The organism is Massilibacteroides vaginae, assembly GCF_900178525.1.
GTDB lineage: Bacteria > Bacteroidota > Bacteroidia > Bacteroidales > Tannerellaceae > Massilibacteroides > Massilibacteroides vaginae.
On record NZ_FXDJ01000008.1, the window covers coordinates 466372 to 581714 of the forward strand.

The 115343-nt window shown below is 40.0% G+C and carries 91 protein-coding genes, 1 tRNA gene and 1 pseudogene (1 of these 93 running past the window's edge); 43 read left to right on the forward strand and 50 right to left on the reverse strand.

Annotation, left to right across the window (positions count from 1 at the left end; genetic code table 11):
• Window positions 1–80, forward strand: partial view of a pyridoxal phosphate-dependent aminotransferase gene (locus B9Y81_RS07290; RefSeq protein ID WP_085536324.1) — the 3' portion only. It extends 1120 nt beyond the left edge of the window; the window shows 80 of its 1200 coding nt (coding positions 1121–1200); the start codon falls outside the window, past its left edge; it ends in the stop codon at window positions 78–80.
• Window positions 81–90: 10 nt separating this feature from the next.
• Window positions 91–1335, forward strand: coding sequence for an ABC transporter permease (locus B9Y81_RS07295; RefSeq protein ID WP_085536325.1), 1245 nt, complete (start codon window positions 91–93; stop codon window positions 1333–1335).
• 12 nt (window positions 1336–1347) lie between these two features.
• Here B9Y81_RS07295 and B9Y81_RS07300 read toward each other — a convergent pair whose 3' ends face one another.
• From B9Y81_RS07300 to hisH, 8 genes are all read right to left on the reverse strand, one after another.
• Window positions 1348–2523, reverse strand: a complete 1176-nt coding sequence (locus tag B9Y81_RS07300; protein WP_085536326.1) for a glycosyltransferase — start codon at window positions 2521–2523, stop codon at window positions 1348–1350.
• Window positions 2524–2560: 37 nt separating this feature from the next.
• Window positions 2561–3718 carry a diaminopimelate decarboxylase gene (lysA, locus tag B9Y81_RS07305; RefSeq protein WP_085536327.1) on the reverse strand — a complete coding sequence of 386 codons (1158 nt, stop codon included), beginning with the start codon at window positions 3716–3718 and terminating at the stop codon, window positions 2561–2563.
• A 56-nt stretch (window positions 3719–3774) separates the two neighbouring features.
• Window positions 3775–5091 carry an aspartate kinase gene (locus B9Y81_RS07310; RefSeq protein WP_085536328.1) on the reverse strand — a complete coding sequence of 439 codons (1317 nt, stop codon included), beginning with the start codon at window positions 5089–5091 and terminating at the stop codon, window positions 3775–3777.
• A gap of 65 nt (window positions 5092–5156) precedes the next feature.
• Complete coding sequence (locus B9Y81_RS07315; protein WP_085536329.1) at window positions 5157–5831, reverse strand: cell division ATP-binding protein FtsE; 675 nt, start codon at window positions 5829–5831, stop codon at window positions 5157–5159.
• A gap of 28 nt (window positions 5832–5859) precedes the next feature.
• The gene (gene hisIE, locus B9Y81_RS07320; RefSeq protein WP_317043270.1) at window positions 5860–6459 is read right to left on the reverse strand and encodes a bifunctional phosphoribosyl-AMP cyclohydrolase/phosphoribosyl-ATP diphosphatase HisIE; all 600 of its coding nucleotides are present in this window, start codon (window positions 6457–6459) and stop codon (window positions 5860–5862) included.
• A gap of 12 nt (window positions 6460–6471) precedes the next feature.
• Window positions 6472–7227: an imidazole glycerol phosphate synthase subunit HisF gene (gene hisF, locus B9Y81_RS07325; protein ID WP_085536331.1), complete on the reverse strand. Its 756-nt coding sequence runs from the start codon at window positions 7225–7227 to the stop codon at window positions 6472–6474.
• 15 nt (window positions 7228–7242) lie between these two features.
• On the reverse strand, window positions 7243–7962 hold the full coding sequence (hisA, locus tag B9Y81_RS07330; protein ID WP_085536332.1) for a 1-(5-phosphoribosyl)-5-[(5-phosphoribosylamino)methylideneamino]imidazole-4-carboxamide isomerase: 720 nt from the start codon (window positions 7960–7962) through the stop codon (window positions 7243–7245).
• Window positions 7963–7975: 13 nt separating this feature from the next.
• Complete coding sequence (hisH, locus tag B9Y81_RS07335; protein ID WP_085536333.1) at window positions 7976–8566, reverse strand: imidazole glycerol phosphate synthase subunit HisH; 591 nt, start codon at window positions 8564–8566, stop codon at window positions 7976–7978.
• A 294-nt stretch (window positions 8567–8860) separates the two neighbouring features.
• Between hisH and B9Y81_RS07345 the strand changes: the two genes are divergently transcribed.
• The gene (locus B9Y81_RS07345) at window positions 8861–10372 is read left to right on the forward strand and encodes an NAD(P)H-hydrate dehydratase (RefSeq protein ID WP_085536335.1); all 1512 of its coding nucleotides are present in this window, start codon (window positions 8861–8863) and stop codon (window positions 10370–10372) included.
• A gap of 5 nt (window positions 10373–10377) precedes the next feature.
• On the opposite strand, the gene B9Y81_RS07350 is transcribed toward B9Y81_RS07345, so the two are convergent.
• The 7 genes and pseudogenes from B9Y81_RS07350 to B9Y81_RS15395 all read right to left on the reverse strand — a co-directional run.
• On the reverse strand, window positions 10378–11160 hold the full coding sequence (locus B9Y81_RS07350; RefSeq protein WP_085536336.1) for a gluconate 5-dehydrogenase: 783 nt from the start codon (window positions 11158–11160) through the stop codon (window positions 10378–10380).
• 112 nt (window positions 11161–11272) lie between these two features.
• Window positions 11273–12166, reverse strand: a complete 894-nt coding sequence (locus B9Y81_RS07355) for a 1,4-dihydroxy-2-naphthoate polyprenyltransferase (protein WP_085536569.1) — start codon at window positions 12164–12166, stop codon at window positions 11273–11275.
• Window positions 12167–12204: 38 nt separating this feature from the next.
• Complete coding sequence (locus B9Y81_RS07360) at window positions 12205–13674, reverse strand: TolB family protein (RefSeq protein ID WP_085536337.1); 1470 nt, start codon at window positions 13672–13674, stop codon at window positions 12205–12207.
• Window positions 13667–15478, reverse strand: coding sequence for a DUF6057 family protein (locus B9Y81_RS07365; RefSeq protein ID WP_085536338.1), 1812 nt, complete (start codon window positions 15476–15478; stop codon window positions 13667–13669). Before B9Y81_RS07365 ends, B9Y81_RS07360 begins: the two co-directional genes overlap by 8 nt.
• Window positions 15479–15623: 145 nt before the next feature.
• Entirely contained in the window at window positions 15624–17435 is a 1812-nt protein-coding gene (locus B9Y81_RS07370) for a glycoside hydrolase family 2 protein (protein WP_085536339.1), read from the reverse strand.
• Between the two features lie 46 nt (window positions 17436–17481).
• Window positions 17482–18570, reverse strand: a complete 1089-nt coding sequence (locus B9Y81_RS15390) for a glycoside hydrolase family 43 protein (protein ID WP_245832424.1) — start codon at window positions 18568–18570, stop codon at window positions 17482–17484.
• A gap of 12 nt (window positions 18571–18582) precedes the next feature.
• Window positions 18583–19500 (reverse strand): annotated as a pseudogene (locus B9Y81_RS15395) (glycoside hydrolase family 43 protein); the annotation flags it as partial.
• Between the two features lie 468 nt (window positions 19501–19968).
• Between B9Y81_RS15395 and B9Y81_RS07380 the strand changes: the two are divergent.
• From B9Y81_RS07380 to B9Y81_RS07410, 7 genes are all read left to right on the forward strand, one after another.
• Window positions 19969–23517, forward strand: coding sequence for an alpha-L-rhamnosidase (locus B9Y81_RS07380; protein WP_085536340.1), 3549 nt, complete (start codon window positions 19969–19971; stop codon window positions 23515–23517).
• A 133-nt stretch (window positions 23518–23650) separates the two neighbouring features.
• Window positions 23651–25291, forward strand: a complete 1641-nt coding sequence (gene hcp / locus B9Y81_RS07385) for a hydroxylamine reductase (protein WP_085536341.1) — start codon at window positions 23651–23653, stop codon at window positions 25289–25291.
• Window positions 25292–25444: 153 nt separating this feature from the next.
• Entirely contained in the window at window positions 25445–25969 is a 525-nt protein-coding gene (locus B9Y81_RS07390; protein WP_085536342.1) for an RNA polymerase sigma-70 factor, read from the forward strand.
• A gap of 85 nt (window positions 25970–26054) precedes the next feature.
• Entirely contained in the window at window positions 26055–27077 is a 1023-nt protein-coding gene (locus B9Y81_RS07395; protein WP_085536343.1) for a FecR family protein, read from the forward strand.
• Window positions 27078–27328: 251 nt separating this feature from the next.
• Entirely contained in the window at window positions 27329–30595 is a 3267-nt protein-coding gene (locus tag B9Y81_RS07400; protein WP_095996257.1) for a SusC/RagA family TonB-linked outer membrane protein, read from the forward strand.
• A gap of 15 nt (window positions 30596–30610) precedes the next feature.
• A complete protein-coding gene (locus tag B9Y81_RS07405) occupies window positions 30611–32167 on the forward strand; it encodes a SusD/RagB family nutrient-binding outer membrane lipoprotein (protein ID WP_085536345.1) in 1557 nt (518 codons plus the stop codon).
• Between the two features lie 189 nt (window positions 32168–32356).
• Window positions 32357–32935: a nitroreductase family protein gene (locus B9Y81_RS07410; protein ID WP_245832419.1), complete on the forward strand. Its 579-nt coding sequence runs from the start codon at window positions 32357–32359 to the stop codon at window positions 32933–32935.
• Window positions 32936–32941: 6 nt separating this feature from the next.
• Here the strand turns inward: B9Y81_RS07410 and B9Y81_RS07415 are convergent, their stop codons facing one another.
• Both B9Y81_RS07415 and B9Y81_RS07420 read right to left on the reverse strand, forming a co-directional pair.
• On the reverse strand, window positions 32942–33823 hold the full coding sequence (locus tag B9Y81_RS07415) for a hypothetical protein (RefSeq protein WP_139822901.1): 882 nt from the start codon (window positions 33821–33823) through the stop codon (window positions 32942–32944).
• 25 nt (window positions 33824–33848) lie between these two features.
• Window positions 33849–34844, reverse strand: a complete 996-nt coding sequence (locus B9Y81_RS07420; RefSeq protein ID WP_085536348.1) for a GSCFA domain-containing protein — start codon at window positions 34842–34844, stop codon at window positions 33849–33851.
• A 108-nt stretch (window positions 34845–34952) separates the two neighbouring features.
• Between B9Y81_RS07420 and B9Y81_RS07425 the strand changes: the two genes are divergently transcribed.
• The 6 genes from B9Y81_RS07425 to B9Y81_RS07455 all read left to right on the forward strand — a co-directional run bounded on the left by B9Y81_RS07425 (window position 34953) and on the right by B9Y81_RS07455 (window position 41239).
• Window positions 34953–36308, forward strand: coding sequence for a S41 family peptidase (locus tag B9Y81_RS07425; RefSeq protein WP_176221460.1), 1356 nt, complete (start codon window positions 34953–34955; stop codon window positions 36306–36308).
• 375 nt (window positions 36309–36683) lie between these two features.
• Window positions 36684–37130 carry an arginine repressor gene (gene argR, locus B9Y81_RS07435; protein WP_085536351.1) on the forward strand — a complete coding sequence of 149 codons (447 nt, stop codon included), beginning with the start codon at window positions 36684–36686 and terminating at the stop codon, window positions 37128–37130.
• 28 nt (window positions 37131–37158) lie between these two features.
• Window positions 37159–37824: a GNAT family N-acetyltransferase gene (locus tag B9Y81_RS07440; RefSeq protein WP_085536352.1), complete on the forward strand. Its 666-nt coding sequence runs from the start codon at window positions 37159–37161 to the stop codon at window positions 37822–37824.
• Window positions 37825–37846: 22 nt separating this feature from the next.
• Complete coding sequence (locus B9Y81_RS07445; RefSeq protein WP_085536353.1) at window positions 37847–39055, forward strand: argininosuccinate synthase; 1209 nt, start codon at window positions 37847–37849, stop codon at window positions 39053–39055.
• Complete coding sequence (gene argC / locus B9Y81_RS07450; protein WP_085536354.1) at window positions 39052–40020, forward strand: N-acetyl-gamma-glutamyl-phosphate reductase; 969 nt, start codon at window positions 39052–39054, stop codon at window positions 40018–40020. The genes B9Y81_RS07445 and argC overlap by 4 nt, the downstream gene beginning before the upstream one ends.
• A gap of 91 nt (window positions 40021–40111) precedes the next feature.
• Window positions 40112–41239 carry an aspartate aminotransferase family protein gene (locus tag B9Y81_RS07455; protein ID WP_085536355.1) on the forward strand — a complete coding sequence of 376 codons (1128 nt, stop codon included), beginning with the start codon at window positions 40112–40114 and terminating at the stop codon, window positions 41237–41239.
• Window positions 41240–41322: 83 nt separating this feature from the next.
• Here B9Y81_RS07455 and B9Y81_RS07460 read toward each other — a convergent pair whose 3' ends face one another.
• The 6 genes from B9Y81_RS07460 to B9Y81_RS07490 all read right to left on the reverse strand — a co-directional run bounded on the left by B9Y81_RS07460 (window position 41323) and on the right by B9Y81_RS07490 (window position 51259).
• Window positions 41323–42723, reverse strand: a complete 1401-nt coding sequence (locus B9Y81_RS07460) for a Gfo/Idh/MocA family protein (RefSeq protein WP_085536356.1) — start codon at window positions 42721–42723, stop codon at window positions 41323–41325.
• A gap of 35 nt (window positions 42724–42758) precedes the next feature.
• Window positions 42759–44024 carry a DUF3472 domain-containing protein gene (locus B9Y81_RS07465; protein WP_085536357.1) on the reverse strand — a complete coding sequence of 422 codons (1266 nt, stop codon included), beginning with the start codon at window positions 44022–44024 and terminating at the stop codon, window positions 42759–42761.
• Window positions 44025–44106: 82 nt separating this feature from the next.
• Entirely contained in the window at window positions 44107–45828 is a 1722-nt protein-coding gene (locus B9Y81_RS07470) for a RagB/SusD family nutrient uptake outer membrane protein (RefSeq protein ID WP_085536358.1), read from the reverse strand.
• Between the two features lie 9 nt (window positions 45829–45837).
• A complete protein-coding gene (locus B9Y81_RS07475) occupies window positions 45838–49164 on the reverse strand; it encodes a TonB-dependent receptor (protein WP_085536359.1) in 3327 nt (1108 codons plus the stop codon).
• A 112-nt stretch (window positions 49165–49276) separates the two neighbouring features.
• Entirely contained in the window at window positions 49277–50287 is a 1011-nt protein-coding gene (locus B9Y81_RS07480) for a FecR family protein (RefSeq protein WP_085536360.1), read from the reverse strand.
• Between the two features lie 378 nt (window positions 50288–50665).
• Window positions 50666–51259: an RNA polymerase sigma-70 factor gene (locus tag B9Y81_RS07490; RefSeq protein ID WP_085536362.1), complete on the reverse strand. Its 594-nt coding sequence runs from the start codon at window positions 51257–51259 to the stop codon at window positions 50666–50668.
• A 116-nt stretch (window positions 51260–51375) separates the two neighbouring features.
• Here B9Y81_RS07490 and B9Y81_RS07495 point away from each other — a divergent pair, with 116 nt between their 5' ends.
• Complete coding sequence (locus B9Y81_RS07495; protein WP_085536363.1) at window positions 51376–52662, forward strand: uracil-xanthine permease family protein; 1287 nt, start codon at window positions 51376–51378, stop codon at window positions 52660–52662.
• Window positions 52663–52679: 17 nt separating this feature from the next.
• On the opposite strand, the gene B9Y81_RS07500 is transcribed toward B9Y81_RS07495, so the two are convergent.
• The gene (locus B9Y81_RS07500) at window positions 52680–53168 is read right to left on the reverse strand and encodes a UpxY family transcription antiterminator (RefSeq protein WP_085536364.1); all 489 of its coding nucleotides are present in this window, start codon (window positions 53166–53168) and stop codon (window positions 52680–52682) included.
• 108 nt (window positions 53169–53276) lie between these two features.
• Between B9Y81_RS07500 and B9Y81_RS07505 the strand changes: the two genes are divergently transcribed.
• Entirely contained in the window at window positions 53277–54599 is a 1323-nt protein-coding gene (locus tag B9Y81_RS07505) for a Gfo/Idh/MocA family protein (RefSeq protein WP_085536365.1), read from the forward strand.
• 55 nt (window positions 54600–54654) lie between these two features.
• On the opposite strand, the gene B9Y81_RS07510 is transcribed toward B9Y81_RS07505, so the two are convergent.
• From B9Y81_RS07510 to B9Y81_RS07535, 6 genes are all read right to left on the reverse strand, one after another.
• Complete coding sequence (locus B9Y81_RS07510) at window positions 54655–56523, reverse strand: mechanosensitive ion channel family protein (protein ID WP_085536366.1); 1869 nt, start codon at window positions 56521–56523, stop codon at window positions 54655–54657.
• Window positions 56524–56553: 30 nt separating this feature from the next.
• The gene (locus B9Y81_RS07515; RefSeq protein ID WP_085536367.1) at window positions 56554–58794 is read right to left on the reverse strand and encodes a S9 family peptidase; all 2241 of its coding nucleotides are present in this window, start codon (window positions 58792–58794) and stop codon (window positions 56554–56556) included.
• Between the two features lie 192 nt (window positions 58795–58986).
• The gene (locus B9Y81_RS07520) at window positions 58987–60489 is read right to left on the reverse strand and encodes a SusD/RagB family nutrient-binding outer membrane lipoprotein (RefSeq protein WP_085536368.1); all 1503 of its coding nucleotides are present in this window, start codon (window positions 60487–60489) and stop codon (window positions 58987–58989) included.
• A gap of 18 nt (window positions 60490–60507) precedes the next feature.
• A complete protein-coding gene (locus tag B9Y81_RS07525) occupies window positions 60508–63735 on the reverse strand; it encodes a SusC/RagA family TonB-linked outer membrane protein (RefSeq protein WP_085536369.1) in 3228 nt (1075 codons plus the stop codon).
• Window positions 63736–64389: 654 nt separating this feature from the next.
• On the reverse strand, window positions 64390–64974 hold the full coding sequence (locus B9Y81_RS07530) for an acyl carrier protein phosphodiesterase (protein WP_085536370.1): 585 nt from the start codon (window positions 64972–64974) through the stop codon (window positions 64390–64392).
• Window positions 64971–65885, reverse strand: a complete 915-nt coding sequence (locus B9Y81_RS07535; RefSeq protein WP_085536371.1) for a glucosaminidase domain-containing protein — start codon at window positions 65883–65885, stop codon at window positions 64971–64973. Before B9Y81_RS07535 ends, B9Y81_RS07530 begins: the two co-directional genes overlap by 4 nt.
• Before the next feature lie 223 nt (window positions 65886–66108).
• On the opposite strand from B9Y81_RS07535, the gene mutA reads away from it, so the two are divergent.
• The 4 genes from mutA (at window position 66109) to B9Y81_RS15215 (ending at window position 70836) form a co-directional block, all read left to right on the forward strand.
• Window positions 66109–67968 carry a methylmalonyl-CoA mutase small subunit gene (gene mutA / locus B9Y81_RS07540; RefSeq protein WP_085536372.1) on the forward strand — a complete coding sequence of 620 codons (1860 nt, stop codon included), beginning with the start codon at window positions 66109–66111 and terminating at the stop codon, window positions 67966–67968.
• 11 nt (window positions 67969–67979) lie between these two features.
• Window positions 67980–70127 carry a methylmalonyl-CoA mutase gene (gene scpA, locus B9Y81_RS07545; RefSeq protein WP_085536373.1) on the forward strand — a complete coding sequence of 716 codons (2148 nt, stop codon included), beginning with the start codon at window positions 67980–67982 and terminating at the stop codon, window positions 70125–70127.
• A 147-nt stretch (window positions 70128–70274) separates the two neighbouring features.
• Window positions 70275–70550 carry a zinc ribbon domain-containing protein gene (locus B9Y81_RS07550; RefSeq protein ID WP_085536571.1) on the forward strand — a complete coding sequence of 92 codons (276 nt, stop codon included), beginning with the start codon at window positions 70275–70277 and terminating at the stop codon, window positions 70548–70550.
• 7 nt (window positions 70551–70557) lie between these two features.
• Window positions 70558–70836, forward strand: coding sequence for a zinc ribbon domain-containing protein (locus B9Y81_RS15215; protein WP_139822902.1), 279 nt, complete (start codon window positions 70558–70560; stop codon window positions 70834–70836).
• Between the two features lie 126 nt (window positions 70837–70962).
• On the opposite strand, the gene rplS is transcribed toward B9Y81_RS15215, so the two are convergent.
• Window positions 70963–71310 (reverse strand): 50S ribosomal protein L19, encoded by a 348-nt coding sequence (rplS, locus tag B9Y81_RS07555; RefSeq protein WP_085536374.1) that lies wholly within the window; start codon window positions 71308–71310, stop codon window positions 70963–70965.
• Between the two features lie 463 nt (window positions 71311–71773).
• Between rplS and B9Y81_RS07565 the strand changes: the two genes are divergently transcribed.
• Window positions 71774–72445, forward strand: coding sequence for a Crp/Fnr family transcriptional regulator (locus tag B9Y81_RS07565; RefSeq protein ID WP_085536376.1), 672 nt, complete (start codon window positions 71774–71776; stop codon window positions 72443–72445).
• 6 nt (window positions 72446–72451) lie between these two features.
• Here B9Y81_RS07565 and B9Y81_RS07570 read toward each other — a convergent pair whose 3' ends face one another.
• The 7 genes from B9Y81_RS07570 to B9Y81_RS07600 all read right to left on the reverse strand — a co-directional run bounded on the left by B9Y81_RS07570 (window position 72452) and on the right by B9Y81_RS07600 (window position 79448).
• Entirely contained in the window at window positions 72452–73183 is a 732-nt protein-coding gene (locus tag B9Y81_RS07570; protein ID WP_085536377.1) for a porin family protein, read from the reverse strand.
• 7 nt (window positions 73184–73190) lie between these two features.
• Window positions 73191–73757 carry a flavin reductase family protein gene (locus B9Y81_RS07575; RefSeq protein WP_085536378.1) on the reverse strand — a complete coding sequence of 189 codons (567 nt, stop codon included), beginning with the start codon at window positions 73755–73757 and terminating at the stop codon, window positions 73191–73193.
• Window positions 73754–74218 carry an aspartate carbamoyltransferase regulatory subunit gene (gene pyrI / locus B9Y81_RS07580; RefSeq protein ID WP_085536379.1) on the reverse strand — a complete coding sequence of 155 codons (465 nt, stop codon included), beginning with the start codon at window positions 74216–74218 and terminating at the stop codon, window positions 73754–73756. The genes B9Y81_RS07575 and pyrI overlap by 4 nt, the downstream gene beginning before the upstream one ends.
• A 9-nt stretch (window positions 74219–74227) precedes the next feature.
• Entirely contained in the window at window positions 74228–75145 is a 918-nt protein-coding gene (pyrB, locus tag B9Y81_RS07585; RefSeq protein WP_085536380.1) for an aspartate carbamoyltransferase, read from the reverse strand.
• 69 nt (window positions 75146–75214) lie between these two features.
• Complete coding sequence (locus B9Y81_RS07590; protein ID WP_085536381.1) at window positions 75215–76906, reverse strand: alkaline phosphatase; 1692 nt, start codon at window positions 76904–76906, stop codon at window positions 75215–75217.
• Window positions 76907–76920: 14 nt separating this feature from the next.
• Window positions 76921–78093, reverse strand: coding sequence for a M24 family metallopeptidase (locus tag B9Y81_RS07595; protein ID WP_085536572.1), 1173 nt, complete (start codon window positions 78091–78093; stop codon window positions 76921–76923).
• A 35-nt stretch (window positions 78094–78128) separates the two neighbouring features.
• On the reverse strand, window positions 78129–79448 hold the full coding sequence (locus B9Y81_RS07600; RefSeq protein WP_085536382.1) for an L-cysteine desulfidase family protein: 1320 nt from the start codon (window positions 79446–79448) through the stop codon (window positions 78129–78131).
• Between the two features lie 240 nt (window positions 79449–79688).
• On the opposite strand from B9Y81_RS07600, the gene B9Y81_RS07605 reads away from it, so the two are divergent.
• The 6 genes from B9Y81_RS07605 to B9Y81_RS07635 all read left to right on the forward strand — a co-directional run bounded on the left by B9Y81_RS07605 (window position 79689) and on the right by B9Y81_RS07635 (window position 86698).
• Window positions 79689–80846, forward strand: coding sequence for an NAD(P) transhydrogenase subunit alpha (locus B9Y81_RS07605; protein ID WP_085536383.1), 1158 nt, complete (start codon window positions 79689–79691; stop codon window positions 80844–80846).
• 80 nt (window positions 80847–80926) lie between these two features.
• Entirely contained in the window at window positions 80927–81238 is a 312-nt protein-coding gene (locus tag B9Y81_RS07610; protein ID WP_085536384.1) for an NAD(P) transhydrogenase subunit alpha part 2, read from the forward strand.
• Window positions 81235–83193: an NAD(P)(+) transhydrogenase (Re/Si-specific) subunit beta gene (locus B9Y81_RS07615; RefSeq protein ID WP_085536385.1), complete on the forward strand. Its 1959-nt coding sequence runs from the start codon at window positions 81235–81237 to the stop codon at window positions 83191–83193. Before B9Y81_RS07610 ends, B9Y81_RS07615 begins: the two co-directional genes overlap by 4 nt.
• Window positions 83194–83572: 379 nt before the next feature.
• The gene (gene guaD / locus B9Y81_RS07625; protein ID WP_085536573.1) at window positions 83573–84877 is read left to right on the forward strand and encodes a guanine deaminase; all 1305 of its coding nucleotides are present in this window, start codon (window positions 83573–83575) and stop codon (window positions 84875–84877) included.
• Between the two features lie 214 nt (window positions 84878–85091).
• Window positions 85092–85709 carry a DUF6088 family protein gene (locus B9Y81_RS07630; RefSeq protein WP_085536387.1) on the forward strand — a complete coding sequence of 206 codons (618 nt, stop codon included), beginning with the start codon at window positions 85092–85094 and terminating at the stop codon, window positions 85707–85709.
• Window positions 85706–86698: a nucleotidyl transferase AbiEii/AbiGii toxin family protein gene (locus tag B9Y81_RS07635; RefSeq protein ID WP_085536388.1), complete on the forward strand. Its 993-nt coding sequence runs from the start codon at window positions 85706–85708 to the stop codon at window positions 86696–86698. Before B9Y81_RS07630 ends, B9Y81_RS07635 begins: the two co-directional genes overlap by 4 nt.
• Before the next feature lie 53 nt (window positions 86699–86751).
• Here the strand turns inward: B9Y81_RS07635 and B9Y81_RS07640 are convergent, their stop codons facing one another.
• Window positions 86752–88020, reverse strand: coding sequence for a type IX secretion system plug protein (locus B9Y81_RS07640; protein WP_085536389.1), 1269 nt, complete (start codon window positions 88018–88020; stop codon window positions 86752–86754).
• A gap of 135 nt (window positions 88021–88155) precedes the next feature.
• Here B9Y81_RS07640 and B9Y81_RS07645 point away from each other — a divergent pair, with 135 nt between their 5' ends.
• The 6 genes from B9Y81_RS07645 to nqrF are packed head-to-tail and all read left to right on the forward strand — an operon-like array spanning window position 88156 to window position 93998.
• Window positions 88156–89508 (forward strand): Na(+)-translocating NADH-quinone reductase subunit A, encoded by a 1353-nt coding sequence (locus B9Y81_RS07645; RefSeq protein WP_085536390.1) that lies wholly within the window; start codon window positions 88156–88158, stop codon window positions 89506–89508.
• Between the two features lie 23 nt (window positions 89509–89531).
• Window positions 89532–90725, forward strand: a complete 1194-nt coding sequence (locus tag B9Y81_RS07650; RefSeq protein WP_085536391.1) for an NADH:ubiquinone reductase (Na(+)-transporting) subunit B — start codon at window positions 89532–89534, stop codon at window positions 90723–90725.
• A gap of 19 nt (window positions 90726–90744) precedes the next feature.
• Window positions 90745–91425 (forward strand): NADH:ubiquinone reductase (Na(+)-transporting) subunit C, encoded by a 681-nt coding sequence (gene nqrC, locus B9Y81_RS07655; RefSeq protein ID WP_085536392.1) that lies wholly within the window; start codon window positions 90745–90747, stop codon window positions 91423–91425.
• 11 nt (window positions 91426–91436) lie between these two features.
• Window positions 91437–92069 (forward strand): NADH:ubiquinone reductase (Na(+)-transporting) subunit D, encoded by a 633-nt coding sequence (locus tag B9Y81_RS07660; RefSeq protein WP_085536393.1) that lies wholly within the window; start codon window positions 91437–91439, stop codon window positions 92067–92069.
• Between the two features lie 21 nt (window positions 92070–92090).
• The gene (gene nqrE / locus B9Y81_RS07665) at window positions 92091–92708 is read left to right on the forward strand and encodes an NADH:ubiquinone reductase (Na(+)-transporting) subunit E (RefSeq protein WP_085536394.1); all 618 of its coding nucleotides are present in this window, start codon (window positions 92091–92093) and stop codon (window positions 92706–92708) included.
• Window positions 92709–92735: 27 nt separating this feature from the next.
• Window positions 92736–93998 carry an NADH:ubiquinone reductase (Na(+)-transporting) subunit F gene (nqrF, locus tag B9Y81_RS07670; RefSeq protein ID WP_085536395.1) on the forward strand — a complete coding sequence of 421 codons (1263 nt, stop codon included), beginning with the start codon at window positions 92736–92738 and terminating at the stop codon, window positions 93996–93998.
• Window positions 93999–94075: 77 nt separating this feature from the next.
• On the opposite strand, the gene B9Y81_RS07675 is transcribed toward nqrF, so the two are convergent.
• The 9 genes from B9Y81_RS07675 to aspS form a co-directional block, all read right to left on the reverse strand.
• Entirely contained in the window at window positions 94076–95419 is a 1344-nt protein-coding gene (locus B9Y81_RS07675; RefSeq protein ID WP_085536574.1) for a citrate/2-methylcitrate synthase, read from the reverse strand.
• Window positions 95420–95440: 21 nt separating this feature from the next.
• Window positions 95441–96703, reverse strand: a complete 1263-nt coding sequence (gene icd / locus B9Y81_RS07680) for an NADP-dependent isocitrate dehydrogenase (RefSeq protein WP_085536396.1) — start codon at window positions 96701–96703, stop codon at window positions 95441–95443.
• A 4-nt stretch (window positions 96704–96707) separates the two neighbouring features.
• Complete coding sequence (locus B9Y81_RS07685; RefSeq protein ID WP_085536397.1) at window positions 96708–98960, reverse strand: aconitate hydratase; 2253 nt, start codon at window positions 98958–98960, stop codon at window positions 96708–96710.
• A 172-nt stretch (window positions 98961–99132) separates the two neighbouring features.
• Window positions 99133–100014 (reverse strand): DUF3078 domain-containing protein, encoded by an 882-nt coding sequence (locus B9Y81_RS07690; RefSeq protein ID WP_085536575.1) that lies wholly within the window; start codon window positions 100012–100014, stop codon window positions 99133–99135.
• A gap of 182 nt (window positions 100015–100196) precedes the next feature.
• A complete protein-coding gene (gene rho / locus B9Y81_RS07695; protein WP_085536398.1) occupies window positions 100197–102191 on the reverse strand; it encodes a transcription termination factor Rho in 1995 nt (664 codons plus the stop codon).
• Window positions 102192–102409: 218 nt separating this feature from the next.
• Window positions 102410–103732 (reverse strand): tRNA lysidine(34) synthetase TilS, encoded by a 1323-nt coding sequence (tilS, locus tag B9Y81_RS07700; protein ID WP_085536399.1) that lies wholly within the window; start codon window positions 103730–103732, stop codon window positions 102410–102412.
• Between the two features lie 58 nt (window positions 103733–103790).
• Complete coding sequence (locus tag B9Y81_RS07705; protein ID WP_085536576.1) at window positions 103791–104558, reverse strand: zinc ribbon domain-containing protein; 768 nt, start codon at window positions 104556–104558, stop codon at window positions 103791–103793.
• A gap of 1 nt (window position 104559) precedes the next feature.
• The gene (locus tag B9Y81_RS07710; RefSeq protein ID WP_085536400.1) at window positions 104560–105657 is read right to left on the reverse strand and encodes a Nif3-like dinuclear metal center hexameric protein; all 1098 of its coding nucleotides are present in this window, start codon (window positions 105655–105657) and stop codon (window positions 104560–104562) included.
• A 113-nt stretch (window positions 105658–105770) separates the two neighbouring features.
• Window positions 105771–107528, reverse strand: coding sequence for an aspartate--tRNA ligase (gene aspS / locus B9Y81_RS07715; protein ID WP_085536401.1), 1758 nt, complete (start codon window positions 107526–107528; stop codon window positions 105771–105773).
• A gap of 321 nt (window positions 107529–107849) precedes the next feature.
• Here aspS and B9Y81_RS07720 point away from each other — a divergent pair, with 321 nt between their 5' ends.
• Window positions 107850–108449, forward strand: a complete 600-nt coding sequence (locus B9Y81_RS07720; protein ID WP_085536402.1) for an HU family DNA-binding protein — start codon at window positions 107850–107852, stop codon at window positions 108447–108449.
• Window positions 108450–108656: 207 nt separating this feature from the next.
• A complete protein-coding gene (locus B9Y81_RS07725; RefSeq protein ID WP_085536403.1) occupies window positions 108657–109064 on the forward strand; it encodes a YkvA family protein in 408 nt (135 codons plus the stop codon).
• A 77-nt stretch (window positions 109065–109141) separates the two neighbouring features.
• Here B9Y81_RS07725 and B9Y81_RS07730 read toward each other — a convergent pair.
• Window positions 109142–109214, reverse strand: a tRNA-Trp gene (locus B9Y81_RS07730).
• A 163-nt stretch (window positions 109215–109377) separates the two neighbouring features.
• Here B9Y81_RS07730 and B9Y81_RS07735 point away from each other — a divergent pair.
• From B9Y81_RS07735 to B9Y81_RS07750, 4 genes are all read left to right on the forward strand, one after another.
• Window positions 109378–110967 (forward strand): sulfatase family protein, encoded by a 1590-nt coding sequence (locus tag B9Y81_RS07735; RefSeq protein WP_085536404.1) that lies wholly within the window; start codon window positions 109378–109380, stop codon window positions 110965–110967.
• 212 nt (window positions 110968–111179) lie between these two features.
• Window positions 111180–111686 (forward strand): LVIVD repeat-containing protein, encoded by a 507-nt coding sequence (locus B9Y81_RS07740; protein WP_085536405.1) that lies wholly within the window; start codon window positions 111180–111182, stop codon window positions 111684–111686.
• Entirely contained in the window at window positions 111683–112471 is a 789-nt protein-coding gene (locus tag B9Y81_RS07745; RefSeq protein ID WP_085536406.1) for an LVIVD repeat-containing protein, read from the forward strand. Before B9Y81_RS07740 ends, B9Y81_RS07745 begins: the two co-directional genes overlap by 4 nt.
• A 2-nt stretch (window positions 112472–112473) precedes the next feature.
• The gene (locus tag B9Y81_RS07750) at window positions 112474–113124 is read left to right on the forward strand and encodes a hypothetical protein (protein ID WP_139822904.1); all 651 of its coding nucleotides are present in this window, start codon (window positions 112474–112476) and stop codon (window positions 113122–113124) included.
• Window positions 113125–113126: 2 nt separating this feature from the next.
• Here B9Y81_RS07750 and B9Y81_RS07755 read toward each other — a convergent pair whose 3' ends face one another.
• Entirely contained in the window at window positions 113127–113711 is a 585-nt protein-coding gene (locus tag B9Y81_RS07755) for a uracil-DNA glycosylase family protein (RefSeq protein WP_085536408.1), read from the reverse strand.
• Between the two features lie 117 nt (window positions 113712–113828).
• Here B9Y81_RS07755 and B9Y81_RS07760 point away from each other — a divergent pair, with 117 nt between their 5' ends.
• On the forward strand, window positions 113829–114461 hold the full coding sequence (locus B9Y81_RS07760) for a hypothetical protein (protein ID WP_085536409.1): 633 nt from the start codon (window positions 113829–113831) through the stop codon (window positions 114459–114461).
• A gap of 40 nt (window positions 114462–114501) precedes the next feature.
• Window positions 114502–115287 (forward strand): tyrosine-protein phosphatase, encoded by a 786-nt coding sequence (locus tag B9Y81_RS07765; protein ID WP_085536410.1) that lies wholly within the window; start codon window positions 114502–114504, stop codon window positions 115285–115287.
• The last annotated feature ends 56 nt before the right edge of the window (window positions 115288–115343 follow it).

The window sequence follows — 115343 nt, forward strand, 5'->3', positions numbered from 1 at the left end:
TATTAAAAAAAGAAGAATTGGCTAAAGCGCTTGAAGTATTAGCAAAGGCACTTGAGGCTTATCCGGGACGTGTAATTTGATAGATAGTTCATGAATCTGGAACTATTCATAGCGAAAAAGATACATTTTAATAAGGAGGAAGGGAAACAAGCCACTCCTCCTGCTGTTCGTATCGCCATGATCGGAATAGCACTCGGTCTGGCAGTTATGATGTTATCCATCGCTATTATCGTAGGCTTCAAACAGGAAGTGAGAGGAAAAGTGGCCGGATTCGGGTCTCATATTCAAATTACGAACTTCGACTCCAACAATTCGTATGAAACTAAACCAATAGCAGTAAGTGATTCTCTGCTTACTGCTTTGTGCAACTTTCACGGCATAAAACACGTTGAAACATACGCAACGAAATGGGGTATACTCAAAACAGATTCAGACTTTCAGGGTATTGTGCTGAAAGGAATAGATCATGACTTTGACTGGTCTTTCTTCAATAAAAACATGAAAGAAGGCACGGCGTTCACCTTAGATTCGGCCAAAACCGGAACAGACGTTATCATTTCTCAATATCTGTGCGATCTGCTGAACCTCAAGCTTGGCGATTCATTCTTAACCTACTTTATGCAAGATGATATCCGGGCGCGAAGATTTACCATCACAGGTATTTACGACACAGGCTTTCTGGATTATGACAAACTGTTTGTTATCGCGGATATCCGACAGATACGCCGCCTTAATGGCTGGGAAAAAGATGAAGTAAGCGGAATAGAATTACAAGTGACCAACTACGACAAGATTGACCGGATAACAGAAGAGCTCTACTTCTCTATGGCAGAACTGCAGGATCGCAACGGAAACAGCTTTTACACGCGCTCTATTAAAGAATTAAACCCAATGATATTCAGTTGGCTGGAAGTTCTGGACATGAACGTAGTTGTTATTCTGATACTTATGATGGCAGTGGCCGGCTTTGCAATGATCTCGGGACTGATAATTATCATTCTTGAGCGAACAAATATGATCGGCATATTAAAAGCACTCGGACAAAACAACACCAGCATTCGAAAGATATTTCTTTACATTTCTTTCTTCCTGATCGGAAAAGGTATGCTTTGGGGTAATGCGATTGGTTTGGTTCTCTGTTTCATCCAGTATCATTTCGGAATTCTTAAGTTAGACCCGTCTACCTACTACATGGATACTGTTCCCATTAGCTTAAGTGTTTCTTCTTTCATTTTATTAAATATCGGAGCACTTGCGGCAGCTATGTTAATGATGCTGGGACCGTCTTATGTTATTACTAAAATAGCACCTGCCCGCAGTATCAGGTTTGAGTAGAAAACCTTTCTCTCAGCGCAGATTAAATGTATAATCCTTCTTCCCTCTGAACGAACGGTAAATACGGACATATAAATTAAACAAAGGGGAAACGATTTCTAATATCGGCAACAGGAAAATAACAGGTTTTTGCTGTAGCATCTTTGCTGATTTAAAGAAAACTATGCTCTTCGAAAGCATTAAAAGAAGGTAAAGCAATCCTCCGCACACAGCAACTAATGGGTTACCAACAATCCCGAAAAGGATAGATACAACTACACTTATAAGAAAGAGAAAAAACAGAACCGTATCAAAACGATAGCGACTTAATGCCCATCCTTTGTAATAACGCCGGGTGGCAGCTCGTGAAACTTTCATTTCTTTCCAAACAGAAAATCGTTCGATCTTCCCCATTACAGTAAGGCTGTCCGCACAATATTCTACAGAGGTATTCTTCTTTGTTGCTGCTTCATTCACAAACAAATCATCATCTCCGGCATGAAGGTTCAACGAATTATAGTATCCTTTTCGCTTGAAAAACTCCTCTTTACGATAAGCCAGATTACGCCCGTTGGCCGTATAAGGAGATTTGGCTAAAGCGGAAGAAAGATATTGCAGCCCGGTTATCAAGTTGTCGTAAGCGATCAGTTTATGCAAAAATCCTTTATGAGGACCATACGAACAATACCCAAGCACAAAGCTCTTATCCTCTACGAAATTCGTAGCCATTGCCTTAATCCAGCCGTCTGTTAAAGGATGGCAGTTTGCTTCGGTAAAGAGAAGAACATCATTTTTCGCTGCCTTAATTCCGACAGTCAGTGCCAGCTTTTTACGACTCAGGTATTTTGCTTCTTCCGGAATATAGGTATGGTAAAGATGCTTGTATTCAGCTTCAAACCGCTTCAATACTTCCTCGCTTTCATCGGTTGAGCCGTCGTTAACGACAATTACTTCATAATTTGGATAGTTCTGTGTAAGTATAGATGGAAGATTTGCCTGTAAGTTTTCAGATTCGTTTTTAGCGTAAATAATTATCGAAACAGGTGATAATGTACTTATTTCCGACTTTGCTTTTTTTGCTTCTTTTTTCGCAACACGATAAGGACGCAGATAAACAATTAATAAAAACATCAACTGAATTAGAAATAATCCGCCTACCACGCTGGCTACCACAAGTTCAACTTCTGAAAAAATGAATAGTTTTTCCATCTATACACATATTTAATGCACAAATGTACAAAAACTATTACAGAGAATCAGAGAAAAAAGCCTTCGGTAACTGACGACAATTATATTGAGAAGCCATTACTTCACCATAAGCACCGGCTGAACGGAAAGCAAGCAGGTCTCCTCTATGGGCTTTGTTTAACTCAACGTCTTTGCCGAACACATCAGATGATTCACAAATCGGACCTACTACATCATATACTTCCAGTTCTCCATCACTCGAAATATTTTCTATACGATGGTAAGCATCATACATTGCCGGACGAATCAGTTCCGTAAAGCCGGCATCCATAACGGCAAATTTTTTAGTTTCACCTTCTTTTACGTAAAGCACTTTAGATATAAGCGAACCACATTGTCCTACAATAGAACGTCCCGGTTCAAAATGCACTTGCTGTCCCGGACGGAGTTTTAATAATCTATGAAATACTGAAAAATAATTTTCAAAAGCCGGGATAGCCAAATGGTTCGGATGATAATAATCGATACCTAATCCACCTCCGAAGTTCAGGTTTTCAACAATAATGCCACGAGCTTCCAATTTGTCCTGCAAATCATTCAGGCGAATTGCCAGATCCTGAAACGAAGACATATCTGTAATCTGTGAACCAATATGGAAATGAACACCAATCAATTTCACATTTTTCAATACGGAGAACTTATCTAATACACCATGAAGTAAACTGAGGTTGATCCCAAACTTATTCTCTTTCATCCCTGTAGTGATCTTAGCATGTGTATGCGCGTCGACTTCCGGATTTATACGTAAAGCTACTGACGCTACTTTTCCTTTGGCAGCTGCTAACTCATTAATAATATCCAATTCTACAGCAGATTCTACGTTGAAGCAGAATATATCATTATCCAGTCCTAAGTTAATTTCCCAATCGGCTTTACCAACTCCTGCAAATACTACTTTATTAGAAGGAAAACCAGCATCTAACGCAGCTTGCACTTCGCCCCCGCTCACACAGTCAGCACCAAATCCATAAGCAGCAATAATAGAAAGCAAACGAGAGTTCGCATTCGCTTTAACCGCGTAATGAATATGATAATTATATTTTTCGGATTCAGCCTTTACAATATCCAGGGTTTTCTTCAATAAATCTATATCGTAATAATAAAAGGGGGTTTGAAGCGTCTTAAACTTCTCAAGAGGGAATATACCTTTAATCATAGTAAACTGTTTTAAAGAAAAAAAGAGGACAGTTTAAATAAGCTGTCCTCTTTCAATTAGTTATTAAATAAATGAGTGCTTAATGCCTGGAGTGCCCTCTGCTTATCAGAAGCTTTCACCAGCAATGACACATTATAATTACTTCCTCCGTAAGAAATCATTCGTACGGGTATATCTTTTAAGGCGTATATAATTCGCGCTTCAAAGCCTACGTTATCCCATTCCAAGTCACCGACAACACAAATAATGACCAGATTTTCATCTACCATTACTGTACCGTATTTTTTCAGATCATCAACGATCTCTTCCAGGTGCTTGCGGTTATCGATTGTTACCGAAACACCAACTTCGGATGTAGTAACCATATCAATCGGCGTCTTGTGATCTTCAAATATCTCAAACACTTTACGAAGGAAGCCTGTAGCAAGCAACATACGACCACTCTTCACCTTAATCGATACAATATTATCTTTTGCGGCAACAGCTTTGATCTTTCCTTTTTCTAATTTATTTGAGATCAGTGTGCCTGGGGCATCCGGCTGCATCGTATTCAATAAACGAACCGGTATGCTATGGATCTTGGCAGGAAGGATACAAGTAGGATGCAGAATTTTTGCACCAAAATAGGCTAATTCGGCAGCTTCTTCAAAATGAAGATTACGAACCGGAGATGTTTTATCCACAATACGCGGATCGTTATTGTGCATACCATCTATATCTGTCCATATCTGAATTTCATCCGCGTTAAGCGCTGCTCCTATTAAAGAAGCGGTATAATCGCTACCTCCACGTTGTAAATTGTCGATCTCACCATATGCGTTACGACAAATATATCCCTGAGTAATATAAATATCAGCGTCTTTATTCTCATCAACCAGCTTCGTTAACTTTTCCTTGATATAAATAGGATCAGGTTCAGCATTTTTATCTGTTCGCATATACTCTAAAGCAGGAAGTAGTACAGACTTAATTCCCTGCTCGTTTAAATAAAGGTTTACCATTCCGGTAGAAATAAGTTCTCCCTGAGCTAAAACAACCTTTTCCTCAAACAGCGTAAATAAATCTTTTGTAAAAGAACGGATATAGTTAAAATGCGTAGTAATTAATTCATGCGCCTCTTGTTTATATTCGGCAGTTTCAAACAATTCTTCAATATGAGCATAATATTTTTGAGCAAGTCTGTTGATCACCTCATTCGCTCCATCCGGATTCTTTTTATATAAGTAATCGGATATTTCTACCAATGAATTGGTGGTTCCTGACATAGCAGACAAAACAATAATATTACGATGTTCTGCAGTGATTAGTTTTGCTACATCTTTCATTCTTTGGGCTGTTCCCACAGAAGTACCGCCAAACTTTAAAACTTTCATTTTTCTATATCGGTTATTAAATTGTTCATATTTTTAACAAACACGCTACAAAGTTACATAAAAAATCATTCTCCAACATCAGTAAGACAAGCATTCTCGCATTTTACAACACGACCGGGATAATTTTGCACTAACGTATAATTATGAGTAGTCATGATCACCGCTGTTCCGTCTTTACAAATATCATGTAGCAGTTGTACAATTTGCGCTCCTGTTTCCGGGTCCAGGTTACCCGTTGGTTCATCCGCGAGGATAATGGCCGGATTATTCAGTAAGGCACGAGCTATAACAATACGTTGCTGCTCACCTCCCGACAATTCATGCGGTAACTTATATCCCTTGTTCTGCATTCCTACCTGATGGAGCACCTTGGCTATTCGTTCAGACATTTCGTTCTTTTTCCAACCGGTTGCTTTCAGCACAAACTCGAGATTCTTAATTACCGAACGATCGGTTAGCAGCTGAAAGTCCTGAAACACAATACCCAGTTTCCTGCGCAGATAAGGAATGTCTTTATTTTTGATCCGGTTAAGATCATAATCCAGTATGTAAGCATCTCCACATTCAATAGGAAGTTCGCGATATAGCGCCTTCAACAAACTACTCTTGCCTGATCCCACCTTTCCGATTATATAGACAAACTCCCCATTTCTTAATTCAAAAGAAGCGTTTCGTAATATCACGTTCTCTTCACGGTTGATGCTGACATCATGTAACTTTAGCAGAATAGTATCTTCCATAATTGCAGATGCTTTTTTAGATTATTTCTTATTTATGTCTTTTTTTCAATTCGCGTATCAGATCTTCCATACGAAGACCTTTACTGGTAAGCAGTACGATCAGATGATAGATCAGATCAGAAGCTTCATATATAAAACCATCTTCTGTTCCGTTTGTTGCCTCAATAACTGTTTCAACAGCTTCTTCGCCTACTTTTTGTGCCATCCGGTTTACACCTTTCTGGAACAAGGAAGTAGTGTATGAACCTTCGGGCATCTCCTGGCGACGCTGTTCGATAAAGTTTTGTAAATATTTCAAGAAAAGTATGTCTTCAATATTCTTTTCGCCAAAACAAGTATCCGCTCCCGTATGACAAACAGGGCCTGAGGGTATAGCTTTGATTAAAATAGTATCATGGTCACAATCTGCCATCATATTTACTACGGTCAGATAGTTGCCACTTGTTTCACCTTTTGTCCACAAGGTTTGGCGGCTTCTGCTATAAAACGTTACTTTTCCGGTTTGCTTTGTCAAGTTATATGACTCTTCATTCATATAGCCCAACATCAACACTTTTGAGGTATTCTCATCCTGAACAATTGCAGGAATCAATCCACCCATTTTTTCGAAATCTAATTTCATTTTTATTTTTTGTTCTGTTTATAATCGTACGTTCACTCCTTCTTCCGAAAGATACTTTTTTAAATCAGTAATACCTATTTCACCAAAGTGAAATACACTCGCCGCCAAAGCCGCATCCGCTTTTCCTAATGTAAATGCATCACGAAAATGGCTCATTTCTCCGGCACCTCCGGAAGCAATGATCGGTATTTGAAGAGAATCTGCCAACTGCGCTAATGCTTCGTTAGGATAACCTTCTTTCACCCCATCGTGCGTCATGCTGGTAAATAAAATTTCCCCTGCTCCGCGACTTTCAGCTTCTTTAGCCCAGTCAAAAAGATATTTATCTGTTGGAATGCGCCCTCCATTTAAATAACAAACCCAATTGTCATTTTCAAAATTAGCATCAATCGCCACAACACAAACCTGACTTCCGAAATTTTTCGCAATTTCTTCAATCAGTTCCGGTGTACGAAGCGCAGATGAGTTGATCGAAACTTTATCAGCTCCGGCCGCCAACAATCGATCCACATCCGACAGGGCGTTAATTCCCCCGCCCACGGTAAAAGGTATACTGATATTAGCAGCCACCTTCTTCACTAATTCCGTAAATGTTTTACGCCCTTCATGAGTCGCGGTAATATCTAAATAAACCAACTCATCAGCTCCCTGACGACTATATTGAGCCCCCAACTCCACCGGATCTCCGGCATCACGAAAGTTCACAAAGTTTATTCCTTTTACCGTTTTTCCGTCCTTTACATCGAGACAGGGTATTATTCTTTTAGCCAACATATATAATTTTTTAGATCAGGTAAAACGCAGTAAATCCTTCAGCTGGATACGACCTTCGTAGATCGCCTTTCCAAAAATAACCGATGGAATACCTGCTTCCCTTAATTTTTCAATATCATCAATCGAAGAAACACCTCCACTCGCAATCACATGTATGTATCCCACAGCTTCACGTATCTCTTTATATAGCTCAACAGACGGCCCTTCCAACATACCATCTTTACTTATATCCGTACAGATCACTTTCGTAACCCCTTTCTTATAATAATCCTGAATAAACGGGATCAATTCCAAATCCGTTGTTTCTTCCCAACCGCTCACCGCAATTTTATTATCTTTCGCGTCGGCACCGAGAATAATTTTTTCACTTCCAAATTTATTGACCCATGATTCAAACACTTCCGGATTTTTCACGGCTATACTCCCCCCCGTTACCATCTGAGCACCACTTTCGAAAGCTATTTCCAGATCTTCATCCGCTTTCAATCCACCGCCAAAATCAATAATTAAAGCAGTACGGGTAGCTATCCGTTCCAAAATGCGGTAGTTTATAATCCGTCCGGCACGAGCACCGTCCAGATCAACCAAGTGCAAACGAGTGATTCCGTGACCCTCAAACATCTTAGCAACCTCCAGCGGATCTTCATTATATACCTTCTTTGAATTGTAGTCACCCTGAGTAAGACGAACACATTTTCCGTCAATCAGATCAATCGCAGGTATCAATTCAATCATATTCTTCATAACATCACAAGTTCAGAAAATTAGTTAAAATAGCTTCGCCCACATCACCACTCTTTTCCGGATGAAACTGAGTAGCATAAAAATTATCCTTATTCAAAGATGCAGAAAAAGGCAGAATATAGTCTGTCGTAGCCATTGTATAGTCATTTACAGGAACATAAAAGCTATGAACAAAATAAGCAAACTGTCCATCCTGAGCCGTTGTAAACAGTTTCCCTTTTACATCCTTAAGTTTGTTCCACCCCATGTGAGGCACCTTATCTTCATGTTTTTCCGGTAAAAAACGTTTCACGTCGGTATCAAAAATTCCAAGACAGGGAGTATTCCCTTCTTCCGAGAATCGACACATCAACTGCATGCCAAGACAAATACCCAAAAGAGGCTGTTGTAATTCAGTTATCAGGACATCCAATTTATGCTCCTTTAAATAAGTCATTGTAGAAAGCGCCTCTCCCACACCCGGAAAAATTACTTTATCCGCTTTAAGAATACGTTCCGGATCATCCGTAATAACAGGTTCAACTCCAATGCGTTTCAACGCGTAATCAACCGAATAAATATTACCTGCATTATACTTTATAATGGCAACCTCCATCGTCCTTCCATTCTTTTATTTGAATTACAAAAGTAGTAAATAATCATTATTAAATAATGACATATCAAGGAATAAACATAGATTATATTGATTGCATAAAAAATTCAAGGCTCTTCAAAAAACAAAAGCACGGCCGTCAAAAGACAAAAGCAGGAGCCTCAAAAGACAAAAGCACGGCCGTGCTTTTTCACAAACAAAGGAATCCGGCTGGTTTAATTACTAAAGAGTTTTTTTAATATTGTATATTTGTAAAATCTATTTTTCTCAGTAAAATTGCATTAAACTTCATAAATCATGATCAAAATATTCCCTGTCAGTACCGTTAAGGAAATAGACAACTACACTATACAGAACGAACCGATTGATTCTATTGACCTTGTAGAAAGGGCTTCTACTCTATTCGTTCATGAGTTTACCCGGCGTTATTCTAAACACCACCGCATTATTATTTTTGCAGGACAGGGGAATAATGGAGCGGATGCTTTAGCTATAGCACGCCTCTTAAGTGAGGAGTCTTACCGGGTTGAAACTTTTTTGTTTAACCCGACATCGAGTCTATCGGGAGCGTGTGATATGAACAAAACACGTCTGCTTGAGATTGAGCATGTTGAATTTACTGAGATCATTGATAATTTTGAGCCGCCTGTTCTAACCGAAAACGATATTGTGATCGATGGTTTGTTTGGTTCCGGATTAAATCGTCCGCTAACCGGAGGTTTTGCCGCTTTGGTGAATTATATCAATCAAGCTGATTCGGAGATCGTGGCAATCGACATTCCTTCCGGATTATTTGGTGAAGACAACCGCGAAAATGATATGCGCAACGTAATAATGGCTGATTTGACGTTGACTTTCGGTTTCCCGAAGCTTGCTTTTTTATTGGCAGACAATTATCCTTATGTTGGTGAGTGGAAAACGTTGGATATCGGCTTGCATCCGGACATCATCGCTAAAACCCAAACGCCTTTTTGCTTAGTTACTGAAGAGGACATTACAGACGTGATTCGTCCTCGTAAAAAGTTCGCTCATAAGGGAGATTTTGGTCATGCATTGTTGATTTCCGGGAGTAAGGGTAAAATGGGGGCAGCCGTTTTAAGCTCTCGCGCTTGTCTTCGCAGTGGAGCCGGATTAGTGACGGTTCATATACCAAAATGCGGACTACAGACTCTTCAGACGGCTATTCCTGAAGCAATGGCAAGTGTAGACCAACATGCTGAACATTTCAGCACAACTCCGGATAGTTCGATGTACGCCGCAATTGCTGCAGGTCCCGGATTAGGACAACATCTGGATACCGCCATAGCCTTAGAGCATTTGATACAGACTGCAGGTAAGCCTATACTGCTCGATGCGGACGCGATCAATACACTTGCGACAAACAAGGATATGTTGAAAAAACTTCCGCCACGAAGCATACTAACACCTCATCCGAAGGAGTTCGATCGCTTAACGGGAAGTTCGTCTTCTGCGTATGACCGCCTGTTGAAGGCAAGAGAATTTGCCATGAACTATCAGATTATACTTGTATTAAAGGGAGCCTTTACTGCAATCTGCCTACCAAACGGATATATCTATTTTAACAGTACCGGCAATCCGGGTATGGCTACCGCAGGTAGTGGAGACACATTGACGGGTATAATCTTAGGACTTCTTGCTCAGGGTTATGAGCCTGAAATAGCGGCTACGGCAGGTGTTTATTTACATGGCACGGCAGGAGATCTTGCCGCGGCTGTCCATACGGAAGAAAGCCTTATCGCAAGCGATATCATTGATATGCTTGGTAAGGCCTTCAAACAAATTAAGTAATTTCGTTATTTGGGTTGCTTTCCGATATAAGCTAAAATACCACCATCTACATAAAGGATATGTCCGTTTACGAAATCAGAAGCCTTGGAAGCCAGGAACACTACCGGTCCTTCCAGATCTTCCGGATTTCCCCAACGGGCAGCCGGTGTTTTGGATATAATAAAATTGTTGAATGGATGTCCTTCAGTTCTTAAAGGTGCTGTTTGAGGAGTTGCGATATAACCCGGGCCTATCCCATTTACTTGAATATTATGTTCTGCCCATTCGCAAGCTAAGTTTTTAGTAAGCATCTTCAGTCCTCCTTTTGCCGCAGCATAGGCAGAAACTGTTTCACGACCTAACTCACTCATCATTGAACAGATATTTATAATCTTTCCCGCTCCTTTCTTAATCATACCCGGAGCAACTGCTTTTGACACGATAAAAGGACCTACAAGATCTATATCGATCACTTGTTCAAACTCTTCCACACTCATTTCCAACACCGGAATACGCTTGATAATTCCCGCGTTATTCACCAAAATATCAATATCTCCGTGTTTGGATGCCACATCAGCCACAAGCGCTTGTACTTCGGATTCTTTGGTTACGTCACATTGATATCCGTAAGCATTAAAACCTTCGGCACGATATTCTTTTTCCGCTTCTTCAACTTTGTCTTTAGAACGGGCATTAAATATAATCGTAGCCCCGGCTTTTCCTAAAGCTTTTGCCATTGCCATACCTATGCCGTAAGTACCTCCCGTTACAAGGGCGATTTTTCCTTCTAATGAGAATTGTTGTAACATATTCTTGTTTTTTTATTGATTAGTAATCAAAGGTTATACATTGAAGAGATAGAACACACTTTATCTCTAAGTGCCGAAGATAGGACTTTCCTACGAAATCAGAAAAACGAAATCAGGAAAAGCACAGAATCACAGATACTGACACCGAGAAAAGAAAAACCAGCATTCCGGTTTTACCCAAAATTTTATTTAAGGCTCTTCCTTCCGTTTTCACCATTTCTTTCCATAGCAAGTAGAACAAGATAAAGAATGCACCTAAAAGCCCTACTTGCCACGATAACGCGGGCAGCATTGAAACCAAGGGTAATACAAGCAATAAAGCGATCAAGCCATTCAACAGATAAAGAATCAATCCAAAACGACGACCAAACAAAACGATTGTTGTTCGTTTTTTCGCTTTCTTATCCTGCTCATAATCCCGGTAATTATTAACAATCAAAATATTCACGGATAATACGCCTATGGCAATAGAAAGAATCAAAGAAAGCAAACTAAACGTATTTGCCTGTACATAATAAGTAAAACAAACAGGGACTATTCCGTAAAAAAGAACAACACAAATATCTCCCAATCCATTATAAGCTAAAGGAAAAGGACCTGCCGAATAAGCCAGCACGCAAAGAGCAATAGCTACACCTACCGGTAAAAGTATCCAACCACCATAAAACAAAAGAAAAAGTCCGCAAAGGCAAGCCAAACCTAAAGCAACAAAAGTACCAATTAACATACTTTTCGGCTCAATCCAGCCGGATGCAACGGCACGTTCAGGACCAAGCCGTTCTTCGGTATCAGCCCCCTTTTTAAAATCAAAATAATCATTAGCAAAATTACTGGCTATCTGCGCAAACAATGCCACAAACAAACACAAAGCAGCAGGCACAGCATTAAAAACACCATCCTGCCAAGCCAAAGCAGACGCCAACAACACAGGACTGATGGAGGCAGGTAATGTTTTCGGCCTTGCCGCCTCCACCCACGCCGCAAAAGAGTTCTTTTTCATTTTTATCCTTATCGATTGAAGATGCAAAAATAGGAAACTTTATTCTATTCTATAACAACTGCTTGTTTCCGCTTTGGGGAAAGAATTTTTTGTTCTATTTCTCTTATATTCAGTTTTACTGGAGACGAGATGAATTCTGGGACATTATACGAAAAGAAAGATCCGTCATTTACCGCTGGATTTTTTTGTGGCAACAAGAAGGGTTTGGTCGCATTCCCGTTATCATCAATGGATGATAAATAAAGACGTGTGTAAAGACCATCGTCTCGTCGGCTGGCAAATACAAACCAGTGACTGTTACTACTCCAGCTATGATAGCTTTCTGCATAAGAACTGTTTGCTTCCGCTAATGCGCGTTGTTCTCCCGACTCAAGGTCAAGCAACCAAAGATCGGCCTCATTATGCCAGATAAAGAAACTGCCGTAATCTGCCAGACCGTACATTATATATTTGCCATCATAAGAGGGACGAGGAATAGAAGCACTTTTATTCACTGCGCTGGCATGAACTAAAGTGTCTATCCGTTCTCCGAAAGTGCCGGTTTCGGCATCAAATGTGATACGACAGAGGTTGTAGCGAACCTCTTTACACTCTTCCGGTAGTTTTCGTTGTTGAGCACTACAGAAGTATAATGAACTTCCATCCGGAGAAAAGGCCGGAAATGTTTCAAAGTCTGCCGTGCTTAATAATGGTGAAGTCAGTATACGATTAGACGTAATATCATACACGATGACATCTGATTCGTGATCGAATACTTCCACACGTTCATCCGGGTGGGTGTGAAATGCTTGTTGTGTCCGATTTACGGAATAGGCTATAAATTTTCCTGAAGGATGCCAGTATGGATACACTCCGGCACTAATCAACTCATCGGTTTTAAGCGACAAGAGTTCGTTATTGTTTCCTTGTTTAAGTAAAGTTCCGCCATGATTTCCACGAATATGTAAATTCATATACTGTGCATCCGTTTGTTTAAAAGAATGACAGTTAACACAACTACCGGGCACCAAGCTATTTTCGATTAGTGCCGTTTGCGTGAAATCCGATAAAGATCGCTGGTAGATACCCATTTTACTATATGCCTCGTATCCTGGAGCGATTAGTCGGTAACATAATCCGAAATCAATAGGGTAAGGACTAACATGAATAGAGAAAGATTGGTAAGTTACCCACTTAGCTGCAGATTTACGCGAAACGGTGACACGTAAACTTTTGCCTTTATTGGCTGTCAAAAGTTTAGACCAGTCCTTTTCCGGAAATTGAATTCCTTGTTTCCCTCCTATCTCAATGCGGTTTCCGCTTTCATCCGCTATAATTGCGTAAAGACGGTCTGCTTCACCCATCCAAGTAAAATTAAGCGGAGCTATTTCAGCGGGGATAGTCACTTCTTTATAATCAGGAAAGATAGTTGGCAATTCATCTGTCACATTAAAATCTTTCGGTTTTTCACTACAACCAATCAGTATGATTAGCCCACAGATTATGATGTATATCGTTTTGTTTACCTTATTCATTCCCTACTTGATTTTTCATTTTTAGTTGTCCTCCCAAATAATGCAAATAGTACCAATACGTATTCCCGAAATTTTCACGAATAACTGTTCCGGGTTGAGCCTTTCCTGAACGAGCTTGTTTGTAAGCTTCGTATCGCTGCCGTATCTCATCACTAATGTAGGCATATATACCTTCACTCTGTCCGGTTAAGTCTTGCACAAACAGCAAAGCCTCTTGATAGCTGAGCGGTAATGTCTCACCACCGATCGTATCAATTCTTTTTTGCAGATTGTCCTGAAATCGAATAAGCTCTTTATCCAATAAATTCTGAGCCAACAAATAATCCGCTGCTACATGATTATGAGGATTTTGCTCTAATAAAGCAGTAAACAACAATTCTTTATCTTCATTCATAAACAGACAATCTTCTTTTAGCATAAAACGCCGGAGTTCTCCCCATTCAGGGTGAGCATTGATCCGATCCTCGTTATATAAGAAAGACAATACATCAGAAGCCCAATCTTTATAGAACAAGGTGTGTTGCAATATCGTCAGATACTTTTCAGCTACTTTATATTGTTTGTTTATCAGGTTGGTTTCGGCAAGTCGCTGAAGACATCGTACACTTTTACGGTAATCGGGTATTGACTCCATTGCTTCAAAAGTAAAACGTTGCGCGCTATTGATCAATCCCATATTGTAATATATTTCACCAATCATAACGGGGAGGATATAATCTGCGGTGTGATTAGGGATTAAACCATCAGACCCGTTTTGAAAATAATAAAACAGGTAATCGCCCATATAGCCCCGTTTGCTTAACGCGAGATTCAATGCTGCTACGGTTTTGGGGCTATCGGGAGGAAGCTTATTTGCCTTATCAATAATATTCGTCCATTTTTTAGTCCGGACATAATAGTCGTATCCCATCAATTCCTCTTTTTTCCAATCGGCACCAAATCCGATTATCCAATCAATCACTATAAACAGTAATAAAAACTGAACTATACGAACACCTACTCTCCATCCTTTCTTTTGTATATCAGGAAGCCATTTTGTCAAAACAGGGATAATAATAATGGAAAGAAGCGTGTAGAAGATAGCCGGATTTATATGTGTTACAAACCTATAATAATCACCGGCCATCCAAAACCGGCTTAACGGATACTGCGGTTGTAATAATTGCGCTAATAAAGGAACAAACAACAGCAAACCAACAGCTATCAGGCTAATAATGGCCAGAATTCTTTTATTGATACGTTTGGCAATAATCCATTCGTAATACAGACAAAAAACGGGGAAAATAAAAACAGCAAAACCTACTAACCAATATAGAAGCGGAATCATGATCAACAAATAAGCTATACGCAAGCTATTTTTCTTGAATAATGCATAAAACAAGACTGCCGAAAGCACAAGCAATGCAGCGATTAATGCTGAAAGCAACATATCTTCATGACAAAGAAGCAAAACGAAAAAAAGCGAAGGCAAACAAGCCAACGGACGATACAATGCTTTGCCGCCAATTATTGAGGAAATAACAGAAACCTGTATATGTAAACTACTTAGCATTACGGCTAAAATAATCGCTCCGGTGGAAGAATGATAGAAAAATTGCGTCACAAAACTATTCAAATAGCCGGCAAAACCTCCCGGTTGAACTATGCTCTCAATAAAATAATCGGAAGTAAAAAGAAATAGTTGCAGCTGCTCCTGATAATGTAAGTGATGTCTATAAAAAACAGCAAAAAACACCCAGATCAGGAGTCCTAAAAAAGCAGTCAGAATCAGATCCGGATAAAATTTGTTTTTCTGTTTTTTCATGGAACATTGGATTAACGATATGCAAATATAAGGAATATGTATCTACTTTAAAGAATCTCTTCTTTCACAAAGAAACAATAAACCAAAAACAACCCGGACAAGAGAAGCTCCAGCCGGGTTGTAAAAAAAGTAATAAGATTATTTTTTATTCTGAAAGATGACGGATTACTTCCTGATTGATTTTGTGAAGAGCGGCTTCATCCATCTTAATTACTTTACGGTCATAGGTCATAACACCGTTTACTTCTCCTTCCACATCGGTTGTCTGTGTGTAAACAGCTGCAGAGAAACCACGGTCTATCATTGGTTTCAGTTCGTTGGCGTATTTTACGTATTCTGCCGTTACTTCACTGCTGTTTTTGAATTGTATGTAACCCCAGTTACGTTTGTTCCACCATAAGTGATTTTCCAAAGGCAGACCGATACCTCCGTATTCGCCCAATACGTTCACACGTTCGGCATCGAAAAGGAACATACGTGGTCCCGGATAGTTATGTAAGTCAAGTATGTCGCCTGTTGGACGATGGTTACCACCACTTGCCGAATTCACAAGGCGGGAAGGGTCATAAGCCGCTGTCCATTCTGTTACACGCTCCGTATCAAACTGTCCCCAAGCTTCGTTAAATGGCACCCAGATAACAACTGAAGGATTTGAGATACACAGATCCATGATCTCTTTCCATTCCTGATCGTAGTTGGCGATAGATTCGGCAGTACGTTGCTTGTCTGTTCCGCCATTATAAGTATGAGGTGCCCAATGATTACCCATGTCGCCACTTGGCATATCCTGCCAAACCAACATACCTAATTTATCACAATGATAATACCAGCGAGCAGGTTCAACCTTTACGTGTTTGCGGATCATATTATATCCCCATTCCTTTGTTTTAACGATGTCAAAAAGTAAAGCCTCGTCGGTCGGAGCAGTATATAATCCATCAGGCCACCATCCCTGATCCAGCGGACCGTAATGGAAGAGGTTCTTGTTGTTTAATTGCATACGCATAATTCCGTTCGCATCACGTTTCTTTGATATCTTACGGAATGCGGTATACGACTTTACCTCATCCTGCACTTTTCCTGCTGCAGAAAGAGACACCTTCATGTCATACAAATAAGGATTGTTCGTATCCCAAAGTGTTGGGTTCTGAACACCTAACCGCATTTCCTTTCCAACAATTCCTTTTGCCGTAGCAACAACCTGTCCTTTATCCAATAGTTTTACTTCAACGATATTTGAAGGACTTGTACAAGAAGCCCCGACAGTAACCGCAAGTGTACCATTATCGATGTTCGGGATTGCTTTTACTGAAGTAATGTGCGCGGGTGCTACCGGCTCGATCCAAACGGTTTGCCAGATACCTGTAACAGGAGTATACCAGATACCTTCAGGATTGGACGTCTGTTTTCCACGAGGTTGGAAACCTTTATCACTTGGATCCCAAACACGGACAACCAATTTATGTGTGCTTTTGCCGGCCAGATACGGGGTGATATTGAATGAGAACGGTGTAAATCCACCTTTATGAGAACCGATCAGTATGTCATTTACATACACATCCGCTTTCCAGTCTACAGCACCGAAATTCAGCAGAACATCTTTGCTCTTCCATGCGGAAGGAACAGTAAACGTACGTTTGTACCAAAGTTCGTTTTTCTCACCTACTTCTTTCTGGATACCGGAAAGAGACGACTCGATCGCAAAAGGTACAAGAATTTTCCCATCAAAGTTTGCCGGTTCTACTTCACCGCAAGGTTTAACAGAATAGTCCCAAAGACCATTCAGATTTACCCACGCTGTACGCTCCATTTGCGGACGCGGATATTCCGGCAGCACATTGTTCGGATCTACTTTTTCTGCCCACGGAGTTTTTAGTTTGTCGCCCACAGGCTTCCATTGCGCGCTTACAGCCATTGTCATAGCAAGGAAAGCACATACAATAAGTTGCTTTTTCATGATTTTAATTTTAAAAGATATATAATTTTAAATACAATGCGATTGATTATGGCTTTATCACCTGCGAAGTGGTAGTAGGACCATCCACATATAAGCGGCCATGCTCATCCACACCCATTCTGTCAATAAACACCACACGTTCATCTCCTGTTGCTTTTGTACGGCCGTGATATACGCAGTAAGTTTGTTTTCCGTCGCGAGACTTGACAATGCTGTTATGTCCCGTTCCGGTCACAATACCCCCTTTGGCTGTGTTTTTTTGAAGCACCGGGTTATCCGCGCTTTTTACGTAAGGGCCAAGCGGATTTTTCGCCGTGGCATAACCTACCGCGTAATTCTCACCTCCAAAGAAGTTGGCCGAATACATCATATAATAAGTATCTCCTTTTTTGAACGTATAAGAACCTTCCGTCCATCGGCGGTTTACCTCGCCCGATGTAACCGAACGACTCTCCCACTCTGCTTGCGCATCGTCATTTGTTACCGGCGGACGGAGGATAAGTACCGGCTCTCCGATTATGGCCGAGAAGTCCGGTTTAATTTCCACACCGTAAATCCAGCTTTCTTCTATTTCATCAAACATACCCTGCTTCTTAGCCCATGTAGCTACTTCGCTTTCTATGGCATGCTTATAGCAGCAACGTGAAAAGTAGAGGTAGTTGCGCCCGTCTTCGTCTTCAAATATATTACCATCAATGGCCGGATAACCGGGGTCAAACAAAGGACGATCGCTCATTTCCTTAAACGGTCCCGTCGGTTTGTCGGCCACGGCTACACCGATACGGAAGTTTTCCAATTCGTTTGTCGGATTTTCTTTCCAGTCGGCACTAAAAAACATGTAGAACTTACCCTTACGCTCGTAAACCTCAGGCGCCCAAAAATTAGCCAAAGCCCATGAACCTTCAATATTGCCCCGGTAAACCTGTCCTTCCGCTTTCCAGTTCACCAGATCATCAGACGAATAAGCGCAAAAACCGTCAATTGCTCCGGCTCCTGTTCCATACATATAATATTTACCATCTGAGGCCAACAGCACATAAGGATCACCAAACTCAACGGATAGCGGATTAGCAAACACTGATTTATCCGCAACATTTAATTGAGCCGGCGCATACGAAGACGCGTTCGCTTTCACTTGTCCGTCTTTACCGAATTCGAGAGAGATAACAGCCGTTTTACGTGGAATTACCGTCGAATCAGACGCGTGCACATGAAACACATATTTCCAATTGCCTGATCTATCTTTAAACAAATCGCCATGTCCCGCACCGTTCTCTCCAATAAGGTGGCGGTCAATTATCGGATTATTATCCGCTTTCTTCCATGGACCATAAGGAGATTCCGATACAGCATAACCAACCGCATAATCAATATTTCTGAAATCGTTGGCAGAATAAAACAGGTAATACAATTCGTTCTGTTTAATTACGGTTGGTCCTTCCGCTACTTTCCATGCTACATTTTCGGTGTCTTCCCAACCACTCTCCGCCGAAATACATTCTTTAAGCGTTTCCGGTTTAATGGCAGAAAGGTCGCTTTCCATTTCAGCTACGTATATTCTGTTTCCATTATCCAATCTCACATGATATAGATAAATACGTCCATCTTCATCAAAAAACAAATATGGATCTATCTGGCGAACATCCGAAGTTAAACAGGCAAGCGTAGTTTGGCGGAATGGTCCGTCCGGTTGATCGCTCACAGCAATCGCAATCTGTTCATTAGCCGTGTAAGCCATATAAAACTTACCCTTATGTTCAAACACCTGAGGAGCCCAAAAGCCCTGCTCTCCGAAAGCGTCTCCCTTTTTCAAGGCGTAGCCATTTACCGGAAACTCGGAATTGGTCCAGGTTTTCAAATCGTCAGACACATAAACAGGAAACCCAAAGTCTGATGTTCCTCCGGTTCCATACAAATAATAATTATCCTGATAGGAAAAGATAGTAGGGTCAGCTACTAATACCGGATTTGCCGGCATTTCGTTTGTCATCGACTTACCGTCCTTTTTTTGTCCACATGATAGTAAAAGGCAGCCAATAACTGCAACACTCAAAAGTATTCTCATAACATGCTATTAAATTACGACAACAAATAACGCTTATTTCCACCAAAATGCCTTTCAATAATCATTCAAATGATTTAAACTTTCCTGCATCGGCTTTAGAAATTCAACATTTCACAGCCGGATTTAACCCGGCAAACCTCATCTCTTTTTCTACGCTTTTTAAGTTAAAATTCAACTTTTTCTTTCCACTCAAAGCGCAACTCATAAAGTCCTGAATATCAACACATACAGAATACCGAAAATCATAAAGGATATTTCCGAAAAAATAAAGGATATTTTCAGAAAAATAAAGGATATATTTTCAATCATAAAGGATACGAAAAATCCCTCCTCTTTTTTGGGGTGATTTTGAAATGTTAATTTCGGTCTGAATAAAACCTTCGGGTAATAAAAAATCGGGACACGTTTTTATGTCGAACTTGCGTTATTAAGTTTATCTTTGAGTTCATTCAAATTACATCTGATACTATGCATCCATTTATTCGTAAAACCCCGTTATTGTTCTTATTCTCCTTTTTTGTTGTTGCCTGCACCGTAGACAATAGTAAGTTATCCTCTTTAGTAGTAGAGTATACAGAAACACCTTTGGGTATCGACACCGACAAACCCCGCTTTAGCTGGCAAATGGAATCAGACGTGCGTGGACAAGCACAAACGGCTTATCAGATAATAGTGACCGACGAAGATCAGCAAGTAGTCTGGGACACGGAAAAAGTGCTAAGTGACCTATCGCTCAATATAGCATACAACGGTAGGCCGCTGCAACCAACCACGCGTTATAAATGGAAGGTTAAGGTATGGAGCAAGAATGATAAAACGCTGACAAGCGAATCCCGGTTCGAAACCGGATTGATGAATCCTTCGGTCAGTGCCTGGGATGGTGCGAAATGGATTGGCGGAGGAGATGAAGACTTAGTAGTATATCCGTCTTATCTTCCTGTGTTCAACATCCATTATACGGTACAGTTAGATCAGCAAAGCGGCACCACCAAAGCCGGTTTTATTTATGGGGCCAATGATCCCCGCCTGATGAACAGGAATCTGAATATTTATAATCTGCAAAACAATAAAAACGATTCATACGTTGAAGTAGAATTAGATATTTCCGGAATGAACGCCGGAGGTGCCGCACAACTCCATATCTACCGGGTGGGTTATGCTCCTACTGATAAAAAGGAAATTCCATTGCAAAGCCTGCCTGTTCCTTCCTCGTTGATCAACAACCAGAACAAATACGACCAACACCGGATTTATCTTAAAACAATGTATAGTTCAACCACATGCTATATCGGTGGAGAAGCCGAATCGAATAAAGTGGGCACGGTCGTTATTAATCCATTGGGAAACAGTTGGGATTATATCTGTTTTCCGTTGTTGTGCGAGATCGGTTTTTCGGCAAAAGCCAATCAGTTATCGGCCTTTTCCGATGTTGAAATACGCAACTACCGCGTGCCAAACAATATCCTGTTCGCTGAGGAGTTAAACGCAACTTACAACGGCGTTTTCTCCGATTATATAAAATCAGGAAGCGGATTGACCGTTCAGAATAGTTCCTATTTCATGAACGGAGGAAACACAGGAACTTTTGCTGTGGCAGATACAAAGAGAAATTCCATGCCAATGCTAAGAACAACCTTTAATTCAAAAAAGGCTAAGGTGGCTAAAGCGCGTCTTTATTTAACATCAAGAGGTATATATGAAGCCTACCTGAACGGAAAAAGAATCGGTAACGATTATTTCAATCCCGGTCTGACACAATACAATAAACATCACATGTACCAAACCTACGATGTAACCGATCAGATAAAGGCCGGAGGCAATGCTTTGGGCGTAACCTTGGGTGAAGGTTGGTGGAGTGGCGCGATCACCTATATGGGCGATCTGTGGAATCTGTTTGGCGACAGGCAGTCTGTCCTCGCCAAGTTAGTGATCAACTACACAGACGGATCGGAGGAAAAAATAGTCAGCTCACCGGATACCTGGTCTTACTTCAATAATGGACCGGTTGTTTACAGCAGTTTTTTCCAGGGTGAAGTATATGACGCGCGAAAAGAAGTGCTGACAGAAGGATGGACTACCGCTTCTTTTGATGATTCCGGTTGGAAGAAAGCCGTAGAAGTTGATCAGGAAAAAGCGATTAGTGAGGATAAGGTTATAGCTGCCTACGGCATGCCGGCGGTTAATAACTACTCCGATATGAAACTGATAGGTCAGTATGGCGAAACAATAAAAAAGATCAAGGAGCTTACGGCTATCTCCGTGGAAGAAGTAAGACCCGGCGTATTTGTTTACGACATGGGTCAAAATATGGCCGGAATACCAAGAATAAGTCTATCGGGAGAGCAACCCGGCAATCAGGTCAAAATGCGGTTCGCAGAAGTAAAATATCCGGATCTACCTGAATTTTCGGCCAATACCGGTATGATTATGCTTGAAAATATCCGGGGAGCATTGGCACAAGACATCTACATTACAAAGGGAGGTAACGAAGTGATCAGTCCACGTTTCACATTTCATGGCTACCGGTTTGTAGAAATAACCGGAATCAGTAAAGCCTTGCCGCTGGATGCGGTAAAAGGAGATGTGATAAGCTCTATCCATGAATTAGCGTCGAGTTATGAGACATCGAATACCCGGATAAACAAACTTTGGGAAAATATCACCTGGTCTACACAAGGCAACTTCATCTCTATACCTACAGATTGCCCTCAGCGAAACGAACGTATGGGTTGGAGTGGCGATATCTCCGTGTTCTCACGTACGGCTACTTACATGGGCAATGTATCTCAATTCCTTCGCCGCCATATATTGGCCATGCGTGACACGCAACGGGAAGACGGACGATTTGCTGATGTAGCTCCTGTTGGTGGTGGTTTTGGTGGGATACTTTGGGGAAGCGCAGGCATTACAGTTGCCTGGGAAAGTTATTTGCAATACAATGATAAGACCATGCTTGCGGAACATTATGATGCGATGAAAAACTACATTCATTATCTCCTACCTTATATTGATCAGGAAACAGGTATTCTTACGGAAGGCAATCTCGGAGACTGGCTCGGCCCGGAACAGGATAAAAACGATAATAGTTTATTATGGGAAAGCTACTTCATCTATGATCTGAATCTGATGCAGCGTATAGCAGCCGTATTGGATAAAACGGAGGATGTCATTGTATTCAATCAATTATATGAAGCACGAAAGTCATTCTTCAACAAAACTTATTTCGATGTTGAAACAGGGCAAACTATTCATTCAGGCTTCAGGCAACCGGAGAAAAAAGGCGAGGTCATTGGTACGCAGACTTCTTATGTTCTTCCTTTAGCCTTTGATATTTGCTATGAAGAAATAAAAGAGCTTGTTATTAAAAACCTGATGGATTGCATAGAAAACGATACGAAGGTCAGCGAAAGCGAAGTATATCCTCCTTATTCATTAATGACCGGATTTATCGGTACAGCATGGATCAACCGGGTATTATCCGACTTGGACAATTCTGAAGCAGCCTATCGTATATTTCAACAAACGAGTTATCCATCCTGGCTCTATTCCGTTGATCAGGGTGCTACAACGATCTGGGAACGGCTTAATTCTTACACAAAAGAAAAGGGATTCAGTGGTAATAATTCTATGAATTCATTCAACCATTATTCTTTCGGGGCAATCGGTTCGTGGATGTATAATCATTCATTAGGTATAGAGCGGGATGAAAACCATCCGGGATTCAAACACTTCATTTTAAAGCCTGAACCGGATCCCACAGGACAAATGATATACGCCAAAGGACACTATGATTCTATGTATGGACGCATCGAAAGCAGCTGGTCTGTCAACGGAGGGTTTTGCAACTATCAATTCAAGATACCGGCAAACACCTCTGCAACGCTTTATCTGCCAACAACCGATAATATAACCGAAAACGATAAGCCTGTTACAAACGGTGTCAAGACCGGGGATGGAAAGGTTATGCTTAAACTGGAATCAGGATCATATCATTTTAGGGTTAAGAGCCAGCTTTAATTTTGCTCTAAACATCCTAAAACTAAAAATAAAATTCAGGAAGTGTACCAAATGTGACATTTTTCCGGGTAGTGTACCGTATATCTTTGCTTGAAAAAGAAATAGATTATCAACCAATAAGCAAAGATATATCATGAACATGTTTTGTTATCAATGTCAGGAAACAGCCAAAGGTACAGGTTGTTCGATTATGGGAGTTTGCGGTAAGACTCCGGAAGTGTCAAACATTCAAGACCTTCTTTTATTCGTAGCACGCGGTGTAGCGGTTTATAACAACGAACTTAGAAAAGCCGGAAAAGCATCTGCCACAGCCGACAAATTTATTGTGGACGCGATGTTTATCAGTATCACAAATGCCAACTTCGATTTTGATGCCATCAAAGCTAAAGTTAAAGAAGGTTTGGCATTGAAAGCAAATATGGCTGCTCAGGTAGGAAACACAGGCAAACACATGCCCGATGAGTGTACATGGAATGGTGATGAATCAGAATTCATGACTAAAGCACTTGAAGTAGGCGTACTAAGAACGCAAAACGAAGACATCCGTTCACTAAAAGAACTGATCCATTATGGGTTGAAAGGTATGGCTGCCTATGCAGAACACGCTTACAACTTGGATCAAACAGATGATGAAATTTTCTCATTCATGCAAAGAGCACTGGCGGAAATCACACGTGAAGATATTTCGGCCGACGAATTAGTTGCCTTAGCATTGGAAACAGGAAAATACGGCGTACAAGCTATGGCCCTATTAGACGGAGCCAACACAGGACGTTATGGTAATCCGGAAATAACACAGGTTAATATCGGAGCAGGCAAGAATCCGGGCATCTTAATCAGTGGTCACGATTTACGCGACATCGAAGAACTTCTTCAACAAACTGAAGGAACCGGAGTTGATGTCTATACGCATAGTGAAATGCTTCCTGCACATTATTATCCTCACCTGAAGAAATACAAACATCTGGTAGGAAACTACGGTGGCGCATGGTGGCAACAGAAAGAAGATTTCGAAGCATTCAACGGACCAATCCTCTTTACCACCAACTGTATTGTACCTCCTTCAAAAAACGCCGGTTATAAAGGTCGTATCTTCACAACCGGAGCTGCCGGATTAGACGGAGCAACTCACATTGCTGAACGCCGGAATGGTCAACAAAAAGACTTTTCCTCTATTATTGAAATGGCAAAACAATGTCAGGCGCCACGCGAAATAGAAAGCGGCAGCATTACAGGAGGATTCGCCCATGCTCAAGTACTTGCATTGGCAGACAAAGTAGTTGATGCGGTTAAAACGGGAGCTATTAAAAAGTTCTTCGTAATGGCAGGATGTGATGGACGAATGAGCAAACGGGATTATTATGCGGACTTCGCGCAGTCATTACCAAATGACACCGTAATTCTTACAGCAGGCTGTGCAAAATACAGATACAACAAGCTTCCATTAGGAGACATAGGAGGCATACCACGTGTTTTAGATGCAGGCCAATGTAACGACAGTTACTCATTAGCCATCATCGCCCTTAAACTGAAAGAAGTATTCGGTTTAGAAGACATCAACGATCTGCCTATTGCTTACAACATTGCCTGGTACGAACAAAAAGCCGTAATTGTATTGCTCGCTCTTCTTCACTTAGGAGTGAAAAACATCCACCTCGGCCCAACACTTCCGGGATTCCTTTCTCCAAATGTAGCTAAAGTATTGGTTGAAAACTTCGGTATCGCCGGTATTACAACAGTAGAAGAAGATATTGAAATGTTTATGGCTATGTAATGTAGATCTCAAAATAAATCACTCTACAAATAAAACTTCCCATAGTCTTAAATGATTATGGGAAGTTTTTTTTAATATTAAACTCAAATTCGAAAACATTAATCATTTTTACGATATTTGTATTAATCTGATAGGAGTTTAAATAGTGAATTCATGAAGACAAATATAGATAATAAAAACTCACCTGAGCTATACAGTCATCTATATGAAAAGTATGCTCCCGGTTTACTTTTTTACGCACGTAAATTTGTCTCCCATCAAATTGCTGAAGATATTGTACATGATGTCTTTTTATCTATGTGGAAAAAAGGCAATATCTTGTTTGTTGAAAAATCGGTTGTGTCTTATATGTTTCAATCAGTGCAAAACCGATGCATTAATTATCTAAAAAAACAAAATGTTCGTGATGAATATAAAGATAAAGCTATTCATGATCTAAAAATGGAAGAATTAACAATTTCATCTGTTGAGATAAAAATTATTGAGCGGGAACAAATAGAATCCATATTTAAAGCTATTGAACTATTACCTAAAAAGAACAAAGAAATTTTTCAGTTATCGTATTTGAAAGGGAAGAAAAATTCCGAAATATCAGATCTGCTTAACATCTCAATCAGAACTGTAGAAAACCACCTTTATAAAGCATTACAAGAGTTGCGAAAAAGGCTTTTACCTTAATGTTATTCAATACCCAGTGTGTTAATATTTGCTAATTAACCAAGCGTTAAATGAGTAAATTTATTTAATAAAATGTACTGTTTATATGGAATATACCAATAATATAGCCTCGATAATACTACGTTATCTTCAAAAAACAATATCTATTGAAGAAATGAAGATACTCATGGAATGGTTAAATGAAAAAGAAGAGAATAAAGTTCTTTTTTTTCAAACCAAAGAAGTGTATGAGCTTATGTACAAAGATCGATATCCTTGCATCGAGGAGGTTCAAGAAAGTAAAGAGCGTTTACTTAACAAAATCAGAAAAGAAGAGAACGAAAGTGCTGAGAAGAATACACTGAAGAAAAAACAAATACAAAGTTCGTTTGCTAAATACATCGCTATTGCCATAACTTCAATCGGATTAACATTAGGTATAGAATATTTTTTGACCCCAAAAGAAAAAATAATTTATTCAGAATTGAACATTGAATCCGGACCTAGAAAAGGGTTCCTAACCTTAGCTGATGGAACAAAAGTTTTTTTAAACGCATCAACAAAGTTTCGTTTTCCTGATAAATTTGGTGAAACTTCAAGAGAAGTTTTTCTCGATGGAGAAGCTTATTTTGATGTAATCAGTAATGAAAAAGCTCCATTTATTGTCCATTCAAGTAAGCAAACAATCAGAGTATTAGGAACAAGATTTAATGTAATGGATTATTCTGAAGATGATTATGCAATTACTTCACTTGTTAATGGGAAAATAGATTTGTCTACAATAAGTGAATCTGGTGTATCCTCCGAGCCTATCATTTTACAGCCGAATCAGCAGGTTTTTTATAATAAGTCCAATGAGCTTACAACATTATCAAACATTAAAATAGATTTAAGCAGAACCTGGGTAAACAAAATATATCATTTTAAGGATGAACCTCTTGGACAAATAGCATCACGTTTAGAAAAAATGTATGGAATCAAAATCAGTATTCTTAATGAAACTTTGAAAAACACAGAGTTTACAGGAACCTTTAAATTAGATCAAGAATTAGACGAAGTTTTGCAAATTATAAATTTCGAAAGATTATTTTCTTACGAAATAGTAAATGAAGAAGTCTTTATTAAATAATACTATAAAAAAAAACTTCAAAACAATTTGCCTATGGGAATAAACTAAAATTCAAAAACCGGACAATAATAGAAGCATTATCCGGTTTATGACAATTTTCAAATCACTCAACTTCCTCTCTAAAGTAGTATGACACTATAGGGAGGATATGTTTAATTCATTAAATGTACAAATTTATGCGATTATCCTTAGATCAAAAACACAAGTGGTGTAAAAACTCTTTTAATTTTATTAGATACACCATTGTCTGTATGCTATTTAGCATATTCAGCGCCTCAGCTGCTGTTAGTGCTCAAACCGAAAATACCATATCTCTTAATATTCAAAACGGAACTATTTACGATATTGTTGCTGCAATAGAAAAACAATCAGACTTTATGTTTTTCTATAAGAGCAGTGATATTGACAACACCAATCTCGTGAGCATTAATGTATTGAACAAGACTGTTCTAGACGTTTTAAATGTTGTTAAAAACCAAACAGATCTCGACTATAAGATAGAAAATCAGCATATTCTTTTAGCCAAAAAAACAAGTTCTGCTCTTCAACAAATACCAATAACTGGTGTCGTAAAAGATGAAACAGGAGAACCTCTATATGGTGTAAATGTTTTAATTAAAGGAACTTCATCTGGAGTTGTTACTGATCTGAATGGTGAATACCATCTCTCAATCCCTAATGAAAATGCTATTCTTATCTTTTCATATATAGGATATGAGAATCAAGAGATAACAGTTGGAAACAAACGTACAATCAATGTTATAATGCGTGAATCCTCTTTAATGATTGATGAATTGGTAGTTACAGCATTAGGTATGAAACGTGCAGAAAAAGCACTCGGTTACGCAACACAAAAAATTGGCGGAGAACAGTTTGAAAAAGTAAAAGGAGTAAATGTTGCAACAAGTTTAACTGGTCGTATTTCCGGTATGACGGTATTAAATTCTACTGAATTTTTAGAAAGTCCTACTATTAAACTACGTGGAGAGTCTCCAATTTTAATCTTAGATGGCGTACCTACAGAACTCAACTTAGGTGATCTAAACTCAGATGACATCCTTAGTATTGATGTATTGAAAGGTGCTACGGCATCAGCTTTATATGGTTCAAGAGGAGGAAGTGGAGCTATTATGGTTACCACAAAAAAAGGAGGCAAAGAGGGTTTCTCTGTTTCTGTAAACACTAGCAATATGTTTCATGCAGGTTATTTAGCACTCCCGAAAGTACAAACATCGTATAGTGCTGGATACAACGGAAAATACAATACTGACGATGAAGTATGGGGAGACAAGCTGGATATTGGACGAGTTTATCCGCAATGGGATCCGATTTCAAAAGAAATGCGTGATATGGAATTAACATCCAAAGGGAAAAATAATTTCAAAAACTTCCTTGAGTTCAGCATGATTAGTAACACTACAGTCAGTGTTGCACAACAGGGCGAAAATGGTAGTTTCCGTTCCTCCATTTCCTACGTATATAATAAAGGACAATACCCCAATGCCAAAGCTCAACAATTCCGCTACACTTTGGGGGGAGAGATGAAACTGGGAGACAAAGCAACTATTGAAGGAACAATGGGTTTTACTAAACGTACAGCCCCAAATACTTCCGGCACAGGCTATGGAGATCAAGGCTATATTTACAATATGCTTATCTGGACAGGACCGGAATATGATATCAGAGAATATAAGGATTATTGGATTACACCGGATATCCAACAAAACTGGCATTATGCCGGCTGGTATGACAATCCATATTTAATGGCGTATGAAAAGTTAAATACGATTGATGACACGAAAACGAACGGAACATTCAGCTTAAATTATAATGTATTTCCTTGGCTAAAGGCTATGGCTCGTGCAGGATTTGACGCTGCATTTGATCAAACAGAGCGTAGAGCTCCGCTGAGTATAAACTCTGACCGTAACTGGGGAGGTACAAATAAAGGATATTTCCAACAAAAAAAAGATTACAAATACTCCATAAACACAGACTTTATCTTAATGGCCGATAAGCGCTTTAACAAATTTTCAGTTGAAGGACTGTTAGGAGGCTCTATTTATTATTTAAAAAACAATTATCTGAAATCAACCACCCGTAACGGGCTATCGGTACCCGGATTTTATTCTTTAAAAGCATCCGTTGAAACACCTACAACAGATGTAGAACTAAAGCGCAAGCAGGTAAACAGTTTATTTGGAAAAGTTACCCTTGGTTATATGGATGCGTTTTATTTGGATGTGAGCGGGCGTAACGACTGGTCATCTTCATTACCGGAAGACGAAAAATCATACTTCTATCCCTCTATTGGTGGTAGTGCAATTGTTTCTGAATTTGTTACTATGCCTGATTGGATTAAATTTCTAAAACTTAGAGGATCGTGGACTGTTTCTAAAAAAGATTTAGATATTTACGCCGTAAACCAAGCATATACGGTATCAAACAGTGTGTGGAGTGGACTAAATTCTGCGCGCTTTCCTTTAATAAAAAGAGGTAATGTAAAACCAATCACAGATCGCACCTATGAGATCGGAGCAGCTATTCACTTCCTCGACAATCACCGCCTAAAACTCGACGTTAGTTATTTCAATAAACTAACATACAATAACACAACTGAAGTTCCCATATCCTATTTATCCGGCTACGAAAAGCTACTGATGAATACAAAAGAAGAATTTGAAACAAGAGGATGGGAATTTGTTATAGAGGCTAATCCTGTTAAAACACGTGACTTCGCTTGGAATACAATATTGAACTGGTCAACGGCACGCAGGTATTATGCCAAATTAGATGATGTCTATAGTCCGGATAAACTATGGGTATATAAAGGAGCTAGAACGGATTATCGAGAGGAAAAGGATTTTAATTATGATTCTAATGGTAATGTTGTGTTACAAAATGGTTTCCCCCGATTAAGTGATTACTATTCAAAAATAGGTTTTAATGACCCGGATTGGATTTGGGGTTGGACTAACACATTTAAGTATAAAAGCTTTACATTATCAATGAGTATTGACGGACGTATTGGAGGACTCTCAAACTCTACAACAAACAGGGCTATGTGGCAAACCGGAGCACATCCTGACACGGATAACAAATGGCGATACGAAGAAGTTGTAAACGGGAATAAAACGTATATCGCTGATGGAGTAAAAGTTGTTTCAGGCTCTGCTGCATACGATTCTTATGGACGTATTGTAAGCGATGACCGCACATTCGCACCTAACGATATTATAGTCTCTTACGAAACATATATTAAAGACTATTGGAGAAGGGGACCGCAGTTAGTTTTCGATGAAACATTTATAAAACTACGTGAATTATCTTTAAGCTATGATTTACCTAAAGATTTCGCAAACAAAATGAAAATGTCGAATGCATCTGTTTCGCTGGTTGGACAAAACCTTCTATTATGGACTAAGGAATATAAGTTTGCTGATCCGGACAAGGCTTCTGATGACTTAGCCTCCCCTTCTCTTAGGTATATTGGTGTTAATGTGAAAGTTGAATTTTAATAGAAAATACACAATATGAAACGAAATAGTATATACATAATAATCACCGGCATCTTGTTAACTGTATCAATTTCCGGTTGTGATAATTTTGAGGAATATAATACCAATCCGGATGAGTCAACAAAAGTAACTTCCGGAATGTTAGCCTCTAATTTGATTTTGGGAGTCATGAAAGAACAAAGCACTACTAAAACATTTGTTCGTGATGATATGCTCAGTAAATATATTGCCTGGACAGAAGGGAATGACATTGACTATGCTTTTAACAAACTGGGACGCTTAAATGACTATAGAGAATTTAGCGACCGAAACATGGTCATGCTAAACAACGTCCAAAGAATGATCGACTTCGCTACGAATGAAAAGTTGAAAAACTCCTACACAGCATTAGGACATTTTATTCGTGCCAGTAAGTTCTTCTATTTAACAATGCGTGTCGGAGATGTTCCTTACAGTGAAGCCTTTCAGGGAGATAATGATAACTACAACCCTAAATACGACACACAAAAAGAGGTTTTCTTAGGTTTGTTAAAGGAATTGGACAAAGCTGACGAGTTGTTTCAGAATGGGGATAACTTTGATGGTGATCCTGTTTATAATGGAGATATAACCCAATGGAGAAAAGCGGTTAATGTTCTACAATTAAAATTGCTAATCAATTTATATAAAAAAGCAAATGATTCTGATTTGCAAATTAAAGAGCGCTTTCAAGCTATTGTAAATTCTCGTCCAATATTCAAGTCTAATGCGGACAACTGCCAACTTATACACTCTGACAGAGCAAATGAAAAATACCCATTCTATAAAGAAGGTAATAATTTCATTGTATTCAATCAGGTTTCTTCAATTGTTATTGACACGTTGAAACTATTTGAAGACAGACGTCTTTTTTATTACGCAAAGCCAACGCCTAAAGCAAATGAGTCTGGAATGAATCAAGCTGACTGGGATGCATACAATGGGGTTGATCCTACTTTAACATTTGCGGAAATTCAAAAAAAGGTGGAAGAAAAAAACGTATCACAGCTTAACAATCGCTATACTCAAATTCCGGAAGGAGAACCTACATTTTTGTTGAGTTATGCCGAAATGAATTTAATTTTGGCGGAAGCAGCTGCACGTGGATTTATCAATGGCAATGCCCAAGCTTATTATGAAGAGGGAATCCGGGCGTCCATGAAGTTTGTTGCAGATAATACACCCGACGAACCGGATTTTCATCACAACATGAAGATTTCGGATGATTACATTACTTCATACTTACAAGGTAAGGAGGTAGCTTTCGCTTCAACATTTGCCCGACAACTTCGACAGATTATAATGCAAAAATATCTTACAACATTTTTGCAAACGGCATTTAATGGTTATTATGAGTATCGTAGAACAGGTATTCCTGCATTCCCGATTAACCCCTCATCTAATCGCAATGATCCTGCGGATAAAATGCCTTTACGTTGGATGTATTCCAGTCAAGAGTACACCTACAATACAGATAATGTAAATGAAGCAGTTGCAAGACAGTTTGGGGGAACAGATACAGAGAACGGTGTTATGTGGATATTGCAGGACTAATTAACTCCGACAAAAAAATTAATACATTCGGGAAACCTCTTTATAGGGGTATCCCGAATGTTTTTATCTCACTAAGCCCCTTATGTATTATTTTTGTATTTTAGCATCGTTTTAAATACAAATACAACAACGATAATGAGGACTTACTTTTATAAGGAAACTTTTTTAATTCTTTTTATTTCAATTATTATGGTCAATCTATCTTCTTGTAATCAGAACCAAAATACCGAAAAGCCGGAGTTTGAAAACAAAGCCATCGAGGCTATTATGAATCGAACAAGCATAAGAGTTTATCAGGACAGAGATGTGAATGATGATAAAATAAATATTCTGATGAAAGCGGCTATGGCGGCTCCTTCTGGAAAAAATACACAGCCATGGGAATTTGTCGTGGTAAAAGACCGGGAAACGCTTGATTTCATGGCAGAAGGTCTGCCGTATGCAAAAATGCTTAAAAACACCCGTCAGGCTATTGTTGTATGTGGCGACAGCATAAAATCCTTTTATTGGTACCTGGATTGTTCAACTGCTGCTCAAAATATATTGATTGCCGCTCAATCACTGGGTCTCGGAGCCGTTTGGACAGCCGCTTATCCATACGAAGAGCGAATGGCCGTAGTTAAAGAAGCTATAAAACTGCCTGACAACATCCTTCCTTTATGTGTTATCCCATTTGGCTATCCCGAAGCACCACAAGGTCCGAAAAAGAAATATAAGCCAAGTAAAGTACATCGGGACAGGTTTAAAGGGGATAGTACGGAGAAATAAGAAACGTTATTCTTTAAAAGCCGCTTCTCCCTGTACGGAGCCAACTAAATCCAGCACTTTTTGCACTTCTTCTTTGGGGCCGTATATAGCTAATGAGATTCCACCTTCACGACCGGCAAGTCCTCCGGCGGCAAATGGGACGATGTTTACCGATGCAAATGTTTTGATTGCTTCTATTTCGGTGAATATTTCCGCGTTTTTATGTACCCAGACCCGAGGGATATAAGCTAACTGTTCGTTTTTAACAGCGGCTATTTTCTCGTATTCGTTCAAATCTCCGTAAACTTGTTTTTCCAGTCCTATGGGTACAATTAGTTTTGCTTTACCTTCACCGGTTGTAACGGTGCGTAGTCGTTTTGTTGTTCCTCCGTCGGGGGCTCCTATGCATACTGCCACTTGTTTCTTTTCGTAATTAAGCATATTGCCACCTTTGAAAACCAAGTCTCCTTCTGTGGCTTGCTTTAGTGCTTCTTCAAAGTCTATATCCGTTTTCTTTCCGTTGATCAACACAATATTGGGGATGCGTTCAAGCCCTTCGTTTACTCCGGGAGTTCCTTGTGGAGTGATGTTTCCGGTCATAAAACTGCCGTGAGGTGCATTCAGACCGGCCAGCTCTTCAGCAATATATGTATTGGTAGAGCCACTTGTGATAATGACCATTCCATTCGCTAATTTTGTTTTTACCGCAGGGTGATTGGCAATACCTTTGGCAATAAGTCTTTTTCCTTCTGCCACTGTCAGGTTTATTCCTGCAATGACATCTCCTGCTGCAACCGGAGTTACTGTCTGATCTGATTTTACCTGCTCCATTGTTTTACTTTCTTTGTTTTCTTGTACACACGAAGCCATAAGAATGACCGCGCTTACTAATACGAATACGTTTTTCATCTTCTTGCCTTTTGCTCATTCTAAATTAATAATTATGATAAAGTCTGTCGTCAATCATTTTTAGCACGGGAGATAGCCGGTCTTCGCCCATTATTTTATTTAGTCGCTCTGCCTTTTCCATCGTTTGTTTTAGAAAAGTGCGATAGGCGTCATTCTCCGGATTGAACGGTTTGTGATTCAAAGCCCTTCGTATCTCCGCGAGATCTTTCAGCAAGTTCTTGCTTTGATCTGTGAGATAAGAAGCTGCGAAAGACTCCCAGATATAATCAACAGCCAATGAGGAAGGATGCAACATATCGTCTGTGTAGAAACGATAATCACGCAAATCGTCCATCATAATTTCATAAGCCGGGAAATAGCCTACCTGGTCGGGATACCGGTTACGCAGTTCATCGATGGCAAGCAGCAGGGTTGCTTTGCTTAGCTGATTGCCATTTGCGCCGTCTTTCCAGTGTCTTACCGGACTGACGGTAAAAAGCAGCTTTAAACTTAAATTTTCCGTACGAAGCGTATCTATCAAACTATGCCAGTCTGCCACAATTTCGTCAACACTCAGTCGCACACGCTCAAACATTTTATCCGGCAGCTTATGACAGTTTCCAACCACCTGCCCATCGCTTTTTAATTTATACACCCATGCTGTACCGAAGGTTACAACAAGTCTTTCCGCTTTCCGCAAGGCGATACCGGAAGATTGCATACGTTCGTTTATCTTTCGCAAACAAACCTCCGCTGTAGATGCCGAAAAACGACTGTGATGCGTAAAGCTATGAAAAACACCTTCGTGAAAAAACAAGTCGGCTGATTGAAACTGTTTACCTTTCATCAGCAACCGCATACCTTCGGCAACCGAAGCCGGATTGTAAAGCGTGCCGAAAGGGTTGACATCAACCGGAAAGAAATGGTTGTCTAACCTCTCGCCTATATTTTCGGCAAAGCAAGACCCCATTAACAAAATAGGCGTGTGATGTGAGAAAGTAAAAGATACCTTTTCAGGTTTTACCTGTGTTCTGAAATCCATGTTGTTCTTTTTTTACCTTACTACAATATTACTGGTTTTAACGGAATATCGCAAATATGAAAAATCATTACCTTTGCGAAATACATTAATTTAATGAAACACAGAAACATGAAAAAATTAATATACCCTTCCCTCCTATTCTTTATCATAGCAGGATTACCTTTCTTGACTTCGTGCGAAAAAGACACCAGCTTAGATAAAACCCCGGATAAGGTTAACGAATGGATATACAAAACCATGAAGAATAATTATTTGTGGGCAGATGAACTTCCTTCTTTTAAGGAGACTAATGCAAAGGCGGAAGACTTCTTCAGCTCGTTGCTTTCAGATCAAGATGGGAAACATACAAAAGATAAAAATTACTATTATTCTACCATTGAAGAAGACGTATCAACCAAAAGTGGAAGTTCTAACTTAACTTATGGCTTTAAACCGGCCTACCGCTATTTAGAAAGCAATCCTAATAATGTATACGCAGCCATAAAGTATGTACTTCCTAACTCACCAGCGGAAAAAGCAGGACTTAAGCGTGGTGATTGGATTTCACATTACGATAACATCCGACTAACCCAAGACAATTTCACCCAATTTCATTATCATACAGCAAAGACCAAACTCACTGTTGGTCAATTAACTGATAGAGAATTTAAAAATATTCGAAATGTAGAATTAGATGCTGCTATAACGATGCCAGAGAACCCAATTTTAGTTGACACGATTCTCTTAGTCAATAACAAAAAAATTGCATATTTAATGTATAACAGTTTTGTTGCCGGGCAAGATAGTAATGATGATCAGACTTACAACGATGATCTACGAGCAGTATTCGCCAAGTTTTCCGCGCAAAACCCCGAAGAATTCATCCTTGATCTCAGATACAATAATGGCGGACTGTTGTCGTGTGCACAATTATTAGCTACAATGATGGCACCTAGAAGTGCTTTAGGAAGTATTTATTGCAAGCTTGTATACAATGAAACATTAAAAAAAGAGGATACCACATACCTTTTAGACGAAAATGTTATTGAAAACGGGGCAAATCTGAATCTTGATCATCTTTATGTTATAACTAGTTCTGAAACAGCATCAGCCTCTGAATTAATCATAAATGGCTTGAGACCTTATATTGATGTAATACTGATTGGAGGACAAACGGAAGGTAAAAATGTTGGTTCTCAGGAATTTCCAGGAAAGTCTAAAAATTTCCCTTGGATATTACACCCAATCACCTGTTGGGTTCAAAACTCACAAGATTACAAAGACTACGAAAATGGATTTCTTCCGAATATCAACGTAAATGACGAGTTTGACTCTGTATTAGGGAGTATCAGCGAAACTATGCTAAGCAAGGTGTTAAGTGTAATAGAATCAGGCAATCGACTCTCGTCATTCAAAAGTACCGAAAGTATGCTTCGCCCACTTCGGCTACCTCAAAAAGGAATACAAGGTATAATTATTGACTAAACAAGCATAACGAGGTTATTCTTTATGGAATATTCACCTCAAATTAACGCTTCAAATTTCACGGTGAATTTGAAGCGTTTTTTTATAATACTATACAAAAAAAATTATATCCTTTATTTTTCAAAAGATAACCTTTATTTTTCGAAAAATAACCTTTATGTTTTTACACCCTCCCAATATGCTAATAATCAACCACATACAAAAACGCCAAAAAAGCGTATTTTACCCCCGATTTTAACTTAAAAAGTGGAACACTTTATACCGCTAACTGATATACGGCTTAATTATGCATTATTATGTAATATAATTAGCAATAATGTATATTTATTCAATTTAATGCGCTATATTTGTCGTGTAAATGTATAAATATACAACATGAAGACTAAACAAGATCGTCTGAAAGATATTCGACATATTATTACTACACAAAACATTGAGAGCCAGGAAGAGCTGCTCCAATTGTTGAATGAGAAGGGATATTCGACTACACAGGCTACCTTGTCACGGGATATAAGGCAACTTAAAATAGCGAAAATTCATGTGAACGGAAACTATGTTTATCGTTTTCCGGATCATGAATTAACGCCACAAATACAAAACGAACAAACACAATTGTATCCTGAGATCGAATTTTCGGGAAGTTTGGCTGTCATTAAAACACCTCCGGGCCATGCGATGAAAATCGCTTGGGACATAGACAATCAAACCATCAGAGAAATTGTTGGTACGATTGCCGGAGACGATACCATTCTGATTATTCCACGCGAAGGATACAATAGAGAACAAGTGGCGAAAGCCCTGGCGCGATTTATAAATAGATAATAGGTGTTAGTTAATTCCAATTCAGGAAATGGAAAAAGAAGTAGAAATTGATGTGATGGTGGCTGACGAGAGCCACGAAAAGTACGTTGATACAATTTTAGACACAATAGAGGCAGCAGCCAAAGTACGTGGAACGGGTATCGCTAAACGAACACATGAATATGTTACCCAGAAAATGCGTGAAGGAAAGGTGATTATCGCCCTTGCGGGTGAGGAGTTTGCCGGCTTTACCTATATCGAATCATGGGGAAACAAGCAATATGTCGCTACATCGGGATTGATCGTAGCTGATAAATTTCGTAACAGAGGGTTGGCTAAGCGCATAAAAAACGCTTCCTTTACACTGGCAAGATTGCGATGGCCTAAAGCAAAGTTATTCAGTCTTACTTCGGGTAGCGCGGTAATGAAAATGAATACGGAACTGGGCTATGTGCCGGTTACTTTTGCTGATCTTACCGACGATGATTCTTTCTGGAAAGGATGCGAAGGTTGTGTGAATCACGACGTACTGACTCGTACTAATCGTAAATATTGCATTTGCACAGCTATGATTTTCGACCCGAAAGATCCGCGTTGTCTGATACACGAAGAAATGTATGATGTGCTGAGAAAAAAGACTCAATTGAAGCACGAAGAGATGAAGGCAAAAGAAGCGGAAGCAAATGAGGCCGACAACGAAAAAGAACAGAAATAAAAAACATTAAATATATAACGTAATGGGAAAGAAAAAAGTTGTATTGGCTTTTAGTGGGGGATTGGATACATCCTTCTGTGCCAAATACCTGTCTGAGGAAAAAGGATATGAGGTATATACCGCTATCGCCAATACGGGTGGTTTTGACGAAGTAGAATGTAAGTTGATCGAAGAAAGAGCTTACAAACTGGGCGCGGTAAAACACGTGACACTTAACGTAGAGCAGGAGTACTACGAAAAGAGTATAAAATATATGGTATTCGGGAATGTGCTGCGAAATGGCACCTACCCTATTTCGGTTAGCTCGGAACGTATTTTTCAGGCCATAGCCATTATTAACTATGCGAAAGAAATCGGTGCTGATGCAGTAGCTCACGGAAGTACAGGCGCGGGAAATGACCAGGTTCGTTTTGACCTCACCTTCGAAGTGTTGGCTCCGGATATCGAAATCATTACTCCTACCCGTGATATGGTGTTGAGTCGTGAATATGAAATCAATTACCTGAAGGAACATGGCTACGAGGCCGATTTCACAAAAATGGAATACTCCATCAACAAAGGGCTTTGGGGCACAAGTGTAGGGGGTAAAGAAACGCTACAATCTAACCTTACCCTGCCGGACACGGCTTACCCATCTCAACTTGAGGCGGAAGAAGAGGAAGAGGATATGTTCATTGACTTTGTGAATGGTGAAATAAGTGGCGTGAACGGCGTAACTTATAAAAATAAGGTAGATGCTATCCGTGCCGTAGAGGAATTAGGTTCTCGCTGGGCAATCGGTCGGGATATGCACGTAGGAGATACGATTATCGGTATCAAAGGCCGTGTTGGTTTCGAAGCAGCCGGTCCATTATTGATCATCAACGCGCACAAACTATTGGAAAAGCATACGCTGACCAAGTGGCAACAATACTGGAAAGATCAGCTGGGCAACTGGTACGGAATGTTTCTGCACGAAGCGCAGTACCTTGAGCCTGTAATGCGTGATATGGAAGCTTTCCTTGCAAGTACGCAACAAAACGTAACAGGTCGTGTGATTATCACATTGCGCCCTTACACCTACACCTTAGTAGGTATTGAAAGTGATTTTGATTTGATGAAGAGTGACTTTGGAGTGTATGGTGAAGAACAAAAAGCCTGGTCGGCAGATGATGTTAAAGGATTTACCCGTATCTTAGGCAACCAAATGAAATTATATTACTCAGTACAAAACAAGAATAAAAAGGCATGATTAAAATTGGTATAATCGGCGGGGCAGGTTATACAGCAGGCGAACTAATACGCCTGCTACTAAATCACCCCGATGCAGAGATTGTATTTGTGAACAGCTCCAGCAACGCGGGAAATAAAATAACAGATGTACATAGCGGACTTTATGGTGAAACCAATCTGGTTTTTACTAACGAACTTCCTCTTAAGGACATTAATCTTTTATTCTTCTGTACGGCTCATGGCGACACGAAGAAATTCTTAGACAGCCATTCGGTTCCGGAAACAGTGAAGATTATTGACCTCTCCACGGATTATCGCATCGAGTCTGACGAACACAACTTCGTTTATGGACTACCGGAATTAAACCGTCGCCGGATTTGTTCGGCTCAGCGGATTGCTAATCCTGGCTGCTTTGCCACTTGTATTCAATTAGGCGTATTGCCACTTGCCAAACATCTGATGTTAAACAAGGAGCTTCACGTTAATGCGATAACCGGATCCACCGGAGCCGGCGTAAAGCCTTCGGCTACTTCGCACTTTAGCTGGCGCAATGACAATATTTCTATTTATAAGCCATTTACACATCAGCATTTAGGAGAGATAACGCAGAGTCTGAAACAATTGCAAAACAGTTTCGACGCAAGTATCAATTTCATCCCGGTACGTGGCAATTTCTCCCGTGGCATCTTTACTTCCATCTATATGGATTGCAAAGTTGAACTAAATGAAATCAAACGCATGTATGCAGAGTACTACGATGATCATTCATTTACCCACATAACCGATACCAATCCGGATTTAAAACAGGTAGTAAACACCAATAAATGTTTGCTTCATCTGGAAAAACACGGAGACAAACTTTTGATTATATCCGTAATCGATAATCTATTGAAAGGTGCCAGTGGTCAAGCTGTTCACAATATGAATTTACTATTCGGACTGGAAGAAACAGTAGGCTTACACCTGAAACCATCGGCATTCTAAAGGATGGAAGTTAGGAGTTGGAAGTTAGAAAAAAACAAACTCCCAACTTCTAACTCCCAACTTCTAACTACTAACTACTAACTACAAAAAAATGAAACTCTTCGACGTATATCCCTTATTCAATATAGAAATTGTAAAAGGAAAAGGAGCACATGTCTGGGATTCGGAAGGAACGGAATACCTTGACCTCTACGGAGGTCACGCGGTTATTTCCGTAGGACACAGCCATCCGGACTATGTTGCCGCTATCACAGATCAGGTAAATAAACTGGGGTTCTATTCAAACTCAGTAATCAACAGTCTGCAACAAACATTCGCGGATAAGCTTGGTAAGGCTTGCGGATATGATGACTATGCGCTTTTCATCGTAAACACCGGAGCCGAAGCCAATGAAAATGCGATGAAGCTGGCTTCGTTTCATAACAATAAACGTCGCGTGATTGCTTTCCAGCATTCATTTCACGGACGTACTTCCGCGGCTGTACGAGTAACCGATAATCCAAAAATCGTAGCTCCAATCAATGATACTATGCCCGTAACTTTCCTTCCACTTAATGATATCAATCTTGTTAAAGCGGAGCTGGAAAAAGGAGATGTTTCTTCTGTTATTATTGAAGGTATCTTAGGCGTAGGCGGTATTCAACTTCCGGACGATCAGTTTTTACGTGATCTTCGCGAAGCTTGTACGCAATACAATGCGGCCTTGATTCTGGATGAAATACAATCCGGCTATGGTAGAAGCGGAAAATTCTTCGCTCACCAACACGCCGGAATACGTCCTGATATGATTACCGTAGCTAAAGGTATCGCAAACGGCTTCCCCATGAGTGCGGTATTAATCAGTCCGGAGTTCAAGCCTGTGTACGGTATGCTGGGTACAACTTTCGGAGGAAATCACTTAGCTTGCGCGGGAGCAATAGCAGTTCTCGATATTATGGAAAAAGAACAGATGATTGCCAACACAGCTAAGGTCGGAGACTTTCTGATTGACGAACTTAAACATCTTCCCGGATTGAAAGAAATACGCGGAAGAGGATTAATGATAGGTGTTGAATTCAGTGATTCGATCAAAGAAGTACGTAACAAATTACTCTTCGAAGAAAAGGTGTTTACCGGAGTAGCCGGAACGAATACGATTCGTTTGCTTCCCCCACTCTGCCTTACTATAGAAGAGGCCAAAGAGTTTATCCGGCGCTTCAAAAAAGTATTAGGCTGCTAATGTGTAGCTAACAAATAAAGAGGGTGTCCCAAAAGTAAGCTGAAAACTACTTTGGGACACCCTCTTTTTATTTGTTATTTATTTCAAATCGCAAATTTCGGCTTTCTATGAATCCACTGACCACGAGTAAAGTCAGGAAAATCAACCAAAGCTCCGCCCCGTGCAATAGACATTTCAGACAAACCGGAGATTGCACTCCAGGCTGCCGCGTCATAACAATCCATCGGTGCCGGTTTCTTGTTGCGAATCGCATCGATCAGGTCGTACATCATGATAAAGTCCATGCCTCCGTGGCCTGCTTCTTTTGCCTGAGCTTCCAAACCACTCCACAATTTATGATCGTATTTCTTGAACCAATCTTCCGAAGCATCCCACTGATGCGGCTTGGATTTACCTTCGATGTGAACTCCGTTGCCGTCGTTCATCCACAGACCGTCGGTTCCCTGAATACGAAAAGCCAACGAATACGGACGAGGAGAGTTCGTGTCGTGCGTTACAATAACAGTCTGACCGTTAGCACATTTTATCATTGAAGTAACGATATCTCCCAGATTAAAACGAACGTTGGCCAATTTATGGTCACGACCGCCTTTGTCTACGATAAACTTATTCAAACCACGTGCCTGACTGGCCATAGCGCTTAGGGAAAGGAAGCGATTGCCGTGGTTAATATCCATGCAGTTTGCCACAGGACCAATGCCGTGTGTTGGATAGATATCACCGTTACGGGTAACCGAGTGTTGCGTGCGCCATTGTGCTTCAGCAAAAGCTGTCGGACCCATGCGCAGTTCGCCACCTTCTTTATATGAATAGCTCTTGCCATCGTTGAATTTAACCGCGCGAAGATCGTGCTGGTATCCGCAAGTACCGTGAAGAAGCTCACCGAACAGATCCTGACGAACCATGTTCAATGCCGCCAGACAGTCACGACGGTAACAAACATTTTCCATTATATTCAATTGGCTACCTGTGGCTTCAGACACATTCACCAAATCCCAACATTCATCAATCGTATTGGCAGCCGAAACCTCAACACCAACATAAGGAACGCCGGCTTTCATGGCCGCTACCGACATGGGTACGTGCCATTCCCAAGGACTGGCAATAATAACACAGTCAAACTCTTCGTTGTTGAGCATCTTTTCGAACTCACGTTCGCTACCGGTATATACCTTAGGTGCAGGAACATTGAATTTAGAAATGTGCTTAAGGGTACTGTCAAGCGGTCCTTGCTGTGTATCACAGATGGCCACGATCTTGTTTCCCGGAATTGCCAATACATTATTAATATGCTCCTGACAACGCGAACCGGTTCCGATAAAACCAAAGCGAAGTTTGCCGTCATCTTTTCCGGCTGTTTTTTTCTTCTGCTGCACTTCCGGCGCCGAAGTAGATGCAGCAGCTGTGCTTGTTGCTGCCAAACCTGCCGCTCCAATACCGGCGGCGGTTACTTTCTTCAGGAAAGAACGTCTTGTGTTTTCCATTTTTCTATTTAGCTTTTACGTTTTTAAATAAAAGATTATTCTAATTCTGTCCAATTAATTTCCGGCTGTTTGCCTGTCGGAGTTCTTTCAAAAAGACTTCCCGGTGTAGTATAATCATTCAGGAAACCTCCGTTTTCAAGAAAGAAACCTGCGTTATCTACTCCACCTTTGTAGTCCATACGAGCTGCTTTACGACCGGTTTCATCAACGGTAAATCTTCCGGAGGCTAATGCTATCCACTTCCCCTCTGTAGTATATATCCATTGATTATTATAAAAAGCCATACGACCTTTATAGCCTTGTTCCGTGAGGAAGTTTTCCAAAAAAGAATGTGGACGAGTATAATAAGTTGTTGTTCCCGGACGCAAGAATTGAGCGATCAATTGCCACTGATCAAGTTCCGGAGCAAAGAAATAAGCGGTATATTCGGAATATCCGTTTTGATGAGGTCTGATATGCGTAAGGAATTTATAGGTGTTTCCGGCTTTCCAGTTATACCTCATAAAACTTTGTCCTCCGGAACCTTCATTACCAAACTCACCGGTCTGAACTCCTTTTCCTTTCTTCACCAGCTTTATTTTATGTTCTTCCGGAATAGCATTCGGATCATCTGTTTCGAAAGGGCTCCATACAGAGAAAAGCACTCTACGCTCGGATTCCGAATTCACCTGAATACCAAAATACCCTTCGCCAAAACCGTTAGACATAAAGTAACTCCCCACAATATCCTTTCCTTCGGGAACAGTAATTTCATTATAAAACCATTCCGCGGTATGATTTTCAGGTATGAAATAAGTCATGTGAACAGAAGGACCTCTGCGCCCCCAATAGAAAGAAAAATCATCCACGAAATTCATATTCTCCGCCGCATCCCCCTCTACAACAAGCGAATGAAGAGTAGCATATATATCACCGGACTTTTTCACCCCAAGGAAATCAACTTTGAGATAGCCTTCTTTCTCACAAAAAACCTCCCCAATAAAAACAGCAGTATCCTGTTTAGACAAGACAACATTAAACAATTTGTCCAAACAACTTACCTTTATCTCACTATCACCGCCTTTTGTAGCATACGTCAACGACAGTCGTAGATTTCCGGTTTTATTCACTCTAAAGAAAGTGCTATAAACAGTCCCCGCGCCAATCATATCAATGCCGTCATTTGTAATTTCCCCGGATCCGGAAGAAGTGATATAAGAATTCCCTCCGAGAGGAATTATCCTTTGGTTTTCTGCTGCAATACCATGATGAGTAAAAAACAAAAAAATCGTTAGAAAAGATAGAATAGATATTTCCCGCATAATTGTAGGTTTAAGCTACTAAATATATGATAATATTCACCGGCCTTTATAAAAAAAACCGGTGAATATATTAATTAAGAACTTAGTTTGATGTCGGATTTTGTGTCAAAGTTCCCGGATATGAATTTATCGCATTTTGAGGAATAAAATAAACCGTTCTGAAATCAGTCGGTTTAACTTCTTCCATCGCATTATGCGGTCCCGGATATTGACGTGTAAGTGAACGTCCGTTACGGTAAACATCATAACTACGTTCTGCCTGAAATGCCAATTCCAACGTTCTCTCCTTTTCTATTCTTTCTTCCGCATTAGTAGCATCAAGAGAAGTATATCCTTTACCAGGCAGTGAACGTTCACGAATAATATTCAATGCAGTTAACGCTGAACCATAATCACCTATTTTAGCAGCTGCTTCCGCTTTATTAAGATACATTTCAGCCAGACGGGTGATTACAGGTGAGTGCAACTGAGACTCTTCACCTTCACGCGCACATTTTACAACATAGAACATAGGATAAACACGATTTAGTCTGATAAATTGATCTATATATCCCGTGTATGTCTTTCCATCTTTATATTTAATAGAATAAATTCCTTGTTCCGCATCAATCGGTGTTAATATATATGTGTCAGATTTATCACCGTCTTTTTCGATACAACTAACTTTGTCTCCTTCTATTTTTAAAGTTGCTTGAACATAATTAAAGTTAGTATGAACGCCTTCTTTATTCTTCACATCTTTAATAAAACGAAAAACAAGTGAATCTTTTTTCTCATACTGTGGTTCAATAAATGCTGCACGTGCATCTACAATTTTGTTCTTACGCCAGTCGTTACGGCTGGTTTCATCTAATAGAGCTATATATTTTGCACTTGCATACATCTCTCCCCAACCCATACCTCCAATATTGGAATACATACCCGGGAAATCATAATAGTGATCATTACCGGAATATTCAGAAGCAACACGTTTTACAACAAAAATTGACTCTTTGTTGTTTTCCGGTTTGTATGTGTTATACTTCATGAAATCCTCGCGATTTAACAAAGAATATTTTCCTGAATTTATCACTTTATCAGCATATTCAACTGATAGACGAGCATATTCTGCATTAGGATTATCCCAAGTACCACTCATATAAAGATATATACGTGACAACAAAGCCCAAGAAGCCTCTTTACTGGCATAAGCCGGACCGGAATTTATCGTCAACATTTCGGCTGCTTTATTTAAGTCATTAATGGCTTGTTCATAAGATGCTTTTACTGTTGCCCTATCAGAGAATGACATATTTAAAACATCATCCGGAGTCCCATTTACGATAGGTACTCCTAAATTCTTTTCAGATTCCTGATAGTAAGGACGTCCATAGGCTCTTGTCAGATAAAAATACAACATACCACGAATGAAATAACATTCACCTAATTGATTGTCAATTTTCTCATTCTGCCCTTCTTCAATCATTTTAACAACGTTAGAAGTTTGGGCTATAGCCTTGTAACTATAATCCCAAAAATTTTGCAAACGATAATTGTTAGGAGTGCGAGAGTAAGAGATGAACTCATAAAAAGCATCTGTAGATGACCCTCTAATCATGATATTGTCTCCGGCATATTCTCCACAACGATGCATTACATCAGCCCATCTCTTCATCTGTGCATAACTTCCGCTCAACATTCCGTCAAGAAATACATCCGGATCTGCAACTACCTCTTCTGCTAGTAGATGGTTTTGTGGTAGTTTTTCTATATCGCAAGCGGTAAACAAACAACCTACCGCAGCTATTATTGCTAATTTTTTCATGTGTCGTTTTTATAATGTAAAGTTAATACCAAACATAAACTTACGCGTAATAGGATAATTATCAGCCTTAGATACTCCGGCTACAGATGCTGTTCCTTCTTTTGATGAATCACCATCCAATACTCTAACCGGAATTTCAGGATCTACACCTGAATAATTAGTGATAGTAAACAAGTTTTCTGCTGTAAACGATAGACGTACATTTTCAATTTTGAATTTTGGTAGCTTCAGATTATATCCAATAGAAAGACTACGAAGTTTCAAATAGTCACCATCTTCCAGAAAACGCGAAGAAACCTTATTCGCATTTGAAGAGTTGTTATATGATGCTTTTGGGTGGGTTGCAATATCTCCTGGTTTTTCCCATCTACTCCATCCACTCATTAATTTCATTTGATTACGATCTGTATAAGTTCCATCCGAATCGTATTCCTGACGAGCATAATTATATATCCTTCCGCCTACTGAATAAGAAAACACAGCATTAAGATCAATCTGTTTCCATGCTAATGAAGTAGAGAATCCTCCATAATAGTCAGGGCTATATTTACCCAACATCACTTCGTCAGCTTTTGCGTAATCGCTTGTCAAAACACGGTTCCCATTGTTATCTGTAGTATACCATTGAGGTGCACCGTCTTCAGGATTAACTCCAGCCCATTCTCTTCCATAGAATGTATCGCTACTATAGCCTTCTTTAAGAATACGACTGATACTTCCAGCTGGTCCTCCGAAATTGGTACTGATGATTTCGGCTTTATCTCCTGCACCATTTTTGTAAAGTTTCTTAATCTTATTAGTATTAAAACCTATATTAAAATCAGCACTCCAATACCAGTCATCCGTTTTGATAATATCAGCACCAACAGCTAATTCAAATCCTCTATTTTGAACTTCTCCAATATTTTGCCAAACTTCCGTTACACCAGAAATACCTGATACCGGTACAGCAAATAACACATTGCTTGTGTTTTTGTTATATAAATCAGCATTAACTCGAAAACGATTCAGAAAACTAAAATCCACTCCAACACCTAATGTACTAGTCTCTTCCCATGTGAAATTATCATTACCAATTTGATTAATCAAAGCACCGGATGTTCCATTATAGCTCTGATCTACTGAATAAAGATTATATTGTGGGTACAACTTCGGAGGGGTGTTACCTACGGTTCCGTAAGCAACCCTCAACTTTAACATATCAATCCAGTCTTTTTGCAGGAATTCTTCTCTGTGCAAATTCCATCCCCCGCTAATTGAAAAGAAATTTCCGTATTTTTTGCTGTTCCCGAAATTTGAAGCACCGTCTCTACGAAGAGAAAATTGTGCCAGGTATTTATTATCGTATGAATAATTTCCATCAAAGAAATATGACTGTATAGCCGATTCGTTAATATATCCAGCTGTTTTTTCCGGCTTAGCCGTCGCGTCTAAGACTTCAAAGCCCGGGATAAATCCTGTAGCAATCGCCTCAACTCTTTTAAATTTATAATCTCTATATTCATAGGCAACCAAAGCAGTTACAGAGTGCTTGTCAAATGCTTTGTTAAATCTCAAAAGCTGATTGGTATAATTGCGTTCAGTTTTATTGTTTACCTCTCTTAAACGACCGTTCACACCTGAGCCATCGTTTGAGCGAGAATCAGTGTAAGCTTGATACGCATAGTTGTTCCAAGCAAAGTTGTTTACAGAAGAGAATGTTAAAAAACTTGTCAGACGAATATCAAAGTCAATATTTCCCGTAAATGCATAAGTTTCGCTTTTAGCTTTATTCCACTGCAAATCATACAAGTAGTTAGTCTTGTTACTATTTACCCAAGTAGAAGACTTGTGTGGAGTAGGTTTTCCATCTTCTAAGTAAGGACTATCCCAAGGAAGATTTACATACATTGCTGTTACCGAATACTGTCTATCATCAACATTGGCTCTTGAGCCCGCGATCTGAGGCTTAATTGTCAACCAATCTGAAGCCTTATATTCTGTACGATAACGGAAACTATATTTCTTGTAATCGTATCCTTTTATAGCTCCTTCCTCATCATATAAACCTAAAGAAAAGTAAGATTTAACCTTTTCGGAACCACCAGATATAGAGATATTATAATCCTGAGCCATACCTGTTTGAGTTGCCAAATCCCACCAGCTATAATTATTATTTCTTAAATTGTCGTTCCAACGAGGGAAAGAAATCATTTCCTGATTAGAAAAAGATTTAAAGTAATCATACAACTCTGAACCATTCATAACTTGCATGTTCCCGTTATCCAAACTGTTCACTCCTAATTTAGCAGATACACTGATGCGTACTTTATCTCCACTTGCACGTTTGGTTGTAACAACAACAACCCCGTTTGCTCCTTGAGAACCATAGATTGAAGTTGAAGCAGCATCTTTAAGGATACTCATTGTCTCAATATCGTTTGGATTCAGAAAATCAGCCGAGGAATTACCTACAATTACTCCATCAATAACCCAAAGTGGATCTGTGTTTCCGTTAATTGAGGCTTTACCACGGATGATAATATTTCCTTTCTCTCCAGGACGCCCTCCACCAGGAGCGACAAATACTCCAGGAGCTTTACCCGACAACATATTATCTACGTTAGCTGAAGTTACTGTTGTAATCTTCTCACTCTTCAGCGTTTGTAATGCGCCGGTGAGGCTTTCGCGTTTCTGAACGGTGTAGCCAACCACCACTACTTCTTCCAAGGCTTGTGTGTCTTCTTTCAGACGTATGGTTAGGTTGGTTCCGCTTGCGGGAACTTCCAGGTTCAGGTAGCCAATGTAAGAAACGACAAGGGTTGCGCCTGAGGGCACTTCCAGCGAGAAATTACCGTCAAAGTCGGTACTTGTTCCGTTTGAGGTTCCTTTAACAATAATATTTGCACCGATTACCGGTTCGCCGCTTACCGCGTCAACAACAACTCCTGTAATTTTTTGAGTTTGTTGTGAAATTGACGTAGAGAAATTGGCTGCATTAGTTGTGTTTTCTTTTCCAGCTTTTGCTTTGTAAATAATAATTCTGTTTTCACTTACTGTGAAATCTGCGTTTTGATTTTTTAGGGCGTTTTTCAGAATATCTTCAACAGATCCGGTTTTTAAGTCAAACGAAACGCGTTCGCTCAGATCTATATCGTTATTCCGTATAAGGAAGGTGTAATCAAATTGTTCTTCTATTAATTCGAACAATGTTTTTAAAGTAGCGCTTTCCATCTGAATCGTCATTGTATATGATCGAAGTGGAGATGCCAGTGATAAATTGGGAGGCAATAATAAACCGACAGCTAAAAGAGCCGAAGCCAACTTGCCTGAAAAAATAAATTTATTTTTTTTCATAAATATTCTGATTTAAATTTAGTGAATAGTATTGACTAAAATTTTTCTATTTATACAAAACATACATATTAACCGTCTTTATTCATAAGCTTCATTTTTTAGATTTATATTCTTATTTGTCTGTTATAATCAATGTTCTATTTTCAAAAGTGTATTTATACTTATTGTCCATATCAATTTCTTTTAGGACTCTATCCAGCGTATAGTCTGAAGAAAAGCTGCCTGTAAACACTTCGCGGTTCAGTGATTTACTTCGTATTTCAATGTCCGTATCGTATTTACGTTCTAATTCCCGGGCAATTTCGGGGAATGTTTTTTCATAGAAATACAATATTCCTTTTGTCCAAAGAATGGAATTAGCGCTATTCACAACCGAAACGGTCGTCTTTTCTTCTTTCTTGTTGTAACTAATCTTCTGGTTGGGAGATAGTGCTATATCTTCTTGCTGGTTGTCGGCAAGTTGAATATTCACTTTTCCCGAAATCAGTACCACATCAATTGTTTCCTCCTCTTCGTAGGCTTTCACGTTGAATGTTGTTCCTTTTACCTTTACATTCAGTTTATCGGAATACACGATAAAGGGTTTTTCCGGGTTTGATTGTATCTCGAAATAGGCTTCTCCGCGAAGTTCCACTTTCCTTTCCGAATCATTATAGTCACTCCGGTATTTTAAGAACGAACCCGAGTTGAGCAGTACCGTAGAACTGTCTGGCAATAAGATTTGTGTTTGAGACCCATTGGGTGCAAATGTTTCAGTATAGGCAAGCTTCTCGCCGTCGTTTGAGTTTCTGCCTAAAAAGAATGCGGACACCCCCACCCCGATCAGCAACAAAAGGATTGCCGCAGCCTGTATCCATACATTTAGCTGCCTATGTATTTGTTTTGTTTGTTTTTCGGGCACCGATCCGATCAGGAAATGAAAATACGCTTTGAAATCAGCTTCCAAATCAGACTTGAATAACGGCACATGCGCAACTGCCCACCAATCGCTCATTTTATCCATTAAATATCTATGCTCTTCTTTTTCTTTGAGCCAGATCAAAAGTTCTTCCTTTTCCGCATGAGATAGACTTCCTGAAAAGTATTTAAATAATAATTCCCAATATAGTTCTTCTGTTTCCATGCTGCATCTTAATTACATTTCATTTATGTTCTTATTACTACTTACACCATAACGATACAATGTGTTTAAATGTTTATTAAAATTTTTCAACTTTAACATTTCAAGCATCGTCACGGTTGTTTTTCTTTTCTCACTGTTTATGAAATTCTTCACATAGATTAAAAAAGAAATTCTTTCTTTTATTTTAAAAAACATATCCTTTATTTTTCTTTTTCCACAGATATAGAAAAAGCTTTCCACAGATATAGAAAAGTTTTTCTACAGTTGTCGAACTGTTTTTCCACAGTTGTCGAAAAAGAAAAAGAAAGGTTATAAATAAATTAATATCCTATTGTTCTGTTTTTTCTTAGTAAAAGATTTTCCGGTTGCAACAAAGCGTTAGTAATCGGATGTAAGTGAGTAAAGAACAAGGAATAAGAGATAGTAGTCCTTAAGGGTGTCTTTTAATTTTGAGAGTGCGATTTTAACTTGTACGCGTACGGTACTTGATGATATATCATACAATTTGGCAATTTCTTCGTATGATTTATGATTATACAGGTATTCGGTAAATATTCTACGGCATTTATCGGGAAGAGATTGCACAGCTTCTTCAACCAACTTTTCAAATTCGCTGTTTTCGAGGTATGTTAACGGCTGTTGCCCCAAATTAACCTGTTCTTCGTGAAAAGCCAGTACATATTCATCTAATTCCGACAGCGATATTTCTTCGGTTTGTTTATTACGCAGATGGTTAAGACTTCGGTTCTGTACGGATCGGGTAAGGTATGTTTTAATGGGATATTCAAGTGATCCCCTCTTATTCCAAATATTCAGAAAAACATCATTAACAATTTCTTTGGCTATTTCATAGTTGTATACATACTTGGTTGAAACGGCACAAAGATAGACATAGTAAGTCGTATATAGCGATTTGAAGGCATCTGTATCTCCCTTATTGAGTTTTCGTATAATGCTTTTATCGATAAACATAAATTCTTTTCTCTTTTCTTTTCCTTACTAATAGTACAAAAATAGGGAAAACATATCTATTTTTGTATTATCTCTGTATCATAATCATTGTAGAACCAATTATATCTGTATTTTCAATGAAATATAATGTTGACGACAAATTAGGAGTAAGAGATTCGATACTGTATGGGCTACAGTGGTTTTCGGTTATTTTACCTACACTCATCATTATTTCGGGTGTAGCGTCTGTTCTGCATACCGAATCAATTTCTGCTCAGCTTTTCTATTCGCAAAAGATATTTATTATTGCGGGTATTGCCCTGATTATCCAAATAATATACGGACACAAACTGCCTGTTTTATCGGGGCCTGCTTCTGTATTACTTATCGGGATATTGGGCAGTCACGACGCAACGCCCAATGCCATTTACACCGCAATGGCAATTGGCGGTTTATTTGTTGCTTTGCTTTCTTACGGCAAGTTTTTTATTTTTCTTCAAAAGGTATTTACCACCAGAGTAGTTATTGTGATTCTTTTATTGGTTGCACTTACCATGCAGCCATTGATTATTAAACTTTCAGGAGGAACAAACGGACAAACATTTATCAATTTCGTGTTTTCGGCAGCGTTGGCATTGCTGATGGTTTATGCGAATTATCTGTTGAAGGGGGTTTATAAATCGCTGGTTGTTCTAACCGGACTGTTCGTAGGCAGTTTGCTCTATTTATTGCTAACAGGTATGCCTTCCTTGCCTGAAGTAAACTTTATCGACCTTGGGGTATGGAAGGAGCATTTACTAATCCGTCCGGAAGTAGACATCCCGACTATTCTGGCTTTTCTCTTCTGCTTTCTGGCACTGACGGTAAACGAATTCGGGGCTATTCAGGCTACCGGTCGACTTATAAACGCGGATAATCTGAACGAACGGAGTAAAAAGGGGTTAAGGATCACCGGATTTTCCAATATTTTTTCCGGTTTATTCGGCGTTATCGGAATTGTCGATTATTCCATGAGTCCGGGTATAATCTCTGCCACGCACTGTGCCTCACGTTATCCCCTTATCATTACCGGGGTAATTTTAATTATTTGCGCCTGTATACCTCAATCCTTGTTGATTTTTTCCTGTATACCTGAGGTTGTAATGGGAAGCATATTGCTCTATGTTATGTCGGCACAGCTGTCGTCCGGCTTTCAGTTGATGCTTGTGGAGAAAGCGATCTTTGATTTTGGAAGTGCCATTACCATTAGCATTCCTATTATGATAGGAACCATTATTTCTTTTGCTCCTGAAGCTTTTATAGAAAGTATTCCGTCATTACTACGTCCGTTGTTTGGCAACGGGTTCGTAATGGGAACCATTATTGTTCTTGTTTTAGAGCATACGTTAAACAGGAAAGATAATAAGCAAAAGATGGAGAACTGATGTTTATTTCTACTTAATTATAACCGTTTTACCTTAGCCACATCCGTCAGGTCAACACAAACAGTAGCACCTAATTGTTCGATGTATAAGAGAAGATGTTTCTTATTGATTTTCTTTATACGACCGGAAACTTGCTTCATCGCTCCACGCAGAATTTCCACTTCTTCTCCTTCGCATAATTCATGGCAGGCGGCTTCTTCCAGAAATTGTTTTATCGCATCGATTTCTACCTGACGCACTGCTGCCGGCTTTCCATCATAATAAACTATCCGAGACACACCATATATATTCAGTAGTCCGAGTAGCTTAGATTCATGGCAGTTTACGAAAACATACGAATTAAAAAGCGGGATTTCAACAATCTTTACCCGGTCAGACCAGACACGGGGCGAACGGTGCAGCGGCAACCAATTGTCTACACCTGCTAAGGATAATCTTTCGGCTACTTGTTTTTCCGCACGGGGGGCCGTATATAAAACGTACCATTGAGGTTTTGAAGTTATCATCTTTTAATTGTTTGCGTACACAAATATAACGGTTTTTTCGTATAATTGTGGTTGAATAGATTTTATCATCACACGTTAACTCATAATACCAGATAAACACAATAAAAAATGAACAGAAGAAATTTTCTCCAAAAATCAGCATTTACTGCTGCCGGAATCGGGTTAACTCCTCTTTTCGGAGGTTCTTACCAGTCTGTGTTTGGACAGACTGCTCCCAGTAATAAAGTAAAAGTAGCACTCATTGGCTGCCGAAGCATGGGTTGGAGCAACCTGAATACTTTTCTGGATTATCCGGAAGTAGAGTGCGTTGCGCTTTGCGATATAGACGATGAGTGGTTAAACAAGCGTGCCGGTGATGTAGAGAAGAAATCAGGCAAGAAAGCACCTAAACTTTACAAAGACTGGAGAAAGGTTATTGACAACAAAGATGTGGATGCCGTTATCATCGGAACCCCCGACCATTGGCATTGCCTCCCGTTAATTTATGCCTGTCAGGCAGGAAAAGATGTATACGTTGAAAAACCATTAGCCAATACCATCGAAGAATGCGACCTGATGGTGAAAGCGGCACGTAAATACAACCGTATAGCTCAGGTAGGTCAATGGCAACGCAGTGATCCGCATTGGGACGAATCCGCTTCTTATCTTCGTGCCGGCAATATCGGGCGTATTCGTACGGTTAAGGTTTGGGCTTATCAGGATGGTAAACCCACATTGCCAGTCATAGCAGACGAACCTGTTCCGGCGGGTGTAGACTATGATATGTGGTTAGGCCCGGCTCCTAAACGTCCTTTCAACATGTATCGTTTCCATTATAATTTCCGCTTTTTCTGGGATTACGCAGGCGGATTAATGTCTGACTGGGGTGTACACTTGCTGGATTACGCACTTGAAGGCATGGGCGCTCCACTACCAACACACACCTTTTCAGGCGGTGGTAAATTCGCTTATCCGAATGACGCGATGGAAACTCCGGATACATTAATGGCGACTTATGCTTATGATGATTTCAATATTATCTGGGATCATGCCTGCGGTATAAACCACGGACCATTTGACAAAAAAGAAGGTCTTGCATTTTACGGAGAAAACGGTACACTTGTACTCACACGCGCAGGATGGGAAGTAATCCCTGTCGTTGCCGGCAAAGAAGCCCGTATGGAAGCTGTTCCGTTCAAGAAAGGAGAAGGTAAAGGTTTATACAATCACGTGGGTAACTTCCTGAGCTGTATAAAGAGTCGCAATCTACCGGCAGGGGATATTGAAATAGGTGCCCGGGTAGCAAAAATGTCTCACTTCGCAAACATATCTTCCCGTCTGAAACGAGAAGTTCGTTGGAACGAAGCCACTCGCAGCTTCATAAACGACAATGAGGCCAATCAATTGGCAAAAGCACATTACAGAGCTCCCTGGACTCTTCCTGTTTTGTAATAGGTATCAAAAAAAGAACAGCGACACAAAATTGTATGTCGCTGTTCTTTTTTTATTACTCTTCAGAAGTAGTTTCTTCCGTCTTTGGTTGCTTAAATTCTGCCGGAATAAGCAAATCATTACCATCACGATTCGCAACAAAACGAGGCGAAAGCAATTCAATTCCGGCTTCATTGCAAACATCCTTTATGTTCTGGTTTAAATCAGAATAGATAACAGCAATCCGATCTACATCCCTTATATACGCATTAATCTGATAACAAGGATAATCATCCTGCAACTCCGTATCAAGAACAAATGGCTTAGGACGCGCATGCACGCCGTTGGTACGTAATGCCGCTTTGATTAATAAATCATGCACATGACGCCAATTAACATCATAGCCAAAAGAAACGGTTGTATGAATAATCAAGCCGTAATTTCGGGCAGACGAGCTATAATTGGTGGTATGCGAAGACATGATAAACGAATTCGGAATGGTTACCACCTCGTTTTTAGGTGTTCGGATACGTGTTACTAAAGGTGTCTTTTCAATCACGTTTCCGGTTGTTTCATTCAGTTTTATCCTATCCCCTATTTTAAACGGACGCATATACGTTATTACTAATCCGGCAATAATATTACCGATAATCGCAGTCGATCCCAAAGAAAGTATTAATCCTACAAAAACAGATATACCCTGAAAAACGCCATCGTCAGCACCGGGTAAATAAGGATAGATCATTGCGATCATAAACGCGTAAAGCAAGAAACGGATGATATTATAGGTAGGCATAGCCCAATCAGGATAAAAACCGCCTATTTTAAGCTTTTTGGTTTCAATTTCTTTCGACACATAAAAAATGCCTTTCACAATATACCTGATGCACAAATAAATAACTATAATAATAAAAAGATTAGGTATATATTCCACGACTGACCTGAATACCATTTTTATCGGAGAAAGAAGGTAGCCGAATAATCTTAACGCTAAGCTCTCTGTTTGAGGAAATATCGAAAAGATAATCGGAATACTTATCATCAATTGCAGTAAAATAACAAAATAGCGAACCAGGTTTGTACAAAAGAGAAGTATCAAACTTTGGCGATGCGTATTTAAAAACTCATAATCCCGGAGCGTTATCGGCTTAAGTTTGTTTTGTTTTAACCAGATCACCTTACGCTTTAATTTCCGAAACAAGAAATTAGTTAGCCTGAATAGAAAATACTGTGCGATTAACACCAACAGAAAGAGTGCTACCCGTTTAAGAACCTGCAAAACATTATGTTCTTTACGTAAATCGACAATAACATCCGTTAAGATCGGAATATAATCCTGCGCTAATTCCGCATGTGTTTTATTCTGCCAAAGGGCGTCTTGCTCGGTTACACTAAAAACAACCTTCTCTCCCGACATTATGTCTGAGAAATGCTCGGATTCCAAAACATACAGCGAGTCCATCTTCAAACTGTAGTTTTTGCCGATTTCAGTAATTACCCTCTCCACATTATTCGCACGTTCAAGCGGGGTTAGTCCTCCACGCTTAACATAAATGGAGAATAACGTATCCTTCCCAACAACAACAGAAACACCGGATGTTGATGCACGTAATGAATCGATACGATTACGTTTTATCGCCATTTTCAAGGAATCCTCAAGTTGACTTTGGTTTCGTGCTTCTTCAAGAGAGGAAAGTAATAGTATCTCGTTCAACTTCATTTCTTGAAGCTGCAACTCTATCTCTACCAGTCGCAGAGAATCTTGCTTGTGAATTGAATCGGACGATGATGTTAGCTGTACTGAATCAACCTGATCGAGTGTGGATCCGCTACCTAAAGTGGACTGGATTATTTCTCCGGCTTTCTCTATCAGTTGCGCATCTACATTTATTGGTACTGCAATCAAGAACGTTAAAAGCAGTACTAATTGCATAAAACGGCTCATATTTCGCTGTCAATTAAGATTAAACTTATTTTATTTCCCGCCCGAAGATAGGTATTTCCGCCAATAATCCGCCATACTTTTACGTAAATGATAGGTAGTCCCTTCTCCTTCACTGATACCGTGGCTGCGCATGGGATAAGCTATCTGACTAAATATTTTTTCATGCTTTATTAATTCATTAACGAGAAGTTCGCAATTCTGATAGTGCACATTGTCATCCCCCGTACCATGAATAAGAAGCAGGTTTCCTTTTAATCCTGCCGCATGACTTATAGGCGAACCTTTGTGATATCCTTCCGGATTATTTTGCGGTGTATTCATGTAACGTTCCTGATAGATGGTGTCATATAATCTCTGATCGGCAACAAAAGCGATGGCTATACCTGTTTGGAACACTTCGGGATAACGAAACATACAGTTCAGCGTTTGGCTGCCTCCACCACTCCATCCTGTTATTCCAATACGGGCAGTATCTATGAATGGGAACTGACTGGCCAGATCTTGCACACCTCTTGCCTGATCTTCAGAAGCGAAAGTTCCTACTTCACCATATATGCACTTGCGCCACACTCGTCCACGGGGAGTATTTGCTCCTCTATTTTCGATACTCACTACAATGTAACCAAGGTTAGCCATGTATTGATTCCAAAGATCTCCTCCACCCCATACATCTTGTACTGTGGCTGAAGCCGGCTCACCATAAACTTCTACAATTACGGGATATTTCTTTGTGGCGTCAAAGTTTTTTGGTTTTATCATCCAGGCATCCAAAAGGAGTTCACCGGAGCGAACTTTCAGGAATTCTTTAGGCGAAAGACCTAAACTCTTGTATTGCTCTGCGGCAAGCTTATTGTCTTCAATCAAACGTATTGTTTTATGCAGGGGGAAAGAAACCATACTGATCACGGAAGGTGTTACCGCATTACTATACGTATGTACAGCCCACTTTCCGGTTGGCGACATATTGTATCTATGTTGTCCGGACTGTTCCAGCGGACTTAATCGCTTCACCTCTCCTTTTCCGAATAGTTTCGCGCTATACAAATAACGTTGGGTATAATTATCCGGCGACGCGATGAAGTAAACCAATCCCTTATCAATATCAAGCCCTGTTTGTTGGATAAAGTCGAATTCGCCTGTTGTTATCGGAGTAATTTCTTTTCCATCACGACTTACGCGATATAGATGGCGCCAACCGCTTCGTTCGCTTTGCCAGGTGAAATAACGATTATCCTTCAGCCAGGTGATATTATCATTCGTTTCCAGCCAAGCGGCATCTGTATCTGTGAAAATATTGGCAGGTATTTCATTTCCTACTTCAGCGATCCATACTTTATTGGTATTCTGTTCGCGGTTCATCTGTTGGATAAACAGCTCACGACTTTCCGGGATAAACTCCATCCGGGGGATATAGTTATTGCGGGAATCACCAGGGATAGCAATCCAGGTAGTTTGTCCTCCTGCTACAGGAACGGTTCCAACCCGTACTGCTGAATTTGCTGTTCCTGCCTTTGGATATGGAAAATGTATTACAGAAGCGTAGATCGAGTCTACATTATTAATAATATCGAACACACCCGTTCCTTCGGTATCGCTTTGCCAGTAAGCGATGGATGCTCCGTCGGGACTCCAGCGAAAACCATCACGGCAGCCGAATTCTTCCTCGTACACCCAATCAAACGTACCGTTAACGATTGTTTCACTTCCATCCGAAGTCAATGAGGTTATCTTTCCACTTGCCACATCTTCAACATAGATGTTGTTTTTCGAAACATAAGCAACTTTAGAGGCATCGGGCGAGAACTTCGCAAACATAAGTGATGATTCAGGCATTCCTTTACCTACTTGCCTTAACATACCGTCGGTCAACGAAAGCACCCAGTAATCTCCCCTTGTATCATAGCGCCACACACGCTTTGTGTTGTTATAGATCAGTACCTTTGTATTGTCTTCACTCCATATAACACTACGTATGCCTAATTGCTTACCTGTTGTTTTATCCATCAGCATGGAAGAAGGAATCAGCACTTTACGGGCATTGTTTTTGGCTGTATACGCAACCAATTCCATCCCTCCGGTTTGCGGATTACGCTCCACACAACTGTAAGACTCGCCGTCTTTCATCCATGTTATACCTCCGAAACCTTTCGTTTCAATCATTTTTCCGGATAGCACTTGTTTAAGGTCAAGTTCGGAATTAGTCTGCGCAGTTGAATTTGTTCCGATCAGTAGCGCAAGTATCAAACCTACTCCCATTTTTTTCATTAACATATATTCTTGTATCTGTATTTTTCAGTTACCTCATCTATCATTCAAAGATAACAAGCCTAAAACATTAACGTGTATAAACACAATAAAAAAATATCCGCCAAAAGAAAAAGGGATACCGTACATTAAAGACAGTATCCCCCTTTCGTTAAGGTCGGTCGTGTGTTTAGATAATATTAGATGATAAAAAAAAAATTAATTAACCCCTGTACGTTTATCCCACCAAAGCTGCTCGCCCCAAACATAATCTACCACATTGGCAGACGCAGCTTTTAAATAGTCTAAATTGTACAAGTACTGATTATTCGGGTACGGAAAGCGGAACGGCACATCATTGTGTATGCCATTAAATCCGGAACGCGCACCCGGATACTTCGGAGAAACTCCGTCGGCAGCCTTAGCTGTGTGTATGTAAGTAGGATAGCCGGTTCTGCGGTAAAGAGACCAGGCTTCAATGTTTTGTTTGAATAATGCCACCCACTGTTCAAAATAAAGACGGGCATACGTTCCATCCCATTTGCCTTTACCGGCCAGATAGGCCTCTGTGTCAGCGTCTTCAATCTCATTATCAGCCATAGACAAACGAACAGCCTTTTCGTAAGCCTCCGCTGCCGTCATAGGTACATTCCAACCATTCAGAGCCGCTTCGGCCATGATAAAATAACTTTCACACGCACGATAGAAAGGTGAAAAGCCCGCAGGATCTTCACGATATTTCACGCCTATACGAGATATAGCCTTACGATTTTCCGGATCGGTTTTCGAACCGTTTTCAAAACCACGGTATTCACCGTCTGATTCTGCCGGTTTTGCTATTACGGCAATACGCGGATCTTCCATCATCTTCAGATGATCAATAAAAATATCGGCCATACCGTCATCATCACGGGTTCTGAAATTGTTATAATAGCGTTCAAAATAATCACCTGAACCTTGCCACCAGAAATAAGCGTTTTCCTTAGTTTCTGCGATATAGGGATATTTATCCGGATTATTGAATATTTCTTCTATGATAGCCTTGGATTCCGGATATACACCCGATATACGCATGGCAATACGCAAACGAATGGAATTACAGAATCTTTGCCATTGCTTCACATCTTCATTGAATAAGAAATCGCCTTCTCCAAGATTATCGTTTCCTAACCCTTCAGCCCAACTATCAGCCACTGATTTCAAATTAGCTAATAAAATCGGATAGATGTCGGCCTGTTTATCATACGAGCTTTTAAAAACAGAACCTTTGTCTTCAGCGCCTTTGAATGCTTCCGAATAAGGGACGTCTCCAAAACAATTCACCGCCATAAACATCAGGTAATTTTGCATCAGAACAGACACATTGCGGATATTTTTGTTCAGTTCGGCGGCATTCTCTGTTTTGTCCAATATATCTTGCAGTTGAGTGTGCCCCCAATAGCAATGACTCCAACGGTTTCCATACGTGTTGTTTGTTGGAATATAACCGCTGTAATCATTTAAATACTGAATAGAAGATACATAACCTGCCCATTGTGCTATATCCAGATCACCACCGAATTGCTCTCCTGTTCTGCGAAGCACATCTGCAAGTACGTTCGTGTAGGGAACAGATGTAAACGCATCCGGGTCTGTATTGATTTCATCAAAAGAACTGGTACATCCCACAGACGAAGCAAACAAAAGGGACGAAACAGCTAATATTTTATATATTTTTTTCATAACTCAAACAGCTTTTAATTAAAATGTTAAACCTAACTTAAGACCGATACTGCGTGAGCCCGGGGTTGAAGCCTGTTCAAAACCTACACCACGGCTATCGCTGGACACACCACCGGTTTCCGGATCTAAACGCATCGTATTGGATGAGTGCACCCAAAGTAAGGCGAGGTTTGTACCGATCAACGACACGGTTGCCTTATTGAAATACTTTGTTTTATTCAATACAGATTTCGGAATATCGTATGACAGATATACCTCACGCAGTTTCAGGAACGAACCGTCAAACACATACGTTTCAGACGTTCCATAAGAGTTAAACCAGGTATAAGCATCCGTCTTGATCGTGTTTTCAACCCAACTTCCACTTGCGTCTTGCATCACAAAACGTTCATTTGTCTGCACATCTTTTCCGCCGATGATATCCCGTTCACGAATACCATTCTTGGCTGTTTCGTAAGCAACACCCGCGGAGTATGAGTGAGACATGGATTGAGACCAAATATCACCGCCTACACGTAAGTCAAGTAAAAATCCGAAAGCGAGGTTTTTATAATTGAAATCCTGGCGCCATCCCATCAAGAAATCAGGCGTAACATTTCCAATAACCGAAGCAGAAGCCGTAGTCGGTCTGCCGTTTGCATTTACTTTTATTGCGCCAAGCTGGTCTGATGTGGCTACATTTTTCTTAACATCCTCTTCCGAAATACGAGCATAACCGGTACCCACCAGGTCGCCCCATGCCGAACCAACTCTCGCTTGAGTAGCAATCCCCCAGGTCCATCCGATTTGATATGTTTCCAATCCCGGATACAAGCTTATTACCTTACTTTTATCCTTCGAAAAGTTCAATGTAGACGTCCAGTTCAAACCCTCGTTGTTGCGTAAAACATCTCCTTTAAGTTGAATTTCGATTCCTTTGTTATCAATCCGTCCGGCGTTAACCAGCATAGACGAAAAACCAATCACGTTTGATGTTGTTACCGAAAGAATCTGATCTTTAGTTTGTTTTTGATAGTAAGCCAAGTCCAAACGGATTCTGTCGTCAAACAAACCTACTTCTGTACCCACTTCCCAAGTAGTAATACTTTCAGGCTTCAAATCAAAATTAGGATAAGTATAGCTTTTATACATCTGAGCTACTCCGTTAAACGCGGAAGTTTCGGCATAATAATAATAGCTGTTGCGATACGCACTTGTGGCAGAACCAATCTGAGCAATACCCGCGCGAAGTTTCAGGAATGAAAGCACATTTCCCTTAATGCTTTCAAAAGAAGCCGTTGGAATCCAGCTTAAGCTTACAGACGGATAAAAGAAATCTTCATGAATCGTTGAACTCCAGTCGTTACGCGCGCTGGCATCTAAATAAAGCTGACTTTTCCAACCAAGGGAAGCATTGGCATACACCGAATTTGAACGTATATGGCTGTGGTCCATTGTTGTTGTAGCATCCCCTCGTTTGTTGGCCAATGTGTAACCACCCGGAACCGTTAATGCCGTTGCTCCCAAATCATGTGTTTCCCATGATACATCACGGTAGTTCGCGCCAATAATACCCGAAAGGTTAAAATCACCGAACACTTTATTTACAGCAGCGATAAAGTCCATGTTCAGTTCGGTATTTTTGGTTGTTTGTTGCAAAAATCCGCCATCAGGCCAATCACCACGATCAAAATAGTGCTTCTCGAATGTTTGCGCGTTATAATAATCAAAACCAAGGCGACCTTCGAATTTCAGCCATTCAAAAGGTTGATAGAATAACGACGACTTACCGAAAATACGGTCACGCTGATAGCTGTTCGTATTCTCATTTAACGAGAAATAAGGATTCATGTGGTAATAATCGATCCAGTTATAATACGTATAATTACCGTTGGCATCCTTTTGATCCCAATTGTCTTTTAACGTTTTCATGTTGATCTGACGACCGGACCAGGTAATCAATGAATTGATCGGGTTATTCCCGTAACCCTGCGTAATCAGGTTGTCACTTTGGGTACGGGTGTAGCTGGCGTTCATGTTATAGGTAATATACTTATTCAGCTTCATTTCCGTGCTGAGCTGACCGGAATATTTCTTTTGATCGGTATTAGGCACAGTACCTGCCTGATCACGAAAAGAAAGCGACGCACGTGTAGTGATGTTTTCACTTTTAGCCTGTACGGAAACCATGTGGTTCATAGACACACCCGTTTGGAAGAAATCTTTCACGTTATTCGGACGAGCCACCCAGTCCACATATTCGCCATTACTGTCGTATTGACTAATCTTTAATCCGGCATTCAATCGTGGTCCCCAAGATTCATCATAGCCTGTATTAACATCGGTAGCATAATCAAACCCATACCGTACTGCATAATCCTGATAACTCAAATCCGAATATTTCCCGTTTTTCCAATGCCACTCATCACCGTCGTGTCCCTGACCGTAAGCGTTCTGAAGTTTTGGAAGATTTGCCACCCTGTCCATGGTTATGTTCATATCATAGGATATAGAAACTCCACTTGAGCCTTTGCCCGATTTCGTTGTGATCAAGATTACACCGTTACCGGCACGCATACCATACAAAGCGGCTGATCCTCCCTTCAACACGGAGATAGATTCAATATCTTCAGGGTTAATGTCATTCAATCCGGAACCATAGTCAACCCCATTATATGTATTGTCTCCGGAACGTTGTGTGTCATTGGCAATCGGAACGCCATCTACAACAATTAAAGGTTGCTGATCGGCACTAAGCGAAGAGTTACCCCGAATCGCAATACGCGAAGAAGCACCAACAGAACCCCCGAATTGGTTGATTTGAACCCCGGCTACCTTTCCGGACAAAGAACTTGTTAAGCTTGTTGCACCGGCTTTGGTTAATTCGCCTGCTTTCACTTCCTGCACAGCATAACCAAGCGATTTCTTTTCGCGGTTAAGCCCCATGGCAGTTACCACAACCTCGTCTAAAGCCTGTGAATCAGTAGATAGAAGTACCTCAATTTTGGATTTTACAGCCACTTCCTGACTTTTCATACCTAAATAAGAAACCACTAAAGTAGTAGCCGAACCCGGAACATTGAGCGTAAACGCCCCATCAAAATTGGTAACCGTACCGATGGTTGTACCTTTCACAACAATTGATGCCCCAATAATCGGTTCTCGATCTTCTGCGGAAAGAACCACCCCCTCCACCGGTAGCGTTTGAGCCTTTGTGGCTCCTATGCTTACCAAGAAGCATAACAAAAGATAAGTCAATCTTTTCATAAACACTTTTTTTACATTTTTATTAACATTAAGTAAAGTTCTTCACAAACACACATTAACACAGATAACCCATTTTTACAATCAAAAAGATAATTCTAAACACAAATATAAAACAGAATATAAAATCAAATATTAATTATTCTTTGCCATTTTTTACAACAGCAAATATAGTAACATCCTAAAACTACAAACTATATTATTTCTTTTTTTTATTGTTAATATGACATTTTTTCAATCATATCATAACCGGAGCAACACAAACCATAGATAAAACGAATTAAAATACACTATTTAATCAAAGTATAAAGCTTAAAATAAAACTAATTACAAGCATGTAAAGAGGCACAAAATGCATTATCATTTTAACACACAAAAACTCAATCAAGTTACTTATACATAAACAAAACAGAAAAGGCAAGTATTGCAGATAATTAACAATTAATGATCACATCTTTTATTTTTCTTTTTTAAACCTATATTTTTTATCCGATAACCTTTGTTTTCCTTTTTCCACAGATATAGAAAAAGCTTTCTACAGATATAGAAAAGTTTTTCCACAATTGTCGAACTGTTTTTCCACAGATATAGAAAAAGAAAAATATACTTTAAACAGATAAGTTTATCCTTATTAAAAGAAGATTTTAAAGGATAGTATCAGGCTTTGGTTATATAATCCCGACAAAAGAGCCTGAGGTCGGTAAAGAACAACATGAATTGGTTAAACAATTCGTCTTCATGTTCGGACAGATACACCATAGCATTATCAACAGAAATATCCAGGTTGCGGTATTTAACCATTATTTCAAGGGATTGACGAATTCCTTCCGGTTTGGCGTATTTACCAAGCCGGTCGGTTAAAATAAAATGCCACATAAAGCTTTTCATTCTGGCAGGTAGGTAACGGTAGTTTAAAACGAGCGTAATATAAAAGTTCTTTGTGTAAAAAGTCAACGATTTGTCTGAATACAGATGAAACCGGGAAGCGAGAAAATAATCAAAATAAATATCCAGTAAGATAGCGGAATAACGCCCAAAATCCGGGCGTAATTTAACAACCATCTCCCGTACAACCGGATGGTTATCTGTGTAATAATCAATAGCTCTATGAAATAAAATACCATCGGCAATATCTTTGGGGTAGTTTTCATACCCCTTTCCTTTTACAGCATCTCCAATATAATTTCCCAGCTGCCGTTTACGGACCGAACCCGAAAGAAAAATATGAGCTAAATAATTCATCGTAGTTTCAACACGTCACCCTCTTCGGGAACATAATCGTCGTTTTTCTTATTCATTTTGTACAGATTCTTTATTCTGATTCCATACTTCTGAGCTATACTGTGCATAGATTCACCGATTTGCACAACATGGTCATAATAAGGTTTGTCGGCTTTCTTCTTTTTCTTTTGAAGATAGATAACATCGCCTTTTTGAAGCGGAAAATCGACCGGCACTTCATTGTATTTTTGCAGATCTTTCGGTTTAAACCCTAAATCTCTCGCCACATCCTCGAAGCTGTCATTCGCGTTGGCATATACATATATTAAACCGTGCGTTTTATAAACCGCGCGCTTACTTATCGCTTTAGAAGAAGGCACGGAAACCGAGGTGTTTTTCCGTCCTTTATTGGAATCGAATTTATACAACTCATAATCTTCGATCATTTTTATAAGCTTGTTGGCGTAGGCTTTATCGGTAGCGTATCCGCTTTTCTGAAGCCCTCTTGCCCAGCCTTTGTAATCTTTAACATTAAGCTTAAACAGATTAGCGTATCGAGGTCTGCCGGTAAGAAACAAAGCATGGTCGTCATACGAATCTTCTACTTTCCGATATTTACGAAAGCACTCTCCGCGGAAGTCGTCGTCATGATACGCACGCGCGCCGGTCCAATCGTTGTGACATTTTATACCAAAATGATTATTTGACTTTCTGGCCAACTGGCTCTGGCCCGCGCCAGATTCCAAAATTCCCTGAGCCAATGTAATACTGGCCGGAATTCCATACTTAGCCTGATGTTTCACAGCTATAGAATTATACTTATCTATATAGTTAATATAAGATGTGTTTTTGCGTTGGGCCTGCATCTGAGTAACACCAAACAGGCAGAATACAAATAATAAGAGTTTGTATGATTGCAGCATCAACTTCATAAATGTGTTCTTTTTTTCTTGGATAATGCACAAAGATATACTATTTCCTGTCATTATACTATGTTAAATTAATAAGCAACAGGAATAAGTACACATAAGCATCGTTCGATTTTGCACGCTTTTATTGTTCATTCCTTATTATTATTTTACCTTTGATGTCTGTTATTGAACTGTAAGATTATTGAACATTACTAATACCAAAAGAATTAAAGTAACTAACATTATGTCAGAGTTAAAAGAAAAACTTTTCTCCGAATTTCCGCCGGTTACTACAGATGAATGGATGGCGAAAATTACGGCAGACCTAAAAGGTGTGCCATTTGAGAAAAAACTAATCTGGAAAACGAATGAAGGGTTTGAAGTAAAACCTTTTTACAGAGAAGAAGACATTCAAGACCTGAAGTCCATCAAGTCTTTGCCGGGTGAGTTCCCTTTCGTTAGGGGCACTAAAAAAGACAATAACTGGGATGTACGGCAGGACATTGAAGTGGAAGACTTTGCCGCTGCTAACAAAAAAGCGCTTGATCTCTTGAATAAAGGGATTACTTCTCTCGGGTTTTCTTTCAAGAAAGACAAAATTACGGCAGAAAACATTGCACTATTACTTAGTGGCATTGTAGCCGAATCGGTTGAACTAAACTTCAGAACCTGTCTTAGCGGAGCTACGAAACTTTTAGGAATACTAACAAGTTACCTGAAAGCAGCCGGTGCCGACCTTAGCAAATGTTACGGTTCGGTTAATTATGATGTGTTTAAAAATCCTTTATTAAAAGGATACAAGGCAGAAGACTGGAGCGATGAGGCTATTGAAGTGCTTAACGCCGCCGCCGAATTACCTAAATTCAGAGTGCTTGCTGTAAATGCAATGCTCTTAAACAACTCGGGAGCCTACATTTCGCAGGAGTTAGGTTATGCTTTAGCATGGGGTAACGATTTGCTTGCCAAATTAACAGAAAAAGGACTTTCGGTTGATGAAGTTGCTAAAAGAATTAAGTTTAATTTCGGAGTAAGTTCCAATTACTTCATGGAAATCGCGAAATTCCGTACCGCTCGTTGGTTATGGGCACAAATCGTAGCTCAATACAATCCGGCTTGTGATTGTTCGGCCAAGATGGACGCACACGCAATTACCTCAAAATGGAACATGACTATATATGACGCGCACGTGAACCTATTGCGTACGCAAACCGAAGCAATGTCGGCAGCTATTGCCGGAGTTAACTCAATAACTGTTCTTCCGTTTGATGATGTATATCAGAATTCAGACGATTTCTCTGAACGCATTGCTCGCAATCAACAATTGTTATTGAAAGAGGAATGCCATTTTGATAAGGTAGCTGACCCTGCGGCAGGTTCATATTATGTAGAAGTACTGACAAGTTCGTTGGCCGATGTGGCTTGGAAATTGTTCCTTGAAGTGGAAGAGGCCGGAGGTTTTACCACTTTAGCGGATAAAGGCCAAATACAGAATGCGGTTAATGCATCAGCTATTGCAAGACAAAAAGCTGTAGCTACCCGTCGTGAGGTATTATTAGGAACAAATCAGTTCCCTAACTTCACTGAAGTGGCAGGAGATAAAATAAAGAAAAATTCCGAATGCGGTTGCGGTTGTGGCTGTGGTGACGAAAAAGCGGTTCCTACATTAAACAATTCTCGCGGATCATCAGAATTTGAAGCACTTCGCTTGGCTACAGAAAAAAGCGGCAATACACCAAAAGTATTTATGCTTACTATCGGTAATCTGGCTATGCGTTTGGCTCGCTCGCAATTCTCATCAAACTTCTTTGGCTGTGCAGGTTATAAAGTAATCGATAATTTAGGTTTTGAAACCGTTGAAGCTGGTGTTGAAGCAGCAGTAAAAGCCGGTGCTAACATAGTGGTACTGTGTTCAAGTGACGACGAATACGTTGACTTTGCTCCTGCAGCTTTTAAAGCGATCAACGGAAGAGCTGAATTTGTTGTTGCTGGTGCTCCTGAATGCATGGAGGACCTGAAAACACAAGGCATAACTCAATTTATCAATGTAAGAAGCAACGTGCTGGAAACATTGAAAACCTTTAACGCTAAATTAGGAATTGCTTAAGTAGAAGAATCATGAGACCGAATTTTAAAAATATAGATATAAAAAACGCCGGATTCACAGCTACTAATACGCAAGAGTGGATCAAAGAGAACGGCATTAATGCAGACTGGAAAACTCCTGAACATATAGAAGTTAAGTCTGTTTATACCAAAGAAGATCTTGAAGGAATGGAGCATTTGAATTATGCTTCAGGTCTTCCTCCTTATTTAAGAGGCCCGTATAGCGGTATGTATGCTATGCGTCCTTGGACAATCCGTCAGTACGCCGGATTCTCAACCGCAGAAGAATCGAATGCTTTCTATAGAAGAAACCTTGCTTCAGGGCAAAAGGGTCTTTCTGTAGCTTTCGACTTAGCTACGCACCGCGGATATGACGCTGATCACGACCGTGTAGTTGGTGATGTAGGTAAAGCAGGCGTGTCAATCTGTTCTTTGGAAGATATGAAAGTATTGTTTGATGGTATTCCATTGAATAAGATGTCTGTTTCCATGACTATGAACGGTGCTGTGCTTCCTATATTGGCATTCTATATCAATGCAGGATTAGAGCAAGGTGCTAAATTGGAAGAAATGGCAGGAACAATTCAGAATGACATTCTGAAAGAGTTCATGGTGCGTAACACCTACATTTATCCACCGGAGTTTTCCATGAAGATTATTGCTGATATCTTCGAATACACTTCGCAAAAGATGCCTAAATTTAACTCAATCTCTATCTCCGGTTACCACATGCAGGAAGCAGGAGCTACAGCCGATATTGAGATGGCTTATACACTTTGTGATGGTATGGAGTATTTGCGTGCAGGTATTGATGCAGGTATCGATGTAGATGCCTTCGCTCCTCGCCTGTCTTTCTTCTGGGCAATCGGCATGAATCACTTTATGGAAATCGCGAAAATGCGTGCCGCTCGTATGCTTTGGGCGAAGATTGTGAAAAGCTTCGGAGCAAAGAATCCGAAATCATTAGCACTTCGTACGCATAGTCAGACTTCAGGATGGTCGTTAACGGAACAAGATCCGTTTAACAATGTAGGTCGTACTTGTATTGAAGCTATGGCTGCTGCATTAGGACATACACAATCATTACACACGAACGCATTGGACGAAGCAATCGCTTTACCGACCGACTTCTCTGCCCGTATTGCTCGTAACACACAGATTTATATTCAGGAAGAAACGCAGATATGTAAAGAAATCGACCCTTGGGCAGGTTCTTATTATGTAGAAACGTTGACAAACGAACTTGTTCATAAAGGCTGGGCACTGATTCAGGAAGTACAAAGCATGGGTGGAATGGCAAAAGCAATCGAAACCGGTCTGCCGAAGATGCGTATCGAAGAAGCTGCTGCCCGCACACAAGCACGTATCGACTCTAACTTGCAGACAATTGTTGGTGTAAACAAATATCGTTTGGCTAAAGAAGCACCGATCGACATTCTGGAAATCGACAATACCGCAGTGCGCGTTCAGCAAATCGAACGTCTTAACACAGTACGTGGCAAACGCGACGAAGCTGCTGTAAAAGAAGCGTTGAATGCTATTACCGAATGTGCTCGTACGAAGAAAGGAAACTTGTTGGAATTAGCGGTAAAAGCTGCCGGACTTCGTGCTACTCTTGGTGAAATATCCGATGCTTGCGAAGAAATCGCAGGACGTTATAAAGCAATTATCAGAACTATTTCAGGCGTGTATTCATCAGAAACAAAACAAGATGCAGACTTTATCAGAGCCTGCGAACTGACAGAGAAATTCGCGAAGAAAGAAGGTCGTCAACCTCGTATTATGATCGCGAAAATGGGACAAGACGGTCACGACCGTGGTGCTAAAGTAGTAGCAACAGGGTATGCAGACTGTGGATTCGACGTAGATATGGGACCTTTGTTCCAGACTCCGGCCGAAGCCGCTCGTCAGGCTGTAGAAAATGATGTACACGTAATGGGTGTTTCTTCACTTGCAGCAGGACATAAAACACTTGTTCCTCAGGTAATAGAAGAACTCAAAAAATTAGGACGTGAAGATATAATCGTAATTGCCGGAGGAGTAATTCCTGCTCAGGATTATGATTATCTTTATAAAGCCGGTGTAGCAGCAATCTTTGGTCCGGGTTCACCCGTTGCCAAGGCAGCATGCCAGATTTTAGAAATCCTGTTGGATGAATAATTGAAACAGAATAAATAATTAGAAGCGTGGTTTTCATTGTTAAGCCACGCTTTTTTTGTCAAAAAAAATATCATTCGCAAGAATGGACAACCAGTTAATCAAAAAAAGAAGATAGCTTTGTTTCATTATCAATTAAAACAAACGGTTATGGAAACAAAATTTTGTCAAAGTTGCGGAATGCCTCTTCAAAAGGCTGACGATCACGGAACAAACAAAGATTTAACAAGCAATGACGACTATTGCTGCTATTGTTACAACGAAGGTACTTTTACACAAAACGTGACTATGGATGAAATGATTATCCATTGCGCTCAATTTGTGGATGAATTCAACAAAGGCTCAGACAAAAAAATGTCGAAAGAGGAAGCAATCGCTCAAATGAAACTTTACTTTCCAACATTGAAACGTTGGGCAGCCAACTAAGTATTGTATGAAGGAACTCTTTTGTCAAAGCTGTGGCATGCCTCTATCTGTTCCCGAACATTTCGGCATTTCACCATCAGCCTACAGAAAATCCCCCACTCCATGGAAAGACATACCCCAAATTAACAACACACAATGTAAGTTATCTCCTGAAATCAGAGAAATTTCATCCACAAACAGCATCTACATCCGTATTATTGATGCCTATAGCTCTCCTAAATCATACAATATTGCCTGGGGTAAACTATATCACTTTGCCGTAGATAACCAATTAGAATGCCTGTAAGAAATTTTCCTTTCATAAACAGAAAATACTAACCGCAAAGAAAACTTTCTAAACCATTACAAAGCATTTAAAACAAAAAAGGATGTACCGTGTTGGTACATCCTTTTTTTGCGAAATATGAGTAGATTAAACTCTTTTTTCTTTGATTCTTGCTTTTTTACCGGTACGTTCACGTAGGTAGTACAATTTAGCTCTGCGAACTTTACCCACTTTGTTAAGTGTGATACTTTCGATAAATGGAGAATCCATTGGGAAAATTCTTTCTACACCAACGTTTTCAGACATTTTACGAACAGTGAAACGTTTTTTGTCACCATGTCCTGAGATACGGATAACAACACCTCTGTACTGCTGGATACGTTCTTTGTTACCTTCTTTAATACGGTAAGCAATTGTTACTGTATCTCCACTTTTAAATGCAGGATACTCTTTTTTTACAGCAAATGCTTCCTCTGCAACTTTAATAAAATCCATTTTTGTATAGCTTTTAATTGTTATTTTAACGAAACGCAATGTAACGGGCCCCATGTCCCGACAGAGATTACGTAAAGCGGTTGCAAAGTAACGAAAGATTTATGTGATAAACAAAATTCTTACCGCTTAAATTACTATATATACGGGTAATACTCCTCTATCTATTAAATGTACACGAATAACCTGTCAATTCTTTTTTATAAAGGATATTTTCCTTTTTCTATATCTGTGGAAAAACTTTTCTATATCTGTGGTAAAGTTTTTCTATATATATGGAAAAAGGAAAATAAAGGTTATTTACAGAAAACAATAGTAATAGTAGCAAAAAAGGGAACAATTAATAATTAGTTCAATCACAACTTTCAGGTATTTTTGTTCATTAAACGGTGTATTATGCAGAAAAGAAGGTTGATGTAAAGAAGTATGCTTACATTTGAGCATCTCAATTCAATACAATGATACAATGAATACAGAAGAGATCGCAAAAACCAATCTTTTTGCCGGTTTAACAGCAGATGAAATCGAGCAGATACTCACGTCTGTTCAGGTTAGTGAATCTACCTACCCGAAAGGAAGTATACTTGCTATGCAAGATGAGCCGTGCAATCGCCTGATATTTTTACTGAAAGGAAGTGTTAAAGCCGAAATGACGGATCCTTCGGGAAAAATCGTCAAGGTGGAGGATATTGAGGCGCCTAATCCGTTAGCTCCACTGTTTTTGTTTGGGAAAGAGAGTCGGTTTCCCGTACAGGTTACCACACGTGAAAATGTAACAGCACTGATTATACCCAAGGGTTCTGTTTTGAAAATGCTTCGGATGCACGAACAGCTTCTACAAAATTATCTGGATATTTCCGCGTATTACGCTTCCGCGCTCAGTAAGAAGCTGCATCTGATGTCGTTCAGAACGATCAGACAAAAGATCATTATTTATCTGCTGAATCTGCCGGAAGAAAAAGCAAATCAGGTAGAACTGGATCGAACCCAGCATGCGTTAGCAGAATACTTTGGGGTTTCACGTCCGGCTTTAGCCCGTGAACTGCGCAATATGCAAGACGACGGCCTAATCGAACTGGAGAAAAAGATGGTTAGATTTGTAAATAAGCCTAAATTAGTACAGCTTATCCGGTTCTAAGCGTGATTAGAAGAGGAATCCTAAAGAGAAGCCCATCATGTTCAATCGTTTGTCGAGAACGATATTTCCGGCCAAAGGGAGATCATCTCCTATCCTCTTGAAGTTTTTTTCACGATGATTTAAACCGACTTCGTAAGTAAAATCAAAAAACAACTGCCATAAAGTAACTCCAATACCTCCCATCAGGTTCACTCTAAACTTCGTGTCGTCGGTGGTGTATTTATCGTTATAATAATCGAGATTGGAGGTATACTGTATGCTATAATTGTATTTCATTGAAGCACCTGCCATTATAGATAAACCAAAGGGTTTTTCTTTAACAAGATTATACCCAATCAGAACAGGTAGTGCGAGCGAGTGGATTTTAAGATTTAATTGGTCGGACATTTGTTTGGTAGGCGTTGATCTCAATGGATTTACTCCTTCCGGAATATTGAAATTAAACCTGCTTTCTGTGGTATGCCAGGCCAAACTGGGTTGTAAAAAGAATCGATCGAAGTTTAAGCGTAAAAAAAGGGCTGCCATATAGCCCACCTTATATTCTACATTCGATTCAATAGGTATATCCTCTATTGTGAATGTATTTACAACCGGTAATACGGAACTGAAACCTACTTTGGCTCCCCAGTTAAAATAAGCGCTTTGTTTTGGCTTAATCTGCACGGAATCAGTTTCCACAGCCTTTAAAACACTGCACGAAAGAAGCAACAGCGATAAAATGAGGAGCCAATGTTTCATGTAATTCTTATTTTTTCTTTTTCACGGACCAGCCGAATTTACCGACCAATTCACCTAACTCATAATATTTACCATGCGAATAAGCAAGTAAGCCGGCTTTTTCCATATCAAAGGCACCGGTTTCAGCATTCAGGTATTTTTCGTCAGCCCGTACATTCACCACATCCGCAATAAACATATCGTGACTACCTAATGGGATAATTTCTTTCACTCTGCATTCTATACAAAGGGGAGATTCCTCTATTAACGGAGCATTAACAAGAGAGGCTTTTCCCGGTGTGAGGTTCATTTCTTCAAACTTATGATAGGTCCGTCCGCTGTTCACACCGCACCAATCCGTCGCAAAAGCCAGGTCTTTTGTCGTCAGATTGATTACAAACTCCATATTCTTCTTTATAATAGGATACGAATGACGCTCCGGTCGTACAGAAATATAACACATGGGGGGATTTGTACAAATTGTACCCAGCCAACTTATCGTCAAAATATTATACTCATCCGGTTCACTTCCGCATGTAATCATCGCAGCAGGAAGCGGATAAATCATCGTTCCCGGTTTCCAGTCTTGTTTCATTTTAACACAATATCTTCCTTGTTAATTTTACGTTCGCAATAACGGCATCTGAGCGTTCCCTTTTCCCGGTCTATTACGTCAAAATGCGTTGGCATTGGTTCATTGTTGGTAATACATTTAGGATTATTACACTTCACCAATGCTGTAATTTCGTCGGGCAATATAACCGCTTTCTTTTCTACCACTTCAAAATCGCGGATTATATTCAGTATCACGTTGGGAGCAATCAAAGCGATCCTGTTAATAATATCTTCCTGAAAGAACTTATCCGATATTTTAATAACTCCCTTCGATCCCATTTTTGAGCTCTTAAAGTTATTGCCGATCGTAATGGTATTATTCATTTTTTCCAGTCCTAACAAGTTGGCTACCTTGAACAGGCGATCGGGGGGGATATGATCTATTGCTGTTCCATTTTCTAATGCAGCAACCTGCATTTCACGTTTTTTTTGCGCTGACATAACTTTACATCAATTAATGGTAATACCTAAAACTTCACAGATAATGGCCTCACGCGTAAACAGTCCATTTCGTGCCTGCTGAATATAATAAGCCTTCGGACTATCGTCAACGTCGTATTCAATTTCATTGACACGCGGAAGCGGATGCAGTATCCTCAAGTTATCACGACTATTATCCAACATACTATTACGTAAGATATAGACATTCTTCACCCGTTCATATTCTTCCAGATCCGTAAAACGTTCACGTTGAACGCGTGTCATGTATAAAATATCTGATTCATTTATTATCTCTTCGGAAAAGGCCGTATGTTCATAATACTTAATCCCGTGTTCATCACAAAAATTTTTTTGTTCTTCAGGCATACGCAACTCCTCCGGCGCGATGAAATGAAAAGTCGGATTAAAGTGAGACATACCCACAATCAGCGAATGCACTGTGCGCCCGTATTTAAGATCTCCCACCATAGTTATGGTCAGATTATTTAAATCTCCTTGTGTTTTGCGGATTGAATATAAATCAAGCAAGGTTTGAGATGGATGCTGATTGGCTCCGTCTCCTGCATTTACAATTGGAATAGTTGTGATTTCGGAAGCATAGCGGGCGGCACCTTCCAAATAATGACGCATAATGATCAGATCGGCATAATTGCTCACCATAAGAATGGTGTCTTTTAATGTTTCACCCTTGGAGGAACTTGTTGTAGAGGCGTCCTGAAAACCAATCACTCGTCCACCCAAACGGTTAATTGCTGTTTCAAAACTCAGTCGGGTACGCGTGGAAGGTTCAAAAAACAAAGTAGCTACCACCTTTCCTTCCAACAATCGCCGATTCGGGTTCGCTTCAAATAAAGCCGCGTTATCCAAGATACGGATTATATCCTCTTCAGTACACTGATCAATAGAAACTAAACTGTTACTTTTCATGTTTTAAGTATTCTGTCTATATATGCAAATGTATAAAAAAAGCGGAGACCTTTCAGCCTCCGCTTTTTATTATTTCAAGTAATCTGTTAATGCTTGCGGTAAATAAAATGTATTGTTTTTATCTACATAAACAACCACCGAATTCAACCGGATTTCTTCATTGGCTTTCTTGCCGGCCTTCACAATATTAGAGAAAGGCGTAATTGTCAGCTGTTTCTTCTTATTCTTAACAATTAAAACAGGTAAGCCTCCCTCCTCTTTTGAAGGTATTACTTCAAATTTATAATCACTGAACACGTCGGTATGCTTTGCGAAATATTGATTGCTTAAATCATCTAATTTTCCACTGAAGCCCATAACTTCACAAAGATACTGGTTCAACTCTATATTCGTTTGCATACCTAACGGTATTGTGTTTTGCGGATGATAAGCAGCCAGGAAAACTTCCTCGCCGGTATGTCCACCCGTTGTAAAACCAAAACAAGTCTTAGATGTAATTATTTTTGCCATAAAAGAGGTAAGCGAACCACTATACATAGAAGCCTCAACCCCATCCGCCGAACGTTGATCTTCAGGAATAGGACTATTTTTATAGTCTTTACAGTTGTTTAACGCATGTAATTCCTGTTCACTCAATTCAAATCCGGCATATTCTCTGAAAAGATTCTGCACTTCAGCCGCAGGGATTTCATTAACCTTACGAGCAAATCCCTGAGCCGTCATTTTAAATTTGGAGAACTGTCCGAACAACTGATGTTTTGACAACTTATCATATCCGGTACAACGACTTACGCCAATACTGAGTCCGCTATTACCATGATCGGGTAGGATAACTACAGCTGTTTCTCCGTTTTGACGTGCAAAATCCAATGCAACTCCACACGCTTTATCAAAAGCGATGAAATCAGTAGCCATACCAATAGGATCATTGCCATGTGCTGCCCAGTCAACCTTACTACCTTCTACCATCAAAAAGAAACCATTTTCGTTTCGAGACAGTTTTTCAATAGCAATACGCGTCATTTCTTCAATAGAAGGCTGTTCGTTCACGTTACGATCCAGATCATAATCCATATCTCTTTCACCGTATAAAGCCCACATCTTGTCTCCCTTATCGGCGCGCATGGCTTTCAAATCATCTTTGTAAACCGAATAGCCGTTTGCTTTCAGATAAGCTTCGCTTTCAGCAGGAAGCAGCGTCGTTCCTCCACCGATAACGACAGACAAATCATTGTGTGCCATCTGCGGAGCGATCCATTCATACTTTCCTCTATTGTAGCTATGCGCAGAACAGTCGGCAGGTGTAGCATGTGGAAATTCACAAGTAAAAACAAGTCCGCCTGCCTTGCCATCCAATAATTTCGCAGCTTCCAATACGGTTATCAGCGGTTGGTAAGCACGCTCAGGATCCATCGGATAGATATCATTACCCGGATCTGCAACAGGATAAGTAGACACGTAGCCTGTACGACTTGGATGACCGGTCATATAACAAGACGTAGTAGGCGCCGAATCTCCGATAGGAGCATTAGACGAATGCGTACGCACCGTACCACATAGGTATGGATCAATATTCAACTTCGGTTTGTCCGGGTTAGAATACCATTGCAACCAACGAGCAGTCGACATTGTAGCCAACGATGCACCATCCGGAATCAACACGATTAAATTCTTTACAGGTTTTACTTCTCCTTTGTTTGTCGCGTTCAAGGGCAACAAAATCGCTAAAAGCAGAAGACCTAATGCAAGAGTTCTTTTCATAGCTTGATTATCATTTAAAAATTAATAATATTTTCAGCAGCACAGGTAAGCTTTTCAACCCCTGCGGCTGTTACCAAATAACTGTTTTCAACACCCACAGCTCCCACTCCGGGAATAACAAATTTAGGCTCAAGGGCGAACACCATTCCTTCCGCCAGCAAATCTTTAGAACGAGCAGTAAGCACCGGCAATTCATTTATCTGAAGCCCGATACCGTGCCCCACGAATTTAGCTTGTTGCTTAGTTCCCATAAAATACGCTGACAAACCCTCTTTACCGGCAATCGATTCCGCCAGATTAAAAATTTCCGCAGTAGAAAATCCGGGCTGAGCTTTACTTTCCATTTCATACTGTATATCCAAAGACACCTGATGTGCTTTATAAGCCAATTCAGGCAGTTTACCTACGGCAAATACCCGTGTCATATCTGTGCAATACGCGGTATAATTACCGGCCATATCAACCATAACGGCTGTGCCGTCTTTGAGTAATGTTCCGTTTGCGCCAATCGGACAGGAAACATCTACTCCGGCCCCACCCAAAGCGAAGTCAAACGGAGAAGGAGCCTCTGCATTCTCTCCGGCAAGAATACTCCCCATAAAAATATCCATATTTGATCCGAACGTACGAAAAACGCCAAAAGAACCGTTCTTCCTCATTCGCCGTTCTATTTCGTACTGAAATTCGAGATCAGTCATTCCTGCGCGATAGCATTCGGGAATTTCAGAATAAGTCTTTGTATGCATCTTACCTGAAATTCTAAACTGTTCGATCTCCCAGGGAGTTTTTATCCGGCGGATTTCACGCATCATTGTTGTTGCATTACCCGTCTTTTCCGGTGTAAACAAAGCCTGTAACCTTACATAATCATTATAAGTAAGTTCATCGGCTTCAAGCATGATCGACTTAGGCTTTTCCATTCCGAGATCAGCCATATAATCGACTATTTGTTCCGGTTTACGGATATAAAAAACCGATTTACCGTCCAACCCATTCGGGCGTTTTACAAAAAAAAGCGGATCACCGGTAGCCGGAAGATAAAAATAACCATTATAAATTTGTCCGGATACGTAAAAGAGGTTTACATCCATGCTCAACAAACAAGCATCATACCCTTTTTCAGACAGATAGGATTGGATATTTTTCCACTTGATCCTTATATCATCAATTAAATTCTCTTTGATCATCATAAACTAAAATCTTCTTTCAAAACTCAAAGATATTAATAATTCTTTTTTTCGGTGGAAGTATTCTGTTTTTTTCCGGTCATAATTTCAAGTACCATTTTATCGGTCGTTTCCATTCCTATGGAACCTATCCGCGTAAGGTTGCTGATTGTATTGTCTACATCCTCGTCAATAATACCTTCAATATCGGTCACCACTTTATTTTCCATAGCCATCAACGCGGAAAGCATAGCCGTGGAAACACCGCTGGAAACTTTCATCGCGCAACTTGGCTTGGCTCCATCGCAGATCATTCCGGTCAGGTTGCCGATCATATTCTTTACCGCGTATGAAACCTGCTCCCTGTTTCCACCCATCAGGTATGTTATTCCACAACTTGCTCCGGTAGCAGCAACTACACAACCGCACAAGGCAGACAAACGGCCAAGACTCTGTTTTATATAAACAACCATCAAATGACTTAACATCAACGAGCGGATCAATTGTTCCTCTGTGCATTGCACATCTTCGGCAAAAGACAAAACAGGTAGCGTAGCCGCGATTCCCTGATTTCCACTGCCCGAATTGCTCATTACCGGAACCATCGCTCCATCCATACGCACATCACAAGCCGAGGAAGTCATTGCCAACATACGGGTCAGCGAAGTATCTCCCATGTATTTTTTACCATACGTTCCGGTTACGATCCGGCCCACCGAGTGACCATATTCATGCTTTGATGCTTCTTCAGCCGCTTTCTTATTCAGCCGGGCAGCATCCAGAATAAAACGAATATCTTCCAAAGGCACAGTCATCGCGAACTCATATACCGTTGCAAATGAAAGGCGAAAATCAGTCTCTTCCCCATTTTCATCCGGTTTGCAAACAGCAGAAGTAGAATCCAGCAAGACCACGCCCTCCTTTTCCAGGTAAACAAATTGCGTATGTCCATGCGAAATAATCGCCTTTGCGCTGACTGATTTATTTGAACATACAACTTCGATATAAAGCTTGTCTACATTTTCTTTCAGCGAAACAAAAATCATCTTATCAGCTATCATTTTACGCCCTTCCTCCACCGCTTCCGGTGTCAGATCACGCAATACCTCCAGTCCATAAGCCGATTTTCCAATCAATGCACCTAAAGCAATAGCAATAGGCAGCCCCACCATTCCGGTTCCGGGAATTCCCACTCCCATGGCATTTTTCAGCACATTCGCACTAAGAAAAACGTCAATCCGATCCGGTTTAGCTTCCAACAACTCAGTAGCCCTGGCAGAAGCCAAAGCAACAGCAACCGGCTCGGTGCAACCGATAGCCGGAACAACTTCTTTTTTAAGTAATCTGATAATCTGATTGATCGTGTTTCTTTCCATTGTGTATTTATTCGGACGTTTAAGTCATATATCGAGCCACAAAGATAGTGTTTAACAGGCTGAAAAATGCAAAAAACATTAATTCCTTAACCTACCGTTATCATATATACCTTAGTTTCAGTTTGGATTCTAATATTTTATATATTTGTATCACTTTGTAAACGCTCAGGTCTGCCAAAAATAGTTATTCATATTCAAAGCACCTGAAAGCGGCTTTAAAACAATTAAAAAAATATTATTATGATTATTGGAATTCCTAAAGAAATTATGCCCGGCGAAGCGCGCGTATCTGCAACACCGGAAACAGTCAAAAAGTTTATTGCAGATGGAGCAACAGTTTTAGTAGAAAAAAACGCAGGTGCCGGATCTTTCTATTTCGATGAAGATTACATAAATTCCGGAGCTCAAATCATTGATTCGGCAAAAGAAGTTTTTGAAAAAGCCGATCTTATCTTAAAGGTAAAAGAGCCCTTGTTCAACAAAACGTATGACACCCATGAAGTAGACCTGATGCATAAAGGTCAGCATCTGATCACGTTTATACATCCGGCATCTCCGGTTAACCACCAAATGGTAAAAAAACTGGCGGCAAACGGCATTACAAGCATGACCCTTGATGGTGTTCCCCGTATATCACGGGCGCAAACTATGGACGCGCTCACCTCTATGAGCACATGCGCGGGATACAAAGGTATTTTATTGGCCGCAAACGCGATGTCTAAATTTATGCCTCCTATGTTCACCGCGGTGGGTTCCATACCTCCGGCTAAAGTATTGGTTATCGGTGTGGGCGTAGGCGGATTGCAGGCATTAGCTACCGCGAAACGACTCGGAGCGATCACGTATGCAACAGATATTCGTCCGGCGGCAATCGAACAAGCTCAAAGTTTGGGTGCAAAAATAGTGGATGCCGGAGTTCCTTCCGAATTAGCAATCGCTGAAGGTGGCTATGCAAAAAATTTACCGAAAGAATGGGTGGAGAAAGAGCGTGAAAAACTACGTGAAACGATCAAAGATATGGACATTGTTTTCTGCAGTGCTTTAGTGCCGGGCAAAGTGGCCCCTATACTTATAACGGAAGACATGGTAAAGGAAATGAAAAACGGTTCGGTTATCGTTGACATATCCGTTGATCAGGGCGGCAACTGCGACATAACTCCGGCAGGAACAACCGAAGTAAAACACGGCGTTACAATAATAGGTATTAAAAACATTCCGGGAATGCTCCCCAGCAGCTCAACATGGATGTTCTCTAATAATGTATACAACTTAGCGAAATACCTGATCAAAGACGGTAAAATAAGTTTAGATACGACTGACGAAATAGTTAAATCCATATTGGTTACTATTGACGGTGAAATAGTGCATGCCGGAACACTGGAGGCTATGCAACAATAACCGGATTGAGAATTTTTCTGACTGTAGATGCGCACGACCGCGCGCATCTACATACACCACCTATCACAAAATAAAAGCAAATGAATCCGATCTTTTTAATCCTGATTTTTATCGCATCCTCGATTGTAGGATACTTTATTATAAAAAATGTGCCCAGTCTATTGCATACTCCCTTGATGACAGGCATGAATGCTCTGGCCGGTATTTGTCTGTTAGGCGCTGTTGTAACTGTAGGTTACTCTTACCAAACAGAAGGAGCCGATATGCTTATCGGACAGGTTTTCGGTGGTATAGGCATAATTCTTGCCACAGTAAATGTCGTAGCCGGTTTTGCCGTTACACATCGAATGCTGAAAATGTTTAAACACAAAGATAACTCCGACAAGAAATGACAGACACATTATATTATATCATTTGTGGCCTGCTCTCTCTGTTAGCCCTCGCCGGTATATCGATGATGAGCAAAGTTAAAACAGCCACCCGGGGAAATTTAATTCTTTCACTCTCTTTACTTGCCGGTTTTATAACCACGTTATTACACTACAAAATCGTAGAAGTCACTACCATTTATGTTTTCATCCTTGTGGGTTGTGTTATTGGTGCATACATTGCACGTAAGGTACAGATGATGCAGATGCCACAAACCGTTGCCATGCTTAATGGTCTTGGCGGACTTGCGGGAGCGATTGTAGGCGGACTTACTTATATTGGCATTGGTGTTGATGAAGTGATAAAGTACCCTTTGTTTGTAAACGTAACTGCTGTAGTTGCAGTTATTGTGGGGATGGTAACTTTTGTAGGCAGTATGGTTGCAGCCGGAAAACTGCACCGTTTATTATCTCAAAAACCTGTTATATGGAAAAATCATGAAGCTATTCTGCTGCTTACCATTATTGGTTCTTTAACAGCCATTGCGCTGAGCTTCTTTACAGGCAGAGGCTTCGGGGTTTTAGCTGATCCTTACTTCATTCTTACACTTGCCATACTCTCCGGTTCTTTATTCGGATTAGCCTTCTCCATCCGTGTAGGTGGAGCAGATATGCCGATTACAATTTCCTTGCTAACTTCTTTAGCCGGGGTTGCCGCTGCTATTGCCGGTCTGGCTATCGGCGATTTATTAGTTGTTTCTATCGGAGGTATCGTTGGCTCGTCCGGGTTAATTCTTACACAGATTATGTGTCGTGCCATGAACCGTAATTTAATGGTTATCCTGACCGGTAAAACATCGGTAGCAAGCGGTAATGTGGTGAAGGTTACCGGCGATTCGGCAGCAACGCCTCCTGAAGAGTCTAAACCGTGCGACTATAGTACCTTATTAAACAACGCCAAACGGGCAATTATTGTGCCCGGATATGGCATGGCGTTAGCACAAGCCCAGCACTTGGTAAGGCAATTGGCGGATAAACTCGAAGCACAGGGAACGGATGTAAAATACGCCATACACCCTGTTGCAGGACGTATGCCCGGACACATGAACGTATTATTGGCAGAAGCCGATGTGCCCTACGACAAGCTATATGAAATGGACGCCGTGAACGATGACTTCAAGGATACGGATATTGTAATTGTGATCGGAGCAAACGATGTGCTCAACCCGGCCGCCCGTGACGCTGTAGACACCCCGATTTACGGCATGCCGGTATTGAATGTAGATCAGGCAAAGCACATTATTATCTGCAACTACGACTTAAGTCCCGGATACGCCGGAGTGCCTAATCCGCTTTACGAAATGAAGGATAAGGTAACCTTGCTGTTGGGCGACGCGAAAGAATCGCTCACTACATTGATTTATAAAGATGAGCAGTCCGGTCTATCTACAGAAGAAGAAACAAATACGGACAGCCCGTTGAACGACACTGCCTCCCTGCTGAAAAACGCCAAACGGGCAATTATTGTACCCGGATATGGTATGGCGTTAGCACAAGCTCAGCACTTGGTAAGGCAATTGGCGGATAAACTTGAAGCACAGGGAACGGATGTAAAATACGCCATACACCCCGTTGCAGGACGTATGCCCGGACACATGAACGTATTATTGGCAGAAGCCGATGTGCCCTACGACAAGTTATACGAAATGGACGCCGTGAACGATGACTTCAAGGATACGGATATTGTAATTGTGATCGGAGCAAACGATGTGCTCAACCCGGCCGCCCGTGATGCTGTAGACACCCCAATATATGGTATGCCGGTATTGAATGTAGATCAGGCAAAACACATTATTATCTGCAACTACGACTTAAATCCCGGATACGCCGGAGTGCCTAATCCGCTTTACGAAATGAAGGATAAGGTAACCTTACTGTTGGGCGACGCGAAAGAATCGCTCACTACATTGATTTCTTAGCAACGCATAATCCGGTATAGACACGCGGTATCGCGTCTATACCGGCATAACGATCTGGTGAAAATTCCGGATAAAAACCGACTCCGACTAAGAGCCTGTTTAACAATTCAGATTCACGATAAATCCGGGGATATATTCCGCTTGTTTTTTACAATACTATATGTTTTAAAATATATCCTTTATTTTTTCGGAAATAACCTTTATTTTTGGAAAAATAACCTTTATGTTTTTACCACTATACAAGAAGCTGATATTCAGACTAATTGATCTCAAGCATAAAAAAGTAACTTTTCCCCCAATTTTAACTTAAAATTGAAAAAATGTGATTGTGCAGACAAGTGTTGCATACATTACCGGCTTTTTTATAAATTTGGGCAATATGCAGGAGAAACATCATTTATTTAAAGGAGATATATTTCATTTCACAAAATCGCCTTTGGAGTATAAAGATTCTTATGAATTTATCCCCAACGGAGCGCTTGTTATTGCCGACGGTAAGGTGTTGGAAACCGGAGTTTACGCGTCTCTCAAATCTAAATACGCATCGATTCGGGAAACGGATTACAGCGGACAATTACTTATGCCCGGCCTGATTGACGCGCACGTGCATTATGCTCAAACGGAAATGTTGGGAATGTACGGCAAACAATTGCTCGATTGGCTTAACGACTATACTTTTCCGGCCGAACTGCAATTTAACGCAGCCGATCACGCGACTCGTATCGCACGTAGTTTTATTGAAGAATTACTTCGCAACGGCACAACCTCATGCGTGGCCTACCCTACGGTTCATACCAACTCGGTCAATGCGTTATTCCAAGTTGCTTCCGAATACAATATGCGCCTTATCACAGGCAAAATCCTCATGGACAGAAATGCACCGGAAGGGCTGACAGACAACGTGGAAACAGGAGAAAAAGCGTGTCGGGAATTAATCGAAAAATGGCATGGAAGCGGAAGAAACAGCTATGCGATCACCCCTCGTTTTGCCCTGACAAGCACCCCGGAACAGCTCCGTATGGCTGGTCGTTTGCACGCTCTCTATCCGGACACTTATATACAGACGCATTTATCTGAAAACCGAAACGAAATAGCTTCTACTTTAGCATTATATCCCGGTTGTTCGGACTATCTGGAAGTTTACGAACGGGCAGGACTAATAACAGACCGAACGCTGTTAGGACACGGCGTTCATTTATCAGACAGCGAGCTGAAAAGAATAGCCGCGGCAAAAGCCATCATTGCGCATTGTCCTACTTCCAATCTGTTTTTAGGAAGCGGACTTTTCGAAATGAAGCGCGCGAATAACATGGGCATACAGACAGTTCTTGCCACCGACGTAGGTGCCGGAACCTCTTTTTCCATGCTGAAAACAATGGCCGAATCCTACAAAATTCAGCAAACAACAGGGTATTCGATGTCCGTATTGGAAACATTATACAAATCAACCCTGGGCACAGCCAAGGCATTGAATATGGCAGATAAAACAGGCAGTTTCCTACCCGGAACAGAAGCCGATTTCATAGTCGTAAACAGCGCAACCACCCCTACCCAACAACTAAGACGTGATTATTTAGTGCGCTCCGGCAAATGGACAATCGAAAACCAATTGTTCGGATTACAAACATTAGGCGACGACCGAAACATCTCAGCCACTTATCTTATGGGGAAGAAGGTTTGGTAAGGATCAAAACACTGACATGCTGTTCTGTACTCTTTCAAAACCAATCAGGCGATCATAACGCGCACCTATCGGACGGTAATAAACTGCAATGGCGTATTCGTTTTATGATGTCATAACAGAATACTTACCTGTAATCGTTAAACGGAAATAATTCATTACATTTGTCCGAAATTTACCGAATATTTCGGACACATTAGATAAAAGAATACCAGTTATGGATGATAGTATTTCAAAAAAAATAAGAGAGCGAGTTAGCCAATCTGAAAAGGGTAAATTATTCTCAATCAATGATTTTGAAGATTTAAACAACGATAATCTCGTTACGCGAACACTGTCCCGTCTACAAAACGAAGGCGTCATTGTCCGTGTGGCAACCGGTATTTATATAAATCCCCAAAAAACACAGTTTGGTATTGTCTATCCTACTATTGACCAAATTGCCCATAAAATAGCTGAGCGTGATAAAGCACAAATTATGCCTACAGGCGATACAGCATTAAACATATTGGGGTTTTCTACGCAAGTACCCATGAATGCTGTTTATATAACCAATGGTGCAAAGCGAAAAGTGAAGGTTGGCGAAAGAAATATTGTCTTCAAAAATGTTGTTCAAAAAAATTTTCAGTTCAAAGGCAATCTTCTTCCATTGATTATCATTGCATTAAAAGAAGTTGGAGAAAACCGTGTGACTAACGAAATGAGGAACAGAATAGTTGAACTTATTACGGCGGGTGCGGCTAATGAACGGGCAACCATGATGCACGACCTATACCTATCGCCAGTATGGATTAAGGAATTACTTCTACCAATCATAAAAACAGTAACAGAATGAGTATTTGGCTGAATTATACCAATGAAGAGAAATTGGTTTTGTTACAACAGACAGCTGAAGCTAAAAGGATTGCAGCAGAACAAGCGATAGAAAAGGATTGGTGGGTAAGTGTCGTTTTAGTAGCACTCTCGAAAACGTCTTGGGCTGACGTTCTTCAATTCAAAGGTGGAACGTCGCTCAGTAAATCATGGGGACTGATTAATCGGTTTAGTGAAGATATTGATTTGGCTATAAACCGATCTTTCTTTCACTTACCCGAAGAAACAAATCAACAACGAACTAAAATTCGCAGAAAGGCATTTCATTATATAGATAAGAAACTACTTCCGGAGTTAGATGGCATACTTTCTTCAGAAGGAATAACAGGTTATAAAATTGAGCTTATTACCAAAAACAGCAGCGATATGGTTACTGTTGTGGAAGTAAAATATCAGAGTATTCTTCCGAATAGAATAGATTACCTACTTCCGGTTATAAAGATTGAGTTTAGTGCTATGTCATTGGATGAACCATTTGTAAAACAAGAAATAACTACGCTTATCCATTCCCATTTCCCAGTAATTGACAGCAAGCTAACATGTCTTTTTAAATCGGTATTGCCGGAACGAACCTTTTTGGAAAAGATATTCTTGTTGCACGAGGAGTATCAAAAGGAAAATCCACGTACGGATAGGATGTCGAGACATCTGTATGATCTGGAAAAGATGATGGATAGTTCATTTGCGCAATCAGCATTGGAGAACATTGATTTATATAAGGCGGTAGTCAATCACAGACAAAAGTTCAACAACTTGAAAGAGATTGACTATGCGACGCATACACCGGCTCTGATACAAATTTCTCCTCCGGACCATTTGATAGGTAGCTGGAGAAAAGACTACGAAAATATGAAAGAGAGTTTCATTTACGATGAAAACAAAAAATCATTCGATACAATTATTGAAAGGATGGACGAACTTATCAGCAGAATAAGAAAAATCGACCTATAATGAAAGGAAACATCTCAGCCACTTATCTTATGGGGAAGAAGGTTTGGTAAGGATCAAAACACTGACATGCTGTTCTGTACTCTTTCAAAACCAATCAGGCGATCATAACGCGCACCTATCGGACGGTAATAAACCGCAATGGTGTATTCGTTTTCCGTTTCTGCGAAATCCCCTTCAACAGGATAAGTCAGGCCTATTTTTTCTCCATCAGGCACAAACAGGTATTGGTAATTGTAACTACCGGCTTTCAGCAACAAACTTTTTTCATACTGCCCGGCTTCATGGTTATACTCCATCCGGCTCTCCTCATTGAAGTTGTTGCAAAGAAACTGTCCGTTAAGATATACATCCCCCCCCGGAATTTCATCCTCTGCCAAGGTGAAATGAACAATGAAATAATCGGCTTCCGTATCCGGATCGCTACAATCGCTGCATCGCGTAAAAAAACGTCCGTTCTGATCCTGATCGTATTGGTAAGAGAACTGATTTCTGCTGTGATCCGGGAAAAGTGTCATGTGATAAAATGGATTAAAAAACTGAACCTGCTCCACATGCATTCCATTGTATTTATTGCTCAGAAACTCCATCCTCCGGTATTCATTCCCCGCCTTAAAAATAAGTTCACTATTATGCGAATAGACCAATTGGTTTTGCAAAATGGAGGACGGTTTAAGATCGGTCACAAAATTATCCCGGCGTTCATTTTGATAAACACAAACCTTCATATCAGTAAGGGGATGAGGAATAGGAAAGTTTTTGTGATCAATGGAGAATTCAAGTTGCTGATGATTTTTATTCACATCGATATCAGTAATACCCGATATTTTCGTGCTTATCGAAACAAGAGATTCAGCTACATAGAAACAAGCCGTAAAAAGAATCTTGTCGGGCTCGGATTCGTCGTAAACTTTCACCGCATAATTGCCGGACAGTTTGAATTGAACATCTTCATTAGGCAAATAAAACCGATAATTAGCGTAAGCAGTAGTCGTTGCCATTGAGTTGGCAAAATCATCAATCGTGGTCCCCTGAAATCCGGAAATATACTCAATAGGTAAAACCGGTGAAGGGGTCCAATCCGCGTTGCAATGCACAATAGAATACGCATAACGGGTATAACCATCACCCAACACATCAAAATTTATTTCCAATTGCTTATCACCGTTCAGATTTATCACCGGATTTGAAAAAAATTCACCCGCGTTTTTTATTTGTAAATTTTTAATTGTCCGGCTAAAAACAGAAGTGTTATAAATTTCCTCTGTTTTACCATTAAAAGCAACAATCAGAAACAAAAATAAGAAGGATACTACTCGTTTCATACCTATTACGACTTTTATTCTATAAGGATACAAATTTATGGATTTATTTCATTAATTAATTAGGTCATCATGCTCTTAAACATAAATAAATGTGTATTTTTGCGATAAAATTACATAAACATCTTAAGTTGTATTATGACAAATGTGATTAAGCTTAAAAAAGGCTTAGACATCCAACTGAAAGGCAAACCCGCGGAAGTACTGTTATCGAACGGGCGTAGCGCTAATTATGCTATCGTTCCAGATAATTTTAACGGTATTACCCCAAAGGTTGTTGTCCGCGTAGGGGATAAAGTTAAAGCCGGTTCTGTCCTTATCATAGACAAGACCTATCCCGAAATCAAATTCGTCTCTCCTGTAAGCGGTGAAGTAACTGCCGTGAACAGAGGTGAAAAGCGTAAAGTGCTTAGCGTCGTTGTTAAGCCCGACGCGGAAAACCAATACGAAGATTTCGGAAAGAAAAGTGTTTCATCCCTCAACGGTGAAGAAATAAAAGAAGCACTTTTAAATGCCGGCCTCTGGCCTTGTATCAAACAACGTCCTTACGACATCATAGCGCGTCCGAACGAAGTTCCACGCGATATTTTTGTTTCTGCGTTTTACACTGTTCCTCTTGCGCCAAATTTCGATTTTGTGATAAAAGGACAGGAAAACGATTTTCAAACAGGGATTGATGCGCTCGCTAAATTAACCGACGGAAAATTATATGTCAGTTTGAAAAAAGGATCGGCCATTAAAGTGAACAACGCTGAAGTTGTTGAGTTTGAAGGACCTCATCCGGCAGGAAACTTAGGTATACAAATTAATCAAATCAAACCAGTCAATAAAGGAGAAACTGTTTGGGCTGTTCGTCCTGACGATGTAATTCAGATTGGCCGTTTATTTAACACCGGCATTGCCGACTTTACCCGTTTGATCGCGCTAACCGGCTCCGAACTATCCAAAACAGGATATGTGAAAGCCATTTCAGGTTGCGACATTAACAGTTTAGTTGGAGACAAACTGCAACCTACGCAAGGAAACGTTCGTATCGTTAGCGGAGATGTACTGACAGGAACAAAAGTTTCTAAAGAAGAATTCCTCGGATTCTACGACACACAAATCAGCACACTTCCGGAAGGAGACGAAACCCATGAGTTTTTAGGTTGGGCCGCTTTAGGTGTAAATAAATTCAGCGCAGGATATACATTCTTAAGCAGTCTGTTTGGCGGTGTTAAGAAAGAACGTGTTATCGACGCCCGTATCAAAGGGGGTAAACGCGCCATGATTATGTCCAACGAATACGACAAGGTATTCCCGATGGATATATTCCCTGAATATCTGCTGAAGGCTATTATCACTTTTGACATTGACAAGATGGAAAATCTGGGAATTTACGAAGTAGCTCCTGAGGATTTCGCCTTGTGCGAAGTGGTGGATACATCTAAGATCGAGTTACAGAAGATTGTTCGTAACGGACTGGATCTTCTTTATAAGGAAATGAATTAATAATACAATAAACAGAATACACATTGAAAGCGTTAAGAAAATATCTCGACAAGATTAAGCCTAATTTTGAAGAGGGGGGAAAGCTGGGAATGTTCCGTTCTGTCTTTGACGGGTTCGAAACTTTTTTATTTACACCGAACACAACGTCAAAATCAGGAGTGCACATTCACGACAGCATAGATTCTAAACGTACCATGATAGTGGTAATCATCGCTTTGATTCCTGCTCTATTATTTGGTATGTATAATGTCGGTCACCAACACAATCTGGCAATTGGCGCAGATCCGGGTTTTTGGGCGACATTTATTTTTGGTTTTCTGGCAGTATTACCTCAGATCATCGTTTCGTATGGTGTTGGTTTAGGTATTGAATTTGTCGTTGCCCAGATCAAAAAAGAAGAAATTCAAGAGGGATTCCTGGTATCAGGTATGTTGATCCCAATGATCGTACCTGTAGATACACCGCTTTGGATGATCGCTATTGCTACGGCATTCGCGGTTATTTTTGCGAAAGAAGTATTTGGTGGTACCGGTTATAATATATTTAATGTGGCGTTAGTTACGCGCGCATTCTTATTCTTTGCTTATCCGGCAGCCATGTCCGGTGATAAAGTGTTTGTACGCACATCGACTACTTTTGGTTTAGGAGATGGCACAGTTGTAGATTCATTCTCCGGAGCAACTCCTTTAGGACAGATTGGTACAGCAACAACAAACAGCACAGCCGTTACCGACGTATTAGGCGATCCTTTATCATTAATGGATATGTTTATCGGTTTAATACCGGGGTCAATAGGTGAAACTTCCAAATTAGCGATCCTTATCGGAGCCGTTATTTTATTAGTTACCAAAATAGCCAGTTGGAAAACAATGTTTTCCGTATTTATCGGAGGTGCCGTAACCGCATCGTTGTTTAATCTGATCGGAACTACAGCATCTATGTCTTTAGGTCCGTTAGAGCATATTTTATTAGGTGGTTTCGCGTTTGGTGCCGTGTTTATGGCAACAGACCCTGTTACTTCGGCTCGTACTGAAAAAGGAAAATACATTTATGGATTGTTAGTTGGCTTCATGGCTGTAGTGATTCGTGTACTGAACCCTGGTTATCCGGAAGGTATGATGTTGGCAATTCTGCTGATGAACATATTCGCTCCATTAATTGACTATTATGTGGTTGAGGCAAACATCAAACAACGCTTAAAGAGAGCAATTAAGTAATAAAGAGGGAATATAAGATATGAATACACAAAGTAATCTATATACCGTTATATATGCGGCTTTGCTTGTAATTTTCGTGGCGGCAGCATTAGCTTTCACGAATCAGGTGTTAAAAGATACGCAAAAGAAAAACGAAGAGATTGATAAAAAGATACAGATACTGCGCTGCGTTAATGTTGTAGCTACAGCAAAAGACGTAGAGGCAAAATATGATGAACTGGTTCAGGAAACTTTTCTTGTAAACAAAGATGGCGATAAAGTTGAAGGTGATGCTTTCAAGACAGATGTTGCTAAGGCTTTTGCAGGCGGAACTGCCCTGCCGGTTTTTGTTACAAAAATTGATGGTCAGGTCAAATATATCGTCGCTATGCGTGGCACCGGTTTATGGGGTCCGCTGTGGGGATATTTGGCTTTGAATGATGATAAGAACACGGTTTTTGGTGCAGACTTCAGTCATGCCGGTGAAACTCCGGGGTTAGGGGCAGAAATCACGCTTCCATTTTTCGGACGCCAATTTGTTGGCAAAGAAATTTTCAAAAATGGGGAGTTTAAAAGTATTGCCATTGTGAAGCCTGGTAAAACAGCTGAAGGACAGGACTACGTAGATGGTATTTCCGGTGGTACGATTACCAGTCAGGGAGTAGATAAAATGATCTACAACAGTTTGAATAATTATGTGGAATTTTTAAAATCTAAATAACTAAGCAGACTATGAGTTTATTTTCTGGAAAAAACAAAGATATTTTACTGGGACCTATTAGTAAGAAAAACCCGGTTGTTGTACAAATGCTTGGTATTTGTTCGGCACTGGCCGTTACTGCTAAGTTAGAACCTTCTATCGTAATGGCAATTTCCGTTGTTGTGGTTATTGCGTTTGCGAATGTGATCATTTCTTTGATCCGTAAAACGATACCTAACCGTATCCGTATTATTGTTCAGTTAGTAGTAGCCGCTACATTGGTTACATTAGTTAGTGAAATATTAAAAGCATTTGCTTACGATGTAAGTAAACAGTTGTCTGTTTTTATCGGACTGATCCTAACAAACTGTATTTTGATGGGACGTATGGAAGCATTCGGTTTGAGCAACGGCCCCTGGGAGTCTTTCTTGGATGGGGTTGGTCACGGAGCCGGCTATGGTGTAATTCTTATTATTGTAGGTTTCTTCCGTGAACTATTAGGTTCGGGCACTCTTTTAGGTATACAAATAGTTCCTCAGATTTTTTATGACTGGGGCTATGTTAATAATGGATTGATGATTCTCCCACCAATGGCACTTATTGTTATTGCTGTGATTATCTGGATTCATCGAGCGAGAAATAAAGACCTTCAGGAGGAAAAATAAAACAGGTAAATAAGAAATAACATGCAAGAAATATTAAGTACGTTAGTCAGTTCAGTATTCGTTGAAAATATGGTTTTCGCATACTATTTGGGTATGTGTTCGTATCTGGCTGTATCTAAGAACGTAAAAACAGCTTTAGGCTTAGGGCTTGCGGTCACGTTTTTCCTTGTCTTTACCGTTCCAATCAATTTTTTGTTGGATAATTATGTGTTAAAAGAAGGTGCATTAAGCTGGTTAGGCGAAGGTTTCGCAAACGTAGATTTAAGTTTCATCAGTTTAATCATTTTCATAACAGTTATTGCTTCGTTCGGTCAGTTGGTTGAAATGATAATCGAGCAATTTATGCCTTCTTTGCAAGCAGCGTTAGGTATTTTCCTTCCTTTGCTTTGTATCAACTGTGCTATCCTTGGGGGTGTGTTATTCATGCAACAGAAAGCATTCGCGAACGTAGGCGTTGCAACTGTTTACGGATTAGGTTCGGGTATCGGTTGGTTATTGGCCATCGTCGGACTGGCTGCAATTCGTGAGAAATTAGGCTATTCTGATGTGCCTAAACCATTGAAAGGGTTAGGTATCACATTTATCATCACCGGATTAATGGGTATGGCATTTATGTGTTTCTCCGGATTGAAGATATAATATTAACGAATTAAGTAATAAATAAAGATGACAATACTTATATCAGGTGGGTTTACAATCATCGTCAGTGTAATCGTATTCTTTACGCTGACAATGGTTATCGTAGCCACTCTATTATATGCAAAAGCAAAATTGATTCCCTCCGGTAATGTGAAATTAACTGTAAATGGGGAGAAAGAGTTTAGTGTAGCTCAAGGTGCTACTCTTTTAAATACACTTCAGGGTGAAGGCATTTATTTGTCTTCCGCTTGTGGTGGTGGTGGTAGTTGTGGACAATGCCGTTGTCAGGTATTAGAAGGAGGAGGTACTATCCTTCCTACTGAAGTTGGCTTCTTCTCACGCAAACAAATTAAGGAAAACTGGAGACTTGGTTGCCAGACTAAGGTAAAAGGTGATCTGTTAGTTCAGGTTCCTGAAGAGGTGTTCGGAGTAAACGAATGGGAATGTACAGTAGTTTCTAACCATAACGTTGCTTCTTTCATCAAAGAATTTACCGTTAAATTGCCGGAAGGCGAAACGATGAACTTTAAATCCGGTAGTTACGCGCAAATCGCTATTCCGAAATTCGATATCAAATTTGCAGACATGGAAATTGACGACCGATTCAAAGCGGAATGGGATAAGTTCAAACTATGGCCTTTAACATGTAAGAATAATGAAGAAACAATTCGTGCTTACTCTATGGCCAACTACCCTGCCGAAGGAAATATTGTGACCCTTAACGTTCGTATTGCAACACCTCCATTTGACCGTGCAACCGGAACATGGAAAGCCGGTGTTACTCCGGGTATCGCGTCTTCCTACATATTCTCACTCAAACCGGGAGACAAAGTAAAGATGTCCGGTCCTTATGGAGATTTCCATATCTTAGATACCAAACGTGAAATGTTATACATTGGTGGTGGTGCAGGTATGGCTCCTTTGCGTGCGCACTTGCTTCACTTATTCAAAACGCTTAAAACTACGGATCGTACAGTGACTTACTGGTATGGAGCCCGTTCTAAGAATGAAATATTCTACGAAGAAGATTTCCGCGAAATAGAAAGGGAATTCCCGAACTTTAAGTTCAACATTGCACTGTCTGAACCACGTCCGGAAGATAACTGGACAGGTTATGTAGGATTTATTCATCAGGTTATTTATGATCACTACCTGAAAGATCATGAAGCACCGGAAGATATTGAATACTACATGTGCGGTCCCGGTCCAATGTCTAATGCAGTAAAAGTGATGTTAGATAACCTTGGCGTCCCTCGTGAAATGTTATTATTCGACGATTTCGGAGCTTAACAAAGTTTAGCTTACTATATAAAGAAAGGGCGGTTGAAAATTTTCAACCGCCCTTTCTTTATAGTAGCTAAAACTTATTATCTTTTCTTCAAAGGAATATAAGCCTCTTCGTCTAAAACATTCTTATATGCCGGACGTATAATACGTTTTCCATCGAATGTCAATTCTTCAATACGATGTGCCATCCATCCTACGATACGTGACATCGCAAATAATGGAGTGTAAATTTCTTGTGGTAAACCAATCATTTCATATACAAATCCGGAATAGAAGTCAACATTTGAAGATACACGTTTCTTCGTACCTTTAAATTTAGCGAAACTGTCGATCGCGCGTTCTTCCAACAGTTCCAGGAATTTAAATTCTTCTTCACGACCTTTTTCTTTAGCTAAATCACGGGCTAATTCTTTAAGAAGAACAGCTCTGGGGTCGGAAATAGTGTAAACAGCATGCCCGATACCATAAATTAAGCCGGAATTGTCATATACTTCCTTATTTAACATGCGCATGAAATAAGCGTCAATTTCTTCCACACTGTTCCAATCAACAATATTTTCTTTCAAATGATGAAACATATCTGCCACCTGAATATTAGCACCTCCGTGCAAAGGACCTTTCAATGAACCAATACCTGCTGCTATTGACGAGTAAGTATCCGTTCCACTGGAACTCGTAACGCGCACTGTAAATGTTGAGTTGTTACCACCACCGTGTTCAGCTTGTAATACTAACAATAAGTCCAACGTACGTGCATCAAGTTCTGTATATTCTTTCTGTAACATAAACAAGAAGTTTTCAGCCAAAGAAACGTTTTCTTTTGGATGACGAATATGCAGCGAACGACCCTGTGTACTGTGACGATAGATATTATAAGCGTAAGCAATAATTGTCGGGAATTTAGAAATTAACTCAATAGCCTGACGCATCAGATTGTCTCGTGATGTATCATCCGGGTTTATATCGAATGTATACATTTCCAATACGCTACGCGCTAGAATATTCATGATATTTTGTCCTTCCAGATCAAGAATATTCATTTTTGTTTTTTGCTCAAGAGCCATATTCTCATTAAGCAATTCTTTAAATGCCGCTAACTCCTCCTTGTCCGGAAGCTTAGCAGAGAGCAACAAATAGCAAACTTCTTCAAATCCGAAGCGTTTTTCTTTCAGTAAAGCGTGGGCTAAATCTTCCACATCATACCCACGATAAAACAATTTTCCGGGGATAGCCTTCAAACCACCTTCCGGCAGTCGTTCGTAACCTACAACATTACCAACTTTTGTGAGTCCTACCAGTACACCTGTTCCATCCTCATTACGTAATCCTCTTTTCACATCGAACTTCGGGAACAATTCATTGTCTATTTTAGTACACTCTTTCGCCAATTCGGAAAGACGGTAAATTATATATTCTTTTTTCATGAGCATTATATTTTAATTTGTTTATAATAAAGTAATAAGCATTTGCCCAAATTCCTTAGTACCTAATGATGTTCCATTTGGCATAAAGCGAGCTAAATCATGTGTTGCCTTCCCGCTTTGAAAAGACTTTTCTAATGCTTCCGTAATTAAAGTTGCAGCAGCATTCCAGCCTAAATATTCCAACAACATCACAGACGAAAGCAGTAAGGAGGAAGGATTCACAATATTCTTTCCGGCAATGTTAGGAGCGGTTCCGTGGGTAGCTTCAAAAACGGCATGTCCTGTATTGTAATTGATATTTGCTCCCGGAGCTATACCAATACCTCCAACCATTGCAGCCAATTGATCCGAAACGTAATCACCATTCAAGTTCAGCGTGGCTATAACAGAATATTCTTCCGGGATAAGTAGCGTGTTCTGCAAAAATGCATCGGCAATCACATCTTTAATGATAATCTTGCCTTCTTTTTCTGCTTTTGACAAAGCAGCCTTAGCGGCTTCTTCGCCTTGTTCTTTTTTCAATTGTTCATACTGAGGCCAGGTAAAAACACGATCTCCAAATTCTCTTTCAGCCATCGCATATCCCCAAAGTTTGAATCCTCCTTCGGTAAATTTCATTATATTCCCCTTATGCACAATTGTTACACTCGGCAAATTATGTTTTAACGCATATTCGATAGCCGCACGGATCAATCGCTCGCTTCCCTCTATAGAAACCGGCTTAACGCCAAACGATGATGTTTCCGGAAAACGAACTTTGGTTACGCCCATCTCTTCGGTAAGGAATTTTAGGAATTTCTTTGCCTCAGGCGTTCCCTGCTGCCATTCAATGCCTGCATAAATATCTTCCGTATTTTCACGGAAAATATACATATCCACTTTCTGAGGTTCTTTCACCGGAGTTTCCACACCTTTAAACCAACGAACAGGGCGCAAACAAACAAAGAGATCCAACGTTTGTCTCAAGGCAACATTCAACGAGCGGATTCCTCCGCCAATAGGAGTAGTTAATGGACCTTTTATTCCTACTAAGTATTCTCTGAACGCTGTCATAGTTTCTTCAGGAAGCCAACTACCCGTTGCATTAAATGCTTTTTCACCGGCAAGTACTTCTTTCCATTCTATTTTTCGTTCACCGTTATATGCTTTTTCTACCGCTGCATCTACAATACGCTGGCTTACGGGTGTAATCTCCGCCCCTACTCCATCTCCTTCAATAAAAGGAATAATAACATGATGCGGAACAATAAGTTCTCCGTTTTGTTTTATTATTTTTTCTGACATAGAATTAGTTAGTTTTCAAATAGTTCAATGCACTTCCTGCCTTAAACCATTCAATTTGTAAATCATTATATGTGTGATTAACCGGGAATGATTCCTCAGAACCATCTTTGTGTTTCACCACAACGGTCAACTGTTTTCCCGGAGCAAATTCTGCCAATCCAATAACAGAAAGCGTATCTCCTTCGGCTATTTTATCATAATCCCCTTTATTAACAAAGGTCAAGGCCAGCATACCTTGCTTCTTGAGGTTCGTTTCATGAATACGCGCAAAACTTTTTACCAATATTGCTTTTACATTCAAGAAACGGGGTTCCATTGCAGCATGTTCACGAGAAGACCCTTCTCCATAGTTTTCTTCGGCTACAACAATAGAAGAAATTCCTTTTGCTTTGTATTGTTTTGCAACAGAAGAAACACCTTCATATTCACCGGTCAGACCATTCAATACAGCATTTGCATTTCCATTAAAAGCATTGATTGCTCCCATCAGCATATTATCCGAAATATTTTCCAGATGACCTCTGAAACGCAACCATGGACCAGCCATTGAAATATGATCTGTCGTACATTTTCCTTCAGCCTTCAACAATAGAGGTAAATCTAAATAGTCTTTCCCGTCCCACTTAGAGAAAGGCGATAAAGCTTGCAAGCGATTTGAATCCGGGGCAATCTGAACATTTTCATTACTTTGTCCTGGAGCAATATAACCGTTGTCTTCTACAGCAAATCCGTTTGCAGGAAAATCAGAACCTACCGGTTCTTTGAGTTTTACTTCCCGACCATCTTTCGTTTTTAACGTATCTGTCAATGGATTAAAACATAAATCACCCGCTATCGTAAGCGCCAATGTTAATTCGGGAGAAGCAACAAACGCATGGGTATTCGGATTTCCATCAGCCCGTTTAGCAAAGTTACGATTGAAAGATGTCACAATTGAGTTTTTACGCGTATTATCATCCGTATGCCTTTTCCACTGTCCAATACAAGGTCCGCAGGCATTCGCCATAATAACAGCGCCGATTTGTTCGAAGTCATTTAATATCCCGTCTCTTTCCGCTGTATAGCGGATCATTTCAGATCCCGGATTTATAATTAAAGGAGCAGCTACTTCAATCTGCTCGGCTCTGGCCTGACGAGCAATGGAAACGGCACGACTTAAATCCTGATAAGACGAGTTCGTACAAGAACCGATCAAGCCAACTTCCATTTTACGTGGGTATCCTTTCTCCTTAACGATTGCAGCAAATTGAGAAATTGGAGTTGCAGCATCCGGAGTAAACGGTCCGTTAATGTAAGGTTCAAGTTCAGATAGATTGATTTCAATCACCTGGTCATAATATTTCTCCGGCGAAGCAATTACTTCCGGATCCGGTTGTAAATGTTCGGCTACTTTTTCTGCCCATTCTGCGATCTGACTACGTCCGGTGTTACGCAAATAAGCAGCCATGTTTTCATCAAACCCAAACAAAGAAGTGGTTGCTCCAACTTCAGCACCCATATTACAAATTGTAGCCTTTCCTGTAGCAGAAAGAGAAGAAGCTCCGTCTCCAAAGTATTCAATAATGGAGTTTGTTCCCCCTTTAACAGTCAGAATTCCGGCTACTTTCAGAATAACATCTTTAGGAGAAGCCCATCCGTTCAATTTACCTGTCAGTTTTACGCCGATAAGTTTAGGCATTTTCAGTTCCCATTCCATACCACTCATCACATCCACTGCATCAGCTCCTCCTACTCCAATGGCAATCATTGCAAGACCACCGGCATTTGGTGTATGCGAATCTGTGCCGACCATCATTCCTCCGGGAAACGCATAATTTTCCAGTACTACTTGATGAATAATACCAGCTCCCGGTTTCCAAAAACCAATGTTGTATTTATTTGAAACAGATTTAAGGAAATCGTATACTTCCCGATTACTATCAGTTGCTGTCGAAATATCAGCTTTAGCACCCATATTTGCCTGAATAAGGTGGTCGCAATGTACGGTAGCAGGTACTGCAGAAGTTTCTTTCCCTGCGTTCATGAACTGAAGTAAAGCCATCTGGGCGGTAGCATCTTGCATAGCTACTCTATCCGGACGGAAATTCACATAATCTTCACCTCTCTTATACGATTGAATTGTTTGTGGGTTATAAAGATGGGCATAAAGAATTTTCTCTGCCAGGGTCATTGATTTATTTATGTTATTACGAGCATGGCTTACTTTTTCAGCAAAGCCGGAATAAAACTTCCGAAGCATATCTATATCATGTACCATATCTATTATTGTTTTATTGGTTTTTAGTAATAAACAAATATAATGTTTTTGCTTTCAATTTGTATTCAATTTAACTTATTAACAAATAGAAGATATTTATATCTAATTTTAAACTTACGTAATGAAAAACAAACAACAGACCATTACGTTCGTTTTATCCAGAGTTTTTCAATCAGAAATTATACGCTAAACCTACGCCTAATATTTCTTTAAATTGAATTTTCGGACCTTGCGATTTTCCATCCTTATCTACAAACTTAACATCATCATCGTATTTGAGCGTCGCGTTAAGCGTAGCAGAAAGGAACTTATTTATTTTCATACTGATAAGAACATCCCAGTTTACATCAATATTACCAAACGACTTATCATAGGCGGTAAATAGATCCAATGTAGAAATAAGACTCACATTTTCCATCACCCCTTGTTCAACTCGTGCTTTCAGATAAGTACCTACTTCGGCTCTGAACTTATCACCCGGATCAACACCAAAAGCTCCGATTCCCGACAAATAGTCATCTTGTACAAACGTTAATTTGGCCGATGCCGGCGAGAAATAGACTGAATAATTAGCCTTAGGTCTGTACTCAATACCTAACGAAAGATTAGAATAAGCAGGAGCCATGAAATTTGAAATGATCTTCGATTTATCGGGATATTTATATCCTTTATAAAATTGGGTTTTGAAAGATCCCATCGCTGTATAAAAAAGCTTGTTATTGGTAGAATAACCCAATTGTGTAGAGAAATCAATATTATCATTGGTCTTCTTTGTACCATCCGTTTCTAGTTTAGATAAGCCATATTCGAGAACCAGTGTATTTACCCAAAGCCAGTTACCACTTTTACGCTTTAAGGCACCATTTAAATAGATATTACCTGCTACTGCATTTTCCCCTCCGGCAGACCAGTTACTCAAAGTTGTCTGAGACAAATTCATTCCGGTTACACCCTTCAAGTCCCAAGCTCCATCAACATATCCCTGCTCATCCGTTTGTCCAAAAGTAAAGAAACTAATCAAAGTCAAAACACTAACTAATAAAGTTCGATTCATAAAATTTTTCATTTTTGTTTATTCATATATTAATAAACAGTTAAAAATCCATATTTGTTTATGAAAAAGACATGAAAAGACAAAGAAATTCAATCACTGTTTTTACACTAATCATAAAGATCACAAAAAAAATGCCTGACAGGATTATCCCTATCAGGCATTCAGTATATTAGAAAATATTTTTAGCTATTCATTGAAGCCAAGAACTCCATATTGTCATACGTTTGTTCCATACGTTTTTTCACAAACTCCATAGCCTCCATTGAATTCATATCAGCCAGGTATTTACGAAGAATCCACATACGGTTTAGCGTATTGTCATCCTGAAGTAAATCGTCGCGACGAGTACTTGAAGCAGTAATATCAACAGCAGGGTAAACACGTTTGTTAGACAATTTACGATCCAACTGCAATTCCATATTACCCGTACCTTTAAACTCTTCAAAAATCACTTCGTCCATCTTCGAGCCCGTTTCGGTTAATGCGGTTGCCAGAATAGTGAGGCTACCGCCGTTTTCGATATTTCGGGCAGCACCAAAGAAACGTTTAGGCTTTTGAAGCGCATTCGCGTCAACACCTCCGGACAACACTTTACCTGAAGCAGGCTGTACTGTATTATATGCACGAGCCAAACGAGTGATTGAATCCAACAGTATAACAACATCATGTCCGCATTCCACCATTCTCTTTGCTTTGTTCAGCACGATATCCGCAATCTTCACATGTCTTTCTGCCGGTTCATCAAAAGTAGATGCAATAACTTCTGCGTCCACACTACGAGCCATATCAGTAACTTCTTCCGGGCGTTCATCAATCAACAAAATGATCATGTAAACCTCAGGATGATTAGCCGCAATAGCATTCGCGATATCTTTCAGAAGCATCGTTTTACCTGTTTTCGGTTGTGCTACGATCAATCCGCGTTGTCCTTTACCGATCGGTGAGAACAGATCAACAACACGAACAGCTATCTGATCATTTACCTTATTGGATTTCTTAGCCGTAAGCATAAACTTTTCATCTGGGAAAAGCGGTGTCAAATGATCAAAAGGAACACGATCTCTCACCTCTTCCGGCGTACGTCCGTTAATACGGTCAACTTTTACTAATGGAAAGTATTTTTCTCCTTCTTTTGGAGGACGAATCGGTCCTTCAACAACATCACCTGTTTTAAGTCCGAATAACTTAATTTGTGATTGTGATACATAAATATCATCCGGAGAAGTCAGGTAATTAAAGTCCGACGAACGCAGAAAACCATATCCATCCGGCATCATTTCCAACACGCCCGAACCAATAAGTATTCCATCGAATTCATACGGTTTTTCTTGCGGGTTAGCATTTCCGGCTTTAGGAGCAGGGTGATTATTGTTCTGTCGGTTATTATTTTGACGATTTGTATTTGCAGGTTGAGCAGCAGTTTGTTCAGCTGCGGCCTGACGTGGCTGTTCCTGTTTAGGCGTAGAAGAAGCCATCGGAAACATCTGATCAAGAAGCGAATTCGCATCCGGATGTCTGAAGAAAACACGTTTATTTTCGGTTTTTTCTTCCGCTGGGACAGGCGAAGCTTTTTCAGCGACAGGATTCGTTTTCTTTGGTTCTTCCGCCACTTGTTTCTTCGCCACCGGAGCAGGAACAGGAGCAGTTTTCGCCTTTTCTTCAACAACCGGAGTTTCCTCCTCAACTACGGCTACTACAGGGGCAGGCTTCTTTACTACTACAGGAGCTTTCTTTTCAGCAACTGTTTCTTCTTTAGTTTCTACAACCACCACCTCATTTTTAACCTCTTCTTTTTTCTTTTCGATACGAGGTTTTTTAGGTTTTTCTTTTGTTTCTTTTTTAGTTGACTTTTCTTCTCCCTTTACTTCAGGCACAGATTTAGGTTCTGTTGTTTTAGAACTTTCTGTTTTCTTTTCTTTGGCTACTGCTTTTTCTTTAGGGGCTTCAGATTTAGTCGTTTTTTTTGTTTTTGACTGATTTACAGCCTTTTTAGCTTCTTTGTTTTTTTCTTTCTCAGCTTGTAAACCGGCATAAGATATCGCTTGTTCATCTAATATTTTATAAACAAGTTCTTCTTTACGTAAAGAGCTGATTTTTTTAATTCCTAATTCTTCGGCAATTTTCTGTAATTCCGGAAGAAGTTTTTCATTCAATTCTAAGATGTTATATTTCTGCATATTGCGAAGTAATAATAATAAAGATAAGATAATAATGGTATGTTCATGTTACTACATATAAACATGTGAACAACCTTATCATTGCGTTTATTGCTGATAAAAAGTAAATAGTAAATTATAATAATACCGGATTGTTTAGCTAATCTGACTCTATTTGCAACATATTAGCGGAGAAATCTGCGCAAATGTAAAGAATCTTTTTTATATAACCTCCTGATTTACTCAAAAAAATGAATCACAAGTACTTGTTCCGAGTTTTTATCTACACAAAACCGATTATCAATCCGTTCTCCGATAATCCAAACAATATTATCTCCACTACAAAGGAGCCAGATATTCTCTTTTTCAAACAAGCTTAATTTTCTGTCTGTAAAGTAATCACTTAGTTTTTTTCGCCCTTTCATCCCGAATGGCACAAACCAATCTCCTTCTCTCCATCGTCTCAGTGAAAGCGGAAACGCCAATTTATCCGGATCAAGTGTAGCGATATGTTTGTCTTTGCTAATGCTGAATCCTTCCTGAAAAGGTTCGTATTTCAGTGTTAGTTGTATAGGATCTGTTATTCTCGTATCGTTTTCATACAATAACTGATCACCACCTGCGGCTACCGATTCCGTCAAAGGTTTGATCAGCAATCGATCGCGATCTTTCAGTAATTGGAATTCATCAGAAAAGAAACGTTTTCCGGACTCACCCTGTAAAACAGAAAAAATATCATTTACCACTGACCTGTTAAAACCATAAGGCTTCAGCAATTCGTACAAGACCGTTTTTGGCGCGGGAGTATTTAATAATGGCGCTATTAATAAGGTATCCTTACCGGTTTGCACCTTTTTTTTGATCTCGTCAAGAGCATAAGCATAGATCGCTTCTGTTTCACTCAGGTTATCAGCAGTTCGTATAATTGCCTGAGACACCGACGGATTGAGCTTCTCTAACAAAGGAATAACACGTATACGCAAGAAATTCCGGGTGTATTCATCAGCAAGATTGGTACTGTCGGTTACATAAGCAACCTCCCGCCTGTTCAGCCAAGCCAGTATATCGGCTCTTTTAACAGTCAATAAGGGGCGAACTACCAATCCGTTTCGGGGAGACATTCCGGTAAGTCCCTTAATTCCCGTGCCACGAATTAAATTAAGCAATACCGTTTCCACATTATCTTGTTCGTGATGAGCCACTGCGATAGCTTGCGCAGAAAGCTCCACACGCAATTGCTCAAACCATTGATAACGCAGCTCTCTTGCTGCCATTTCGATAGAAATCCGATTATCAGCAGCATATTCATTTGTCTGAAAATCGACTTTATAAAAAGGCACACTCAAATTCTCAGTAAAACGACGAACAAACATTTCATCGCGGTTGGATTCCTCTCCGCGCAAATGAAAATTACAATGTGCTGCCATACAAGTATAACCAAGCTCACAAAGCACACTCAAAAGTGCCACAGAATCAGCCCCCCCACTTAAGCCAACGACAACCGGTTTATCCATCGTCAGCAGCTTGTGTTTTTCAATATACTTTCGTACTTCGTTTTTCATTTATAAAAAAATAGGGACACAAATGCATCCCTAATCTTTCGTATCGTATAGTTTGAATTTATACTTCGTCAACACCTGCCAGTTCCGGGTCTATCATAATACGCCCGCAATACTCACAAACGAGAATTTTCTTACGTAGTTTAATATCCATCTGCTTCTGGGGTGGAATTTTATTAAAACAACCACCACAAGAATCACGTTGAATATAAACAACAGCCAAACCATTGCGCGCACCTTTACGAATACGTTTAAAGGCAGTCAACAAACGAGGTTCGATAGCTGCTTCCAGTTTTTTAGCTTTCTCTCTTAGTCTTTCTTCTTCCTGTCTGGTTTCAGAAATAATCTCATCGAGTTCGCTTTTTTTCTGGTCCAGGTCACCTTTACGACCTGATAATGTTTCAGCAATCTTAGCTATTTCGTCGCGCTTCAATTCTATCGTGTCTTTGAATTCACGGATTTTCTTTTCAGAAAACTCAATTTCCAATCCCTGGAATTCAATTTCCTTAGACAAATTGTCAAACTCGCGGTTGTTACGAACATTATCCAACTGTCCTTTGTATTTTTCAATCAATCCGGTAGATTCCGTGATTTTGTTTTTCTGTTCAATAACAGAAGCGTCAAATTCTTTTATCTCCAACTGATAGTTATGAAGACGCGTTTCCAGCCCTGCGATCTCGTCCTCCAGGTCTTGTACTTCTAAAGGAAGTTCACCACGAAGCGTCTTAATTTTATCCACTTCAGTCATCATTGTCTGAAGCTGGTATAGCGTAGAAAGCTTTTCTTCAACTGTATATTCTTTTTCAGCTGACTTTTTATCTGTAGCCATTCTATAAATATTTAACCGGGTTTGAATTAACATTCGAAAAATGTAGGGCAAAGGTAGGCATTTTTTTCGAAATCAAATTATAAAAGATATCTTTTGTATGAAGTTCGGATTCGTAATGCCCTATCACAGCCAATAAAATACGGTTTTCCACATCATAAAAATCATTGTATTTCGCCTCTCCCGTAATAAACACATCTGCACCGTAAGCAATCGCGTCGTTAATCAAAAACGCTCCGCTACCTCCGCAAAGAGCCACTTCACGAACCGGTTTATTTCTTAATGCTGAATGTTTTACACAACCTACATTAAATAAGTCTTTCAGTCGTGACAGGAATGAAAACTCATCTTCCTCTTCGGGCAGTTCACCCACAATACCCGAGCCGGTTTCATTCCATGAATTAGCCAGAGGATAAAAATCAAAAGCCGGTTCTTCATAAGGATGCACCGAAAGTAAAGCGCGGGTAACCGCCGCCTTTTTAAAAGCAGGAAGTATCGTTTCAATTCTGATTTCAGTTTCATAATGCATCTCTCCTACCTCTCCGCAAAACGGTTTGCAGCCTTCATTCGCCCTGAAAGTACCTTCACCTTTCAAATTATAGCTGCACGAGTCATAATTCCCGATACTACCGCCACCGGAATGAAACAACGCATTGCGCACCACATCGGCATAAGCCTCCGGAACAAAAGTAACCAACTTCAACAAAGCGTTTTTTTGGGGATTCAACACTCGAACATTCTTTAAGCCAAGCATATCCGCCAGGTAAAAATTCACTCCGCCATTCGCGTTATCCAGATTGGTATGCGCAGCATAGATCACCATATCATTTTGACAAGCTTTAATCACACAACGTTCTATATAACTACCGCCTGTCAGCCTCTTTAAGGGTTTAAATATCAACGGGTGATGGGCTATAATCAGATTACACCCCAAAGCAATCGCTTCCTCTACCACCTCTTCGGTAACGTCCAGACAAAGCAAAGCTCCGGTGGCAAGTTGATTCACATCTCCAACTTGCACTCCGGCATTATCATAACTCTCCTGTAACGGAAGCGGCGCAAACGTTTCTATTTCCCGCAATATATCCTTAATCTTGTACATATCGTTTATCTCTTTATCACAAATATAAAGATTTTAAAAGAAAGCATTAATATAAGGTAAAAAAAATAGAGACGCATAACAACGCGCCTCTATTTTTTATATGATACAAACCATTATTCTTTTACTTCAACCCGGATACTTAACTCTTCCAATTGTTTGAGGTCGATGTTCGATGGCGCGTCAATCATTACGTCGCGACCTGAGTTGTTTTTGGGGAACGCAATACAGTCACGGATGGAATCCAATCCGGTAAACAGCGACACCCAACGGTCCAGACCATAAGCCAAACCTCCGTGCGGTGGTGCTCCGTATTTAAACGCGTTCATCAGGAAGCCGAACTGTGCTTGCGCCTGCTCGGGTGTGAAGCCTAACAGTTCAAACATTTTATGCTGCAATTCGCTGTTATGAATACGGATTGATCCGCCTCCTACTTCTACCCCATTAATAACCATATCATAAGCATTTGCACGAACGGCTCCCGGATCAGTGCTAAGCAAAGGTATATCTTCCGCCTTCGGAGAGGTAAACGGATGATGCATTGCATAGAAACGGTTATCTTCTTCACTCCACTCAAACAGAGGGAAATCTACAACCCAAAGACAGGCAAATTTATTTTTATCGCGTAAGCCTAATTGTGACGCTACTTCCAAACGAAGTTCGCACAATTGCTTTCTTGTTTTCATTATTTGGTCGCCGGAAAGGATCAAAATCAGGTCACCGGGCTTCGCATCGAAAGCCGCCTTCATATCTTGCAATACTTCCTGCGTATAAAATTTATCGACACTCGACTTAACGGTTCCGTCTGCTTCAACACGGGCATACACCATTCCTTTGGCTCCCACCTGCGGACGCTTCACAAAATCCGTCAACGCATCCAGTTGTTTACGCGTGTAGCTTGCAGCGCCTTCAACACAGATACCTCCAACATAAGCGGCATCATCAAACACAGAGAAACCATGACCTTTCAACACGTCCATCAATTCCACAAACTCCATTCCGAAACGCAAGTCCGGTTTGTCACTTCCATAATACTTCATCGCATCATGCCAGGTCATTCGTTTGAAAGGAATTTCAATATCTATGCCGCGGATAGCCTTGAACAAATGTTTAGTCATTCCTTCAAAGGTAGTCAACACGTCTTCCTGATCAACAAAACTCATTTCGCAATCGATCTGTGTAAACTCAGGCTGACGATCCGCGCGAAGGTCTTCGTCACGAAAACATTTTACAATCTGAAAATAGCGGTCAAAACCGGATACCATCAACAACTGCTTGAACGTTTGCGGAGATTGGGGCAAGGCATAAAACTGTCCCGGATTCATACGTGAGGGCACAAGAAAATCTCTTGCTCCTTCAGGCGTAGAACTAATCAACACAGGAGTTTCCACTTCAAGAAAATTCAAGGAATCAAGATACCTTCTCACCTCAAGGGTCATTTTGTGGCGCAATTCCAGATTCTGACGCACGGGATTACGACGAAGATCGAGATAACGGTATTTCATCCTCAGATCATCCCCTCCGTCTGTATCATCTTCAATGGTGAACGGTGGCGTTGCCGACGCGTTCAGCACATCAAGAGAAGAAGCGATTATTTCAATTTCACCGGTCGGGATATGTGCGTTTTTACTTGATCTTTCGGCAACTTTCCCTGAGATACGCACAACAAACTCGCGCCCCAGTTTACTTGCCTCTTCACACAATACCGCATTAACCTCCTGATTAAAAACAACCTGACTGATACCATAACGGTCGCGGACATCAACGAAAGTCATCCCACCCATCTTACGGGCTTTTTGCACCCATCCGGCCAATACTACTTCCCGGCCAACATCTTGCAGGCGCAACTCGCCGCACGTTCTCGTTCTGTACATAATGATTATATCTGATTTTGTATTATTATACGCTATAATAAAAAATGTGCATGCAAAGGTATAAGAAAAGCAGGAAAGAAGTATTCTTAAAAGAAACAAATTAAAACCTATATAAAAATAAAACGATACTAATGAACGAATAAAAACATAGGTTGTTTTTCTTTTTCTATAAATATAGAACAGTTTTTCTACAGTTGTGGAAAAACTGTTCTATATTTGTGGTAAAGTTTTTCTATATATATAGAAAAAGGAAAACATAGGATATATATTCAAATACATAGGATTAAAAAATAAAAACATCGTATACTAAATCAAATTAAAATGGCAATAGTTAAGTATTCAATTCACGAAACACCAAATCCTCAACAAGACGGTAAAAAGAAATATCACGTACGCCCGGTCAGTGATCAGGCCGTTAAAACAGAACAATTAATTCTTACCATCAGCGAGATGTCATCATTCAGCAGCGCGGATGTTAAAGGAATGCTGGCGGCATTCTCTCAAGTACTGAAAACGTTTCTCGCTCAAGGCAACACGGTTGAACTCGAAGGTATCGGATTGTTCAACATTTCAATCTCTTGCCCGAAAGATATCGAAGATCCAACCAAAATCAACGCAAGCAAGCTTCGATTTAAGAAAGTAAATTTCAAAAGTAGCATCAACCTGAACAATGAACTGAAAGCGTTAAAGTTTGAACGTTCGGAAAACGATAAAAACAGAAAAACGTCTGAAGAAGCTGATCGTTTGAAAAAAATACTTGATTATGTGGAAAAAAACAATTGTATTCAAAGTTCGGACAGCATGAATTTGAACAATTGTACCCGGTATATCGCTCTGAAAGACTTGAATTCGCTGGTGAAGGCCGGAAAACTCATTCGGCACGGAATCAAAGCATCAAGTATCTATTTACCTATTAAATAAAAAAAAAGTTTAAGAGCCTGTTTAAATTTTCCGAAAAATAATATTATGTTGTTTTTTCGTCCTGTTTTGAGTTTCTTTTCGGTCTATTCACTTGTTTTATTTCGTCACATAGCCCGCTATGCTCCTCTTCAAAACAAGAAAATATCCTCGAAAACAATTCTCAAAACAACAACGAGCAAAATTTAAACAGGCTCTTAGCCATGTCAAATGGATAATTATTCGGAAGAAAAAGCAAAAGACGAGTTGGAAAGAAGGCAGAAAAGCTTTTCAAAAGAAGACGTCAATAAAGTTATAGAAAAAGAAAAAGAGCTTGAATCCAAATTCAGGAAGCAAAAAAAGCTACACCAGTTTTGGGATGATTTCAAGGTTTTATTTTCTATGATCAGCGATTACTATCACGGCAGATACAGAGAAGTGCCGTGGTATGTTATCACTGCGGCCGGCGCTGCTTTGCTTTATATACTGTCTCCAATGGATCTGATTATTGATTTTATCCCCATTGGTGGTTATATAGACGACGCTGCCGTTTTTCTTTTTTGTCTGAATCAAATAAAAGGCGAAATAGAAAAATACAAATTATGGAAGGGATGGGAGTCGTCCGTAACAGGTAAATAACAAACGAAATTTGGTTTGATTACGCCTATACAACGGGTGGAAAATATTTTTTCTTGGATAAAAAAAGGGGGAGGAAGCACGGAAGGAGAGGCTCGAACTCCCGACACCTGGTTTTGGAGACCAGTGCTCTACCAACTGAGCTACTTCCGTAATGCGGGTGCAAAGGTAGTCGGATTTTTGAAAGTCACACTATAAACACCGCATAAATACGAATAAAACCCCTCTTTTTTCTTTATCCGGAGAGTACATTTGTTTTTCTGGAGTTCCATTAGTAATTTAACGCACTAACTTTTATCTAAAAAAACCAATATCAATGAATAATATTCTCAAAACCGGAGCATTCATCACACCTGTTGTTTTATTATCCGCTTGCGGTGGTGGCCAGCAAAAAGCAGCGGTAAAACCGCTAAACATTATACATATAATGACGGACGACCATTCGTTTCAGACGATAAGTGCTTACGGACATCCTATTTCACGCCTGGCACCTACGCCAAACATAGATCGTCTTGCGTCGGAGGGCGTTTTATTCAGAAAAGCGTTTGTAGAAAACTCACTTTCCACACCAAGCAGGGCTTGTTTGATGACCGGACTATACAGTCACCAAAATGGTCAAAGACAGCTTGGTAAAGGAATTGATACAACAAAAGTGTTTTTCTCCGAACTACTGCATGACGCCGGTTATCAAACGGGAGTGGTTGGCAAATGGCACATGCAATGCGAGCCGAAAGGGTTTGATTACTACCATGTTCTATGGGATCAGGGAGATTATTACAATCCGGCATTCAAAAGCCCGGAGAGTAACGGAAAGTATATCAAAGAAGAAGGGTATGCTACAACACTGACAACTGATCATGCCATACGTTTTCTGGAAAACAGGGAGCAGGAGAAACCTTTTTGTTTGTTAGTTCATCACAAGGCACCGCATAGAAACTGGATGCCGGAACCTAAATACCTCGATTTATATGAAGACGTAGAGTTTCCCTTCCCGGAAACATTTTACGATGATTATTCTACGCGTTGTGAGGCTGCACATAATCAGGAAATGCGTATTGACGACGACATGACCCTTATTTACGACCTGAAGGTTAGCGAACTAAAAAATGTGGAAGCGTATAAAAACGAACCGAATAGCAAGGGTTTGTTTGCCTCATTAGACCGCATGACCGAAGAGCAGCGCAAAGCCTGGATGGCAGCATACGGTCCGTCAAATGAAAAGTTTATCAAACAAAATCTGAAAGGTGACGACTTACTGAAATGGAAATACCAACGTTACCTGAGGGATTACCTGAGATGCATAAAATCCATCGACGATGAAGTGGGACGCTTGATTGCGTATCTTGAGAAAGAGGGGCTGATGGATAATACCATTATTGTATACACTTCTGATCAGGGTTTTTATATGGGTGAACACGGCTGGTTCGACAAACGCTTCATGTATGAAGAGTCTTTCCGCACCCCACTGATTATTCGTCATCCGAATACAAGTACGGATATGAAAGGAACCGAATGTGATTTATTGGTGCAAAATATCGACTACGCCCCGACCTATTTAGCCACGGCGAATATTGAGGCTCCAAAAGAAATGTCAGGCGCGTCTTTACTGCCTATTTTAAACGGAAATAAACCGGCAAACTGGCGCAAGTACTTATACTATCATTATTACGACTTTCCGGCGGTACATCAAGTTCAAAGGCACGATGGCGTAAGAGACGACCGATACAAACTAATTCATTTTTATGGAGAAAAAGGGGAAGTAAACTGCAACGAACTATACGACCTGCAAAACGACCCGAACGAATTACAAAACCTGTACGGAAACACAAACCACACAGAAACCCAAAACCGACTACAAAAACAATTAGACAGTTTCCGAACAACGTTAAAAGTAGATGAGTTTTAAAAGCCGGTTTAAATTTTCCAAAGAATAATAAAAACGCTGTCTGAATTCCAGGCAGCGTTTTTATTATTTCATGCATCTTCCTTATTATGAGGATTTAATTAACCTTTAATTCCACATAATGTGAAACGAACATGCAATACATTCGTTTATACCAAAACGAATGATTAGGTGAGTTTCATACGACCTTAATGTAAAACATAAACTATAATCCTATGAAAAGAAAAATGAAATCACTACTTCCATGTCTCTTTCTGATAGGGACGCTTTTACTCAGCACTTCTTCCGTCGGACCTGATTTTCACGAAGGCAGTTACACGGCTGTTTTTATGGAACGTTCCGAACTGGAAAGGTCTGTTTTTTTCGAACAGAAAAGCCGGGATTTAATTAATCCGGGGAAAATTTATTGTAAAGACAACTACATCTTTATTAATGAAAAATACAAGGGAATTCATGTTATCGACAACAGTACACCTGCAAATCCTAAACAAGTCGGTTTTATTATTGCTCCGGGATGTATAGATATCGCGGTTAAAGGAAACACCCTCTATTTAGACAATGCAGTTGATCTGGTAGCATTTAATCTGGAAACAAGAGAAGTGACCGAACGTATCAGAGACGTTTTTCCGGAACCCGGTTCTCCTGAAAACTTCTATTATTACGGAAATCGCCCTGCTAATACGATTTTAGTGGGATGGAAAAAAACAACAAACAGATTATGAAAAAAAATACATTTATACTATTGACAGCTTCTCTTGCAGCGGCATCCTTATTTTATGGTTGTTCTGAAAACTCAGACGTCGGGTTTAACTCACCGGATGGTTCCGGCAAAGGCGGTTCAATGGCACGTTTCACAATCAGTGGAGACGTTTTATATACTGTAGACACCCACACTTTAAAACTTTTCGACCTTTCGGATGCGCAACATCCCAAATATTTAAGCGGAAAAGATCAGCATCTGGACTTTGGAGTAGAAACCATTTCAACGAGAGACACTTTGCTTCTGATTGGCTCGCAAGACGGACTTTATATTTATAATATCCAACGTCCCACATTTCCCATTTCCATGTCTAAAACACAACATTTCAGAAGCTGCGACCCGGTGGTTGCCAGTGGCAATTATGCCTATGTTACATTGAATACAGACGGTTCATGGTGTGGAAGCGACATGAATGTTCTGGATATTTATGATATTACAGATCCGATTAAACCGGTATTGGAAAAGACAATCCCAATGAACCATCCGAAAGGACTGGGTATAGATGGAAATAAGCTATTTGTTTGCGACAAAACTGCAGGTATAAAAGTATTTGACATCAGTGATCCCATCACACCCGAATGGATAGACGACCTTAGTTACATCACAGAAATGAAGAACGTAGAGACGTATGATGTAATCCCTTTAGATGGTTTATTGCTTGTCAGCGCTACAGGCGGCTTCTATCAGTTGGATTACACAGGTGAGCAATTGAAGTATGTAAGTAAAATTGAGGTAAAGGGAGAATGAGTATGAATAAATTATTGATAATAACAGTTTCCCTGTTTTTAGCCGGAATCGGAATTAAAATGCATGCAACAGAGCCGCAATTCCCCCGGTATATCCTGTCCACAAAGCCTCTGCTTTTATTTGATGGTGAGTATAAACTAAGTATTGAAAGGGCACTGAACAACCCTCAACACTGGGTAGGAATAGGCTTATCAGCCTTTTATTTGCCGGAAAGAGACAATAAAACCTGGGATACAAGAAACACCATAAATCATGATAATCTTCGATCTTTAAAGGGTTTTGGTGCAGACCTCACTTATAAATATTATGTTGTACGCAACATCATATATGTGGGAGCTGATCTTTTTTACGGACATTATAAAACCGGACGCAAAAGCTACTCTTTCACAGAATATAAAGAAGACGGACTCGTCTTTTACAACTATAATTACGGTATTGTGAATGATAAATTCAACAAATTAGCCGGCAACCTCTATTTCGGTGTTGGAACGCCAATAGCAAATAGAATCTTTGTTGAAACCTATATTGGGGTAGGTAGGTCGGGCAATCTTAGTTCCAATAATAATTCTTTGTTCGATTCTATTTTTGGATTTGGTTATAATGGTTTTTATCCGGTTATGGGTGCACGAATCGGTGTAACATTCGGCAGATAAAATCAGAGCAATCCTAATTCGCGAAACATCGCGGAATAACTTTCGGCTTTCTCTTCAATGGGTCTCGGGTAGGCTCTTGAAGAGGAAGGCATCCGAAATAATTTCATGTCATTTCCGCCAAATTCAAAGTTGGTAAAGCCTCCGACGGATGGTTCTTCCGCAGGTATAACAGATAATAAGGTGTCCATCGCTTTTTGCCCTGTTATAACAATGGCCCGACAGGCAGGTATCTGAGAAAGGATGTTTGCAGGATCAAACGGAGTTACTACTTCCAGAAATTTATCTGACGCATTGTCTTTCAGTCGAATTATCTCTACGGCAGTATCTCCCAACGCAATCCCTTTATCGATACAGAACTTTCGAACACGCGATTCATCAAACGCTTTTTTGCCTTCTACCTGAAAGTAATTCTTGTTTTGAAAGAACAAATAACCCATGATCCGCCACATATCGTTCTGGATATTCGGATAATAAAAATTCATGCTCCATCGTGCCCGAGGCGGAGGAAAACTTCCTAACATCAACAATTTTGCTTGTTCGGGCAAAAAGAAACCTAATGGATGCTGTTCTGTTGCTTTTGTATTCATTAATATCGTTTTAAACCAAGATAGTCGCTAAGAATTCGAAATTAGGGCAAAGATATTGAAAAAATACTGCTAATTTTGTGCGAAACAATTGCATAATCAACTAACTTATAATATAACATGGGACTATTTTCCAGACTTTTCAATAAAAAATCCGAAGATTCGGGACAAATTTCAGCTCACCATACGGAAGAGTTTATGACATTGATCCGGGTTTATTATCAATCCGTAATCGCTACTCAATTAGGGATAACAAACCTGAACATGCTGCCCGATATGGCTTTATTTAAACGTATGTTGAAAATTCCTACACAAGGTGGAAAACTGGGAGTAGCCGAAAAGTCACGTGCCCGCAAAGTTTTAATGCAGGATTATCAGTTGAACGAGGAGTTTTTCAAAGAAATAGACCGTTCTATCAAAAGAAACTGTAAAACACCAAACGACATCAATAGTTATTTCTATAAATTTCAGGGATTCAACAGCGAGTTGTTTACGACAATGGAAAGTTTGATGAATATACGTTTTCGTTTGTCAATGCTCTTTAATGGTTTGCTTAAGAAGATGACCGCTAAAACAATTCATAAAATATTAAATCAGTCGGAATGGAAAGATATTTCTATCCAAAAAGCAGCTTGGAGTGTACGTAAATATCAAGAAGCCTTGGGATATTCCGAACAATGGATTGTTGATTTCGTATATCAGGTATTCCTCTTAGCGAAAAAAGACAACAAGCGTAAAGCAGCCAAGGGTTAATTTGTTATTACATATTCAGCCCTTTATTGTATAGCGAATTATGAAACACTTATGTCGTATTATTCTATTATTTATAGCTATGACTTATTCTTCTTGTTCTAACAGAAACCGTTTAGAACCCACTCGGGCATTGCCTATTGAAGGGGCTTATAATGTGCGGGATCTGGGAGGATATCCGGCAGCGGATAATAAGAAAGTTAAATGGAGAAAAGTTATCCGGTCGGGGGATTTGCATCTCCTGACAGATAGCGATCTGGACTATTTTAATGCTATTCCGCTAAAAACATATATCGACTTCCGTGATCCGCAGGAAATCGCTTCTGCTCCCGACAGAACTCCGACTTCACTCGTAAATCAGGTTTCTCTGCCGATTGAGACCGGGGATATCATAAGTATGCAAAACATCACACCGGAATTAGCGGAAACCGCGCTTGTGGATGGTAATAAATACCTCGCAAGGGAAAACCAGAAAGCTTATAAGGAATTTTTCCGCCTGCTGATGGACGATAATAACACGCCGCTTCTTTTCCATTGCTCGGCCGGAAAAGACAGGGCCGGATTTGGAGCAGCTTTATTTCTTGCCTCTCTGGGAGTAGATCGAAAGCTGATTATCGATGATTATATGCTGACCAATGAATGTCTAAAAGATAAGTATACAGATATAATAGCTCAAATGCCTTTTCTCAAACCGCTTTTTGAGGTTCGTAAAGAATATATTTCGGCTGCATTCGAAGTCATTGACAACGAATACGGCGGAGTGGATAATTACTTGACAAATCAATTGAATGTTGACCTCAAACGTATGCGGGAACTATATACTGAATAGTTTGGGGAGATAATGCTATAGGCTGATAAATGCTCATGCATTGTTTTTTTAACTTT

Coding starts and splice junctions, on each gene's coding strand:
- B9Y81_RS07725 (WP_085536403.1), top strand. CDS start 108,657: ATGGATAATTATTCGGAAGAAAAAGCAAAAGACGAGTTGGAAAGAAGG.
- B9Y81_RS07760 (WP_085536409.1), top strand. CDS start 113,829: ATGGGACTATTTTCCAGACTTTTCAATAAAAAATCCGAAGATTCGGGA.
- B9Y81_RS07750 (WP_139822904.1), top strand. CDS start 112,474: ATGAATAAATTATTGATAATAACAGTTTCCCTGTTTTTAGCCGGAATC.
- B9Y81_RS07635 (WP_085536388.1), top strand. CDS start 85,706: ATGAGTATTTGGCTGAATTATACCAATGAAGAGAAATTGGTTTTGTTA.
- B9Y81_RS07565 (WP_085536376.1), top strand. CDS start 71,774: ATGAATACAGAAGAGATCGCAAAAACCAATCTTTTTGCCGGTTTAACA.
- B9Y81_RS07755 (WP_085536408.1), bottom strand. CDS start 113,711: ATGAATACAAAAGCAACAGAACAGCATCCATTAGGTTTCTTTTTGCCC.
- B9Y81_RS07515 (WP_085536367.1), bottom strand. CDS start 58,794: ATGTTAATGAAAAAAATGGGAGTAGGTTTGATACTTGCGCTACTGATC.
- B9Y81_RS07300 (WP_085536326.1), bottom strand. CDS start 2,523: ATGGAAAAACTATTCATTTTTTCAGAAGTTGAACTTGTGGTAGCCAGC.
- B9Y81_RS07445 (WP_085536353.1), top strand. CDS start 37,847: ATGGGAAAGAAAAAAGTTGTATTGGCTTTTAGTGGGGGATTGGATACA.
- hisF (WP_085536331.1), bottom strand. CDS start 7,227: ATGTTGGCTAAAAGAATAATACCCTGTCTCGATGTAAAGGACGGAAAA.
- argC (WP_085536354.1), top strand. CDS start 39,052: ATGATTAAAATTGGTATAATCGGCGGGGCAGGTTATACAGCAGGCGAA.
- B9Y81_RS07465 (WP_085536357.1), bottom strand. CDS start 44,024: ATGCGGGAAATATCTATTCTATCTTTTCTAACGATTTTTTTGTTTTTT.
- pyrB (WP_085536380.1), bottom strand. CDS start 75,145: ATGAAAAGTAACAGTTTAGTTTCTATTGATCAGTGTACTGAAGAGGAT.
- B9Y81_RS07425 (WP_176221460.1), top strand. CDS start 34,953: ATGAAAAAATTAATATACCCTTCCCTCCTATTCTTTATCATAGCAGGA.
- B9Y81_RS07415 (WP_139822901.1), bottom strand. CDS start 33,823: ATGAAAAACGTATTCGTATTAGTAAGCGCGGTCATTCTTATGGCTTCG.
- B9Y81_RS07570 (WP_085536377.1), bottom strand. CDS start 73,183: ATGAAACATTGGCTCCTCATTTTATCGCTGTTGCTTCTTTCGTGCAGT.
- B9Y81_RS07720 (WP_085536402.1), top strand. CDS start 107,850: ATGGCAATAGTTAAGTATTCAATTCACGAAACACCAAATCCTCAACAA.
- B9Y81_RS07440 (WP_085536352.1), top strand. CDS start 37,159: ATGGAAAAAGAAGTAGAAATTGATGTGATGGTGGCTGACGAGAGCCAC.
- B9Y81_RS07395 (WP_085536343.1), top strand. CDS start 26,055: ATGGAATATACCAATAATATAGCCTCGATAATACTACGTTATCTTCAA.
- B9Y81_RS07630 (WP_085536387.1), top strand. CDS start 85,092: ATGGATGATAGTATTTCAAAAAAAATAAGAGAGCGAGTTAGCCAATCT.
- B9Y81_RS07350 (WP_085536336.1), bottom strand. CDS start 11,160: ATGTTACAACAATTCTCATTAGAAGGAAAAATCGCCCTTGTAACGGGA.
- B9Y81_RS07675 (WP_085536574.1), bottom strand. CDS start 95,419: ATGAAAAAAGAATATATAATTTACCGTCTTTCCGAATTGGCGAAAGAG.
- B9Y81_RS07660 (WP_085536393.1), top strand. CDS start 91,437: ATGAGTTTATTTTCTGGAAAAAACAAAGATATTTTACTGGGACCTATT.
- B9Y81_RS07345 (WP_085536335.1), top strand. CDS start 8,861: ATGATCAAAATATTCCCTGTCAGTACCGTTAAGGAAATAGACAACTAC.
- B9Y81_RS07595 (WP_085536572.1), bottom strand. CDS start 78,093: ATGATCAAAGAGAATTTAATTGATGATATAAGGATCAAGTGGAAAAAT.
- B9Y81_RS07590 (WP_085536381.1), bottom strand. CDS start 76,906: ATGAAAAGAACTCTTGCATTAGGTCTTCTGCTTTTAGCGATTTTGTTG.
- B9Y81_RS07455 (WP_085536355.1), top strand. CDS start 40,112: ATGAAACTCTTCGACGTATATCCCTTATTCAATATAGAAATTGTAAAA.
- B9Y81_RS07295 (WP_085536325.1), top strand. CDS start 91: ATGAATCTGGAACTATTCATAGCGAAAAAGATACATTTTAATAAGGAG.
- B9Y81_RS07490 (WP_085536362.1), bottom strand. CDS start 51,259: ATGTTTATCGATAAAAGCATTATACGAAAACTCAATAAGGGAGATACA.
- B9Y81_RS07605 (WP_085536383.1), top strand. CDS start 79,689: ATGATTATTGGAATTCCTAAAGAAATTATGCCCGGCGAAGCGCGCGTA.
- mutA (WP_085536372.1), top strand. CDS start 66,109: ATGTCAGAGTTAAAAGAAAAACTTTTCTCCGAATTTCCGCCGGTTACT.
- lysA (WP_085536327.1), bottom strand. CDS start 3,718: ATGATTAAAGGTATATTCCCTCTTGAGAAGTTTAAGACGCTTCAAACC.
- hisH (WP_085536333.1), bottom strand. CDS start 8,566: ATGGAGGTTGCCATTATAAAGTATAATGCAGGTAATATTTATTCGGTT.
- guaD (WP_085536573.1), top strand. CDS start 83,573: ATGCAGGAGAAACATCATTTATTTAAAGGAGATATATTTCATTTCACA.
- B9Y81_RS07380 (WP_085536340.1), top strand. CDS start 19,969: ATGCATCCATTTATTCGTAAAACCCCGTTATTGTTCTTATTCTCCTTT.
- B9Y81_RS07405 (WP_085536345.1), top strand. CDS start 30,611: ATGAAACGAAATAGTATATACATAATAATCACCGGCATCTTGTTAACT.
- B9Y81_RS07710 (WP_085536400.1), bottom strand. CDS start 105,657: ATGTACAAGATTAAGGATATATTGCGGGAAATAGAAACGTTTGCGCCG.
- B9Y81_RS07550 (WP_085536571.1), top strand. CDS start 70,275: ATGGAAACAAAATTTTGTCAAAGTTGCGGAATGCCTCTTCAAAAGGCT.
- B9Y81_RS07370 (WP_085536339.1), bottom strand. CDS start 17,435: ATGAAAAAGCAACTTATTGTATGTGCTTTCCTTGCTATGACAATGGCT.
- B9Y81_RS07400 (WP_095996257.1), top strand. CDS start 27,329: ATGCTATTTAGCATATTCAGCGCCTCAGCTGCTGTTAGTGCTCAAACC.
- B9Y81_RS07460 (WP_085536356.1), bottom strand. CDS start 42,723: ATGGAAAACACAAGACGTTCTTTCCTGAAGAAAGTAACCGCCGCCGGT.
- B9Y81_RS07735 (WP_085536404.1), top strand. CDS start 109,378: ATGAATAATATTCTCAAAACCGGAGCATTCATCACACCTGTTGTTTTA.
- B9Y81_RS07740 (WP_085536405.1), top strand. CDS start 111,180: ATGAAAAGAAAAATGAAATCACTACTTCCATGTCTCTTTCTGATAGGG.
- pyrI (WP_085536379.1), bottom strand. CDS start 74,218: ATGTCAGCGCAAAAAAAACGTGAAATGCAGGTTGCTGCATTAGAAAAT.
- B9Y81_RS07705 (WP_085536576.1), bottom strand. CDS start 104,558: ATGGCTACAGATAAAAAGTCAGCTGAAAAAGAATATACAGTTGAAGAA.
- B9Y81_RS07575 (WP_085536378.1), bottom strand. CDS start 73,757: ATGAAACAAGACTGGAAACCGGGAACGATGATTTATCCGCTTCCTGCT.
- B9Y81_RS07690 (WP_085536575.1), bottom strand. CDS start 100,014: ATGAATCGAACTTTATTAGTTAGTGTTTTGACTTTGATTAGTTTCTTT.
- B9Y81_RS07505 (WP_085536365.1), top strand. CDS start 53,277: ATGAACAGAAGAAATTTTCTCCAAAAATCAGCATTTACTGCTGCCGGA.
- B9Y81_RS07510 (WP_085536366.1), bottom strand. CDS start 56,523: ATGAGCCGTTTTATGCAATTAGTACTGCTTTTAACGTTCTTGATTGCA.
- aspS (WP_085536401.1), bottom strand. CDS start 107,528: ATGTACAGAACGAGAACGTGCGGCGAGTTGCGCCTGCAAGATGTTGGC.
- B9Y81_RS07640 (WP_085536389.1), bottom strand. CDS start 88,020: ATGAAACGAGTAGTATCCTTCTTATTTTTGTTTCTGATTGTTGCTTTT.
- nqrE (WP_085536394.1), top strand. CDS start 92,091: ATGCAAGAAATATTAAGTACGTTAGTCAGTTCAGTATTCGTTGAAAAT.
- B9Y81_RS07310 (WP_085536328.1), bottom strand. CDS start 5,091: ATGAAAGTTTTAAAGTTTGGCGGTACTTCTGTGGGAACAGCCCAAAGA.
- B9Y81_RS07600 (WP_085536382.1), bottom strand. CDS start 79,448: ATGGAAAGAAACACGATCAATCAGATTATCAGATTACTTAAAAAAGAA.
- B9Y81_RS07420 (WP_085536348.1), bottom strand. CDS start 34,844: ATGGATTTCAGAACACAGGTAAAACCTGAAAAGGTATCTTTTACTTTC.
- hisA (WP_085536332.1), bottom strand. CDS start 7,962: ATGATTGAATTGATACCTGCGATTGATCTGATTGACGGAAAATGTGTT.
- B9Y81_RS15215 (WP_139822902.1), top strand. CDS start 70,558: ATGAAGGAACTCTTTTGTCAAAGCTGTGGCATGCCTCTATCTGTTCCC.
- rho (WP_085536398.1), bottom strand. CDS start 102,191: ATGCAGAAATATAACATCTTAGAATTGAATGAAAAACTTCTTCCGGAA.
- nqrC (WP_085536392.1), top strand. CDS start 90,745: ATGAATACACAAAGTAATCTATATACCGTTATATATGCGGCTTTGCTT.
- B9Y81_RS07365 (WP_085536338.1), bottom strand. CDS start 15,478: ATGAAAAAACAGAAAAACAAATTTTATCCGGATCTGATTCTGACTGCT.
- B9Y81_RS07495 (WP_085536363.1), top strand. CDS start 51,376: ATGAAATATAATGTTGACGACAAATTAGGAGTAAGAGATTCGATACTG.
- nqrF (WP_085536395.1), top strand. CDS start 92,736: ATGACAATACTTATATCAGGTGGGTTTACAATCATCGTCAGTGTAATC.
- B9Y81_RS07615 (WP_085536385.1), top strand. CDS start 81,235: ATGACAGACACATTATATTATATCATTTGTGGCCTGCTCTCTCTGTTA.
- B9Y81_RS07685 (WP_085536397.1), bottom strand. CDS start 98,960: ATGGTACATGATATAGATATGCTTCGGAAGTTTTATTCCGGCTTTGCT.
- B9Y81_RS07470 (WP_085536358.1), bottom strand. CDS start 45,828: ATGAAAAAATTAGCAATAATAGCTGCGGTAGGTTGTTTGTTTACCGCT.
- scpA (WP_085536373.1), top strand. CDS start 67,980: ATGAGACCGAATTTTAAAAATATAGATATAAAAAACGCCGGATTCACA.
- tilS (WP_085536399.1), bottom strand. CDS start 103,732: ATGAAAAACGAAGTACGAAAGTATATTGAAAAACACAAGCTGCTGACG.
- B9Y81_RS07315 (WP_085536329.1), bottom strand. CDS start 5,831: ATGGAAGATACTATTCTGCTAAAGTTACATGATGTCAGCATCAACCGT.
- B9Y81_RS07360 (WP_085536337.1), bottom strand. CDS start 13,674: ATGAATAAGGTAAACAAAACGATATACATCATAATCTGTGGGCTAATC.
- B9Y81_RS07525 (WP_085536369.1), bottom strand. CDS start 63,735: ATGAAAAGATTGACTTATCTTTTGTTATGCTTCTTGGTAAGCATAGGA.
- B9Y81_RS07765 (WP_085536410.1), top strand. CDS start 114,502: ATGAAACACTTATGTCGTATTATTCTATTATTTATAGCTATGACTTAT.
- B9Y81_RS07390 (WP_085536342.1), top strand. CDS start 25,445: ATGAAGACAAATATAGATAATAAAAACTCACCTGAGCTATACAGTCAT.
- B9Y81_RS07530 (WP_085536370.1), bottom strand. CDS start 64,974: ATGAATTATTTAGCTCATATTTTTCTTTCGGGTTCGGTCCGTAAACGG.
- B9Y81_RS07645 (WP_085536390.1), top strand. CDS start 88,156: ATGACAAATGTGATTAAGCTTAAAAAAGGCTTAGACATCCAACTGAAA.
- B9Y81_RS07475 (WP_085536359.1), bottom strand. CDS start 49,164: ATGAAAAAAAATAAATTTATTTTTTCAGGCAAGTTGGCTTCGGCTCTT.
- B9Y81_RS07535 (WP_085536371.1), bottom strand. CDS start 65,885: ATGAAGTTGATGCTGCAATCATACAAACTCTTATTATTTGTATTCTGC.
- B9Y81_RS07500 (WP_085536364.1), bottom strand. CDS start 53,168: ATGATAACTTCAAAACCTCAATGGTACGTTTTATATACGGCCCCCCGT.
- B9Y81_RS07745 (WP_085536406.1), top strand. CDS start 111,683: ATGAAAAAAAATACATTTATACTATTGACAGCTTCTCTTGCAGCGGCA.
- rplS (WP_085536374.1), bottom strand. CDS start 71,310: ATGGATTTTATTAAAGTTGCAGAGGAAGCATTTGCTGTAAAAAAAGAG.
- B9Y81_RS07610 (WP_085536384.1), top strand. CDS start 80,927: ATGAATCCGATCTTTTTAATCCTGATTTTTATCGCATCCTCGATTGTA.
- argR (WP_085536351.1), top strand. CDS start 36,684: ATGAAGACTAAACAAGATCGTCTGAAAGATATTCGACATATTATTACT.
- hcp (WP_085536341.1), top strand. CDS start 23,651: ATGAACATGTTTTGTTATCAATGTCAGGAAACAGCCAAAGGTACAGGT.
- B9Y81_RS07410 (WP_245832419.1), top strand. CDS start 32,357: ATGGTCAATCTATCTTCTTGTAATCAGAACCAAAATACCGAAAAGCCG.
- B9Y81_RS07520 (WP_085536368.1), bottom strand. CDS start 60,489: ATGAAAAAAATATATAAAATATTAGCTGTTTCGTCCCTTTTGTTTGCT.
- icd (WP_085536396.1), bottom strand. CDS start 96,703: ATGTCAGAAAAAATAATAAAACAAAACGGAGAACTTATTGTTCCGCAT.
- B9Y81_RS07480 (WP_085536360.1), bottom strand. CDS start 50,287: ATGGAAACAGAAGAACTATATTGGGAATTATTATTTAAATACTTTTCA.